This is a genomic window from Lysinibacillus sp. RU7, from assembly GCF_057837305.1.
In genome coordinates, this window is sequence record NZ_JBYQFK010000003.1 from 115,344 (window position 1) to 228,784 (window position 113,441).

Below are 113,441 nucleotides of genomic sequence, written 5' to 3' on the forward strand. Positions count from 1 at the left end.
AATGAAGATGTACGAAAAGATATTCATTTCCCAAATCTTTGCTACATTCGACAAGAGTATATCAAATTTGATGATTTTTTTTCCACTTCATCCAGAGAGGGTATCTTTATCATAGACATGCGTGATATGGATGACCCACTATTTTCTCTACCTACTCAAGATAATATATATATCGCGTTTGATGATGTGATTTCTTTAACAAAATATCGGCAGTTGATGCACCTTGGCTTTCGTGAGGCTTTCGAAATGCACGAAATGTCACTACTGCACCAATATATTGAAACAATTGTGCATAATTCTTTCCAAGAGTTAAATAAACCTTCTATTCGTTTAGATGAACAACATATCGCCTATATGAAATTTAGCCTAGCATATGATCTCATATATGGTAATATCAAAAACATTAAGAGTATTTGGGATCGTTATAGTTTAACGGGGAGTATACAACTTCCTAATATTGTACTCCTTGTACATATTGATGATTTCGCTAAAATGGTCGAACGCAAAAGCGAACAATGGGAATATACCATTCGCAAACATGTAATGGATACTATTGATCAATTTTTTACAGAACAAAAATTAGAAACTATCACCGTCACAACGGGTACAGATAAAATTGCTATTTTATACTCCGCCAATGTACAAGCATATGAATACGAATACTTTTTTGAAATGAAGGAACTTGCAACAAAACTCCGTCAATATGTTTTTGATCAAACGCAATATTCCTTAACGATTGGTATTAGTAATTATTATAGTGATGTACGTAACTTACATATGGCCTACGAAGAATCCTTCTTAGCCCAAGAACAAAAGTTTTACGAAGGGAAACAAAGTATCATTCATATTAGCGAGATTCAACAAACCTATAATACTTCCAAGTTGATTTTTGACTTAGATGTCTCCATTCTTTGCAATAAATTAATGATTGGTGATATAGAGGGTATTCAAGATGAGTACAGCATACTTGAAAAAAAGCTATTTACGAAATCCACTATACAACCACATTTATTCAAGGTTGTTATTTCTAATATTGTAGTGACCCTATGTCGGGCCACGATGGAGGGCGGTGTGGATTCATTAGAAATAATCAAGCTATACAACGAAATCGAAAAAGAACTACCAAAGCTCGAAAATATTGCTGAAATTCAACAATGGATGCAGCAAATCATTCACTGTTTAATACAAGCACTCTCAAAAGCACATAGCTCTAAAACGTCCGGTTCGATCAATCGTGCTATTCAATTTATCGAAAAAAATTATTGTCATGGTATTACGTTAGAAGAAGTAGCCGAAACCGTCCAATTAACACCGAACTATTTTAGCAACGCATTTAAAAAAGTAACGAAACAGTCTTTTATCGAGTACATTACTAATTTACGTATGCAGCGCGCTAAAGAACTTCTCCTTAAATTGAATCTATCGATTTCTGACGTTAGTAATCAAATCGGATACTATGATTCTCGTTATTTTAGTCGTGTATTTAAAAATATAGTTGGCAAAACCCCTTCTCAGTACCGTAATATGATGCTAAAAAATGAAAAAGTATAACAAAACAGCACGCACATTAGTAAACTTCTACCGATGTGCGTGCTTCTTTGTAAACTATTTACCTTTATGCTGATGGCGATATTTTAACGGTGTATCATTAAAATATTGTTTAAATACTTTAATAAAATAATTAACATCTTCAAATCCGCATAATGTAGCAATTTCTGATACGGGCATATCCGTTGTCAACAGTAGTTTACTTGCCTCCTGAATTCGATAATTGGATAAATATTTCTTCAAATGCAACCCCTGCTTTTTCGTAAAAAGTGAGCTTAAATAATTAGCATTGATGCCAATATCACGTGCAATTTGCTGTAAGCTAATCGATGAATCCGCATAATGTTGCTCAATATAGGCAATCGCTTGTTCCGTATAATCAGCTTGTTTTGATGCATGAATCGACTGCACTTTTTGTAACAGTAATTGTAAAAACACTATAATTTCCTGTAAAATCACATGCAGAATTGGCTCATCCAAAATAATATGAAATAAATTACGATAGCGTTTTTCTAAATGTGAGTCTAATTGCAAATGGTATTTCATCATAAAACGACGAATTTGTGCGAGCACACTCGTTAAATGAATACGTACCTCTTCATGATAATAATGCTGCTGGCGTAACTGTAGTAAGGATGCTTTTAACATCGCCATATCTCCATTTTCCAAGCTATATATCCACAATTGCTGCTGCTCCGGTGTGAGTAATGGATCAAACGTATCGTATTTTATCGGATCAGATGCAAAAAATACTTGCTCATATCCTTTATAAAAACGATGTGATAAATTTGCGATTACTTTACGATACATCGCATTAACCGTAGTAGGTTCCTCATCATAAAAACAAATATTAATCACTTCACCGTGCTGTTCTTTCCATTCATTAATCAATAAACGCCCTACTTTAAACATTTCTTTTTGAGATAAAGAATCGACAAAACAAATCATTCGCTTATTCAAAGGGTATACATCGATATTCTGAAAAATCGTTAATGTCCTTAACCACTTGGCCAACTCCCCCATCATCCCTACATTTTTCAGTTCAATCGTGAAAAACGTTTCGTATACAATAGCCCCGTCTTCACGGTAAAAAATTTCATCATACACATTTTTCCGTTGCAAAGCTATAGATTGTACGGGCTCATGTTTGGCTAATGGCAAAGATAATATCGTTTTCTTTAAATCCTCTAGTGGAATCGGTTTAACAAATAATTTTCTACTTTGAATTTCAATCGCCGTCGCTGCATACTGAAACATCGGCTGCATCGTCGTTGAAATGATGTGCATATGGGGATAATTTTGAAGCAATAATTTTAATGTCATATTAATGAATGCAATATCAATAATTAGTAACTGTGGTTGCTCTTCTTCGATAAAGCGTATGACCTGCTCCGTGTTTATTCCCTTTTTAATATACAAACGATGCGGGATGTACGCCTTTAAGAACCATTCAATCCCTTGTGCCTCTTCTATATCTGATTCTGCTATGATAATCAGCACCCTTTTCACCCCTTAAATTTTTTCTATTTTTTAAAAAAATCTAGTTTTCAACAAAAGATAACTCTTTTATATAAATATTTTACTATAAAATAAGTGATTGTTCTATTTATTTAGACTTTTCAGAAACATAAAATAAGAGTAAGTTCTAAACAAAGGGAGAGATAAACAAATGGTAATCAAAACAAATATCCGTGCACCACGTGGCAATGAATTAACATGTAAAGGTTGGACACAAGAAGCAGCAATGCGTATGTTAATGAACAACCTTGACCCAGAAGTAGCAGAAAATCCTGATGAGTTAGTTGTATATGGAGGAATCGGGAAAGCAGCACGTGACTGGGAAAGCTTCCATAAAATAATTGAAACATTAAAAGAGCTAGAAAATGACGAAACAATGCTTGTGCAATCTGGGAAACCAGTTGCTGTATTCAAAACACATGAAAACGCACCACGCGTATTAATTGCAAACTCGAACTTAGTGCCAGGATGGGCTAACTGGGAGCACTTCTATCAATTAGAAGAACGCAATTTAATGATGTATGGACAAATGACAGCTGGTAGCTGGATTTACATCGGTGCTCAGGGCATTTTACAAGGAACATACTTAAGCTTTGTAGAAGCTGGCAAGAAAAAATTCGGTACACCAGACCTTAGCGGTAAGTTTATTTTAACTGGTGGTATGGGCGGTATGAGTGGTGCTCAACCATTAGCAGGGAAAATGGCTGGTGCGGTTATTCTGGTGGTCGAAGTAGAACGTGCTCGCATCGAGCGTAAAATCAAAGAAGGCTACTGTGACTATATCGTTGAAACAGTAGATGAAGCAATCGAGTTAGTTAACAAATTAACAGCGGCAAAAGAACCTGCATCTATTGGCTTAGTTGGCAACTGTGCAGATGTCAACCGTGAATTATTAAATCGTGGCATCATTCCTGATTTTGTAACAGACCAAACATCCGCACATGATCCAATTAACGGCTATGTGCCAAATGGTATGAGCTACGAGGAAGCGCTAGAACTGCGTAAAAATGATCCAAAAACATACGAACAAAAAGCAAAAGAAACAATGGCAGAGCATGTTCGTACAATGCTTGAATTCCAAGCAGCAGGTGCCGAAACATTTGACTACGGTAATAACATCCGCGCATACGCACAAGAAATGGGTGTAGAAAATGCCTTTGATTTCCCTGGCTTCGTACCAGCTTACATCCGTCCGCTATTCTGTGAAGGGAAAGGACCATTCCGCTGGGCAGCTTTATCAGGTGATCCAGAAGATATTTATAAAACAGATGCACTTGCAAAAGAAATGTTTGCGGATGATGAAGGATTAGTTAACTGGATTGATATGGCACAAAAAATGGTTAAATGGCAAGGGCTACCATCTCGTATTTGCTGGCTAGGCTATGGTGACCGTCACCGCTTTGCGCTTCGTGTAAACGAAATGGTAGCGAATGGTGAATTAAAAGCACCGATCGTATTTGGTCGTGATCACTTAGACTCTGGTTCGGTTGCTTCTCCAAACCGTGAAACAGAAGGTATGCGTGACGGTACAGACGCTGTATCTGACTGGCCATTACTGAACGCACTTGTGAATACAGCTGGTGGTGCTAGCTGGGTAAGTATTCACCACGGCGGTGGCGTAGGTATGGGTTACTCACAACATGCAGGGCAAGTTTTAGTAGCAGATGGATCTCAACTAGCAGCAGACAAAATTAACCGCGTATTAGTAGCTGACCCAGGTATGGGTGTTGTACGTCATGCGGATGCTGGTTATGAGATTGCTATTCGTACGGCAAAAGAGAAGGGCGTTAATATGCCAATGTTAAAAGGATGATGCTGATATGCCATTATTAATCAAAAATGCAAATGAAATTATTACGATGCAAAGTACCGTAAATGGACCACGTACAGGCAAAGCCATGAATGAGTTATCTATTATTGAAAATGGCAGTATTTTAGTAGAGGGCGATCGCATTATTGCGATTGGTCCTCTCGCTGAAATCAAAAAACAATTTGCCGAGCAAGTGGCACAGGCAGACGTTGTGGACGCAACGGGCAAAGTCGTCATGCCAGGCCTTGTCGATTGCCATACGCACCTTGTCCATGGAGGTACACGCGAACACGAATTAAATATGCGTTTACGTGGTGCTACCTACATGGAGATTATGAATGCAGGCGGTGGTATTCACTATACAACAACCAAAACACGTGAAGCTTCTTTTGATGAGTTGTATGAAAAATCATCTAAAATTTTAAATCAATTTTTAACATACGGTGTCACAACCATTGAAGCGAAATCCGGCTACGGTCTAGATTGGCAAACAGAAAAAAAGCAGCTGGAAGTAGTCAAAAAATTACAAGAAACACACGAAATCGACCTTATTTCTACATTCATGGGTGCCCATGCTGTACCAAGTGAATATAAAGGACGAGAAGATGATTTTGTTGATGTAGTCATTAACGAAATGCTACCAAAAGTAGCGGAGCTCGGTTTAGCAGAATTTAATGATGTTTTCTGTGAAAAAGGCGTCTTCACACCCGAGCAATCTCGAAAAATTTTATTAGCTGGGAAGGAATACGGTCTAACACCAAAAATTCACGCGGACGAAATCGAACCGTACGAAGGAGCTGAGCTTGCAGCCGAGCTTGGTGCCATTTCTGCAGAGCACTTATTAGTGGCGTCTGATGAAGGTATTGAAGCGATGGCCAAAGCCGGCACAATTGCCGTACTATTACCAGGGACAGCATTTTTCTTACGTGCCCCTTTTGCACGTGGACGACTCATGATTGATCGCGGTGTACCTGTCGCGATTTCTACCGATTTCAATCCAGGCTCATCACCGACAATTTCTTTACCATTCATCCAAAATTTAGCTTGTATGAATATGGGGATGACAATGGAAGAAGTACTTGTTGCGACAACGATTAACGCCGCCTATGCGATTAATCGTGGTGAAAAGGTTGGCTCTTTAGAAGTTGGTAAAAAAGCCGATATCTTATTACTCAATGTACCAAACTATAAACAATTGCAATATTTCTACGGCATGAACCATACAAATACAGTCATTAAAGCAGGCGAAGTCGTAGTAAAAGAAGGCGTATTTATTCGATAAGAATATTGATTATAAGTAACAGAATGGGGACATACCAATTCTTCAACGTTTAGGCGAACTGGTATGTCCCCTTCTCTACCTACCCTATTACCTATCATTTAGTGAGTTCACTTTTTGTTCACTTAATCTCCTCGCCCATTTAACCTAATAAGCAGTAATAAATTTAGTGCTAATTGTTCTTTGGAAATAATTCTCACTATGCTATTCTTTAAAGTAGAAAAATTGAATAGGCAAACCTAAAGAAATTTAGGGACGCAAAGCTATAGGGACTAAGGTTTATACAACTATGTCAGCCAGTTGCCGAAGAGTACATTCTACTTTTTGTTTAGTAAGGCGCGATTAAAAACGAAGCATTTTTGTGTGGAGTTTTTTAAAGATGCCCTTATGTGAAATTAAGCTACTCTTTTTTGAGTAGCTTTTTTATGTGCTTCTTAGGAATTAAATCATCAGGAGGAATTATGTATGAAAGTTGTTAAGATGGCATCGGTAGCGGCCTTGGCCTTCAATTTAGTAGGCGGCCCAATAAATGTGTTAGCGAGTGAAAGCCCGAATAGGAGCATTGTCACGACAACAGCCCAAGCTAATACGGCGACTGCTTCCGTAAAAAAATTTGATTTGTATGGTAAGGATCTTTTAAACGCCTACAATGACGTATTTAAAATGGCGAACACGAATATTAAATCGATTACCAACAATGGTGGAAAATATTATAGCTCTACGATTGATAAAGCAATCGATGGCGATATGAATACACACTGGGAAACAGGTAAACCGAACAGTGCTACATTCACGAATGAAGTCGTCATTCATTTTAACGAAACGACTCCTTTAAATCGAATTGTCTATGCTGCTCGTCAAGAAAGTGTGAGAGGTAAAGGCTTTGCACAACAGTTTGAAATCTATAGTTCTACGACAGACACAGGTGATAATTTTACACTCGTTTCTTCAGGTGAATATACCGGTTCTACGGGTGATATCGTAGAAATTCAGTTTACCCCTACCGAGTTTAAGCGCGTAAAATTTGCCTTCAAAAAAGCCAATCAAGACTGGGCAAGTGCAGCAGAATTTCAATTTTATAAAGAAGATCTTTTAACAGAAAAAATAAACAACCTATTTACGAACGGCTTAATGAATGAATTAAAGCCTGAATTTGCTTCATTAAGTGTTATCAATCAATTAGAGGCAGAGGCTGCTACACACCCATTAAAGGAACAGTTACAAGTAAACTTACATATCGCAAAAGATATACTCAATAATGTCAATGTTTCGAACGAGGCAATCGTCACTGCATCACAACGAGGGAACTCGAGTACAGAAGCAAGAGAGCATCAAATTGCCAGAACCTCTTTCTCTTTAGATACATTTGGCCGATATGTCGTGCCGGGTGAGACGATTCAAGTTTTTGTAGATGCCAATGAAAATGCCGTCATGCCGAACTTAATTTTAGGACAAATAGCGGATGATAAAAACGGCTGGATTAGAAGATATTCATTAAAACCAGGGTTAAATACGATAACAGCTCCTTCCTATGACAATATGAAACCTGCCGTCGTATATGTAGAAAATCCTGCGTTACCAAATGAGCAAGCTTATGCACCGAAAGTACGATTAGTTGGTGGTACAGCCTTCCCTGTTTACTATCACGGCAAAACGGACCCTGCAGCGTTTGAAAAAGAGTTAGAAGCATATATCGCGAAAATTAGTACAAATGATCAAGACTTTGCCAATGGCATACCGAAAAACGTTGTCTATAATGTAGCGGAGCTTGTTTCTGAAAATAATACAATCTCTACAACTGCTGCTGGTGCACTAAAAGGTATACAGGAATTACAGTCAACTGGCAAAACAGTGGAAGACACAATGAATGACTGGGAAAGCATGTGGAAAGAGTTCCAAACAATTAGCGGTTATACAGAAAACGATCGCCGCTTTAATGCAAAGTTTACTTCAAGGGTGTTTACGAAAGGGCCTTATGCATGGTCTGACTGGGGATACACTGGATATAACGGTGGAAACTCCCCTAGAAGAGATGATGGCTTCTTCAAACAAATCGTAAAACCATTTGGCGTTCCTGGTAATGATGGTTGGGCTTATTTCCATGAATGGGGCCATAACATTAATAACTCCACGATGGAACACGGTGAAATCACGAACAATCTATACTCGGTCATCTTAAGAAAGAAATTCGAAAACAGTCATAACGACCGCGTAGATTGGAACACATTATACAAAAGATTTTCAGGTGAAACCGTAAACCATGGCTTCTGGACTTACTTAGGCATACTTGAGCAAGTGCAATATTATTACGGAGAAGACAGCTATGGTAAGGCTTCTCGTATTGCTCGAACAAATCCAGATGGTGTTATGAATGGCTTAGGAAGCAACTTGCAAAGATTAGTTATAGGTTTATCTTTAGCAACAGAAACAGATTTAACAGCTTTTTTCGAAGATTGGGGCTATGTAACCGCTACGGATAAAATGAAGGAAAAGGTAGCTCATTTACCTAAACCAAGTGTGAAATTACAATACATGCATAGTGTAGGACGAGGCTATAAAGGAGCTGGATTCTCAAACGATGCGAATGTTACGGTACATGCTCTAAAAGCAAATAAAGAAAAGAATGAAATTACAATCACATATAATATCGATGCGGCAAATAAAGATGCTGCTATGGGTTATGAAATACTTCGAGATGGCAAAGTAGTTGGCTACACAACGAGTCTATCATTTGTCGATAAAAATGTAGATGTAACAGTTCCACATACGTATGAAATTGTAGCGTATGACAAAAAATTAAACAGTTTAAAACCCGTTGAAGTGAAATCACAGCAACCTGTCTTATCTGTCGAGGAGCACGTAACGCTTAAATTACATCAACAGTATGACCCAATGGATTATGTGAAAGCAACATCATATGCTGGCGACCATATAACAGAAGATGTCGTAATCAAATCGAATACTGTCAATGTTGCTAAAAAAGGGAACTATGAAATTGTTTACGAAGTAAAGAATGCAAATATTACAGCAACCAAAACAGCCAAAGTATCCGTAACAAGTGATTATGCCTATATCTCAGATATGAATGCAAAATCTGCAAACATCCAATATGGCGGTTTGAAAAAAGATACAGCAACGCCTGGCACACCTATTACACTTGTAAGACAAGGGCTAGATACTACTTACGTAAAAGGCATTGGGACACATGCGAATTCAGAAGTGGTATATGATATTGAAGGAAAAGGCTTTGATTTCTTTGAAAGCTATATTGGCATAGACCAAAACGTAAAAGGAAAAGCCTCATCCGCCACTTTTGAAGTGTGGATAGACGGCGAAAAGAAATTTACTAGTGAAGTATTCAAATCAAACACGGAACATGCATTTGTAAAAATTCCTGTTAAAGGCGCGAAAGAAGTAAAGCTCGTGACAACAGATGCAAATGAAAATGGTAATTCATTTGACCATACCGTATGGGCGGATGCGAAGTTCACGAAAGACTCTAGTATGCCGACATTAACGGTTTCTGAAGACTTCACAATGGTGAAGTTAAACAGTGATGTTGATCTTTTAAAAGGTGTGACAGCATCAGATATAGAAGATGGCGATCTAAAACAACAAGTCCAAGTAAATGCTAATGGCTTTACTACAAGCAAAACAGGTACTTACACAATCGAGTATGCTGTAAAAGATCGTGATAACAATGTTGCGACGAAATCCAAAACGATTTATGTATACAGTGATGAGCAATTTGCATCCGATATCAATTGGACGTCTGCACAAACTGCTTGGAGCACAGTCAACAAAGACAAGGCTTCTTCAGGGGGTCCGATTAAGCTACGCGTGAATGGTGAGCAAAAAGCATTCGCTAAAGGCATTGGGACACATGCAAACTCTACCATTGTGTATGATCTTGTAGGCAAAAACTACGACTACTTTGAAGCACTCGTTGGTGTAGATCAAAACATCCCTGAAAATAATAACTCCTCTGTTACGTTCAAAATCGTTGCAGATGGTCAAGAAGTTTATAATAGCGGCGTGATGAAATACAACACAGAAGCAAAATTAGTGAGAGTTCCTCTGAAGGGTGTAAAAGAATTAATCCTTATTGCCAATGATTCGAGTAATGGCAATGCATCGGACCATGCGAATTTTGCTGATGCCAAGTTTTATATTTCAAATGGACTGCCACAGCTTTCGATTCCTAAAGATGTTGCTACGAAAGTCGGAACACCGATCGACATCAATGGAATTTATTCTGCAACGGATGCTGAAGATGGGAATTTAACGGATGTTGTAAAAGTGACTGGAGCCGATCAAGTTAACTTTAATCGCACTGGGAAGTATGAGATTGCCTATACAGTCACAGATCGTGATGGCAATGAAGTGACAAAAACACGAACAATCTCTGTTGTCGATATGAATGACCATCATTACCTGTCCAATTTTGATTGGCAGTCTATACAATACAGTTATGCTGCACCTGTAAAGGATTTAGCCATTAGTCAAAAGAAAATCCGATTAACAGGAGAAGATGGTAACGAAAAAGTTTACGAAAAAGGCATTGGTGCCCATTCCAACTCCACTATCGTCTATGATTTAACAAATAAAGAGGCAGATTACTTCACAGCATTTGTTGGCGTAGACCGTCAAATGTTTGGATCTATTGGCTCTGTGTCATTCAAAGTTTTTGTTGATGGCGAAAAACAATTCGATAGTGGTTTAATGAATTCTAGAGATCCGCAAAAGTTCATTGAAGTCAATATTAGTGGTGCAAAAGAGTTGAAGTTAGTCGTCACTGACGGAGGAAATGGCAACGGCTCTGACCATGCATCATGGGGAGATGCTAAATTGCATTTCGCAAACCCAGACCGCGTGTTCACACAAGATTTGACACTAGCTATTGAAGAAGCAAAAACCATTAACGCTGAAAACTATACAACTGAAAGTATAGAGGCGTTACGAGCTAGCATTGTACAAGCGGAAGCGCTACTTGCTAATTCACATACAACTCAAGCAGTGATTGACCAAGCTGTAGAAGTGCTAAAACAAGCAATAGCCGCATTAGTAGCAATTGACTTTGATCAAGTAATAACAATACAAGATTACCATCTGAAAAAGGCGATCCAGCAAACACTAGGCCTTACAGGAGAAATTACATTACGTGATATGTACAATCTCACGAGCCTAAGTAGTCCATCTAATCGAATCTCAAGTTTAGAAGGCTTACAATATGCTAAACATTTAGTTTCACTAGACATTTCGGGAAATGCGATTACTGATTTCTCACCATTAAAAGAATTAAGTAACTTAGAAACTGTCGTCGCCCATCCACAAATCGTAGAAGTAAAAAGCTTAACGGGACCCGTAACGACAGTGGAGAACTTAGTAAAAGGCTTAGACGGTCACTATGTAAATCCTTATCAAATCGGCCTTAGACATACAAAAACGAACAAAGAAATATATGTAGATACTACGCTGCTTGCACCAAATGCAGATCAGTTTACAATTGATTTGTCAGAAGAAGATAAAGGATTCTATATGTTAGTTATTGCTTATCAGCTGAAAGAAGATTCACTGATTCAGTTGACTTATTTTGTGAAGAATCCGTAATTAATAATCCATATGAAATCCCTCTAAAAAGCACTTGTTGGCTTTTTAGAGGGATTCGCTGATAAATTGGCAAAAGTCGCTGATACCCCATAAGAAACCGCTGATAAACCCCCTAAAATCGCCGGTAAAACTCGAAATTTGCCGATAAACAATCACTAGTTGATTTTACGTAGCTCGTCTAAAAATGCAGGGCGTTTTTTATACGTAATTTGCAGCTGCTCTATTAATTCCTTTGCCGCTTCTTCTCCGCAGGCTACTTTAAACTTTTTTAATTGATAGCAAACGGCTTTATATTGGCTTCGATTGCTCGATTTGGCTGCTTCTTCTAACAGATAGTTCACATAGATTGCTTTCGCCTCTTCTGCATAATCTTCTTTTAAATAAGGATAATACGTTTCAATCTGTAAACTATCTTGTTTGCAAACAACTAAAAGACGATCCCATAATTTTTCAGCAAGCATAATATCAATATAAGCATTGGAGACATAGCGCTGTGCAGCTAATTCACTAATTAACTTCTCCTTTACAGCTGACCATGTTTCTGGCGAATACAAACGTTTAAACTTAGCATAATAATCTGTCTGACCATCTAAAATAAACTGTCGTATCATTTGCTTTTGCTTGCCAATATCCCCTAATCCTTCATACGCCATCAGCTCTTCTTCTCGCCACTGCTTTCGTTGCTCCTTATAATTTGGCAATAAGGCTAGTACTTTTGCATAATCTCCCGTAGCGATTGCTTGGTTAATTAACTTTTTCCGAAAATGCGCATTGTCAATATGTTGCATCATGTATTTCTCTATAGCTCTCTCATCCTCTGTTCTCTCAAGAAAAGCAAGTTGAAGCTTTTGTATTTCTTTCATTTTATATTCTCTTGTCCAACCACTTTGTTGTTCTGCATCATTTTCAAATTTTTTTAGGATTCCTACAAATTGATTCTTCCGCTCCGGCGTGTCACATAAAGGCACACTAGCAAAAAGCAAATCACTTTGCCAGTTAGACCACTCTGCTAAACTCGGCTGCTCTGCTTCCTTGACAACGAGTTGAAAAATCACTTCTTTTTCTGTTTCTGTAGCGAAATCAATCGCAAGCTCGCAAATTTCATCAATATGACCGATTGCATCATCTATAGCACTACCAATGCTCCCACTTGAATCATCGGCATAAGCAATCATTTCTAATAATTCGTCCACGATGATGAATGACAATTGAAGTGCCGAATGTAACTCCAAATTTTCTAATCGATCTTCTATTTTTTCCAACACGACATATACACCTTGAAGTGCATCGTCTACATATTTCCATGAAATAAAGTCCTTTACTGTGAACCGCTCAATGGTGTTCCTAATAAGATTTCTACTACTCATTAGCTCATCTTCTTGAGCAGCTAACTGGAACAATAGTCGCTCATTTACACCTTCTACATCACGCGCTAAGTCCAGTAAATATGCGATCAATTCCTCCTTGGACTGTTCTTCTAGCATTTGCTTTAAACTTTTGGATGGGGTACTCTCACCGCCATACATGTGCAGGAGTGCATAAAAAGCTGCCACCTGATGTTTGCATATATGTCCAAAATCATACGGGCATGTGCATTGGCTGTTTATAATATCTAGCTTAGGACTGAGTAAAACGTGCACTTTATACAATTCACGCCCATGTACATCTATGGCATATTCCCCTGCGCCTAACTCAATTATTTTCCCAACCATTCCTTGTTGAAAATAGCTTTCCCCACGATTTACAATTACTTCGTCAATAGACCGCTCAAAATTATTCAAATTCATAGTTGTTCTCCCCTAAATATTTCTCCATTAACTGCTTCGCTTTTTCAATTCCCTCTTCTGTCAGGTATACAGATTTTGATTTTAAACTGCCACGTAAATAATCTTTATCCGCCAAACTGATTCAATGCATCAAACGAATGACCTTTCCAGCTTCTTCGCATCGTGTTCGGTATATCTTGTTCCTTCCATGATGTTAAATAAAGTAGTAATAAAGTTAGTTCTTCAATTTCATTTTTCATTTCAGTATCGCACCTCAACTTAGTTATACACGCTAAAATACTTATGCTACCAATTATACAATGAACAAGATCAACCTAAGAGGAATTCTTATACTATGATTTACATCATGCTTAAATAGTTTTTTTAAACCCCATAGATTAAAACAGAAACAAGTTGAAGGCTCCTGCCATTACGTTTGTTGGCTCCTTAAGGGGTTCCTTTTCCCCAGCTTCAACAAGAAAAGTAAACGGATTCCACAAAAGAAGTATTTTCTATACATGTTTGTGTCCATTTTGTTAAAGATGTATTTTATATATTGCTTTAAAAGATGAATAGGAATATATTTATCACGAAAGGACGTGTTCAACATGTTAGACCAACATACTATCAACGTTATTAAATCAACAGTTCCTGTTTTAGAAGTACACGGCGTAGCCATTACAAAAACTTTTTATCACAACTTATTCAAAGATAATCCATCATTATTAAATATTTTTAACCATACAAATCAAACAAAAGGTCGTCAGCAAGGTGCTTTAGCCAATACTGTTTATGCAGCCGCGAAGCATATCGACAACTTAGAACCAATCGTACCTGTCGTTGTACAAATTGCACATAAACACGTCAGTCTTGGCGTTTTACCAGAGCATTATCCAATTGTCGGTCAATATTTACTGGCGGCGATTAAAGAAGTATTAGGAGATGCTGCAACAGACGAAATCATCGATGCATGGGCTAAAGCATATGGCGTGATTGCTGATATCTTTATTTCAGTGGAAGAGGATTTATATAAAGCAGCGGAACAAAACGGGGGCTGGCGTGCATTTAAACAATTCCAAATTGCTCGTACTGTCAAAGAAAGTGATGATGTGACATCCTTCTACTTAACACCAGTAGACGGCTCAAAAGTACCCGCATATCAACCAGGTCAATACGTATCAATTCGCGTAAAAGCACCGGGCGAAGAGTACTTGTTAAATCGTCAATATACATTATCACAACCAAGCAATGCACAGGAATTCCGCATTTCTGTGAAACGTGAAAGCGAGCATAATCCAAAAGGAAAAGTATCAAACTTTTTACATGAGGCGGCGATTGGCACAATCATTGACGTGAGTGCTCCAGCTGGTGTATTCACATATGAGCCTACAAAAGCACCGGTATTATTCATTAGTGGCGGGATTGGTGTCACACCGTTAAATGCGATGTTCCAAACGATTGAAAATAAAGAAAACGTGACGTTCATTCAATGTGCACGTAACGAAAATGTCCTGGCTTTCCACGAGGCAATTCAAAATAAAATGAACACATTAAATGGTCCAACGGGTTTACGTAAGCTATTCAGTGCGTTCAAAAAAGACAGTAACCCGCATCATCAAGTGTTGTACTCTGACAAAAATGAATACATCAGTGCGAACGTGCTACGACAAGTCGTCACACAAGATACACAAGTGTACATTTGCGGACCAATACCATTTATGGAAGCAGCCGTGAATGCTTTACATGAATGCCATATTCCAGACAGTCAAATTCATTATGAATTTTTCGGCCCTGCACTACAGTTAAATACAAAGTAAAAATGGGACTAGCCCTTGCTGAATGCACGGGCTAGTTTTATTTATTAGTTCTGAATCGAATCCTATCTATTTACTAAAGTCTTATTTATAATTTCACGATTTCGTGCTTCAAAAATTTCATTGTGTGAAGAAACTTTTGCGACTTTATCAGCAGTTGGCTCTAGGCTTAGCTTAATATCATTGATGGCATTGATAGCATCTTGAAATGCACCGGTAATTAAGTAAACTTTATTCTCATGTTTTGAAATATCACCAACAGCATATATTCCATCAACAGTTGTTAAGCCTTTTCCATTTGTCGTTATATAATATTGGTATTCTGCATCACGTTCTGGATTCACAGGAGCGTCAAATGCAAAAGAGTGATCGCGATCATAACCATGATTGACTAATACGTCATCTACAACAATTGTTGATGTTTCATTTGTCGCTACATTTTCCAAGATAACTTCTTTAATTTTTGTCTTTTCCTCGTTTGCCACAAGGGATTGTATTTGTGTATTTGTCATAATCGGCACGCCATTTTCTTGTAAATAGCGAATCTGTGCCTCATGAGCAGATAAGTTTTCTCCGCGGTAAATAACAGTAATATGTTTTGCAATGCCGATTAAATCTTTAGCCCAATCAATGGCAGAATTTCCCCCACCTGAAATTAAGAGCGATTTATTTTTAAAGCTTTGGATACCTCGAATCGTATAATGCAGATTGGACACCTCGTATTTTTCAGCACCTTCGACATGCAATTTAATAGGACTAATAATACCTCCACCTACTGCCACAACTACTTTTTTTGAAAAATGCTTTTCACCTGTACTTGTATCGATCACAAATAAATCATCTTTCTTCGTTACTAAATCCACCTTCGTATTTAAGCAAACAGTTGGATTAAATGTTAAGCCTTGTTCTATTAGATTTTCAATTACTTTTTGAGCAGGTGTAGCGGTTAAACCTCCAATATCCCAAATGATTTTTTCAGGATAGACATGCAATTTTCCACCTAAAGTAGATTTATATTCAATAATTTTCGTTTTTAAGTCTCGTAAACCTGCGTAAAATGCGCTATAGAGCCCACTTGGTCCGCCACCGATAATCGTAATATCATAGATGTCATCCATTCAAAACACTCCTATCTAATTTATCCAAAGTCTTCAGCTACAAGGGTATGATTTTTACAACATGGCAAGTTTATTATGATGTCGTCCTATTGGTACTACAGATGGCGATTCTGATACCGGATCTTGCATGACCATACAATCGAGACCAAAAATATCTTTGATTAATGAACTTGTAATAACTTCAGCTGGTGCGCCTTCCGATATTAGTTTGCCTTTATGCAGCGCAAAAATATGGTCTGCATAACGTGCAGATAGGTTAATATCATGAAGAACCATCACAATCGTTGTACCATGTTTTTTATTTAAGTCTGTCAACATATCAAGTATTTCTATTTGATATGTAATATCTAAATACGTTGTCGGCTCATCTAAAAATAAGATATCCGTCTGTTGCGCCAGTGCCATCGCAATCCAAACACGCTGTCGTTGTCCACCAGAAAGCTCATCAATATGGCAATTAGCGAATTCCGTAATATTCATAATTTCCATTGCCTCTGCCACTGCTTCATAATCTTTCTTCGTCCAGCTCTTAAAAAAAGTATGATGCGGAAACCTTCCTCGTCCAACTAAGTCCGCAACGGTAATGCCCTCTGGTACTATCGGTGATTGAGGTAAAAGCCCTAGCACACGCGCTAATTGCTTTGGTGGAATTTTATGGATTGGCTTACCATCCAGTAAAACTTGTCCAGACGTAGGTTTTATTAACCGCGCCATCGTTTTTAAAAGCGTCGATTTCCCACACCCATTCGCCCCAATAATAATGCTAATTTCATTGCTGGGAATGGTTACGTCTATATCATGTAAAATCGTTTTATTATCATATCCAGCAGTGACATGTTCAGCTTGAAATGTGTGTGTTGGTTTCATTATAGATCTCCCTTTCGATTGATTCGAATTAATAAGTAAATCAAGTAAGGTGCACCGAGAATGCCGGTAATCACTCCTACAGGATATCTAGTAACAAAGGCAAATTGACCAATTAGATCCGCTGCCAGCACTAAAATAATCCCGATTAGACCGGCTGGAATGATATTTGAAAATCCAACACCAACTAATTTCTTTGCAATTGGCCCTGAAAGGAATGCAACAAATGCAATAGGACCTGTTGTCGCTGTAGCTAGCGCAATAATCAGTACTGAGCTGATAATTAGTACTAGCCTTGTCTTATTTGTATCTACACCAAGTGATGTCGCTGCTTGCTCGCCTAACTCAAGCATTTCTAATCGTTTTCCGAAGAAAATAAGAATCGGTGTAAAAATACAAACTGTAAGTATTAGCGGATAAAGAGTATCCATCTTTGTACCATTTAAGCTGCCACTGAGCCACCGCATCGCAGTTGGAATATCGTGCGTTTTACCAATTAACATTAAATACGAAATAACTGCATTTAACATTGCCTGTATACCGATACCGATTAAAATGAGCCGTCCAATTGAAAACGATGAACCTTTCGACAGTGCATAAATGATTAACACCGTTACAAGACCACCCACAACCGAAGCAATCGAAACCGTCGTATTGCTCGCCTGCAACACAATGATGCAAAAAACGGCCGCTGCACTTGAGCCAGCTGTTATACCGATGACATTCGGATTCGCTAAAGGATTACGTAGCATCGTTTGAAATATATAGCCCCCAACACCAAAGGCAAACCCTGCAAATACCCCTGCAATCATACGCGGCAAACGGATTGTACCAACAGCGAATGATGCCCCCTTAACTTGTTCACCTAACAACACGCTGATCACATCTTTTACAGGATAAATCGTATTACCAAGTATAAGCATTGTGCTACAAAGTGCTAACGCAATCACCGCTAATATCGATGTCACGAATAGAAAACGGCGGCGTCTTCGTAATCTCGAGTTCATTATAGAATTCATTGTTTCATTCATCATAATGCACGTATTTTCGCTTTCATTGTAATTAAAATTAATATCGGTGCCCCAACAAACGCCGTCACGATGCCTACCTCTAGCTCACCAGGACTACCGAGTAGCCTGCCACAAATATCTGATATTGTTAAAATAATCGCCCCTGACAGTGCTGATAGTGGGATAACATAACGTAAATCTGGTCCAATAACGAGTCGAATGAGATGGGTAGCGAGTAAACCAATAAAGCCAATTGGACCTGCCAATGCCGTTGCAGCACCGCATAATAATACGCCTCCAAATGCGCCAGCAAGTCGAATCGTACCTGTTCGTACGCCTAACCCTGTTGCGACATCATCGCCTAATGCTAATGCATTTAATGCTGGTGCCGTTATGATCGCTATGACAATTCCTACGATTAAAAAGGGAATAAACAGAGAAATAGAATCCCAATTTCCTGCTCCAACACTGCCAACTTGCCAAAACCTAAATTGGTCCATTACATTCGTACGAGGAATCATCACCGCAACGACGAGTGAAGATAAGATGGCACTTGTCGCTGCACCTGCTAAAACGAGTTTAAGAGGTGTCGCACCGCCACTTCCCATCGAACCAATGCCAAATACAAAAATAGCGGTAATCATCGCCCCCGCTATTGCCAGCCAAATATATTGATTTGCCGAACTACTATTGAAAAAGGCGATTCCGCAAACGACAAAAAGAGATGCCCCTGTATTCACACCTAATATACTTGGATCTGCAATAGGATTGCGCGTAACCGATTGCATGAGTGCACCTGAAACGCCTAATGCCGCACCACACATCAAACTAAATATCGTCCTCACAATTCTTTGCCGAACAACATTGGCCTCATGAGACTGGGCGTCTGAATGGAATAAACCATCCAGAACATCCGTCCAACCGACCATCCGAGAACCAAATGCAAGCGAGGCTAAAATACATACTCCGAGTAAAATCACTAGCAGTATGAGAACTTTCGTAAAATTACGTGGAACAAGTACCTGCTTTTTTTCTGAAACGGATGATATGTTCATGTTATTTCATCTTTTTCGCAACATCTGAGATTAATGATAAGTACTCATCAATTGTATATTGAATTGATAATGGGTTTGGATTGCCCGCGGCTGCTAGTGGCGTGTTATCTTCAATAATCACTACAGAACCATTTTGAATTGCCGGTACTTTGCCTAAAATAGGATCCGCTTGAAGTGCTTTTAATGTATTGTCATCACCATAGGCAACGAAGAGCTCTGTATCATTTAATGCATCCGCATTTTCAGCACTTAATTCGATATAGAAGCTAGATTCATCTGTAATTTGGGCTTTAATGCCTTCTGGATAAACCATCCCTACTTCTTCAAGAAATTCTCCACGAGGATCCCCTGGTGTGTAAATGTAAAATTTCGATAAGTCCGTAACATTGAACATCGCAAATGCAGCTTTTTTCCCTTTAATTTCAGGGTGTTCATTTGCCTTGTCTTGAATTAATTTTTCAGTATCAGCAATTAGCTGTTTACCTTCTTCTTCCATACCCATACCTTTCGCATTGTATAAAATTTGGTCACGCCATGTAATAACCCATGGGATTTCTGGATATGCCACAACAGGAGCAATTTCACTTAACGTATCGTATTCTTCCTGTGTAATACCTGAGTATGCTGCAAGAATGACATCTGGATTTGAATCTGCAATCGCTTCGAAATCTAAGCCATCAGTATCTTGATAAATATTTGGATTTGCTTCACCAAGTTCTTTTAATTTTTCAGCAGTCCAAGGTAACATGCCGCTATCGTCTTGAACACCATAGTTTGCCGCTGAGAAACCTACTGGTACAACGTCTAATGCAAGTGCCACATCATGGTTTGCCCAAGCCACTGTTGCCACACGCTCAGGCTTTTCTTCAATTACCGTTTCACCAAATGCGTGTTGAATGACGATTGGATACTCAGTTGCTGTTTCTTCTGAATCCGTGTTTTGAGATTTCGATGTATCAGCTTCTTCTGAGCTAGATTCCTTATCTGCACAACCAACAAGTGCAAGAGAAAGAATTGAAATTAATAACATTGCCAAAAACGAAAAATATCGTTTTGAATTCATTTGGAATTCACTCCTCAATTTTTAATCGATAATGATTATCATTACCAAAATTACTATATATCCTATAAAATAGCTTGTCAACACATAATTCTAAATACAATATATGGTATGTGTGCGCTCGTGATTTAATTTAGAACTCATTTGCCGGTAAATAAAAAAACAGCTTTCAACCTTTGAATGTATATAACACTTCAAGTTGCATATGTATTTTTGCTGAGTGATTGTTGGAGTGAATCATTTTAATGAGGAAAAGGTAGTAGTTTTTAATTGGGGTAGCTGTCATATTCATTACGATATTGGATAGTTGAAATCCCTCAATGGCAATTACTTCAGCTACCATTCCAAGATTAACAGTTAAAAGGGGATTAATTGATTATATTAAAATTGTCCTTTAACACGTTGGAAATTGTTTTTGAGCTTCAGTTATGATGTCCTCGTAACAACTCTCTCTTTATACCATAGCACGCTAATTTACTTTGACACCTAAAATCATCCATCTCAAAATGCATCATCCCTAAATAGCCTGCCTCCTACTTCCCCAAACGAATAAGTTAACGCCATTTTACCCAAGCTAGCAAAAGAGATGTGCCAAGGTCCTTATACAAATGAATGGCTAACGGATCAATCTTAAAACGCCTACCAATTGAAATCACACTGACAACAGTAGGCATATTAAGTATTTTCCCCTTTCTTTTTAAATCCTTCAGCACACTGCTCTTACTTATAAGCGAAAAATTCCCCCTAGCTATTTTATAAACAAACTACAAAGATATCCCGTGTTTATCATAAGAAAATAATCCTTATTAATTGGAGGAAATACATGTGTTTTGGCTACAATTTTTGATTTTGTTACTCTGTATCTTCATCGGTGCGAGGTTAGGCGGACTCGGACTCGGCGTAATGGGTGGGGTTGGATTAGCCATCTTTGTATTCGTGTTCGGACTTGAACCGACATCGGCGCCGATTGATGTGATGCTAATGATTTTAGCTGTCATTACGGCTGCTGGAGCGCTTCAAGCAGCTGGAGGGCTGGAATATCTCGTGCATATTGCAGAGAAAGCATTAAGAAAAAATCCGAAACGAATTACATTCATCGCCCCTATCGTAACGTACGTTTTTACTTTTTGTGCAGGTACTGGACATGTATCTTATTCTGTTTTACCAGTAATTGCTGAAGTGGCAAGGGAATCAGGTATTCGCCCTGAAAGACCGATGTCCATCGCAGTCATTGCGTCACAGCAAGCGATTACCGCCAGTCCGATTTCAGCAGCGACTGTCGCTTTATTAGCTTTACTGGCTGATTTTCAAATTACATTACTCGATATTTTAATGATTGCCGTTCCTTCTACTTTTATCGGCTGTATGATTGCGGCCTTTGCGGTGAGTCGAAAAGGAAAAGAGCTGCCGGAAGATCCACTTTATTTACAACGCTTAGAGGAAGGCTTAGCCCCTATTAAACAGGATAAAAAAGTATTTCACCCTACGAATGCATCAAAACTTTCCGTTGTCTTGTTCTTACTTGCTGCCGTATTAGTCGTAATACTCGGTTCATTTGAAAAATTACGTCCAGGTTGGAATATAGACGGCGAGTTCACACGTATGTCGATGCCCGTGGCGATTCAAATCATTATGTTGACCATTGCCGCTTTAATCATTATCTCCTGTAAGGCAAATGTTGACGAAATTGTTGGTGGGAGTGTATTTAAAGCGGGCGCTGCCGCGGTTGTAGCGATTTTTGGGATTGCTTGGATGGGAGATACATTTTTCAATGGAAATGCTGAACTTATTAACGGCTCCATTTCAGGACTCGTCACAGCAGCCCCATGGTTATTTGCGATTGCCTTATTTGTCCTTTCGATTTTGCTATATAGCCAAGCCGCGACCGTACGAACACTCATGCCTCTTGGGATAACGCTTGGAATTAGTCCAGCCTTATTACTTGCCATGTTCCCTGCGGTGAATGGTTATTTCTTCATTCCAAACTATCCAACAGTCGTTGCCGCCATTAACTTTGACCGTACCGGCACCACTCGCATCGGAAAATACATTCTTAACCATAGCTTTATGCTCCCTGGTTTAATTTCAACAATTTCTGCTATTGTAATTGGGATATTATTGAGTATGGTTTTGCTTTAGAAAATATATTCGCAGACGAGCCTGCACTACAATGAAATGTAGCTAGCCCTTGCAAAGCGCAAAGGCTAGTTTTATTTTTACTCTATTTCTTCACGTGTGGCTTACACAAACACAAGTAGCGATATGAAATAAGCTACATATTTGGAAAATACACTATTTTTATAGAAATAAATTGCTTTATCCAAGTTCAGCCCCTTTAATACAGCCACTCTCTGTTGACAATTCAAGAAGGGATGAAAAAATTGTTTTATTTCTTTGTACATAGGACAATAAATGTGTATTTTATTACAATTCAACACGAAATGTAAATTTTTTGTTAAGATGTAAAGAGTGTTTACTATTTAAATAAAATAATATAATTTTACGATTTCTTTTTCAGTTATAAATATACGATTCGCTAACATATATCATTACTATTTCAAAAACGTACAATAAAAACCAGTTGGGAGGATTCCCTTTGTCGAGTAAGCTAAAAGAGTTATATGATATTGAAGCTGCATTAAATGCTACTACCATATTAGCCATAACCGATACGAAAGGTAAGATTATCTTTGCTAATGCGAAATTTTGTGAAATTTCAAAGTATCCTTTAGAAGAATTGATTGGGAAAACGCATAAAATTATAAACTCTGGTTACCATAAACCTCAATTTTTCAACAATTTGTGGAAAACCATTTCCAAAGGGCAAACATGGCGAGGCGAAATTCAAAACAAAGCTAAAGACGGGACCCTTTACTGGGTGGATACATACATTATTCCTTTTCTCAATGATCAGGGACAGCCTTATCAATATGTTTCCATTCGTCATGACATTACAGAACGAAAATTACTAGAACATAAAATTCAACAGCAACTTATTATCGACTCGATCACGGGTTTACCTAATACGTATTATTTAAAAACGTCGGTCGAAAAGCTAATGATCATGCATGAAGAAATGACCTTACTTTGCATTAATGTCGATGATTTTAAAAGTTTTAATGAGAGTTTAGGGAATTTTGAAGCTGATCAGATTTTACGTTCAATTGGTGAAAAATTAGCTGAAATCGTAAAAGGCGAACGAAATATACTAGCCAAAACGTATGGTGATGAATTTGCACTAGTTGTTTTAGGGGATGCTCCATCTGCGCGGGGAGTCATTCAAAAAGTATTTAAACTATTTGAAAAACCCATTAGATATGGAGAGATTGATTATTATATTACGATTTCCATGGGCGCTGTGCATTACCCTACCTACGGAACCTGCTATGAAGAGCTGTTTCAACATGCAAACCGTGCATTGCAACTCGCAAAGTTAAATGGGAAAAATACATTTATGTTCTTTAATGACAGCATCATTGAAGATACGAAGCGACGTTTAGAGTTAAAAAATTTACTATATGAAGCGATACAACAGAAACGCTTTACGATGGTTTATCAACCACAGTATAACAATCAAGGCGAATTGACTAGCTTTGAAGCGCTTGTTCGATGGCATGACCCAATACAAGGGATTATTTCTCCTGGCGAATTTATCCCGATCGCGGAGCGCACCGGTTTAATCATCCCGTTAGGCTACTTACTATTTGAGCTTGTGTTGCAAGAATTTCACTCACTTCAACTAGCCACCGGGAAGAAAATACAAGTCGCTTTCAATCTTTCGCTAAAGCAATTTTTTGATACAAACTTAACGTATCACCTTATTTCGTTATGCGAAGTGTATAAGGTCGATCCACATGACATTAAATTAGAAATCACAGAGAGTGTCGCTGCAACAAATATAGAGAATGTGATTCACATTATTTCTAAGCTTCGGTCATTAGGCATGGAGGTTGCACTAGATGATTACGGTACAGGCTTCTCAAGCTTACAATACTTAAAAGATTTCCACATTAATTGTATTAAAATTGATCAAAGTTTTGTAAAAGATTTATTAATACATCCTTCAAACAAAGCCATTATTAATAGTACGATTCAAATGGCTCATGAGCTTGGCTTTACCGTACTAGCAGAAGGGGTAGAAACAAAAGAACAATACGATTATTTAATAAATAAAGGGTGCGATAGTTTTCAAGGCTATTTTTTAGGGAAGCCACAGCCGTTAAGCTATTATCAGCAGGGGCAATAAATCCCTAAAAATAGAGACTGCGTTAATTTAAAAAATCTACTTGAAGTATTTTCAATACAGAAAAGGAGAACTTCCCCCCTTCACGAGGAAATTCTCCTTTCTACTAGCAGTGAACGGATCGTTACTCTTTTGGTTGCAATCTTCAATCGAGTCGATGTCCATATATGTCGGCACAACAAATCCGTTCTGTGTACCTTTTAAGTTCTCACCTAAATCTACTACGTCTTCCTTATGTTTTTCATAAAAGGAATGGTGTGTTGACGGTAACCAAGGAGCGACAGTGGCATCCGCTTCACCAGTAGCAATTGCTTGGAACATGATGACCGGATCAACTGGTGTCACAGTGACATCGTAGCCTAATTGTTCTAATACTGCCTACACTACTTGAAGCTCTTTCTGTATCCCACGGAGTTGAAACGATTGCAATGTCTTTTCCATCTACTTTCTTAATCTCTTTTGTCCATTCATTTACTCTATCCTCGTTTTCTTCTATCCATTTCCTTGCTGCATCCTCAAATGAAACGTTTTGTGCATCATACATGACAGCTTCCATATCTTCTGGCTCCCAATAAAACCGATCCAGAACGGTATACGCATCAGAGTAGTCCGTTTCAAAACCTTTACGCACAAGTTTTGACCGGATGCAACGACTTTTTGCTCGGATACCGTAGCTTTTTGACCGTTTACCCAGGGCTTTTGCTCGGATACGGTAAGGTTTTGCTCGCACCGGTTTGTTTTGACCGTTCAATGTCGACAGTTTTAAGATGATTTATATAGGTAATGGGGGTCGATATAAAAAATCAGCCTGTGTTATTAGCACGGGCTGATTTTTACGGTTGCGGCGTTTTGGAGAACTCTACGTTAGATAAAAAATATTTAAGTCTTCCTTAGTTACAACTATACTTATAAAACAGTAACCTAAGTCCAAATTCGGCTTTATCCTCTTTCAGTTTTTATTGGAACACCTACAAATAGGTTTGCTAAAAGAAGTTATTTGAATGCACTTTTCGTAAATAGTATTAATTCTGCGTATTGAGCATCGATTTCTTCTTGCGTCGGAGTATCATACAAATATAATTGTTCTGCAGTGGATTCGATTAGCCCTATTAAAATGCGGGAAGTACGTGCACAATCAATGTTTTGTCGAATTTCTCCTTTTCTAACGGACTCATCTAATAAATTATATACCCAGTCATAAAATGGAGCATAGATGGACTCCCATTGTTTTAAATGCTCACTCTGTGCTAAACCCGCATAGAGAACGGCAAATAATTCCTTTTTTTGCTCTGTAATTGAAAAGACAGCTTTTACAAGTTGTTCAATTTTATTATCAAAATCATGTGATAAATTGACGCTTAAATGGATGCCTTTCATAATTTCTTCAACAGCAAATTTTGCGATTTCTGGCATTACCGAAAATTTAGATGGAAAGTATAAATAAAAGGTACCTTGCGCTATCCCTGCAGCTTTTACAATATCAGATATTTTAGTGCTTTCTACACCTTTTGTCATAAACTGTTCAATCGTTGCTTCAATAATTTTTTGTTTTTTATCCAATGCCATACCACCCCATATTCATTGAATGATTCTCATTCATAGTTACTTTCATCTTAACGAATATTAAAGGAAAGAACAATGGACATGTTCTTTTTCATCTTGATCGACAAACGAAAAAAGAGCAAGAAAATATTCTGTGCCCTCTCATTTATTAGGAAACATATTTTAATCCCGAAACACCGATGACAATCACAATCACAGCGACAATTCGTCCCATGCTTTTTGATTCTCCAAAAAACAGCATATTAATTAGGACAGCTGCTGTCGTGCCTATACCAATCCATACTGCATAGGCAATACTCACTTGTAAATAGTCAAACGAAGCATATAAAAAGTAAAATGCCCCACTGAATCCAGCGATTAAAATAAAGGCATTGATAAAATTTTTCGTTGTACTAAATTTTTTTAAACCAATTACGCCCACTGTCTCTAAAATGGCTGCTAAAAATACAAATAACCAACCCAATTATGCCGCCTCCTTTTGAAGTTTTCGTTCAGATATTGTATCCGCAATATTTAACATCATCACCCCAATGACAATTACACATATAAATACAATTTTCATAGCAGTAAAACTCTCATTGAATATAAAAATATCCATTAATGCGGTACCTACTGTGCCTGCAGCCGCAAATATGGCATATACCGTACCAGTCGGTAAACCTTCACAAGCTTTAGAAAGAAACCAAAAATCCACAGCAATGATTGGTATTATAATGGCCCAATGCCACCAAGTACTCGCAACATTAAAACCAAAAATCCATAATAATTCACATAAACTTGTCAATCCAACATACATCCACGACTTATTCATCTTTAACCTCCTCGTATTACTATTTATTGTTGAAGAATTGTTATTCGATTAAGTTAGGATAACAATTCATAAAATGAATGACGTTCATTCATAATTTATCATAGATAAGGATAAAAATCAAATTTATAAGTTTAGATTTAGTTGATTGTATAGGAGTTTATGATGATGGATCTGTCGTCGCCGTTCACTTTGACCGCACCAGCATAAAGCGAATCGCAAAATACATTTTACTACGTATTCTTTTTGTCACACAAAAAACCCCATTTTCTCAGTAGGAAAATGAAGATTTTTAGGATCTCAATAAAAGATAATTAATTACTTAAATCTAGTAATGGTTTTGTTTAATATTTAAACAAAAATATAGAGCATGTTTTTAAAACATGCTCTATATACCTTCTATATTATTTAAAATGCTTTAAGGTTTGTTTAAGTGGATTCCATATTGGTGTATCTGATAATTGTTGTAATTCTAAATGCAATTCTGAGCTATAACTTATACAATCTAACACAACTTGTTTCGCTACAGTTTTTTCTATATGATACTGAATTTCCTTAGCTGTTGTTTCTAAAGGGTTAAATGTATGAACTATCGCTTCTATTCCTGCTTCACTCCATTTTCGTTGAGCAAAGGAAATTTGATTTTCAATAGGAACACAAACAAGTACGGGTTGTTGTTTAGTACTTTTAACCATTTTTTCAATAATATCTGTTGGTAAAACGACAGGGATATTCGCTGAAAAAACAGGAAATGCTGCTGAACAAAGTAAGATTGCCATGTTATACCCTTTTTGATGTAGTTCATTTGTAGCTTTTTCAATATAAGGAATTAATATATCTCTTTCAATTTCATACGAGCCAAAATTAGTACGAACAAATAATGGCGTATTACCGGAAATACTACTAATCTCTTCAATTTCAAGTTGTGTCAAATTGTCTAAGGCACCGATTATTTCAAATTTTTCATAACCATTGTTCACAATGACCTGTGCTAAATCTGCTCTAGGGGTCGTACCTAATGTAACAAAGCCAATACTCATTTTCACCAATCCTTTAAAAGATTTTTCATAAATTCATATGCTTCTACCAGATCATTAAGGGTAGTCCATTCCTCTGGTGTATGACTGATTCCACCTCGACTTCGAACAAAAATCAGTAATGTTGGAATGATTTCACTGATAATCGCACTGTCATGCAACGCACCACTTACTAGTATCGGTAACTGATTATCACGGTTGGCTTTACGTAAAATTTCTCGGTCTAAAAATTGAGGAGTTTGAACAAGTTGAGCATTAGAAGCTATCTTAATACCCTGTCTTGCAGCTATGACTTTCGCTTCCGCAATTAAAGTTGAAATCATTTCTTTCAATTGTTCTAGTTTCACATGACGAATATCAAGTTGGACTTTTACTTGATTGGGAATGACATTCGTTACATTGGGAAGCATTTCAATTCGACCGATTGTTACCTTTGCTTCTTCGCCAAAAGGAAGAATAAATTGCTTTATTTTACTTGCCCACTCGCAAAAACAAATTAAAGGATCTTTACGTAACGTCATCGGTACAGTGCCCGCATGTCCACTGATACCGTCAAATGTAACTTCCAAAGCAAACGAACCTACAATTGAAGAAACAAGTCCAATTGGCTTTTGGTATAATTCAAGAACAGGACCTTGTTCAATATGAATTTCGATAAAAGTCTCTATTGATTTTTGAAAGGGCTTACATTTTTTGCTATAATCCTTCTGAAATTTCCTACTTCCTTCTAAACCAACACCCGTTATAACACCCTCCTCATCGTAGAAAGAACTGATTATTATCGGATGTTTTATTTTTTTCTTTTGTGAATTCAATTGTTCAACGTAAATTAATGGCAATAATACACCAATTGTCCCATCAAAATGACCACCATTTTTAACAGTATCAAGATGGGATCCTAGCATAATCGCTGGCAGATTATCATCTTCTCCTGGGTAATAACCATAGATGGATTGGCTATGTTCAATTACTTCCATTCCTACTGCAAGCATCTTATTTTTTAACCATTCTCTAGAAAAAATTTCACTTTCTGAGCCAGCAATACGATTACTTCCACCTTCATCAGTTAATCCGATTTGAGCTAATTCATGAATAGATTGTGCAATACTATGATGAATAGGTTGATTATCGTTAGATTCCATTAACCTCGAATAAATATCCATTAACTCTCCTATTAAATACTGCGAATGTGAATACGAATTCTACCTACACATGAGCCGACATACTATTTAAAAACTTCGTAACACGAGGATTTGTTGTCTTACCAAAGATATAATCAGGTGCTCCTTGCTCAACAATAGATCCATTTTCCATAAAAATTACTCTGTCTGATACTTTTCGAGCAAATTCCATTTCATGTGTAACAATGATCATTGTCATCCCTGAATGTGCTAAGTCGTTCATAATTTGTAGTACTTCATTAACCATTTCAGGATCTAAAGCTGACGTAGCTTCGTCAAACAACATTACTTGCGGCTCCATTGCCAATGCCCTAGCAATAGCAATTCGTTGTTGTTGTCCCCCAGATAAATTGCTTGGGTGTGCATTGATTTTATCGATTAATCCTACTTTATTTAATAATTCTTCAGCTTTAGCAATTGCCTTTGATTTATGCCACTTTTTAACTTGAATAGGGCCTTCAGTTATGTTCTCCAATACTGAACGGTGCTTCCATAAATTAAAATGTTGAAAAACCATCCCAACTTCTTCTCGTACTTTACTAATCTTCTTTTTCGATCCATAGGTTAGTTGATTTACTCTATTTAGTTTAAAACTTACTTGTTTATTATTAATTGAAATGTTCCCGTCTGATGGAACTTCAAGCAAATTAATACATCTCAAAAGGGTACTTTTACCAGATCCACTAGGACCAATTAGTGTAACTACTTCACCTTTATTAACAGTTAAATTAATATCGGATAACGCCTTTTTATCACCATAATATTTATTTAAGTTTTCGATTTTGATTACTCCCATATAAATCCACCACCCTTATAAATTATTATTCGAAACATTCAGTTTCTTCTCTGTATATGATTGTAATAACATTAGTCCACTAGTCAGAACTAAATATAAGATAGCCGCTACACCTAATGTTTCGTATGGAAGGTAAGTACTACTATATTGCATTTGGGCATTTAACATTAAGTCAGGTACAGTTATTACAGAAATTTGTGCAGATTCTTTTAAAAGAACCACTGCATTATTAATGTATGGCGGTATAATTAAACGAACCATTTGAGGTATTTTAATACGGAACATAATTTGCACAGGCGTCATACCAATAGCTTCCGCTGCTTCTATTTGTCCTTTTGGAATAGCCATCATACCAGATCGGATAATTTCCGCTTTATAAGCTGCTGCATTTAATGACATTGCAAATAATGCTGCTACAAAAGCTGTTAGAGTAATGTTAAACGGTGTTGCATAATACGCTAAGAACAGAATAATTAATAATGGTAATCCTCTAAATAACCAAATGTAAATGGAAGAAAAGGTTTTTAATATTGGATTGTGTGACATTTTAAACAAACAAAGAATGAATCCTAAGATTGTACCAATTACAATAGCCAGAATTGAAACTTTTAATGTAACCCATGCCCCTTCAATTAAGAAAGGGAGAGCATTAGATATTACTTCTAAATTCATACTCATGTTCCTTTCTTAATCGAATGTCATTCCAAAGTATTTCATAGCTAATTCGTCATAAGTGCCATCTTCTTTTTTCTTTTGAATAATTTTAGTAATAGCTTCTACTAAATCCTCACTTCCAGGTTTCGCTGCAACTGCAATGTCTTTTTTGTCGTAAGTATCACCGACAATTTTAAGATCATCGCCACTAACAGAATTATTAATATACTCAGCAGCAGCTGGTAAACCGATAGCTACTAGATCTACACGTCCTGCTGTTAAATCCAAAAAGCTTTCTGCAGCACCTGGATATGTTTTTAAATCTTTATATGTTCCAATCTTTTTTACAACTTCTTCAAAAGCAGAACCTGCATTTACACCAACAACATGTCCTTCAAGGTCCTCAATACCGAAAATATCTTTATTATCTTTTTGAACTACAGCGACTAGTCCATCTACTGCATAATGTTCAGTGAAAATAACAGATTTCAGTCGTTCTTCTGTTACGTTAACTCCAGACAATAAGACATCAAATTTGTTTGCTACTAAACCAGGGATCAGACCCGCAAATTGACCCGTAACATACTCAGCTTCAACCCCTAGTTCCTCTGCTATGATATTCCCCCATTCAATATCATAACCAATTAAATTATTTGAAGAGTCCATATAAGAAAAAGGACGATAATTCCCAGCCGTACCAATGACTAGCTTGCCTTTTTCTTTAACAGCTTCTAACGCACTCGTTGAATTTGTTTCTTTTGAATCCTCTACCGCCTTTGCACTCCCATCCGATTCTCCACCACAAGCCGCTAATAATAATAAAATGCTAGATACTAATACCCCTAATAATAATTTTTTCATTTAAATACACCCCTTTGATAGTTGTAGAACTGTTTCTAAATACACTTGAGCGCCTATTTTAATATCTTCCCAACTAGAAAATTCATCTGGATGATGGCTAATACCATCTTTACTTGGGATAAATAGAAGTGCTGATGGAACAATAGATGCCATAGATTTACAATCGTGGTTGGCCCCACTCATCATATAACGATAAGGAATTTGATTCTCAATACATACTTTTTCTATTTGTTCTTGAATTTGTGTATCCAAATTATTTGGCTTTTTTTCAACTGTTTTCTTAAACGAAACATCAAAATTATTAAAACTAGCATATTGTTGTAATGCCTGTTGAAACTCGCTCATCTTTTCCCAATCCATAGCACGAATTTCAATCGTTAACTTTACAAAATCAGGAACTACACTTGCTAAATTAGGCTGTAATTCTAATTCGCCAATTGTAACAACCATTTGTGGATCATAATTTGCCACTGTATTCTCTGCATGTAAAATAAATTTTGCTGCATGTACAAGAGCATCTTTCCGTTGGTTCATAGGGGTTGTACCTGCATGCCGAGCCTGTCCTTTAAAAATTGCTTCGACTCTTAATATCCCGGCAATGCCAGTAGCAATTCCTATTTTTTCTTGATTTTCTTCTAACACAGCCCCTTGTTCAATATGCAACTCGATAAACTGTTTGTATAAATGTCTATTGTGTAAAGTGGAAACACAATCTTCTTTTGTTAACCCGACAAGGTTAAGTTTCTCTTCTATTTCAGCATTAACGTTTAGCTGACCTACTAATGAACGGCTTCCAAACGTACCACCAAGAGGGTTGGCCTCTTCTGCTCGAAAGGCAATAAGTTCTACAGGAAACTCTAGTTGAATATTTTTCTCTTGAATTACTCTTAATATTTCAAGACCTGTCACTACACCTAATGCGCCATCAAATAAACCACCATGAATAACTGTGTCTAAATGTGACCCCATTGCAATGGCTGGTTCGTTTAGAGGTCCTATTCTTCCAAAAACATTTCCTACAGCATCTTGTGCAACTGTAACGTTTAATTCTTCAAGTTTTTTACGAAGCCATTCGAGTGCTCCGTCTTCCTCTTTGGAGAAAGCCAAACGATTATAACCGATTGTATCTGAATTAAATAACTGGGCCATTTCTTCTAAATCGGCTTGTATTCGTTCTATACAAATACTATGTGTAGCTACGTTACTCATAAATCCCCATCCCCTGTTGCTTAAATTTCTAAACGGCTACCTTTATATGCTTTACCAGGAACAAATTTACCAAATCCAGGTTCTACCGAAATCTCTTTACCATCAAATACCGTCACACCTCGAATAATTGTTTTTGCAATCGAACAATTCACTTGAACTCCATCAAATGGTGTTAATTTTGAATTGGAATGAAGATTTTTTTCTTCGATTACATATGGCTTAAGAGGATCGATAATTGTAAAATCGGCATCGTATCCAACTTCAATTCGCCCTTTATTTGGAATACCATAAATGTCTGCAACGTTTTGTGACATTATTTTTGCAAACTGTTCTAGTGACATCCCATGTTTTTGCACGGCAGCATCGTACATTAACGGCACAATAATATCTAATCCAGGCATACCTGAAGCTGCTAAGAAAATATTATCTGCACCACGTTCTTTTTGTTCATTTTTCCATGGCGCATGGTCTGTTGTAATAAAATCAATTTCTTCATTTAATAATTGCTCCCACAATCCTTGAACATCTTCTTCATAACGTAAAGGTGGGTTATTTTTGGCTTTTGGACCGAACTTTTCTAAATCCTCAACAGATAATAATAAATATGGATAACAAGTTTCCGCAGTTACTTTTACCCCTTGTTTTTTAAACTGTTGGATTAACGAAATTGTACGTGGATGACTGACGTGTACTATATGTAACTTGGCATCTGCCCAGTGACTTAACTCCATTAACTTTAATACAGCAGTTGTTTCAGTAACGGGTGGTCGTGATTCCATATGCGCTTTTGGATAAACCTTGCCGTTTTTTTGGAATTCATCAATTAAATCTACAATCATTTCGTCGTTTTCTGCATGAAAGGCTGCAACAAGATCGTGTTCTTTCAACTTACTCATCGCTTTCATAATATCTACATCGGAAATTCTCGGGAAACGATAGCTATCTGTTTCAAAAGTAGACATTTTAAATGCACAAGCGCCAGCTTCTGCTAAATCATCGATTGCTTCCGCTCCATTTTCTTTAGCAATTGTTCCCCAAAGACAAGTATCAACAACTGCTTCTTTATCTACTAAATCTACTTTCTTTAAGAAAGTGTCTAGGTTGTTCACAGGGTTCGGTAGATCATAAGGCATATCAATAATAGTCGTTACACCACCAGCCGCTGCAGCTGATGTCGTTGCTACTAAACCTTCTTCTGGATTACTAAATGCGTGGACATGACCATCAATAACACCAGGGAAAATAATTTGCTCGTTTGCATCGATCATTTGGACCCCATTTAAAGTTCCTTGCGTTCTTTCAATAATTTTAATTTTCCCACCTAAAATACCGATTTCCCCATCAATTACCTCATTCGGTAAAACAATTCTCCCTTTAATAACAACATCAAAGTTCATTATTATTATCCCCTTTATAAAAATGCTTGTATTTTATCTCTTGCTTCAAATATTGAATTAATAATATATCCTTCATCCATCGCTATTAGGCGGTTTTTGGGTCCTGCAATACTTAAGCCCGCTACAAGTTTTTTATCAATATCTTTTATTGCTACACCAAAGGCGTATACGTCAATATCCACTTCAGAATCTGAAACAGCATATCCCTTTTCTAATACCTCTTTCTTTAAAGCAAGTAACCCTTCCACATCCGTAACAGTATAGTCGGAGTACTTTTCCAACATATTTTTCTTATCAAGTTCATGAATGATTTTGTCATCTAAATGTGCCAATAAAATTCTTGAAGAGGCCCCTGCATGTAAGGGTAATATCTTCCCTTGCGTTGATGATACTTTTATTGGTTGATCTGGCGTAATAACCTCTAAACAAATAACATTCAAACCAGAAACAATGGTTAAAATCACTGTTTCATTTAACTTCTTGCAAAGTTCTTGCATGATAGGAAAAGCGACTGATGATAGGTTAATATCTGACTTAACAATTTTCGCCATTTCCAAAAATCGATAGCCTAATCGATAAGCTCCTTTGTTTGTTTCAGTAATAAAGCCTCTATCTTTTAAGACTTTTAAATGACGGTAAACGGAACTTTGTGGTTGTTCTAATCTAATTCCAATCTCTTGTACAGTTAATTCTCGAGTTTTAAAATCAAATAAATCTAAAATATCAAGTGTTTTTTCAACACTCATACCTTTTTCTCCCTCCTTATTCTCAAATATCGATAATTGATTATCAATTCTCGTTTTTTAAATTATATATTTCTGAATATTACTAAGTCAATAAAACTTTTTAATTTTCTAAATATTTTTAGAGGTCCCCTCACATCCCCTGAAATAGATTTCCCTTAAAACGAAAAAAACGTTATTCTTTCAATAAAATATTTGAAAGGATGACGTTTCCCACGAATTTCTTGCCTTCTGAAGAATTCGAACTCTTTTCACATAGGATTTCTACATTCAAACGTATTCGGATTTTAGACGCAACGGTGTTTCAACTGCCTGACTCCTTCGTCATTGATGATCAAGGCTCAGGCGGAAGTAGTAATACAGCAGGGGGGAAGATCCAATGGGCATACGATTTACTAAGTGGTCAATTCTTAAACGTGCAGTTAGGACGAGGGAAAAATAATGAAAAAACCTATGGGCGGATTGTCTTGAAAGTGTCGAGTCAGGTGATTTATGCATGGGTGGCTTAGGGTATTTTGATTTGCGCGATTTACAAGCGATTCATGAGAAGGAAGCCTATTGTTAAAGTTAAATACACGTATTTATATCAAGAACCCGGAGGCAGAATATTTTAAAACGGTATCATGAAATATGTGCATTTTAATGTTCCAGCATAACGATTGACTTTAACAATCAGCCTACATATTGCGAAACTCTTGACTGGATACTGCGATGTTTTTCTCGGACCAAGTTGTTTTGACCGGAGGCAGCGTCTTTTTGCTCGGATACCGTAACTTTTTGACCGTTTACCCAGGGCTTTTGCTCGGATACGGCAAGGTTTTGCTCGCACCAGTTTTTTGACCGTTCAATGTCGACAGTTTTAAGATGATTTATATATATTGATTATAGAAAAAAATCAAACTATTATTCTTAGCATGGAATCAAGTGTTTTAGAGAAAATAAAATGAACCGCCTAATTCAAATTTGATTAGACGGTTCATCTTTTATTCAACTTCACTTATTACTACTTGCAGAAATCGCTCCGTCCACTCTTTCAAATCCATTATTTCAAAATACGAAATTAATTACTTTTCAATGAGGGGATTATCTAGTCTAAATGGGCGTTGTTTTTCAATTTTTAGTTTTAATTGTCTGCGAAATTTTTTATCCAATAGGATTCTTATATATTCGCCTACTCTGTTTAGAAATACACTCTAAGAAATTGCCATCCATCCTCTTTGCTATCGAAGGTCAATCTCTTCAATAGATTTTTCTAGCTAGGGCCTAGTGTGTTTTAAGCCCTCTTCTAAATCTTCTTCCACTTCGCATTACGCCCTAATCCTTCTGGGGTAATCATTTTCTGTTCTTTCAATTCATTCAATACGCGATTAATTGTTGCTTCACTGACATCTGGACATGCATTGCGGATATCGGATTTTGTAAAATAACCCAGTTTCTTTTCAATGAAAGAATGTACACGTTGGCTCTTGCTTCCTTTTTGTGACTCTAGTATGCCTACTCGGCTCTCTAAATCTTTATAGGCCGCTACAAATGTGCCTAACAAATAATTCACCCATGGGAAAATATCATTTGTATTAGCATGCCAGTTGACGGATGATTTCCTTAGTGTTTCATAATAATCCTCTTTTGAATCCTCAATGATTTTTTCCAAACTAATATAGCGCCCTACTTCAAAGCCAAATTGATATAAAAGTAATAGCGTCAACAAACGAGCCATACGTCCGTTTCCATCATTAAATGGGTGTACCGATAAAAAATCTAAAATAAATACGCTTATTAAAATAAGAGGCTCTACATCTGCTTTTGACATTCTTTCTCGCAATTCTTCACATAATCTTTGCATAGCAGCGGGCGTTTCAAAAGCTGAAACTGGCTCAAAGCGAATATGTTTTGTTCCATCAGAAAATGTTTCACTAATGATATTATCAACGTTTTTCCATCGCCCACCTTCAATCCCAATATACCTGTACAGCTCTTTATGCAATTGCAAAACAATACTTTCTCTAACCGGTATTGCATCAAAAGAAGAATGGATCAATTGCAATACATCACGATAACCCACAATTTCTCCTTCCGAGCGATCTTGAAGGTTTGTATCGTTTTCCATAATACTTTTTAACCGACTATCCGTAATAATGATGCCTTCGATTGCATTAGAAGCCTTTGTCGATTGAATAACCGCCACATCTTTTAAAGTATTTAATATTTGCGGAGCTTGCTGCTTATACAATTCCTGCTTGCCTTTATATTCATTAATTTTGGCAATTAGTTTCACCGTTTCCATCGGCATCATTAATTGCTTTAATGGGTCATAGTTATATATTCTCATCATATACCTCGCTTATGAAACTATTCATTTTCAATTAAACACACTCATTTATAACCAAAATGATTATATTTAATACATATGATATAGTTCATGAATATATTCATAATAAAATAAACATGCTCACTTCACAATGAAATGAGTATGTTTATTTTAATTCAAGCGTGTTGATGTACCTATTATTGTTAATATAATCGTGGAAAACGTTGATTTCCGCTACATCCGACTCGCTTTCCTACAATCAACTAGTAAGCCATTTTTTGATAACATTTTATTTAAAATACACGCTTCAATACTGAAATTTTTTTGATAATCAACACACCTGGTATTTTATATTCTATTATCTTTTTTAACTTATCAAATGCATATTTATAACACTTGCTTTGATCTTATTAATCTTTACGTTACTGTTTATCTGGCTTAAAGCTAAAGCTGCAGATGATCATTTTAATGTACATAGCAGTTCTCCCCACATCAGTACTAATTACTAAGCCATCTACTCCATGTATAGCGTAATGATCTATACCTTTGTTCTTTATTTACTTTTAGCATTTGTACACACATTAAGGTACTAATGATTGAACATTAATATTGTCTACATACACTTAATGTAAAAATATACCATAAACTATATTTGCATTCCATTTATGGATGGTATAACCTAGTATATAGACATTCTATTTTCAAAGAAAGTCACTATATATAAAGGGGTGCATTAAACATGGCAAAAAAAATCAAGAAAAACAAAATTGAAGAAGCAGTATTAGAAAAGAAAGCGAAGAAAAAAGCTGACAAAAAGAAAATTGAGAAAAAGTTAGAGAAGAAAAAAGCTGAGAAGAAGGCTAACAAGAAAGTCACTAGCAAAAAATCAAAGAAAAAGAACAACAAAAAAGCAGCTTAACAACATAATAAAACAGCTGGAGAAATACGATTCGATTTCTCCAGCTGCTTTTAAAGTAATATCCCTCTACAATAGACCCACTTTCTCTAAAAACTCACGTGCCACCTTTTCTATATTTTTACCTTCTACATTAACTTGATAATTCATTTCACGCATTTCATCATCCGTTATTTTACCCGCTAGTTTATTTAACGCTAGTTCTAGTCCTGGATACTTTTCTAGTGTTTCTGCTCTTACTAATGGTGCGCCTTGATATGGTGGGAATAGCTGTTGATCGTCAGCTAACACAGTTAAATTATATTGCCGAATTTCACTGTCTGTTGAATAGGCATCTAATAACTGAATATCGCCTGTATCAATGGCTTGATATCTTAACTTCGGTTCCATTGTTTTTATATGATTGATTGTAATGCCATAGAGCTTTTGTATACCCAAATAACCATCTTCTCGATCATTAAATTCGAGTGTAAACCCTGCTTTGATGGATTCTTGAATAGCTTTAATATCCGAAATAGTATTCAATTGATAGGTTTCTGCCATTTCTTTTGAAACAGCTAGTGCATAGGTGTTGTTATACTTCATCGGGCTAAGCATCACCATATCAAATTTCTCCAACATCCCTGCTCTAGCCTGCTCATACACATCTTCTTCATTATTATTAACAGCTTCCTCTTTTAAAAACTCGGAAATGGCTGTACCCGTAAATTCTGGGTAAATATCGATACTGCCGGATTTTAGTGCGTTAAATACAAATGAAGTTTTACCAAGGCCAGGCTTTAATTGAACGGTTAAGTCCGTCTCATTTTCAATCAGTAATTTATACATATTAATCAGAATTTCGGGCTCTGATCCAAGTTTACCAGCAATCACAATCTCGTCTTTTTCATTGACGTTTACTAATGGTGCAACAATCATCAGTATTGCTGCAACACTAATTGCACTTAATGTGATGACTGATTTTTTAAAGGAAAGTGATTGGAGCTTTTTAAGTAAAACATCAAACATTAATGCTAAACACGCAGCAGGCACAGCCCCTAATATAATGAGTGAAGGATTATTACGATCAATTCCAAGTAAAATGATATCCCCTAATCCACCAGCACCGATTAACGCAGCTAGTGTTGCTGTACCTACTATTAAGACCATAGCTGTCCTAATTCCCGCCATAATCACGGGCATAGCAAGTGGAAGTTCCACCTTCACTAGTCTTTTCCATGTGTTCATCCCCATCGCTGTAGCCGCTTCTTTAAGCGAAGCATCCACTTCATTTATGCCAGTGAATGTATTTCGTAAAATCGGTAAAAGCGCATAGACAACTAAAGCAATGATAGCAGGCACCTTCCCAATGCCAAACAACGGTATTAACAAACCGAGTAACGCTAACGAAGGAATGGTTTGTAAAACAGCGCTAATGCCAATAATGCTTTCTGCAATTTTCTTCTTTTTCGTTAAATAGATTCCTAGAGGAATTGCAATAGCAACGGCAAAAAATAATGCAATAAATGAAATCTGCACGTGTTCTAGTAAAGAGGCTACTAGTTGTCCTTTACGTTCATTAAAAACATCCATAAAATTAGTCATTCGAATCCTCCTCTTTCTAAGGATTCTGTAGAACTTTGATTATGAAAAGTATGCTCGTTCACTCCTATAAACTCTCTAACAAAATCATTCACTGAATTTTGGATGATTTCTTGAGGCGTACCCATTTGCACAATTCCCCCATCTTTCATCACACAAATCCGATCCGCTAATTTTAATGCCTCTTGCATATCATGCGAAACAAAAACAATGGTTTTTTGTATTGAACGTTGAAGTTCAAGAAGGTCATCTTGTAATTTCGTCCGACTAATCGGATCTAGCGCACTAAATGGCTCATCCATTAAAACAATTTCCGGGTCAGCTGCTAATGCACGAATGACCCCAACTCTTTGTTGCTCTCCACCAGAAAGTTCATTCGGTTTCCGTTGGCTATATTGATCGGCATCAAGCCCCACCATCTCGAGTAACTCTCGAACCCGACGCTGGATATCTTCATGCCGCCACTTTTTCAACTCCGGCACAATCGCTATATTCTCTTCAATCGTCATATGCGGAAATAGCGCTATTTGTTGGAGCACATAGCCAATATTCCAGCGTAATTCATGGATGTTATAATCACTGATTCTCTGTCCGTTAATTCGAATCGTTCCTTCAGTCAAAGGAATTAAACGATTTATCATTTTTAGTAAGGTTGTTTTTCCACAACCACTTGGACCAATGATGACTAAGATTTCCCCTTTATTAATTTCAAGATTAATGCTATTCACTGCAATCTGGTTATTCTCGTAATTTTTAGTGACATTCTCAAATACAATCATTGTGAAAACCCCTTTTACTGGCTTCTGCAAGATTTTTTATTGTGAACGCTTGATAGCACCCTTTACATAAAATATGCACTATATCCCCTCCCCATCATTTACGCCTATCTGTTATCCAAAAATATAATACTAAGTTTTAAATTCGATCGATGCAGACTTTCCCCTCTTTTTACCTTTCCGCTTCCAAATTACATTATATTCCTATCATTTCGCTTTATGCTCATATGCACACGTTTTTGAACATCAGAAAAATGTTTAAATAGGGTTGTTAGAAAGTTTTTTTAGGAATAAACACCGAATGAAACTATATAAAAGCGCGAAAAGTTCACTTTCCATTCGAGGGGGACGTACATGAAAAAAATAATCTTATTACTAACAGGAATGCTCAGACTGACCTAATAAAATGTGACAAATAAAAACACCTTTCGTTGAAGAATCGGGTATCAGATGATTACCCAATACTTATTAACGAAGGTGTTTTTCATTGAAGACTTAGGATTACGGTCTTTTTTAAATGTGTTGATTCCTATGTCTGGGGACGGCGGATATTGTACCAATAAAAACTATAAAGCTTATAATTTTTCATTAACAACACCCCTTAAACCTCTCAATATCCGCCTTTGAGTTCCCTCCTATAGACCTCTTTTGATAATTGATAACCATTATTCACCTCTTCGCAAACCCCAAACCCGCTTTTGCTCGGATACGGTAAGGTTTTGCTCCCACCGGTTTGTTTTGCTCGGATGCAGCGACTTTTTGCTCGGATACCTTAGCTTTTTGACCGTTTACCGCGTACTTTTGCTCGGATACGGCAAGTTTTTGCTCGCACTAGTTTGTTTTGACCGTTCAATGTCGACAGTTTTAAGATGATTTATATATGACTAATACCTGAATTTAGAAATAGAAGAATTTAAATTTTCTGCCATAGAGGAAAGGCCGTTTGCTGATTGAGATATTTCTTCCATAGCGGCTAACTGTTCTTCTGCAGATGCTGCTACTTCTTCTGATTTTACTGCGTTTCCTTGTGCTGCAATGACTACATCATTTGCAATAGCCATGATTTCCTGGATCGCAGCTGACATTTCTTGAACAGTTGCTGAAACATCCTCCATTTGCGGAGTGATTTCCTTTGTTCCCTGAATAATCTGGTTGAATTTTTCAATTGCTTTATTGGAAACTTCTACTCCAGCATGCACATCATTTGTCACACGAACCATCGTTTGTACAGTACTTTCTGTATCTTTTTGGATTCTACTTACAATTTTATGAATTTCTTGTGCAGAGGTTTGAGATTGTTCGGCAAGTTTCCGTACTTCACCCGCCACAACTGCAAATCCTTTGCCGTGTTCACCCGCTCTAGCTGCCTCGATTGCAGCATTTAATGCAAGAAGATTCGTTTGATCGGCTATACTAGTGATGACATTCAGTATTGAACTCACTTCTTTAGAACTTTCATACAAAGATTGTATTGTTGTATTTGATTCCATTACAGACTGATTGATGGACTCCATTTGGTTCACTGTGTCCCTAACAGCTGTACCGCCTTCTTCTGCTTGTACTATGGTATGGCGAGATAATTCTGAAACGACCGTTGAATTATTCGCAATTCTCATTGCCCCCTCCGAAACTTCTTCTAACGCTTTAGCTGTATTATCTACCCCTGTCTTTTGCTTATCAGCATTACTTGCCACTTCTTGAATGGAAACTGCTACTTGCCCAGTGGCAGCGCTAGTTTCTTCAGCACTTGCTGATAATTCTTCTGCTGAAGATGCTACTTGTTCTGCACTTTCTGCAACCTTGTAAACTAATTCTCGAAGGCTTTCCTGCATATCATTGAATGCATGTCCTAATTGACCGATTGCATCATTGGATCTCACCTGAATCTGCTCGGTTAAATCTCCTTGACTAATGGTAACCGCTTTTTCCTTCAATTCGTTTATAGGTATAATGATGGATCTGATAACAAAGAAAATCACTACCGCTCCTACGATTATTGCAATCCCAATAACTAATAATGCATTTTTAAGAATTGGTGCTGCCGCATCTTTCACCTCATCTGTAATAACGGTACCTGCTATTTTCCAACCTGTTAATTCATTCGTTGCAAAGGTAAGTATTCGATCTTCACCATTAAATACAAAATCCATGCTTCCTTTTTCTTTTTCATAGATGATGTCGTAGAAAGTGCCTTGAGCTTCGCTTCCTGCTTCATTGACTGGATGCGAGATGTAATTTCTACTTTTATCTAAAAGAAAGGCATAACCTTCGTCGCCTATCTTCACTTGATTTACAAGTTCTTGTATGTAACTTAGTTTAATATTAACAGCAATTACGCCAGACCCATCTTTCGTTGTACGAGAAACAGCTACTACGAGTTCATCTGTGCCTGCAGTTGTAAAAGGCTCTGATACAATTGTTTCGCCTTTGTTTTCCATTGCTGCTTTATACCATTCTCTTTCCCTTGGATCATAATTAGGATCTGTGACAACTCTCGGTTCTTGAATAAATATGCCAGTATTAGTTCCTACAAAAATACTTTGTCCCTCTGGATGTAGTTTTATATATGTATCAAATTGTTTACGAATTTCGGGACTACGATCTTCTTCATATAATGTCGATGTAATGATTTCAGAAAATAAATCTAAATCGTGTATTTTGGGCTGAATCGTTTCATCAATATTTGAGTTTAATAGATGAAGCGTTCCCTCAAAGCCATCTAGCATTGCATGTTCTACCGAGTCTTTAGCCGTAAAATATCCTAGCGATCCAATCACGATCGTCGGAATGATTAATATGGCCGAAAAGGTAATAATTAATTTCATTTTTAAGTTTCTGAATTTCCTAAGCACCTTTTCCATAAAACAGAGCTCTTTTCAAATGTTTTGTGATTTTTCTGTATTTTCCAAATGTTCAAATCTTATATTTATTATTTCAGATATAATGATTCTTACTATCAGGAAAAACCCTTCAATTACTCATAAAAACTCCCTAGTCTCTACTAGTAATTTTTTTAAAAAAAAATAAATACAAGGGGGATTCTCCCTTCAAAAGATTTTACACCTGAAAGTTCATCTTCCATTTAAAAAATTCAAAAATATAGGGAAAAACCCTATAGATTATTGCTGTGTAATTGCGAGATAATGTTAACGTGAAATGAAAATAATATGATGGGTGTGAGTGTACATAGTGATGAACCGTATTGGTGACATTCAACCACTTATTCAAGATTATCGATCCAAAATTAGCGACAATGAATCTGAATTAGCGATTAAAATTTTAGATGACTATGAAGAACTCCTCCAGTTATTCAAACAAAAAAACGAGATGATTAATCAAATTTGGGATTTTCATGAAAATGAAAAGTATCAATTAGCTCATGAAACATTGGATCCACTTGAACAAATTTTATATAGCTCTTTATTAGGAATCCGTACGTTAGACCAGGAAGCCCAATCAGACTCTGCAAAAGATTATTTAGCTTCACTAAAAAAAGAAATTGAAAAACAATTACACCAGTTGAAAGAAGCTTCCATTAGTGTATATCCAATATGTATGCAGGATTTGGGACCTTACGGGGCTATTAAATCTTACTATGAGCTACTTAAAGAAGGAAAGAACATAACAATCGACATTGACTTTAGCGGAACGCTTAAAAGGCAGCCCCATAAAATAGAGAATAATATATTTCGATTCATTCAACATTTGATTCAAATTATTGACAACCTTAATACTGTTGACTCATTAAGTATCACTATGAATGAAAAGGATGGTCGAATCGTTATCACATTTGAGGGAAAGGCATTAGCAGAAAGACTAAACCACTCTTCTAAATATCGACTATTTAAAGAGTTAGTAGACAGTATTGAAGACGTTGAGATTGTAGAGAAAAATGAATGTACATTTAATCTAGTTCTACAAACAATTAGACAACTGTAACCAAAAATCGATGCGTACCTATAAAACCGCATTACTTCCTATCCACTAAATACAAAAAAACTCCTTTGTAGAAGACTTACAACGATGTCTTCTACAAAAGAGTAATGTTTCAACTTGCTTCAGCAAATTGTTATTGTACCGAAAGCGAAGCGACAGGTACAGAAATCCTCCACTTCTATAAGGGGGATGAATGCCAAATATGAACTAAATTCAATGGGGGTTTAAACCCTAGGTGAATTAAGTTAAAGTCCCCGGCAGATGGGAATAGTGAATGATTAATCTTTTAATCCACATGTCTTGGGACAAAAATTTCAATCGTCGTTCCCTCATTTACTTTAGAATGAAACTGTGCAGAACCACCTACCCCTTCTGCTCGCTCCTTTATACTATATAAACCAATACCTCTTCGCTGTGCGTTTTTCAAATATTCCTCTACGCAAAATCCTATGCCATTATCTTTAATTGTTAAATTTACTACATCTTCATCCGTATTGAGGGATACATAGACTTCGGTTGCTTTCGCGTATTTCGCTGTATTATTTAGCGCTTCTTGACAGATTCGATAGAGAGCTGTTTCAGCTTCTGGCTTTAACCTCCCTACGCCCTTTTTTATTTCAAAGTGAACTGAGCTATTATGAATCTGTTTGTATGAATCCAGATAAGACCTCATAGCTGGAATAAACCCTAAATCATCTAATGCACTCGGCCTTAATGAACGTGCAATTTCTTTTACTTCCTTCATGGCCTCTTGTGTCATCGTCTTTATCGTTTCTAGGCTCTCTTCATTCTTTTCTACGGATTGATCTTTATTGACCGTATTTAAAGTAACTAAAATACTAAATAGGGATTGGCCGATACTATCATGTAACTCTCTAGATACACGTTTTCTTTCGTTTTCATGTGCTTCAAACACTTGTCTCGATAAGTTTTTTTCAGCCTCATATAACTTCAGCTCTGCTTCCATTTGTTGTTTTTCCGCATTTTCTTTGTCAGTTAAGATCTGCTGAATCTCAGGGAAATAGATCGCACGATAAATATAAATGTATGCAATAAATTTGAAACAGTGCCCTAATAGATTTTCAATCGCATACACATTCGTATAAAGGGTAAAAAAGAGCTCCCCCACCATCATAATAAATAAGGCAAAAATCATGCGAAGCGAATCGATAGTTGGTCGTGACTCTTTTATATATCTTGTTAATAACGTAATAAATGTAATAAAAATAGTTGTACTTATTACATACTCAAGCGAAACTTTAAGACTTGTAACTCCTTGTTCATTAAGTAGTACCGGAAGTCGTTCTGGTATTGTAAGAATAATCGTTGTAAAAATACTAACAAATAGGATGGCTACACTTAGACCCCAACGACGTTTAATAAAAAACAATTGGTTCGGTCTAAAGACAAACAGAGCAACGCCAAAACTTTCTACTAATCGTGCTACAATCCAAAACCATGTGGCACGGGTAGCAGAAAACTCATCGTTCATAAAGGGCATTCCCTTATAAGTAAATGTATGAACTAAATCAAAACAACCTACTGCTAGAAACACTAGCCCAATAAAATATTGAGATTTAAGTCGATGGGTAGAATAAGTTGTCCACGCCTGTACAAATATAGAAAAAGAAACAAATATACTAAATAACTCAAACAATGTATGTAGTAATAAAAAATGATTATCTACATTAATAGATGTGTGTGCCATTTGAAAACGGAACAATAAAAGTAAAGCAAATATTGAAAAAATTATAAGTTTAATTTCCTCTTTCTTTAACGCTGCCATCCTCTTGTGCTCCCTTAATCAAAATCTAAATAGCCGTTTTTCACTGCAAATTCCACTAAATCTGGACGTGTTTTCAGTTGTAATTTTTCCATAATTTTCGATCTATGGGATTCTATCGTCTTGACTGAAAGAAATAACATCTCTCCTATTTCCCGATTGGTATAACCCTTAGCCAAATAAGATAATATCTCTTGTTCGCGGCCCGTTAATTTTTGCAAATTACTCTCATTGGCAACTGATTTTTTCATATATTCTTCTAATAAAAGTTTTGTAGCATTAGGATATAAGTAAGCTTCTCCGCGGTAAACTGTCCGAATAGCTTCTAATAAATCATTTTCATGATAACTTTTTAATAAGTAGCTAGAAGCCCCCGCCTGCAATGCGTGGAATAGATATTCCTTCCCTTCATGCATCGTTAAAACGATGATCTTCACCTTATTATTCGCTTCATTAATTTGTTTTGTTGCTACAAGACCGCTCTTCTTTGGCATATTTAAATCCATGATGATTACATCCGGTTTTTTTTCTAATGCTTTATGGACGACTTCTTCTCCGTTCTCCGCTTCATCTATTACCTTCATGTCTGTTTGACTATTAATCATATGTTTAATGCCCGAGCGTACAATGGCATGATCGTCGGCAAGTAATACTGAAATCATACTTGCACCTCCTAAATTAGAATCTCTAAAAATACTATACCATATATATCACAAATATTGGTTAGACATAGGAATTTTACATTAAACTTACGGTATAGGGTGAATAACCCATCTGTTTTAGGGAATGAACTAGTAAAGTATAGGGATTTTTATAAATAACGCTTAGGGGTTTCCCTTATAGTGATAGTTATTATTAGTTGTAATAATAGTAAATAAGAATAATCCGACAATTCAAAACTTTTTTCGAAAAGAGGGAAAATGATGATGACAGTTCAGAAATCCTTATTTGAAAATCAAACTACTATTATCCAGATGATCTCATCCGGTATGCCATTAAAAAAAATACTACAGTTTATTGTGAATAGCATTGAAAATTCCTGCGATCCTTTTAATCTGTATGGATCCATCATGTTGTACAATCCTAAACTAAATCAATTAGGAGAAACGGTGAGTTCCTCTCTCCCTACAAACTTTATTCAATCTATGGAGCCAGTAGAAGTCAGTCCTTATGGTGGTTCATGTGGAGCTGCTGCCTTTTTAAAACAACCGGTTATCGTTTCAGATATTGAAAATAATCCTATTTTAGAAAAGTATCGAAATGCTGCAATTGTCCATGGATTTCGTGCTTGTTTTTCATTCCCCCTTCTCTCTTCAAAAAATGAATTATTAGGAACAATCGCATTTTATAGTCGAGAGTTAGGCAATCCAGATGAAAAAACGTTAAATGCAGTCGATTATTATAGCGAACTAGCCTCTTTCGCCATAGAGAATTCAAAGAGTACTACGAAGAACATTAATGTGGGGTCTTCTTTTGTTTAATACAGTAGCAACATTCTTTTAGAATATACCCATTTATAAAAAGCCTCGATTCATTTAGGAATCGAGGCTTTACTTATTTAGTTAGTATATTCTTTTTAAATCCGGCTAAATCTAGCACACCCACTAACAAACAACTTCTCGACACGCTGTACAATAGCCAGAGCCGTCTTGCATATCTACATATGAATAACAGTTTGGACACTGTTTTTGATTTGGTTCATTCATTTACTTCACCTACTTAAAAATTGCGATACACCCCATCTTACACAATTGCTGGGGATATTTCACGTGAAATCTACTAGTTTTCACTCAATCGAATAAAAAAAGAGAAGGCCGGCTCAAACTGCCTCCTTCTCTTTATCTTCAAATTAATGATTCCTCGATTGTAGCGATTAAACGATAAAATTATTTCGCGGATTCAATCGCTTCCATTAGATTTGTAAAGATAGATGGATCTTCAACATCTTCGTCTGTTACTTCATTCACAATTTCAAAATCATCAGCGTCCACAAGTAAAATACTGATGCCGTCTTTAATAAACTCGTCTGCTTCGACTTCACCTTCATAATATTGATACGTTGCTACTACAACATGGGTGCCAGCCTCTTCATCTAAAAACATATAAAGCGTATCCGAATTTCCGTACACTTCCTCTAAAACGGAACGCAACTGAGGCGTACCCTCGCTCCATTTCACTTCTTTATTTACTGTTGCTGCAACTAACGATTCTACAAACTCTTCTACTGTATTCATTCCAATACCCTCCATTCCACAAAACATTCTGCGGTAATCTAGCTACTGTACCATAAAATGACCCGTTAGGTAAAATTACCACCTTTCGCAAATCCAAATGCAATCTACTTATTTAGGATATGAATGTAGTGGCATCTTATTCATGTATTTTTACGTTGTTAGGTGAAATGGGTGACGTTCAAACAGCCATGAATGTTTATGCTCATGTCACGAGAAAGGATAAAGTAGAGACGATATACATCAAGGGTTTCGGTCTTTTTGAAATCGTTTGATTCATATGTATGGAGACGGCGGGAGTCGAACCAACCGTCTCAGAATGTTGTTATATAAACGTTTGCAGGGGCAATTGATTTTATTGACTAGTTTTTTGACTATAAACTTTGCTTTAATAACATTATAAACGCTTCTTAGTCGTTAAGGGCATTTAGTAGACGTTTAATGATCGAAGTGACATTTTCGCCTTTTTTTAATAATTCAAACTCTACTTTTATACCACTCAAATTTATTTTTTCAAAATATGAATTTGCTAAAGTAATCTTCATATCTTCATCATACATAAAATTAGCTTTGTTTTTATTTTTAGATTCAATAACTAAATTTAACTTTTTGCTTCCGTCTTTAGACTTAATAACATATGCAAAATCAGGAGAATATGTTTCACCATTAATAACCGGTATTTTAATACTCCCTTTGGGTATTTTACCGAAGACAACGATATTATCAATTTCTTCTTTTATAATATCAATTTCGTTTGAATCATAAAATATTTCCTCATACAGATATTTTTCAGGCACTGCTCCATTAGCTTTTTTATCACCTAGTCTATAAGCAGCGACTTTCTTTAATGTTCCATCAGCATTTGTTAATGCAGTTGGATGTATATTAGTATCAACTAACTGATATTCGATTTTATTTACAAAAATTGTACTAATTTTATCTTTAAAATTTTGTATCATTACGCTAGCATTTTTCTTATTAAATAACACATTTGAAACTTCATTTGTTTTTGCGTACTCAATAAATGAGTTATTTACGGTTGCTAAAGACAATGAAAGATTTTTTGAAAGCATTTTAATAAAGTCTATATATGTTAACTTTGTCTCAAGATTAAGATATTGTGTTTTTCCGTCTGATAACACTAGATTATTAACGTTTTTCTCTATCTTATGTTCACTAAATCCAATTTGTTCTTTATCTCCGACATTAACTTCTTCAATACAATTAACTAAAATAGATACAATATCTGCCTCAGAGAATTTGTAATTAATAGACACTTTCGTATTAATTTTTTCCCATAAATCTTTAAACTCGTTATAATGACTCTGATTAATTTTTACTTTTCTCTTACTATTTGACGAATCAGAATCATCATTAACTTTACCACTTTTTACACCAGTTGTTATTATAGGATATTTACTTATGAATAAGCTAATATTCTCTCTTATCACTTTTCTATCCATATCAATCAAATCTTCTTTAATTAATTCCATAAAAATTTCTTTTTTAGTCATATTATATTCTGTCGCCAAACGCTCTAAAATAGCATCTGTAATTTCTTCTGGGAAAGTGGCTTCTGAATCTGAATTAATTTCATCCAGTAACTTTTTGGCAAAATCTTTTTCCGTAAAATCTACGATATAACTTAAATCATGTTCTAAATTTGGAACCCTAAACATTGCTTCATTTACAGGTAACCTTAAACCTCGACCAACTTCTTGTAATTTTGAATTTTCACTTCCAGAAGATCTCAACTTACAAATTGTAAATATGTTCGGATTATCCCAACCTTCTTTCAAAGTCCATTTCGAGAAAATAAACCTTCTTGTATTCCATTTTCCATCAACTTTATACTTAGTCAATGCTTCTTTTCCTTTAAGAATTTCATTTATTTCTTTTTCTATTTTCTCATCAGAAGTAGAATTATCTTTAGAAAAATAACCTGCATGAGATTCCCCAAGATTATTTAAAGTAGCTTGTAGATATTCTTTATATTCCTCGCTTACTTCTGTATCTTGAATTAACATATCTATTTTTTCTTTCAGCTTAAGTTCAAAAATATTCTTAATATATGGCTCATTATTATCAATATCTCTATATGCTGAAATATCATCAATAAAGAATAGTGTTAATGGCTTAATTTTTGTTGGTAACTGAAATAATTCAAGTTCTTTTTTAAAATGCTCATGTATTGCCTTTTCAATCATAGCTTCTTGGTAGGTATTCGAAAAACTAGATGGATGTAGAGATTGTCTAGGTCTTAACTCCAAACCATTTGACAATATTACTAGTCCTGCTTTTACCTTATCTATTTTCAAACTAGAGAAGTCCGGATGTAGTATATTTAAACTTTGATTCTCCGTTAATGACTTTGAAGAGGTCTTTTTACCATTTTCAACTTTAAAAATTACTTTTTTATCTTGAATAGATGTAATTGTGACTTTTACATCTAGTTTAGTTTCAAACTTTGGAATTTGAACTGTTATTCCTTTAACCAAATCTTTATTAAAAGCTTGCGCAGAAGTTAAATTATATAATAAATTCTCATAATCTCTTCCCGTTTCTTCCTCTGGAAACGTAGCTCCAAATCTGATTAAACACTGCGGTTCCATTTTTAACAGATTTTTATATGTCTGTAGGGATTTTTTAAATTTATGTGGTTCATCCATAATTACAAATGGATTTATCTTAGAAATTAACTGTAACGGGCTAGAAACATCCCCAAACAATGATGCATCATCAAATACTTTAATCATAGTTTTTGAATTTAACATACCTGAGTTGATCAATAGAATATGAATTTTTTTATCTACAGCTGTTGATTTTACAAAGTTACTAACTTCTAATGGGAACGTCTCTTTTTTATTTTTTGTTTTTTTACTATTTACTACTTCTACTTCGTAATCTACACCAAATAACTCTCGAAAATGTTGTTTGGTATCATGTGACATTAAAAATGCTTCGGTACCTAGCTTAATAGGCAGCGTAGGTACAACGATAACAAATTTATTAATTCCATACTCTTGATTTAATTTAAACATAGTTTTTGTATAAGTGTATGTCTTACCCGTACCAGTCTCCATCTTAATATCAAGAACCAGAGGTGAACCGTCCAATGAGCTTTTAATATCTAAACCATTTCTCATTTGAATTTCTTCTATATTATTTTGAATTGCTTTAATATCTTTATTAAAAATATGGTTACACATTAAGTTTGAAACTTTAGCTACTTTTACATCTTTAAATACATCTTTAACAGCTGTAATGGCAATTTCTTGGTGTTCTAAATTTCGTTCAAAGTTAAATCCCATTAGTATCTAACCTCCAAATGAATATCTGCCACTTTTCTACCATTGATTAGATGTTTTACGTTTTCTTTTAGTGACAGTAAAGTTTCACTCGAAAAGCTATACTCTAGTACGACAATTTTATTCAAGATAAATTCAGCTTCATTTTCAATTAAAGCAATTAATGTATTTAAGTGCTGATCAACTATAAATCCACTGTTAAGCAAATATAATGATTTATTAATTTTAAATGCTTGATATCCATTTAAATCAATTTCTTCGATTTGACTGTTTAACTTGTTTCCATCCTCAACTAGCCAAGTAATTAAAAGGTTTTCTAAATTTAATTCATTTAGAATTTCATCATTACTAATTAACTCACCTTTAAATTCTAGCATTTTATCAATAGTAGATTCTTTAATATCCTTTAAACTATAAACATCAAATCCTAATGAATAATTTATATCATTTTCTAAAAAACTTAGCTGACCATCTGCATCTTCATTTGAATATTTTTCAATTACCTTCTTAATACGTGTTAAACCAATTGAAGTAATTAGTTTTTCTAATCCATATTTTTCACAGTATTCAATAGCATCTGGATTTTTCTTTTCATTAATGTCTTCATCTAATTGAACTAAGATAAAATTAACATTTCGATTTTTCTCAACATTAAATTCGATTACTGCATTTGCCGTTGTTGATGATCCACCAAAGAAGTCCAATACGATACCATCTTCTTCTCCATTAAAAATAATTTCTATTAAATATTTAATTAAATTTACAGGCTTTGGATTACTAAAAACTGCTTTATTATCAAATAGATTTTTAATCTCTGAAGACCCATCACTTGTTGTACCTTGTTCATTTAATAATGTATTTTTGAAATATAAACTTCTAGGCTTCTTCCCTTTTGGAAGACGTTGTTTAAAATACACATTCCATTCACTTTGAGGATTTTTATCAAATTTCACTTCACCATTTTTTAAATCCTTTTTAAAAGTGCTTTCTACACGTAGCCACTTGATTTTCTCACCATTTTTATCGAACTCTAAAATAGTGCCATCTGGAGTTTCAATAGGATACGCCTTTCCTTTACTTCTTGCAAAAGTATCCCAATAATATTTGCCTATCTCATCTTCTTGATCATATCTTTTTAAGTAAGATTCTTCGTAATCTTCAAATAACGGTGGGAGTTCAGATTTTTTCTTGGCATACATTACGATATACTCATGTTCAACTGCAACATGAGTAGCATCATTACCTCCACCTTTTTTATTTTGCCAAATAAAATTAGTGATGAAATTTTCTTCCCCAAAGATTTCATCACATAATAACTTTAATTGTGCAAACTCATTATCATCAATCGAAATAAATATTACTCCATCTTTTTTTAATAAATCCCTTGCAATAAATAGTCTAGGATACATAAAACTCAACCAAGCACTATGTGAATTTGAAGCACGATTTGTAAATTCTAAGATTCTTTCAGCTTCTGGGGTATCTATATCTAAATATTCTTCTATATCCTTAATATTCAATTTATAATTGTCACTGTAAGTAAATCCATCGTCACCTGTATTATATGGAGGATCAATATATATCATTTTTATTGAGTTAGCATATGAATTACTCAATATTTTCAAAGCTTCTAAATTATCCCCTTTTATATATGCGTTTCCTTTACTAATATTGAAATCGCTTTCCTTTGAAAGTAATTTTAATGGCTTTAATCCTGAAAGTAATTTTGAATAGTTTTTCCCTAGCCATTCTAAACTATATCCTTTAAATTCTTTAATACCATTTTCCATCATTGATTCCTTAAATTTCTCAAAATCAAAATTATTTTCTGTATCAAATAATTCAGGATAGAGAGCTTTCATTTGTTCATTTTTTTCTAAATTCGGATTATATTCAGCATTAAAATTAATTAAATTTTTCAATTTTTACCCCACCAGTTTTTATTTTAATTATATCTTAATTTATCTTAAGTTTGTTATTTGAATTGCAAAATAGCTACCTAGGTTAGTGTAATGTACCATCGGAAATTCTCGTATAATTCAAATTTTTAAATATATATTATCCCTTTGAATATGCTATTCACATTCAAAGGAGGAAACTATTTTGGATAATTCAATACAAATGCCAACTAAACAAATGGCTACTAAGCGTATACAAATCGTTGAGGTAAAACTTATAAGAGAAGCATCTCTAATGTATAAAAAAAGAAAAATCCGTTCCCCTATGATGCCTATCAATTGTTGATAGAATTTAATAGCCATACTGATTGAGAACATTTCACCGTATTGTATTAGACAAATATCCTATAAACCCTATAAATGTCTATTTTGGTGTGCTCTATATCTACGGTATTGTGGAATCTCGGATACACATCCTATTAACTATTTTTTTAAAATCTTTTTATGAATAATTTTAAAAGTAGAGCTATAAGAAATATCTTGTAGCTCTACTTTAGTTCGATTGGTATAATTTGTATAATGATCAATGGAGGCGATTAGATGAGTTATTTTTTCGATGTAGTACCTAATATAGAGGGCAACCATAAATTACGAGACCCTCAAATTCAAGCCTATTTAAAAATTAAAGAATATTTCGCAGCAAACCCTAATGGCGAAGCTTTAGTTGTTCTCCCAACTGGTACAGGTAAAAGTGGATTAATAGCTATAGCACCATACGGAGTAGCAAAAAAGCGTGTATTAGTTATTACACCTGGATTAGTAACTAAAAAGAGCGTAGTTAAAACGCTCCACCCCCTTGAAGATAATTTTTGGCTTAACACCGATATCTTATTTGATCCAGAAGATTTACCTGTAGTTGAAGAATATTCATCTGATATGCTAGATTCTAGTCTAGAAAAATGTGATTTCGTCATTGCAAATGTACATAAGTTATATGCAGACAGAGATAGCTCATTACTTAATCGTGTTGATAATGATTTCTTCGACTTAATTATAGTAGATGAGGCACACCATTCTGTAGCTGACACCTGGAAACAAGCTATAGATTATTTCAGTAAAGCTAAAAAGTTACATGTTACTGGTACTCCCTACCGAGGAGACCATAAGGAATTGCCCGGAGAAGAAATACACAATACCCCTCTATCAGATGTAATGGCATTAAAATATGTTAAATGGTTACGTAAAGAAACGATAAATAATTCTAATCTTCATTTCACGCTTCCCGGCGAATTACGCACTTTAACTTTAGAAGAGGTATTACTTCTAAAAGAGCGTGAATGGGTGGAAAAATCCATTGCTTTATCAAAAGAATGCTCGCAAGATGTAATCACAGCAAGCATTAAACAGCTCAAACAATTAAATGAATATTCTCCAAAAGTTCCACACAAAATTTTAGCTATAGCTTGTAGCATAGAACATGCAAAAGATATCGCTTCTTGGTACAGCGAGCAAGGGCAAACAGTTCAAATAGTTCATAGTAAAATGCGCCCCGAGCAATTAGAAAATGCTTTTTTAGCTATTGATAACCATCAGTGTAATGTCGTCGTATCTGTTAATATGTTAATGGAAGGCTACGATCATAAGTATCTTACTGTATTAGCTTTATTCAGACCTTATAGAAGTTTAAATGCATTTGCTCAAGTAATCGGAAGGGTACTGCGTGCAATACCTGATAATGAAATCACAGACTTTGCAATCGATAACAATGCTGTAGTAATATATCATAAGGAAATAGGACTCAACGATATGTGGGAATATTTCTCGAAAGAAGTTGAAAAAAGTAAAAAAATCCCTGTTAAGGAATATATAATTTCTGATCGAGAATATACTAAAAGGGAGATCGTCTATGCGTCTATCGATAAGGATGATTACTTTGTTAGTGAAACGGACTCTTATTTAGATACTATTGATTTTAATGAGATGTTTCATAAAGCTCGTCTTCAAATCGACGAAGAACTTAATAAGAAGAAAGAGGCTATGAGAGCTGCTGGTTTTTCAGAAGAAGACATCGAAGCCGCTGCTAAAGGGCTTAGAGAGAGTGCGATTTCTAAGAAAAAAGGAGAAATTGATGAAATACTTATTTCAAAACGTCCTGAATTAATTAGAAAAAAATCAAGGGATGCTCTGTATACTACTGCTAATGAAGCCGCACAAGCTATTTTAGAAGAGAAAAACATTGAACCCAAAGGTAACTCATTATATTTAAAATTTAAAAGACCTATAAAAAATCTCAGCCCGAATACAACTAATGACGGAATTCTTGTAAGATACATGAATTCTAGACTTGCTAGTAAATTTGGACCCGTAAAAGAAAGAGAACCGGAACAACTACTTGCGTCCCAAAGATATCTTGAAACCCTAGTTGAAGAACTTAGGAGGATGCTTTAAATGAAAAATAATCTTTTACAAGACAAATTAGATAATTTAGTTAAACTTTATCTAACAACCGGAGTTCAACCTTCAGATTTAGCTAACAATATATTTCTAGATCACTATAAGCAGATTAGTTTTTTTAAGAACAACGGTCTATTAGTCGGAGAAATAGTTTATGAAGAAACTTATAATGGTTCACTAATTGACACAAAGCTTAGATATTTCTACAAAGACAAACAAGTAATTAAGATTGAAGAAGAATTTCTAGAAACAAAAACAGTCATTTGGAATAGAAAAGAGACTACTTCTAAATTACTCCAAGAAATAATTTCCATTTTAATAACAACACACACTGCACAAGAGATCACTGCCTTTATTAATTCACTACCAGAAGAACTTTCTGTAGAGCTTACGAATATATTACAATTAACCGCTTAAATATTTAACATACACTGCTTTATCCTGAAAGTAGTGTTTTTATTAAAAATATTCCTCAAAACTTATATTATAGCGTAAAATCATTTAACGCTTGGCCGAGCTCAACCATTGTCATCTCAACTGCCGGCTTATTTGTAATAAATGATTTCATAATAACAAAATATAAAAATTAAAACCGAGAAACACTGTTAAAACAGTAGTCCTCGGTTTGATTTTTATTTTTCTTTAATATATTCGCCTTTTTTCACGTTCGGGTTAATATAATTTTCTTTTATTTGTTGAAGTAAGTAGTCAATTAAATTGATAACTTCTTCCAAAACTTCTGGATTATCAATTCTTTTAAGTACATCTTCAATTCTAACTTTAATTTCTTCATCAATTAAAGCTATTACACTTTCAAATTCATCATTTAATTCAATAGCAAACTCTGTCTTTAAATACTTGTTAATTTCATATGTTAAAGTAATTTTATAATCCAATTGATATAAATCAAATTCAATTAAATTTGCTGCTATTTTAAAATTACCCTTTTTAAATTCCTCAAGTTCCACATCATCTACAGGCATTGTCATATCTAGGTTAATAAAACTGTCTTCTTCTAATACAAAAGGATAGTCATCTTGTTTTATTTCTACATAGTTAGAAGGAATTTGCCCATCTCGCTTTAAAGAACCTGCCTTAGTAATCGGTGCAATCAAAATTGTTTTAAAAGGGGTTTCTCTAGTATGTAATACTACTGCTCGGTGAAAGTCTTCGATTACACTAGTTTTCTCTTTAATTTCTGTAGGCCTAGTCGGAAAAATATATGTAATTATTTGACCCTTTTTAAAATTCACTATCATCATTCCATCCATTTTTTATTAATAGTACCATAAAATAGATGAGTTGATTATAAAAAATGTCGAGAAACGTGTCTCGACATTTTTTATTATTTATTTAGTTGCCGACTATATACTCGTTCTACAGATGGTTTTATAAAATCATTATAATATTGTCTTTGATGATCTAAAATTTCAATTGGGAGTGTCTTAGATGTACTTTCCATACCTGAAAACAGAAGGTCATCCCTTTTTTTACTATTGCGAATGTCTTTAAGCGATTTCATTTGGATACGCTCCTTTGTCATGCTCATAGTATTATATTCTCCTCCCTTTAAAATAATTAAACCTTTTTTTCATAATATCATACTTTTGTTTATAGTTGTTCAAATTCGATTATTTTTTCCATTATTATCTATAAATTGCACATTGTAAATTAAACGGTATACTTAAAGTATGTAGAATTAATCTCTACACCTCTTGTCTCCGTAAGTCACAGGAGGATTTTAAATGGTAACTATACAATCATATACATTAAAAAACAAAAAAAACAATATCGATTTAAAATTTATTTAGGGATAGATTCGCGAACCGGAAAAGAAATGTCTACCACTAAATCTGGATTCAAAACGAAAACTGAAGCCAAAGACGCCATCTCAGATATTCGAGCAGAATTACGTAAAGGCACATATAAAAAGGAAACAGCTGAGACGTACTTAGATATCTATAACATTTGGGTTGAACATTACGAAAATACTGTACAAGATAGTACATTTTTAAAAACGGTCCGTATTTTCAATAATCATATTTTGCCTCAAATGAGTGATTATAAAATCGCTAAAATAGATGCTGCCATTTGTCAAAAGCATGTAGATCAATAGGCTAAGAAATTATTGAAGCGTTTCCGTATGGTGAAAAACTATGCTGCCAAGATTTTAACATTTGCTTTGAAGCGAGGATTAATTGATAAGAACCCATTCGATCTAGTAGAAATCCCTATAATCAAACAGAGGATTTCTTTAGAAGACGATGAATTTGAAAACTTTTATACTGGTGAGAAACTTATTGAATTTCTGCAATGCTTTGAAAAAGAAGGTAATCTTAAATATTATGCGTTCTTTCATCTATTAGCACTTTCTGGTATGCGTAAAAATGAAGCATTAGCTCTCACATGGCGAGATATTGATTTTGAGACAAACGATATTAATATTAAAAAAGCTATCGCTAGAGGCAAAGAGGGCTTGTATTTAGGACCAACTAAAAACGGTCTAGCTCGTACTATTAAGCTTGATCAAAAAACAATTTCCCTCTTAAAGCTATGGAAAAAGAACCAAGCTGAATTATATCTAGAAAAAGGTATTTCAACGAATAAGAAATCTCAGTTAGTCTTTTCAAATATCGAAAATGAATTAATCGATCCAAATCAAACATTTAGATGGATTAACAATGTACTAGAAAAATATCAGCTTGAACATATTACAACGCATGGTTTACATCACACACACTGTTGACTACTTTTTGAAGCTGTGGCTACTATTAAGGAGGTTCAGTTCCGATTAGGTCACAAAGACGTAAAAACTACTTTAGAAATCTATGCGCACGTAACTAAAAAGACTAAATCTGAAACAGTTGATAAGTTTGAAGATTATTTAAGTGCCGGAGCTTCTAATTAGCTGCTAGATTACTGCTAGGTTTTTAGCTAGGTTCTAATGATATTCAGTGAAACTCAATGGTTTCATATGTATGGAGACGGCGGGAGTCGAACCAACCGTCTCAGAATGTTATTATATCAACGCTTGCCGGGGCGCTTAGTTTTTTTGACTACGTTTTTGGCTACGTTTAGTAAATAATACATTGAGAGGGGAAGTTTTTTAATATGATATTTTACAACATCTTGTTTCAGTAAATATTTTAGTAACTATTTTCTGAATAATATTTTTCTCTTAAATTTAATGATTGTGTTTGTAAATTATAATTAGAAAACTTGTAGAGCATGTATTTTGTTACATGTTCCTCATGTGTAGATAGAATAATTTGTTTATCACTAAAATCATTTCTTAAAAGCTCTAAAAATGATGAGATATTAATATCATCCATAGTTTGTAACGGATCATCTATTAATAATGTTGATAATCCTTTATTGCCATATACTTTATTTAATGCAAGTGTAAGTGAAAGTGTAATTGCAGATAATTGTCCTGAACTCATAAAATTAGAAACATCGTGATCTTTTTCAGGATGTGTAATAAATCTTATGATTTTCGATTCACTTTCTTTCATAAATATTCCTAAACCTCGCTGATGATTTTGGAGTATCTTACCAGAGTATATGTAAAATACAATCTCTATATCTTTCATTATCTTTTTCCAGTACATTTTAGTTTTGCTGTTATACTCATTAACTAAAATACCTAAATCAGTATAAAGACTATCGTATTTACCCTTATCAATAATTGATTTATCTAATTCAGTTTGTAATTCACTTTTCTTGTTCATAACATCATTATAGTAAGAAGCCTTAATATAATTTATTTTATTATTTATTAATTCCTCATTACAAGATTTAACTGCACTTGAATTATTAGAAAAATATCTTTTAAATATAGAATCATATATCTCAATGTCTTGAAGTGTCAATTCACTGTTAATTACTTGTTTATAATTAGCTTTTAATCTGCTAATCAATTTTTGATATTTACTATCAAGTTCATCCTGCTCTATATAATGATCTCCCTTTTCAATAATCGTATCTAATTCTATATTATTTTCACTTAACCAAGTTTCAAACTCCTTAACCCTTTCTATATTGGTTTGACTTAGAATTAACTGCTTATAATTATTACTACTAATAAGTGAATTATTTTCTATATCGAAATATTCTTCACTACTAGAAATGATATTTATAATCTCTTTTGAATGTAGCTCTTCTAAATTCTTATTGATCTCGTTCGATACATCATCTAATAAACTTTGTAAAAAATCCTTTTTTTGCTCCAATACATCAATTAGATTATCGAATGTTTCCCAATCACTACCACAAAGTGGACAATGTGATTCTATAATTTCTGGATGCATTGAATGGTTTTGTTTAAACTTTTCAACAAAGTTATTTCTAATATTCAATAGTTCTCTTAAACTACTAGATATCTGTGTTGAGCTTTCTTCAGTTTTAATAAGCTCATTTATCTTATCAGTTATTCTTTTATAACTTTCTTCCGAGAGTAATTTAACATCTGATAATTTATTTTCTATAATTTTTTTGAAATCTATTTCTTTCCATTTTGAAATGAATGATGTCTTTTCTAAATCTTTAATGACATTGTATACTTCTACTTGTGATTGATATTGTTTTATTAGATCTTCAATTTTAGAATTCTTTGAGGCAATAATAATAAAATCTTTAATTAAATTAGGGGCTTCTATATAACCTGTTATTAATTTATTTATTTTTTCCGCCTTATAATCATCGAAATTCTTTAAAAACATTTTAATTTTTTCTAATTCTATAAAATACTTTTCCATTTTTATATTATCTTTTATATTTAGATTTTCTAAATCCCATGGTTCTATAACATCTAAATGTGGCAATAACCTAAAATATTCTATATTCCCATTTTCTTTTTCAATATTGAGATTCAAGTTTTGAATTTCTTTTTTTAGTGTATCTATTTTTCCCTTCAACTTAGTTCTCTTAGCATTTACAGTCGTTCTTAAATCGCGATAATATTTCTCTTCACTTTGTTCCTCTTCAGTATTAAATAATGAAGATAACTGTATTAATCTCTCATTTTCATTCATGCTTAATAGAAATTTATTATCTTCTTGTTCAATATAATGGATTAAATTAAATATATTATTTAAATCAATTTCGAACTTTTGAAATATTTCATTATAACTTTTAATTAAAGTTTTGTTTGATAAATCATCCTCAAACGATGAAAGTATATGGGTTTCAAATATATCAAAATTATCCGGTAAGTTTTTTTCAGTATTATAATTAGCTTCTATTCTTTTAGCTAATGTGAATTGTTTTTCTCCTAACTCATTAACAAATTCTACTTTTAATAAACTCTCTTCGGAATTATTGTTTTTTAATAATACTTCATTGTACTTACTCCTAGAATCTGCTTTTTTTATTCTTTTTAGTCGACCAGTTATTATTAGTTCTATTACATCAAATATTGAAGTTTTTCCAAAACCATTCGGCCCGTCTAATACAACTAGATTTTTACTATTTATTTCTAAAGGTTGAGCTAAACTGTTAAAAAGTTTAAAGTTCTTAATATATATTCGATTTATAAAAAAACTCATTTTAACTTCACTCCTTATCTACATATAAATTAATAAGTTCATCTAAATAGTCATCATTTATTTCACTATAATTGAGTTTTAGTTTATCTATTTTCACTTTCAAATCAATTAAATTTCTCTGTTCAAGTGAATCGTTTATCATAGTTCTTAAAGATGTAACCTTTTTATCTTCAACATTCATGCCAATAATTGATATTTTAATAAAAATTGAGGCAATAAGATTATAAATACTATTATCATCTGGATTTTTTTTAAAGATCTCAAATAACTCAATATTATTAATAATTTCTTCCATTACTTTCACTACGCCTTTAGCTTTTATTTCAGCTAAATATGTCTTAAATAAATCATTTACCTCATCATCTGAATATTGAAGTAAATATTTCCTGAAGTAATATGGGTCTTCTTCAAGTTTTAAAACTATGTTGTCTGAAACTCTTCTTGAATTTAAAAGAACTAATAAGGAAGTATTTTTTTCAATGTTGGGATCTTCACCAAAAAACTCTTTTAATAAATAAAAGTAACGAGCTTGATTTTCTAATATTTTTTCTAGCAAATTTTCATCTTCTAAAAATAAGACAAGGTAATAATTTTTTTTCAGAGGATTTTTTGCAAAAATACTTTTATTAAGCAGCTCATCTTGATCATCTACAATTGAAAAGTTTGTATTTTCATAATTAAGTTCTTCAAATATTTTTCCTATTAACCCATTAATATCATTTAGCATTTCTCTCTCTCCTTAAACGACATTCATTTAGATCTATTAGATCTATATTCTTTATTGATAAAATATGATTGTTATGGTTAGGTTGTTCATATTCTTTCATTGCTGTTGTTTTATGTATATAATCGTTCAGTGACTTATTTATATTTCCAGTAATGATATAATCAATTTTATAAAGCTCTTCATAAATCTTATTATTTTCCAAGATATTTATTGCTATTTTGCTTATTGTAGCCTCGATATTAGCATTTATTTGCCTTTGATAAAATAAAGAATCTGTAGGATTAGGCTCTTGCAATGTGTGGACAATTGTCGTAGCTAAATAATGTAAATTATTTATGTTTATCGAAAAATCTTCTTTCACTATGTTCTCATGGAAATCTACCAACGCTTGAAACCATGGATAATTCATAAATTGGGAAGTAACAAGCTCACTAAGATATAAAAAGCTGTCGTTAAAATCTACTTTTACATGAGGATTTATTTTATGACAAAATAACAAGAATTCTTCTTCGCCCAATTCTGTATAAACTTTTTTAATTAGGTCTAAAATTTTATTAAGCCCAACTTCCAGATTATTAAATTCCTTAATTTCATCTTCATGTTGTAAATACAAATATCCATTTCGAATAAACTGCATCTGACTATTATAATATTCATTAAAGTTTTGAATTAGTTTATCTTTCAAATAATACACATAAAGTGATTTTGGTAGTTTATCATATTCTTCATTTAATATATCCTTAATTTTCGTTAAATTTATTTCTTTATCATAATTTTCGATACCATTTTGCCTATTATAATGTCTTATATTTATGTGTTTATCAATAAACCCTAAAAGATTTACATATGCACTTTCTGTATATTTATCTAGCAATCCCTTTTGTTCTAGTTGTTCTTTTTTTCCTGCGAATTCATAATAATCTATAATTTTCTCTTTTACTGTTCCTTCTATTTCTAATAGAGTGCAATATAAATTTTCATTAGCATATTTATACAAAGTAAATTTTTCAAATGCTTGATCTAATAAATCTTTTTCATATATGTAATCATATAATTCTGAAGGGCTCATTTGAGTCAAAGACTCTGAACTTTTTGGTTTTGTATAGCTCGTTAAAACTGTTCTTAGAGTGCTATTATTAGTAATAATACCTTTCTTAGAGTCAATACTTTCAGCAGCGTGTAAATATGCCTTTTCAATTGTTTCATAATCTTCATAAACTGATTTTCCAAGTAATAACCATATAGCATCCTTATATTCACTCAATGATTCAATTCCATATGATTTAACTTGATGAATTTGAATATATTTACCATCCTTCTTTATTGAAAAATCCTCCAAATATTCAAACTCCAAACTATATTGATTAATTAATTCAGTATCCTTAATAGAATTTATTATGTAATCAATTACGGCAATAATAGCTACTTTACCTTGATAGCAAAAACCATTCCAACTATGTGTCGCATCAAATTCAACATTTTTTTCAATAACTTTATTTACCACTACTTCATATACCTCCCGAAATTATTAACAGTATTATCTTACATTTATATTGTAAAGTAATAGAAAATAAATAGTACTACTTAACCAAAAATACCAGGTAAAAAAACTATATTTTTTCACTCACCGCCTGGTCATTCATTTAAGTAAGAGGGGTATCTGCGTTTCATGCCCCACCCCTCTACACATAAGTCGTTATGTATCCATTTGGATATGTAGCGGCTTTTTTTGTTTTACAGCGAAAAGAGGCGTAGTGAGAAGAACGCTGATATTGAAAGGAGGTGAAAGCCATGAACAAAACACTGTTACGTATTTTAATTCGTACCAAGGAGATAAACAAATGGGTTGCTACTAAGCATCTTGTAGAAATACAATTGCAACGTTCGATTCTATTGCATTTAGAAAATCAGGGGGTGTTGTTAGTAAAACGTCATATTGAAGTCCGTTGAAAGAGGCGATTCTCAAAAACCATCTATATATTTAATGAATTCCATTGCAAAGGATTTCAATGTCCCCCTTGAAGTCTTCCTTGACGATTATTACGATGGTGAAGAGGATTTATTTTCATTTGGAATTGATGAAAGAGAAGTCATAGAAATTGATATGGACTTGAATGATGAGGATTCAATATATATCGATGAAATTGAATATAAAGTAAGCAGCGGATCTGTTCCTAGTCGTAGAAGAAATATTCACATCTTAATTAACGAAGAATTCCATACAGGTGAACAGAAGAACTTATACCACCACCAATTAAACTTGAGCGAGAACGACTTGATGACTTTATTAATGAATGTCATACAACAAGCAGAGCTTAATCCATCTACTCTTTCTTATAGTTCATGGGCAAAAGCATTAAAAATTAACCCTCTCAATAAAGCATTTGAGATTACGAATACAAGTATTAGCGAATTACCGAACATAGATGTTGAACTAAAAGTATCAGAGGAATATTAATTTAAGGGGAGCCAGCTATATGAATAATTACGGACAAATTAACGAAGCAAACATAGAAAAGCTTATATCGACGGTAGTAACGAAAACAATCTCGTCATTAAAGGATTCATTCTTGGATAGTGAATGGATGTCCTTAAAAGAAGCGGCAAAATATGCAAATGTTTCTTATAACACGCTGATGAAGTTTCGTCTGATGGGATTAAAAATATCTGAAATTGATGGGGTTAAACGCGTTTCTAAGAAAGAGATTGACCGCTTCTTGGAGGAGCATAGTTTATAGTGTTTTACGAGAGGAATTATCTTACGAATCGATTATACTATCGATAGAGGGTAACTCCTCTCCTTTTATATCTTGCCCACGCAACGATACTAGGAGGAATTTTTATGACAAATAAAAAAGTATCACCGATTACTAGCTATAAAACTAAAAAAGGTGAAAAGAGATACATGTTACCTGTTTATGCTGGTGTTGATCCATTAACAGGTAAACAAAAACGTACAAGAAGATTAGGCTTTAAAACTCGCAAAGAAGCTGAACTAGCATTAGCTCGTATCAAATTAGAAATTGCAAATGGAACATTTCATCAAGAAAGAGCTGAAACGTACCAAGAGGTTTACGACCTATGGGTAACGACTTATGAAAAAAAGGTTGAGGAAAGTACCTTTGTAAAAACGTTGGGTATATTTAAAAATCATATCTTACCCGCAATGGGTTCATACAAGATTGAAAAAATCCATGTTGATATTTGTCAAAAGCACGTCAATGAATGGGCTAAGAAGTTAAAGAATTTCCGTATGGTGAAAGCCTATGCAGCAAAGGTACTTGATTTTGCAATGAAGCGCGGTTACATTCAGCAGAATCCATTCACATTAATAGAAATGCCTAAGTCTCAGAAGAAGCCTTCTCCTTCGGCTGTTGAATCTCAGGAGAACTTCTATACAAAAGAGCAGCTTAATATATTCCTATCTTGTCTTGAGAAGGAAGCAAATTTTAAAGCATATGCATTCTTCCGACTACTTGCCTTTAGTGGTATGCGTAAAGGCTAAGCATTTGCATTAACTTGGAATGATATTAACTTTAAAGCGAATGAAATAAAAATCACGAAAGCTCTTTCTCGTGGTAAGGATAATCGGCTATATGTTAAATCTACAAAGACTGGCGATTCTCGTACAGTTAGTATGGATGAGAAAACGATGGGGATTTTGAAAGAATGGAAGAAACAGCAAAAGCTAGATTATTTAAAGCTTAGGTATAACACGATGCAACCAGGACAATTGGTATTTAGCAATGAAACTAATGATTTAATGCAACCAACGAAATCACGCAAGTGGTTGCTACATGTATTAGAGAGATACAAGCTACCGCCAATTACAACGCATGGTTTACGTCACACACATTGTTCTCTATTATTTGAAGCAGGTGTGACACTCAAAGGAGTGCAAGATCGATTAGGTCATAGCGATGCTCAAACAACGATGAACATCTACGCCCATGTATCACAAAAAGTAAGAGACGGCGCTATCGAGAAGTTTGAAAGCTTTTTAAATATGTAATTCTTTTGACTACGTTTTTGACTACGTTCATATGAAATTGGATGAAAATGAAAAAGTGCCAAAACCCTTATAAATCAAGGATTTTGACACTCATTGAAATCATTTGATTTCCATAAAATGGAGACGGCGGGAGTCGAACCCGCGTCCAGAAGCTCCAATACGCCGGCTTCTACGCGTGTAGTTTGTCTACTTGCGATTCGCGAGTCCTTATGCCGACAAACAGGCGTCCGGATCGCTAACCTGGAAATCTCTTGCTACTGACTCAGGTGGCACCAGTAACCGTATCCCACTAAAGTTGGGCCCGACGTACTGCACATGGGCGATGCAGAGGCCGAGCGCTTACGAGCTTACGCTGCGAAAGCTAAATTTTGTTGTTTGCCAGTTATTATATAACTTCCGTTGATGACGGAGCCGAGACCTCCGACGCGCAACCAGAGCTTGAACCACCCCTGTCGAATCCGTAACGTCCCCGTATAATATCGGTAGCGTATGAAACGCACCTTATTTCCGGGTTACGAGCTAAGTCGTGTACGGGAAGAACAAGTCCATCTTGTTCTATAATGAGTATCGTATGAGTAGATACCCACTGGCAACTTACATAACACATTATAAATCAAGCAACACCAAACTTCAAGCGAATCTCACGCCATTTTCCCTATCGATTGCTGGTGTGAATGCCAAATAATTCACACCCAACCATTCCTACAATAAAAATCAGCCCTACTCCTTACAAAAAAATCACGCATTTTAGCTAAAAAATGAACGTTTTTATGCAAAAAAGAGCCCCGTACGAATAGCTACTATGATAAAAAAGAGAGAAATTTACTAAAAAAGTTACTGGCATGAAGAGCGAAAATAGCGCCCTTTTAGATGAAAAAATGAAAATAATTACGCTTTTTTCGAAAAATGCACCCTGTTTCAAGAGGCTTGATATAAATCTTCATGCTGCAGTGATTCATAAATAACTCTTTATTTTAATCAAAAATAATAATAACGCATAATTTTTTACTAGAAAAAAAATGAACCCCTCTCTGCAAAATCGTCAAAATCTAAAGTTGTCGATTTTCATATACAACTTAATTAACAATAAGTGCCATTTAGGTGAATAGTCCCGATTTAACACTTATTTAAAATTAAGTTGTATCTCAATTTTGCAATTTAGCATAATCGAGGCATCAAAAATGATTGATTTCAATTCAACAGAAGGTAAAATAATTGCTCCTATTTTTAATCAACTAAAATTTTAGGCTCATATTTTTCACATGCTTGCTTCTTTTCTAATGGCAGGCGACCTGCTTGCTCGTTAAAAACTTTTTAGTTCTGCTTCTGTTAAATTGCGGTAGCCCATGTAGTGTAATTGCAGCGTCCCGTTCGCAAATTTTACTACCGCGTAGCTTGGGATGCCTGTTTTTAAGGAGGCTTTCGTTTTTTCTGGCCATTCCGAAAGAGATTTGTTTTTGTATTTATTTAAGTCGAATGTAGCATCTCCTGTCGCATCGTAGTACTCCATCGCATTAAAGGAAGTATCTCGAAATGTTACGAAGTACGTTTGATTCGCTATTTTTTTGGCTGCTGTGACATCGCGCACCACATGATCGCCGTAATGGTCGGTCGGTGGCATATAGAAGACACCCTTTTCATAGTGTAGTAATTCGATTTGGCTCGGCTTCTTTGGTGATGGTAGCCCCAGTGCCGCACCATCTAACTCGATATCATGTAGCTGCTTCATTTTTTTCGCTACTTGTGCCTCGGTGTAGCCCAGGAAGTAATCTAATTTCCCGCCATCTTGCTTCACTTTTCCTCTCCAAATAAGGTCCATAATAATACGTGGATACGTTGTCACGTCTCGCTTATCCATCGATTGATAAAATCTATAGTCTTTCATTCCTTTTTGTATTTTCTTAAAGTCCTTACTGGAAGCATCTTTCCCGTCTAGTAAAACGGTGTTAAATCCTTTTGTTAACGTGAAAAAAACATGACCAATCTGTCCAGAAATATCCGCCGTATCAAATGCGAACGCTTTTTTTCCGGCACTGCTTTTGATCACAAAGGTTTCTTCCCCTTCGTATGCTTTCATTGTTTTTTGGAATGTTTTTAAATCGACTGCTTTCGTGCCTAATCGTTGTTTATTTATTTTCCCGTAGCTTTGATACGATTGTAGCACATGGACAAAGCGCCCATTCTGATACGCATAATACTTGGATTCATCGTAATTTGTACCATTCTGCGTTCGGAAGTGGTTTCTTTTTACATATGTTTCTCCGCTATTTGATTGGATAAAAGAAATACTTACATCTGAGGTAGCCGAAGAATCCAGGTTAATGGCTTCATAGAATAATAACTGCGCTTCATCTGCCTTCTCATTCCCCGCCCAAATTTCAAAAATATAGCTGTCTTGATTGCGGTGGGTCAGTTCTGCATTGGCATAAGGCGATCCTTTCAATAAGACGTACATTTCATTTTGCCCGTCTTGATTTAAATCGATTAAGCCCGCATGCACAAGGCCCAATCCATTATGATAATACGTTGCGTTGTTTGGCATCGTACCGAAATGTTGTGCAATCTGTTCAAGGACCTTGCCTAATTGTTGTTTTCGTGTGATTTGTATTTCTGAGAGAGAAGATGGTTCCTTATGTTGTGCTACTTCCTCGGCATTAACATGTGATACGCCCATTGCTTCGTTTTCTGCACAACCAGCTACACAAAGCATACCGGCTACTAATAATAGTTTTTTCACCATAAAACCTCCTCACATCAATTTTATAACATTTTACCAATATATAACTAAAAGGTAAAACACACGCCCGCAAATGGCATGTGTTTTTATGAAGTGACTTTATCATTCCGAACCCACGAAATAATGACGGCTAGTATTAATATAAAACCGAGGTATCCCATCGTTGAATACAGTTTTCCTACTAATGTTGTAAACCCTACTAAGCTCACTGCAAAGCCGACTAGACCAATGCACATAACAGCTGGCTTAAATAGTTTTCGATGTGGCGAGATCAGCCTGACGGTAAACACATAAAACATCCCAACGGCTGTGCTGTACATCATGCCTAAAAGAATAAAAGACATAAACAAACCGACGATCGGGTGAATTTGCTTAGCCAGTTCTAACGTAGGCATTTCCACATCAGCGACTACATCCATTTTGGCGAATAGCGCTGTGTTGATAAGCAAAATTAAAAAACCGAGCATAATCCCACCGAGAATACCGCCCCGCCCCGCGATTTTTCGGTCTTTTTCTGTACCACCCATCACAATGAGCATCGCTGCACCCGCTGCAATATTATAGGATACATATAACACCGCCCCCATGATCCAGTTGGACGTGGCGGGTGTTTGTTTTTGTGCCATCACATTTAACTCACTAATCGAGTAATCCATTGTGAAAAAAGAATACATTAAAATAATAAAAATAATGCCCATTAAATAAGGTGTCAGTATAGCGACGACTTTAATAATATTGTCGGCATTTAATAGCAGCGTTAAAATGGTTGCTGTTGCCATTAAAATACTGCCGATCCCTGGATTTAGCCCGTACATTTGCTGAAATGTGGAGCCTGAGCCAGCAAACATGACAACCGCGATGCCAAACAAAATCAGTGTAATCATAATGTCTAGCACGGGGCCCATATAACGCCCTCCAATATAATATATGCCTTCTTTATGTGAAGTTGTTTGTAAATCCGAGCCTAATTGCGCTAATGTCATCCCTAAGAAAGCAAACATGACCGTCGCCACAATCGCCCCCATCATTCCCATCAAACCAAAGCCCGTAAAATACTGCATGATTTCTTGTCCTGACGCGAACCCAGCACCGACAATTAGCCCAACAAAAGCACCGCCAATTTGAAAGCTTTTTTTCATCGTACACCTACTTCTTTTTTCTTTATAGCACGATAAACATTGTCCTATTCTATGCCTAATATTTGTTGGACATGAGTCTCTTGTTTTTACTGCATTTACCACATAAAAAGCATTCGGAGTATAAAACTCCAAATGCTTTCTATTTCCTCTATTAAGCTACTTCTCTTTTATCTTTACGAATCCATGCAATAACAACCGCGATAATTAACGCAAAGCCAAGGTAGCCCATTGTTGAGTATACTTTACCAACTAATGTCGTAAAGCCAGCTAAGCTTGCAACAAATCCAGCTAATCCGACAACAACAATCGTCGGCTTAAATACTTTATGGTCTGGCTCTACAAAGCGTACCGTGAACGCATAGAACATCCCTACTGCTGTGTTGTACATCATCCCAAGAAGGGCGATTGCCATTAGGACACCGACTGCTGGGTGAATTTGCTTCGCTAATTCCAGTGTCGGCATATCGACACCCGCTACCACGTCCATTTTAAAGAACATCGCTAAGTTGATTAAAATAATTAATACCCCTAGCATGATCCCACCTAAAATACCACCAACACCTGCTACTTTACGTTCTTTTACCGTACCACCCATTACGATTAAAATAGCGGCACCTGCTGCAATGTTGTACGACACATAAAGCAATGCACCGATCAACCAATTCGAAGCAGCCGCGCTTTGTGCTTGTGCCAGTTCATTTGCCTCTGCGATGGAGATATCCATCGTAAATAAAGAATAGATTAAGATAATGAAAATAACGACCATTAAATACGGCGTAATGACCGCAATTAAATTAATAATATTTTTTACATTTAATAGTAGTGTGAAAATCGTTGCCACTACCATAATAATGCTACCAACCATTGGAGGAATGCCGAACATTTGATTAAATGTAGAGCCTGCCCCTGCAAACATAACGACTGCTACACCGAATAAGAAGAATGTAATCAGGAAGTCTAGCACAAGTCCGATATAACGACCCCCGATATAGTAAATAACCCCTTTATGTGATGTTGTTTGTAGCTTTGAGCCAAGCTGTGCTAATGTCATGCCTAAAAAAGCGAATGCGGCTGTTGCGACTAATGCGCCGACAATCCCCATTAACCCAAAACTCGTAAAGTACTGCATAATTTCTTGACCAGAGGCAAAGCCCGCACCGACAATCAGTCCGACAAAGGCTCCCCCAATTTGTAAACTTTTCTTCATATATTCACCTACTATTTTATTTAACTATCTTTGACTGTTCACTGTAGAATTTTGACTGAGATACGGTAAGGTTTTGCTCGCACCCGGGGGTTTTGACCGGATACAGCGATGTTTTGCTCGGATACCGTAGCTTTTTGACCGTTTAACGCGGACTTTTGCTCGGATACGGCAAGGTTTTGCTCGCACCCGGTTGTTTTAACCGTTTTCCGCGGAGGTTTGTATAATAAAAACACGTATAAATGTTTAAAAATTCTGACAATAAATCCCTCAATATATCCTTAAGCACCGCTTATTCGATGCTTAAGGATTGGGATTATTTATATGTTTTCTTTTCCACTGTGTAAGATTCCACTGTTTCTACATTGACTTTGTAGCCGATGCCTGCTGTTTGAGGTACTTGGATATAGCCGTTTTCTGCCACTACTTCCGGATCAATAATATCTTTTTCCCAATAGCGATTGGAGCTTGCTGTATCACCCGGTAAAATGAAATTCGATAATGTTGTTAACGCGACATTATGTGCTCGTCCAATGCCTGACTCTAGCATGCCGCCGCACCATACCGGTACACCGACAGATTCGCAGTAGTCATGAATTCGCTTCGCCTCTGTTAAACCGCCTACACGACCGATTTTAATATTAATGATTTTCGTTGCGCCTAGCTCCACTGCTTTACGTGCGTCCTCCAGTGAATGAATGCTCTCGTCTAAACAAATGGGTGTGTCTAATTGTTTTTGCAGTGTCGCATGATCGATAATATCATCGGATGCTAATGGTTGCTCGATCATTGTTAAGTTGAACGCATCTAATTGTTTCAGTAGTTCTGCATCGGATAAGCGGTAAGCTGAGTTCGCATCTGCCATAATCGCCACATCCGGGAACTTTTCGCGTAATGTACGCATTACGTCAACATCCCAGCCTGGCTTGATTTTTACTTTAATGCGTTTGTAGCCTTCTTTTACATATTCGTCTACTAATGCGACTAATTCATCAATTGAATTTTGAATGCCAATACTAATACCGACTTCGATTTGCTCTTTTTTCCCGCCAAGTGCAGCGGCTAATGATTGGTTTGTTTGCTGCGCATAAATATCCCAAATCGCGCCTTCAATTGTGGATTTCGCCATATTATTTTTGCGGATTGGCTCAAAAATGTCGCTCACTTCATCTGGATGCGCCATTTCTTTATTTAAAATAAGTGGGATTAAGAAATCCTCTAGCATATGCCAGTTTGTTTTTAATGTTTCTTCATTGTACCAAGGGGAGTGGAAAGCAACGGATTCTCCCCAACCAATTGTGCCGTCCTCATTTTTTGCTTCTAATAGTAAAAAGTCTTTATTTGTAAACGTACCGAAGCTTGTTGTAAACGGTGCTTTTAGTTTCATTTGTAAATGACGAACTGTAATTTCAGTAATTTTCATATCAGTTTCCTCCAAGTGCTAATGTTTCTTTCTTGACGAAAATATAGTCGTTCCATTGCTCATTTTTTTGAATGCGGACAGCGGCATAATTGGCAGCAAACATCGTTTCAAATACGTTGCGTGTGGCAAGACGCCAGTGCATCGCATGTTCTTGACTTGTTGCCTTTAAAGTTTGAAAATCTTTCGGTACAGGCAACGCATAAGCAGGCGCTGTTATATGTTCAAGTGTGGCGCTGTGCAATTTCGGCAACCCTTGCTCGTCTATCACGATTTCACCAAGTGCTTGTGGCTGTTCAATTTGTGGCTCTTGCTGGTGTGTTACGTAATCACTCGTTAAATGCCAATGCACTTCAAAGCGGTCCGATGGGAGACCTTTATTAAACCCGTCCTGCATTTCACCGTAACAATTTTCGATATACGTATCGCAAATGCCGTTGAGCTTTGTTAAGTTTAAATAACCGTTACGCGTTTCTAGTGGATCATACGTCCAAATCATCAGGTCATAGCCTTTGGCAATCGCCATTTCACGCTGGGCAAACTTTAATCGTTCACCAATTTGTTGCGAACGATATGTTTCATCAATCCCTAACATATGTGAGCATAAATAGCTTTTGCCGTCCTTGACTCCTGCAAAGCCGTAGCTAAATCCAATTAATCGCTCATCATCATAGGCACCGACAATGATGCCACCATTTTTGATCGCCGTTAATGTTTGATGTGTTGGAATCGGCGGAATCCCCCAAACGCGTTGTTCCAGTTGTTGAACTTGCTCCATCTCTTCAATTGTTTTTAGCTCTTTTATGAAAATCATCATGTATCGCTTCTTTCTACTTGCTGTAGTGCTAACATTAAAGCCCTACTTATAATTTGAGCGCCTATCGGTAGACGTTGTTCGTTAAATGTCATGTGTGGATGGTGAAGCCCTGGTGCGACACCACATCCTAAACCAAGCATCGTTGTTTTTAGCTGTGGTCTTGTGTATGCATAAAAGTGAAAATCTTCGCCGCCTGGTGTCACAACATCTGGTGCACAATGTGCTTCACCGACTGTTTCAATAATCGCTTGCTTCATGAGTGCTTTTGCTTCATCATCCACCTGTGCTGCTGCGATATGCGCCCCTACATTTGTTGTAATCGTCGCCCCATATAACGTACTAACGGCAGCAACGGCCTTTTCAAAACCAGCCGTTAGCACATCCATTGTGGCATTCGTTTGGGCACGTGCATCAATGCTAAATGTAGCTGTCCCCGGAATAATATTGGTTGATGAACCCCCTGCGTGTAGCTGTGTCATTTTAATGGATGCGGACTCTGTCGGGCTAATCCACATTCGTTTTAGGGCATCAACTAAAGCGGCGGCCACCTCAATGACATTCACCCCTTGTTCAGGTCGAGCGCCATGTGCTTCAACACCTGTAATCGTACCTGTCAAAAGCTTTGCCGCGCCGTGATATAACGCGGGTGCATGCACACCATCTGGAAGCTCTACTAACGGCCTGACATGTGTGCCAAATAAATACTCTAGTGAATCAACGACACCTTTTTCGACTAATGCTTTTGCTCCTTGCGCCTTTTCTTCAGCTGGTTGGAAAATGAGTCGAACAGCTCCAGGCAACGTTTCCTTTTGTTCATTTAATAGCCATGCCACACCAATCGCCATTGTCATATGCCCATCATGACCACATGAGTGATTGGCTTTAAACTCCCCGTCCACTTCCTGCCAAAGTGCATCGATATCTGTACGGAACCCAACTTTCGGTATCCCTTGCCCGATATCTACATAGAGACCGGTCATATCGTCAAATGTATGTGGCGTCAGTCCCATTTCTTTCAGTAGCGACACTACATATGCAGTTGTATTGACTTCTTGCCAGCTTATTTCTGGATTGGCATGTAAATGGGCAAATACGTTTTGCATGCGCTCCGCTAATTGTTGTTCTGTCATCTCGTTCAACTCCATCGATTTGCAATAAAGCTATTTTGAAAATCATCGTATTTTACGCGTTGCTGATTGTAGTACGCGGCATCATGTGACATCATCCCGACAACGAGGGTATTTAAAAACGCCATGAGTGCCGGCATCATATCAATTGTCGATAGCTCGGCTTGCTGTAACACAAACGCTTCATTTGCAAAAGCATGAATAGGTGCGACATTTGTATCGGTAATGGCAATCGCATACACACCACGTTTTCTAAATTCCTCTGTAATGTGGATGGGCTCTTTATAATAGCGATGCAATGAAATCACGATCGCAAGTGCTGTTTCATCGACTTCTTGCACTGTTCGAATGAGTGCATTCGTTTCTGTTGGCACAAGCTTGACATTCGGCCGCAGCATGTTGAGCGTAAATTGAAGCCATTGTGCCGCAAAGCTGGATGCCCCTGCACCGATTAAATAAATAGTTTTTGCTTCATGCATTTTTTTCGTCGTCTCTTGGAATTGTTCTGGTTTTATTTGTTCCGCAATTCTGATAATTTGATAGCTAGTTTGCCTCATCACCTTTTCGCAAAGCTGTTGCTCTTTAAATAGCTCTTCTTTGGATGAAACATAATTGCCTAATGTGCTGTTTGTATTGTGTTCAAATAAATACATCGTCAGTTCTTTTTGTAGTTGCGCATAGCCATTTAACCCAATGGCATAGCAAAAGCGAATAACCGTCGTTTCACTTGTACTCGCTCGCTCTCCTACTTCCGCAGCAGAATGAACCCCAATGTATGTCGGATTATTTAATATAAAATTTGCTACTTTTTGCTGCGACTTCGATAACGAATTAAAATGTTGCTCGATTCTTTCTTTAATCGTTCCCATTTCAGCCAAATGAAGCCACCCCTTTATTTTATACAAATATGAAGTTCATACTTCAAAATCTATTTAGTAATTTAACACGAATCAAAAAGAGGTGCAATAAGTTTTCTGAAATTTCACAGTTATTTGTTTTCTCTCTTTTTTTGGAAAATTAGCATGAAAGCCTTTTAAAATACAAAAAAGCATGAACAAGCTAGCAATTTAGCTCATTCATGCTTTGAAAATAGGTTAGAAATTTTATGGTTCTTCACCATAAACCGCACATTCCGTTACGGGCGGACGCTTTCCGTGGGCTTGGCTTCAATCTCCTCGTCACTCCGTTCCTGCGGGGCTTTCCGCTCAAGCTCATCCCGCAGGAGTTGCCGCCCTTCACTCCATGTGCTTTTATATCAATTTTTAATCAAGAAAGGATTAGGATATTGAATCAATTTTAGATAATGTTTATTTTAAAAATAGTATCTCCCACATTTTATTGCTAAAAGTAGCGACGTAAAAATGCAAAGACCGCAACTAACGATTGCGGTCTTTGAATGCTCTTTCCATTTCGCGTTTTGCTTCTTTTTTACGCATGTCGTCGCGTTTGTCGTAGTCTTTTTTCCCTTTGGCAATACCGATTAACAGCTTGGCATAGCCGTCTTTAATATACATTTTCAGCGGGACAATCGTATAGCCATCACGTTTTACAGCACCGACCAATTCACCGATTTGCTTTTTATGTAATAATAGCTTGCGGTCACGTAATGGTTCATGGTTAAAGCGATTGCCTTGGTCGAACGGCGAAATATGCATATTACAAATCCACGCTTCCCCATTACGAACACGTACATATGAATCCTTTAGCTGTACTTTGCTGGCACGTACAGACTTGATTTCCGTTCCTGTTAGCACCATGCCGGCTTCAATTGTTTCCTCAATAAAATAATCATGACTTGCTTTTTTATTTTGAGCTAATACTTTCCCTTGTCCTTTAGCCATCTTTCACAACTCCTCATTGCAAGATTTTCCTTGCTCGTTACTCCCATTATAACGTAAAAAGTGGCTAGAGACACGTGCGCCCCTAGCCTCTCTTGCTATTTCTTTTTCTTCTTTTTCTTTTTTGCAATGCCTTCATAAAACTTCGGCTTGTCTTTGCCGTCTTTGCGTCGACCGCGCGGATCACGGTCACCGGAAGAAGAACGTTTACCACCACGCTCTTTTTCCCCGCGTCCTTCTTTACCGCCTCGTTTATCACGACGTTCTGAACGCTCTCCGCTTTTCTTTTCATGACGTCCAGCTGTAATGACTTTCGGCGCGACTTTACGCGGGCGACTGCTGTGCGATTCCACCATGCCGACAATTTCAAAATCAACAGATGATTCTTCAATGACTACATTGGCCACACGTATTTTCACTTCATCACCAATACGGAATTGACGACCTGTACGCTCGCCAATCATGACCATCATACGATCTTCAAAGCGGTAGTAGTCATCTGTCATATTGCTAATGTGCACTAAACCTTCTACTGTATTCGGGAGCTCCACGAAAATACCGAAGTTTGTAATCGATGACACCATCCCAACGAACTCTTCGCCGATTTTATCAGACATAAATTGTGCCTTTTTCAGCGCGTCTACATCACGTTCTGCATCGACAGCACGACGTTCACGTTCAGATGTATGGTCAGCAATTTCATCCATAACCGAATTCCAATGGACGACCGTCTCTTTCGATGTATCCCCATTTACTAAATACGTGCGAATTAAGCGATGTACGATTAAGTCTGGATAACGACGAATTGGCGATGTGAAGTGTGTATAATAATCCGTCGATAAACCGAAGTGACCGAGTGATTCCGGATAATATTTTGCTTGTTGCAATGAACGAAGCAGCATCGTCGAAATAACTGGCTCTTCTGGCAGTCCTTCAATGGATTTAATAATTTCTTGTAATGCTTTCGGATGAACAGAGTTACCTGTTCCTTTAATCACTAAGCCGAAATTTGTCACAAACTCGAAGAAACGCTGTAGCTTCTCTGGCTTTGGATCTTCGTGAATACGGTAAATAAACGGCAATTCCATCCAGTGGAAGTGCTCCGCTATCGTTTCATTCGCTGCTAGCATGAACTCTTCGATTAAACGCTCTGCCACTGTACGCTCACGTAGCACAATATCAGTTGGCCAGCCTTCTTCATTGACCAGTACTTTCGATTCTTTAAAGTCAAAGTCAATCGCACCGCGGCTCATCCGCTTATTACGTAAAATGTCCGCAAGCTCTGCCATGTCTCTAAACATTGGCACAAGCTCTTTATAGCGTTCCATCAACTCTGGATTTTCATCTGGCTGTTCTAAAATTTTATACACATCCGAGTACGTCATACGCTCTTTTGTTTTAATGACACTTTGGAAAATCTCATGCTTAATGACTTGCCCTGCACCATCAATGATCATTTCACACGAAAGTGTTAAACGGTCTACTTGTGGGTTAAGTGAACAAATCCCATTAGATAGACGGTGTGGAATCATCGGAATGACACGGTCTGTTAAATAAACAGACGTTGCACGATCATAGGCTTCTTTATCGATGACCGAATCTTGTGTGACATAATAACTCACGTCTGCAATGTGTACGCCGAGCTTATATGTACCGTCTGTATTTTTCGTTACCGTAACAGCATCATCTAAGTCTTTTGCATCTGCACCGTCAATCGTCACGATGACCTCATTACGTAAATCGCGACGCCCAACTAAATCTTGTTCTGTAATTTCGTCTGGCACTTTTGTTGCTGCTTCCACTACTTCTGCAGGGAACTCGGGCGGAATGTCATGCTTGTAAATAATCGATAAAATATCGACACCTGGATCATTTGTATGGCCGAGTATTTTTGTCACAATCCCAGTAGCTGATTTAATATGATCCGGCCAATTTGTCACTTCTACAACGACTTTATGACCATCAACAGCACCAAGCGTATCTTCTTTCGCAACGAAGATATCCATGTTCATTTTCTTGTCGTCTGTTATTACAAAACCAAAACCACGGTTTGCTTGGAATGTGCCAACAAAGGATGTTTTACCGCGCTCGACAATTTTTGTCACGGTTCCTTCACGGCGATCACCCGATGTTTCATTCAACACACGAATTAATACCGTATCCCCATTTAATGCACCATTAATTTCATGTGGTGGAATAAAAATATCATCCATACCCTCTTCATCTGGTGCCACGAAGCCAAAGCCTTTTGCATGTCCAATAAATCGACCACGTAATAAATTCATACGCTCTGGTAAACCATATCGATTAGAACGAGAACGCACAATCAATCCTTGCGCTTCCATTTTTACAAGTGTTTTTACTAATACTTTAAATTCTTCTGCATCTGATAACTCAAAGGCATCCTCGATTTCAGCCACCGTCATCGGCTTATACTGTTCATCCTTCATAAATGTGAGGATGCGTTGCTGTAAATCATCTTTTTGTACCATACTTGTCCCTCCTTCAACGGGCATTCTATATTGTCAACCATTAGACATGCCAATCAAGCTTTTCTAAAAACTGATAAATGTCTTCGTGTAGTTGATCTTTTTCTTTATCCAATGTAATGACATGACCAGATTCATCGTACCATTTTATTTGTTTTATATTAGATTGCGCTTCTTCGTATATATAATGCGCAGATTTCGGGTCAATGATGTTATCATTTGTTGCTTGTACAACAAAAATCGGCGCATATACTAAATCCACTTCCGCGCGCACGCTGGCGACAAGTTGTTGTAAGTCCGGTAACGACGGCATTCCTTGCTGGCGAATTGCCTCTACCTCTGCTTCGATTTCTGTTTCGGTTTTTCCTTCTGACTTTTTATACTGCTCAGCATATAGCAGTACACCTTTAAACATAGTATCTAGTGCGCGCATCGTCATCGGTGCACACATCGTAACAATGCCTTTTACCGGTTTATTGAGTCCCAATTTTAATGAAAAAACGCCACCGAGCGATAATCCCGCAACGGCAATTTCTTCGTAACCTGCTTGTTGTAATTCATGGTAGCCATTTAGGACATCTTGCCACCACTCATCAGGGTGTGACTGAATGAGCTCTTCAGGTGGTACGCCATGTCCCTTATAATGTGGCGCTAAAGAAGTATAACCGCGTTTTTCTAAAAAGCGCCCGAGCATTCGGACATCCGCCGAGCTCCCCGTAAATCCATGCAGCAATAACACCGCGCGCGGTCCTGCCTCAAAGAAGAACGGCATATTTTGTGCCTTTCGCATAACGCTCCTCCATTCTCTCATATTTACTAAATTTTATCATTATAAACAATTCGATATAATCTCTTATATTGTATGCTTTTATCACGATACAACTCGCCCCAAATAGAGCGAGGTGATAGTTTATGTACGCTATTGCAAGCTGATCGTCTCCTTCGCTTGCATTTCGGCTAAAATTAAATGTCTTTTAACGGTTCACTGTAGGATCTTGACTGGGTATGGTAGGATTTTGCTCATGCCGGATTGTTTTGACCGGATGCAGCGACTTTTTGCTCGGATATCTTAGCTTTTTGACCGTTTACCTCAGGTTTTTGCTCGGATACGGTAGTGTTTTGCTCGCACCGGATGGTTTTGACCGGATACAGCGACTTTTTGCTCGGATATCTTAGCTTTTTGACCGTTTACCTCAGGCTTTTGCTCGGGTATGGTAGGATTTTGCTCATGCCGGATTGTTTTGACCGGATGCAGCGACTTTTTGCTCGGATATTTTAGCTTTTTGACCGTTCATCCGGGGGTTTTGCTCGTACCGGGGGTTTTGACCGTTCAATGTCGACAGTTTTAAGATGCTTTATTATATAGTAGATATAAATCAAATAAGGGGGTGTCCGGAAAACTTTCACTTTCCGGACACCCCCATTTACTATGCGTCTATTAAAATTTCGTAATAGCTAGCGTTAAAATAAAGAATAGTACTGATAACACAATTGTCACACGGTGTAACACTAAGTCCATACCACGTGCTTTTTGTTTACCGAAAAGTTGTTCTGCTCCACCAGAGATGGCCCCCGATAAACCAGCGCTTTTACTTGATTGTAATAATACTACTGTAATTAAAGCTAAAGATACGATGATTAATAAAACAGTAATTAACGTATGCAAAACGTCCACCTCTTTCAATTGAAAACATTACAACAAATAACAGTATAACAAAAAGAGAGAAAAGTGACAACTTGCATTCCTTTATTTTACGAAAACTTCCAAATGAATAATAGCATTAATCATCATCATCATCATTGTCCGTATCGTTATCATGATCATTGTTATCTAAAATTCCCTTATCCTCATCGCTATCATCACTGTTATCGCTGCATGCTGTTAAACTAAATGACAATACTAAAATAATGATTACGAGCCATGATGTCCAAAGTTTTTTCATCGTGCTTCCTCCTCTAGTTAGGTGATTTATTTTACTCAAAACTAGTGAAAAAAACACATGATTACTTTGAAAAATTATTATACTGACATTCGCTCACATCCCGCTTTGCTGCTAATGCTAGTGGAATCATCGTTTCAAATAATAAATCCTGATCGTCGAAAATCAGCTTACGTAAATCGATATTGAAGTATTCTTTCATACGTGATTCCGTCATCACTTCTTGTACATTTCCGATGACAGCCTTTTTATTTTTTGCGATCATTAATACTTGATCCGCTAAATAAAAAGCATGATTCGGATAATGCGTATTAATAATACAAGAAATATGATGATTTTGTGCAAGCTTCTTTAATGTTTCTAAAATGACGACTTGCTTTTGAATGTCTAAGTGGGACTCTGGTTCATCTAAAATTAAAATTTCTGGATTAGACACTAATGTACGCGCAATTAAAGCCAGCTGCAGTTCTCCTCCACTTACTTCATTACACGATTTTTTGGCTAAATGCAAGATGCCGACTTCGTCTAATGCTTCGTGCGCCTTCTCATAATCTTGTTTTCTCGGCTTCGATAAAGAGCTAATGTACGGCGCTCGTCCCATCACCACTAAATCTTCAATTGAAAAGCCAAACACCATTTTATGTGCTTGTGGTACGTAACCGATACGCTTCCACATCTCTTTATGTGGCATGTTTTTTAAAGAGACATCATCAATAATTGTCTCACCTTTTTTCCAATCGTTTAAACCTGTAATACATTTTAGAAGTGTTGTTTTTCCGGCACCATTTGGCCCAAGAATCGCCATAATTTTGCCTGATTCCAAAGTAAAATTAATATTCGATTCGTAAATAAACGGCTTTACTTCTTTTTTCTTTTTCGCATAGTAGAAATTGCCTTCACGTACTTCTATTTTCATGACCAGCTACCTCCTGTTTTGCGTAACAAGTACGCAAAGAATGGCGCTCCGACAATGGCTGTTAAAATCGAAAGTGGAATTTCTGCTGGCGTGAGTGTTCGTGCAAGCGTATCAATAATGAGTAAATAAGCAGCACCTAATGCAAGTGACATCGGCAACACACGCTCATTATTACTTCCAACAAACATACGGGCAATATGTGGAATAATTAATCCTACCCAGCCAACAATACCAGCAATCGCAACAGCCGCTGCTGTACAAAGCGTCGCTCCTGCAATGACTGTCCATTTTAAACTAACGACTGAAATACCAAGTGACTTCGCCTCATCATCTGGTAGCGTTAATAAGTTAATACGCCAACGTACGGCAATTAAAATGATGATCCCAACCAAAATGATCGGTCCAGCCGTATATAAATCACGATAAGAAGCCGTTCCTAAACTTCCCATTAACCAATACGTAATGGCAGGAAGCTTCTCCTCTGGGTCTGCCATAAACTTTGTCAATGAAATAAGGGCATTAAATAACGCACTCGTTACAACCCCAGCAAGTACGAGCATAAAAATCGGTAAGTTTTTTCCTACGCCACCAATGACATAGGTAAAACCAATAGCCGCTAAACCAAAAATTAGCGCAAACACTTGCGTTACATAGCCATTACCAAATAATAAGATTCCGATAGATGCACCAAACCCAGCACCCGCAGCAACCCCTAAAATATCTGCACTCACTAATGGATTGGCAAACATTCCTTGGAAGGCAGCGCCGGAAATGGAAAGCCCCGCACCAATTAATAGTGCGAGGATGATACGCGGCAAACGTACTGTCATGACTACGTTATACTCCATTTGCGTCCACGTTTCTTCTATCGGAAAAATATGTGAAGCGAGGATTTTTATAACCGTGCTAAAATCTACTTCAAATCGACCGATGCCAAGCGTGGCAATCGCAATAGCAAGCGGCAACATCCACAACAATATATTTTTCCAGTTTTTCATAAGTAAACCTCTTAATATTTCGCCGCTTCAGATGATGGGTTTAAAATCGAATGAATTTCTTCATCTGTTACGTCATAATCATAGAAATCTTTATAGTACGTACGAATTTCTTCATTCATATCGTAGTCAAATAACTCTGGTTGGTTATGGCTGGCTAACCATTTTAACATTAATGGTGCATCACCACTTGGTGGGAACCAACGATAGATCCCTAATGGAATTTTATACACTTGTTTATTTTGGACCGCTGCTACTTGACTCCAGTCTTGTCCTTCTATTGTATTGTTATAAAGGTCTTCCGGTTGAATTGGTGTAAAGTTTGTAATATAGATGATTTCTGGATTCCAAGAATAAATTTGCTCCATATTTACATCTTTACGACCTTGTACATCCTTTTCAGCTACATCGTTTGCACCTGTCGCATTTAACCATTGATTACCAAAGAATCCTTTACCACTTACTGTGATCGCTTGGTCCGATAACTGGTATAGCATTAATGCATTTGGTTTTTGTTCTGGTGTTAAGTCTTTTATTTTTGCATTAATTTCATCTTGTACTTTCGTTCCTTCTTCTAAGAAGCGATCTGCACGTTCTGTTGTATTAGCAATCTGACCTGTTAGCTCTAACCAGCTATTAAATGTCGCAAGTGGCTCAGCCGCTGCTGCATCAATCGCTTTAATGCCCACTGTTGTGATGCCTGCTGCACGAGCTTGTTCGATTGTTTTTTCATTTGTTGATAGCTCAAAGTAGACATCTGGGCTTAACTTCATTAATTCTTCAATATTTGTTTCGCCATTTTTCACGAAATCTGTTGATGCCTTTAATACATCTGGTGATAATTTCGCCAGCATTGAATTTTCTGCCGCGTTATAAGAATTAGGATGCATCGCCACAATTTCCTTCGTAGAGTTTGTCGCTACGTACCATGTATGGAAGTAAGGTAAAATACCACCTGATACGATAGAATCTACTTGTCCTGGAATTGTTACTTCAGTGCCTGCTTGGTCTTGAATGATTTTTTCTTCGGCTGTCGTTTGTACTTCAGCACCTTTTTCTTCTGTAACCGCTTTTTCTGTTTCTGTTTCTGTTTCTGTTTTATCTGAACATGCCGCTAACGCCATTGCAGAAAGCGCTAACATCGCTACTATTTTTTTGCTTTTATACATGTTATTCTCTCCCTCTTAACCATTTCGTTAATCCGTGTAAAAACGGTTTTGTTTGATCGATAAAGCCAAGGCCAATATGGAAAATTGGGTCTAAGCTTGTAACAACAAGCTCACCTTTGAAGCTCACTTGATCGATATAAAAAATAGATCGTCCTTCATCGTTATCGACTAACGAAAAGGCGCCTGTTGGTGGTTGGAATGTGCCGTGATAATGCCATTTCATATCCTTCAGCGTGACATACTCATATAGCGCATGCATATGATTGCATTCTACTAATGGCAAATCGCCCTGAGGTTTCACCCACCAGCTAAAATTCACTTCTGACTCTTTCCAATCAATCGTTGGAAACCAATGATCGAGTACTTCACCGAAAATAAATAAGCGCTTGCCCTCATTGATGAAACGAATTAGCTTCCCTTGATTGCGCTTTAAATGTGGAATGCTTAAACGCTCTGTTACGATTAACGTATCGTATGTAGATAAATCCGTCTTTTCTAAATCTTGAATATGAATGACATCATCATAAAGTCCTTTATATTCTGACATCTCAAAAAAGCGATTATGAAAGCTACAGCCATTTGTTAATATTGCAATATGGGTCATGCTTGTAGCTCCTTTCGTGTCTTCGCTTCAGCACGTATGACATCTATAATTTGCGTCGCTAAACGATTCGCACTCGACTCCTCATCTCGGTATACTTGATATAAGTCTGTCCCTGCGCCAACAATGAGCACACCATTTGTCGAATGGCGGTCTACATATATAATGGGCGCACCTAACCCGTCCTTTACGATCACTGTCGCCCCCTGTGGCACTTCCTTAAAATACCCTCGTGTGAAAAAGCCCTTTACACCTTGGCGATAATTTAAATCATACGGATCAATTCCTTCAAACATCGGATAAACTGGATCCGTTAACATAATTTCCCGATCTTTAATGGCGGTTGGCGAACGATGCCAAATCGGTGCATTTGGTAAGTAGCTTTTCGACATTTCCACTAGCGAAAAAATGACGCCCCCTGCCTCTAAATAATCTTCCAATACCGAACGATGTGTCATCATAAAATCTTCATCGACATAATTCGTCACAATTAAGCCCACAAAAGCAGATAAATCCGTGTGCGGTAAATCGTACATATCGATAAACACAAGTCCACGGTTTCGATCTGATTGTCTTAACCTGACAAATTGAATATCCAAACCGATATATCCAATAAACTCCACTTCCTTGCCCCTTTCATCAGATTGTCACAAACTGATTGTTTAAATTTAATACTGGGTAGAGTATAATTGAAAATGATTTTCATTGTCAATATAATTCGACAAATAATTGATAATGGTTTTCATTTCGTAAAAAAAAGCTCACAAAAGGAGAAATATTATGCCGGAGATTAAAATCGTAAAGTTGGACGGCGGTCATGCATTTGGAAAAGAGGGGCGCGCAATGGCGGCTTCGAATGAGCCAATGGACCATGTTACAAATCTAGATCAATATGAGTTAGCAATCGCAGATTTATCTGCTTTTAACGTATTAGTTGTAACGGACTTTATCGACCAAGAATATTTATTTGAACAGAAAGAAATCATTGAGCAATTTTTAAATGAAGGGAAAATCGTCGTCGCTTGTACACATATTTTCCGACGTTGGCTACCAGGGGTTAACCCATTTATGCCTAAGATGATTTATAAACATTCCGATTATGAAATGAAAGTAGTAAAAGAAGATTCCTTTTTCCGTGGGGTTGATATGACGGAGCTTGCGTACCGTAAAGGCGTTTCTGGCTTCTATTCGCGCGGCTACCACCCATTAACGAATAACGATGCTGAAGTATTGCTTGCCTTTTTAGATGGCACGCCCATTACATATATTGATCGTTCCACAACAAACGGCACGATTGTGGCACACGCAGCACGTGATTTACTGTCCTATGCAACAGGGGACAACTCCACACAATTAATCACGAAGCAATTTATGGAGTGGCTTGGAGAAGAGATAAACCGTTTAGCGGGAGGGAAACAAGCATGAGAAAAATAGCAACTTTATATAGCGGACATGCACCACATTTCCGTACATTCCACGAACCAAAAATCAATCAATATTTAGAGAAAATCATCTATTTGCCACGCTTTCAAGAAAGTGATTTAGCGGATATTGATGTATTAATTGTTCCTTCACAGCTACACAATCAATTATTACTTGACGCATCCCCTGCCATTGTTCGGTTTGCTGATCGTGGTGGAATTGTCGTGGCATTTGGTCCACAGCCTTGGGAATGGATACCAAATCAAGAATGGGAGTCACGTCCAACAAACTTCTGGTGGTGGCTTGAACCAGGAGCGGATAGCGGCTTACGCTTAGTCGCATCAGACTATTCATTATTCCGCGATAAACATTTAACGCTTCAAGCTTGCACATGGCATCAACACGGTGTTTTCCATTTACAAGAAGGGATGCAATCGTTAATTGATATGAAGGATGGCGGCTCTTTAATGTATGTCGACAAGGTAAGCTCAAAAGGGACTTGGATTGTCACAACGCTTGATCCAGATTTCCATTTCGGCTCTTATTTCATGCCAGCAACAGAGCATTTCTTAATGGGGTTCATTCCTTGGTTGGCTTCTGGGGAAATTTAGTCTATAAAAAAGCATCGGGCAAATCACATGCCCGATGCTTCTTCATTTTCCATTAATTTTTTCACTTCTATATAATAAAGCTGCATGCCGTCTTTTTCATGAATGTTAAAGCGGTAGCCGCTATAATCGATAAAGCTCTCTTCATCCAACTCCATATCATTCGTGAAATACCAGCCACCAATCGTCTCGACATCTGGGTATTCTTCATCTAATGTCAAATCAAGCAACTGATCGATTTCATACAATAAAATTTTCGAATCAATAATGTAGTGTTCCTCTGAAAGCTTTCGAACAGGAGGCTCCTCATCTTCATCAAATTCATCACGAATTTCACCGACAAGCTCTTCTAAAATATCTTCAACGGTTACGAGCCCACTCGTTCCACCGTATTCATCAAGTAAAATCGCCATATGGCTACGCTCTTTTTGCATTCTTTGTAGCAGTTTATGAATCGGTGTTGACTCAACTGTTTTAATCACGGGATTTAAAAAGTTCATCGCCGTAAAGGTTTCTGCTAAAATTTGATCACTCATGCCTTGTGTTAAAAAATCTTTAATATTTAAAAAACCAATAATATTGTCGCGGTCTCCTTCATAAATCGGATAGCGAGTATAGCGCTCTTCTGAAATTTGGGTTAATACCTCTTCAAAAGTGGCATTCACCTCGAAGCCTACAATTTCTGTACGGGGTACCATAATTTCGCGCGCAATCTTATCATCAAAATCAAACACATTATTAACAAAATTCAGCTCATTCCCATTGATTTCACCTGACTTATAGCTTTCCGTCAGCAGTAATCGCAGTTCCTCTTCTGTATGGGATAATTCATGTTCACTTGCCGGTTTCATGCCAAATAATCTTAATAAAACGCGTGCTGAACCATTTAGTAACCAAATAAATGGGTACATCATTTTATAGAAAACTTGAATGGGCTTTGAAAAGGCTAATGTGACAGCCTCTGCCTTTTGAATAGCAATCGTTTTTGGGGCAAGCTCCCCCACGACAACATGCAAAAATGTAGCAATCGCAAATGCGGCAGCAATTGTAAACCAATGCACGTAACTTGTACTTAACCCGAGCCATGCAAAAAATGGGTGTAACATGAATTCGAATGTCGATTCACCGACCATCCCAATTCCTAAAGCGGTTACCGTAATCCCGAGCTGACATGCCGATAAATATTCATCGAGATGCATTGTCACACGCTTTGCTGCAAGTGCATTCCCTTGCCCTTCTGCAATGAGCTGGTCAATCCGTGACTGCCTTACCTTGACAATCGCAAATTCAGTTGCCACAAAAAAGGCCGTTAGTGCTAATAAACCTGTAAAAACCGTTAATTTCAGTATGGTCAACCAGTCGTCTTACTTATAAAAGTAAGACTTCACCTCCTAAAATAGGATATTATATACTCTTATTTTTACTTCCTATTTACACTATGGTATTTAATATTATTCAAATAAATTGTAACATACATACTACAAAGAAAGCGATTTCATCTTATTTGTATGCAAAATTTTCAAAAAGGTTTTAACATATAGCACAGTTGGGTGCATCTCTGTTGCTGATGAGCAATGCATTCACACATTTAACCTTTCGTACATTCTTAAGATTAACAAAACCTCTTTTGAATAGGAAAGAAGCCTACGATTCGCATCATATCGTAGGCTTCTCTTCGGTTATTGTTCACGAACATTTTTTATAAAGAATGATAGTATAAGTGCAATGACGGCAATGACTAAACCGAATGTAATGGAATTTTGTAATCCATCACTCATCCCTTGCACCGGGTCTGCTGCACCACTGGCTGTAATCGATAAAATCGTGACGGCTACCGCTGTACCAACAGCACCAGATACTTGCTGTAACGTATTCATAATCGCTGTGCCATCTGGATAAAGTTCACGTGGTAGCTCGTTTAATCCATTTGTTTGCGCTGGCATCATCACAAGCGAAATCCCAATAAACATGGCGATATGTAACGCAACAATGAAAAATGGCGATGTTGTAGCGTCAATACCACGTAAGAAAAACAAGCTAATCATTACAATGACTAATCCACTCGGTACCATTTTAGTCGGTCCAAATTTATCAAATAGATTGCCTGCCACAACAGCCATAAATGCATTAATAATTCCACCTGGCAGTAAAACAAGCCCTGCCAAAACAGGTGCTAGCAACAATACATTTTGTAAATAAATCGGTAAAATGACCATTGTCGATAAAATGGCCATCATACAAACCATTAAAATCGTTAATGCAATGACGTACATCGGATATTTGAATACACGTAAATTTAACATAGGTCGTTCCATTTTCAATTGACGGACACCAAATAAAATCAGTGCCACCACACCGACACCAATGCTAATCATTACTTCTGGCATTAAAAATGTCCCCAGCTCTCCTGAAATACTGAAGCCGTACACAACGCCGCCAAATCCAATCGTCGATAAAATAAACGACCATATGTCTAGCTTCCCTGGTTGTACTTCACTCACATTCCGTACAAAGCGCAGACCGACTAATAAAGCTAACACTAAAAACGGTAGTGCTATCCAAAAAATCCAATGCCATGTTAAACGATCTAACACAACGCCTGCAATGGTCGGACCGATCGCTGGTGCAAAAATAATAACAAGACCAATTTTCCCCATCGCAGCACCGCGTTTATTAATTGGGTATACGAGTAAAATCACATTCATCATAAGCGGTAAAATGATAGCTGCACCAATCGCTTGCACGATACGTCCCATGAAAAGGATAGTAAATGCTGGGGCAATGGCTGAAATAAGCGTGCCACTAATGGAGAAAATAAGCGAGGCTGCAAATAGTTGGCGCGTCGTAAAACGCTGCATTAAAAACGCGGATACGGGCACTAAAATACCAAGTGTTAATAAATAACCGGTTGTTAACCACTGAATTGTAGAGGTTTCTTCCCCGAAATCTTTTCCAAGTTGGACAAACGCCATATTTAATGCCGTTTCATTGAATAATCCAATAAATGCAGCAATTAAAAATGCCGATATAATTTTATTTCTTTGTTCGTATAGCTCTTCCATTGTACTTCCTTTCTTCCTCATAATGAGCAAAAATACATCCTAAAAATAACCGGTAAATAGTAAAAGATATTAAAATAAAGCATAATCATAGCCTCCGCGCTTTGCCACAGCCTACACAGGAGCTAAAACAGGCGCGGCCTGTTTGGATCTCCTGTTCCGGCTCCTGTGGCTATGGCGCGCTACGGCAAAAGTGAATACTCCTTAATATTCTAAAAAAGTATTTACCTTCGCTAAAAGAAATCATTTTCTTTCCGTTTGCACTTATAATCGCCCAGCTTCTACCGTAATGAATGAGAATCTTTCATTATTTTGAGCAACCAATTATTGTATTCAACAATAGTTGGTTGTAGCGCAGGCGCGAGCGTGTAGCTGACGGCATGCGCCTTTCGCTACAGAGCAAAGCTTCCTACGGGAAAAGTGAGACAATCAAGACCCCGCAGGAGCGAAGCATGAGCGACGAGGAGGCTTGATCTCGCCCGTGGAAAGCGAGTGCCGGAGCGGAAAGCAACGGTTACTCAAATGACAATATACATTCACAAATTTACTCATTATAAGTTCCTTACAAATTCTATTACTCAACTTAACAAACTTTGTGACATTTGCATAGTTTTTTTACACGACTTGCCAAAAGCAAAACAATTATTCTACGATGATAGAAAAAGCTTTGGATGGTGAGTGTATTGAAACAGCGTATTTTAATTATAGAAGATGAGCCTCAAATCGCACGTGTACTACAATTAGAGCTGGAATTTGAGGGCTATGAAACGAAAATGGCACATACAGGAACCGAGGGGCTAATCGCTTATCGGGAAGAATCCTGGGATTTAGTCTTATTGGACATTATGCTCCCCGAAATGAACGGACTGGATGTGTTAAAACGAATTCGAAAAGATCCGCGTATGACACCTGTTATTTTATTAACCGCTAAAAACGATGTGAAAGATAAAGTCGAAGGACTTGATCTCGGGGCAAATGATTATGTGACGAAACCTTTTGAATTTGATGAATTACTTGCACGCATTCGTGTAGCACTTCGATTTTCACAAATGGTTGCCCCAAGTTCAAATGAATTGAAATATGCAGACCTTATTGTCGATGAAGCGACACGCGAAGTCAAACGGGCTGATAGTAATATAGACTTAACACCACGTGAATATGATCTACTCCTACACTTTATGCGCCACCCAAGAAGTGTACAATCGCGCGAACAGTTGCTCAATGCGGTATGGGGCTTTGATTATTACGGTGATACAAATGTCGTAGATGTGTATATTCGGTACCTCCGTCAAAAAATCGATTCACTGGGCACCCCTCTTTTTCATACTGTACGCGGTGTTGGCTATGTCATGAAGGAGTCATAAAATGAAACTAAATACAAAGGTAAATATTTTATCGACACTGTTAACGTTAATTATTTTAATTAGTAGCTATACGGGCATTTATTTTTTATTTAAAAATTTGGCATACGATACAGAATATACACAACTACAAAATCGGGCAGATGAACTCGTGGCAGCTGTGAGTAGTCTGGAATCAGTCGAAAATATCGACTCATTACTTCAGGCATATATCCCGCCAAATGGATCGTTACGTGTAGTGAATGAGCAAGATAAACCGCTATTTTATATGCACACACTAGCTAGCCCTGAACGAATTCCATATACAATTGAGAAGAATACCAATTTTACTGTTTCTCTGTGGAATCAAACGCCTGTCATGGCGATGGCATACCCGCTCATTTGGCCTGACCACACCGTTGTAACAGTAGAGCTCGTTCAGCCGCTCCATGATATTGCAAAAAATATGGAACTGTTAAAGTGGATTTTAATTTTGATGACGCTTGCTGCGATGGTGCCTATTTATTTAGCGAGTGTTGTCCTTGTGCGCATCATCGTTCGTCCTATTCAAAGTCTGACGACAACGATGCAAAAAAACATTGAAACGTCTCGCTACGAACAAATTACATTACAAAATCGTAATCGGGACGAAATCGCGGAAATGACACAAACCTATAATAAATTCATGCATCAAGTAGAAACTAACTATACGAAACAACAGCAATTTATCGGGAATGCATCCCATGAGCTAAAAACCCCCTTAACGGTCATTGAAAGCTATGCAAAACTGTTGGAGCGTCGCGGATTTTCCAATGAATCCGTAAACAAGGAGGCACTTGAAGCCATTTTAAAAGAAACGAGTAATATGAAGCAGCTGATGGAACAAATGCTTCAGCTTGCAAAGGCGAGTGAACAACCAAAAGTGGAATGGGCAACTGTTGACATTCAATCACTTCTTACAGATATTTCCCAAAGTATGAAGCAAGCATATGGCACGGACATAAGCATTTCTGGGGAAAACATCACGGTTGTATCTGATGAAGCTAAATTAAAACAGCTATTATTTATTTTTCTAGACAACGCACGAAAGTATAGTGAAAAAACAATTGATGTACACATAGTAAGTGAAGATTTAGTAAAAATTTGCGTTACCGACTACGGTGTCGGTATTCCTGAAGAAGACATTCCCCATCTATTTGATCGGTTTTATCGTGTCGATAAAGCGCGAAACAGGAAAACAGGCGGCACTGGTCTCGGTTTAGCTATTGCTAAACAACTTGCTGATTTGCTAAAAATCGACATGGCGTTTACTAGTAAGGTCGGAGTGGGCACAACAGTGACATTATCGTTTACGAAACGAGGCACAAGTGATGAAAAATAAGTTGAAAATTCTCCTGATTAGCTGTGGGGCCGTGTTACTTGGACTATTACTCATCAATGCCCTCCACCATTTGACAGAAGACACTACGCTGTCTGAAAAGCAAATTGTTTCGCGAGTAGAAGCGCTATATGGCGGGGAGATTGAGCATGTCATCAAAAAAGGACCGCAATATATGATTACTTTTTCTACAGAAAAAGGGACTTATGAAGTCGCAGTGGATGAAGTAAACGGGCGTTTTTCAAATTTAACATTCATTTATGAAAAACCAACTATAGTAGAAAATGAAACATCTTCACATGTAAAGGATGAAGAAACTCCTGTGGACAAACCAAATACACCAAGCGAGACAGATGGGCAAACAAGTCCACCAGTGGAGCAGCCAAGTTCACCTCCACCGCAAGAAAACCCCATTATATTAACAGAGCAACAAGCGATCGCCATCGTGCAAAAACAATTTTCTGGTGAAATCGAAGACGTAGATTATGAAAAGACAGCAGACGGGGGTTATTATGCAATTGAAGTCGATACGGAAACGGAGGAAATAAAAATAAGAATACATGCCATTACCGGAAAAATTGTATCTGTTTTATTTGACGACTAATTTTCTCATGAAATTCTAATCTTTCTCACAGACTGTTTTCATGTTCACTTCTTACAATAACCTTAACAATAAATGAAGGAGTGACAAAATATGAAAAAGGCAATTATTATCCCAACCGTATTTTTAGGCATTCTAGGTGGCTATGCCCTTGCCCAAACAGAAATTTTCAGTTCAGCAGAAAACGTAACAAAGATTACAGCAGCACAAGCAAAAGAATTAGCGTTAAAAGAGTTTAATGGAAAAATTATTGAATTTGAATATGACCATGATGATTTAGTACCACACTATGATTTTGAAATTGTTGGGACAACAGAAAAGGTCGATATAGAAGTCGATGCCATGACAGGAACTGCTACTATTACAGAACGTGAAACACTCAAAAAAGCAAATCCATCAAAAGCACCGAAGATTACGGAAACACAAGCAAAAGAATTAGCGTTAAAAGAGTTTAATGGAAAAATTATTGAATTTGAATACGACGATGATGATGCAGTACCACATTATGATCTTGAAATTGCTGGGACAACAGAAAAGGTGGATGTAGAAGTCGATGCAACGACAGGAGCTGTTACCATTACAGAACGTAAATCAATCAAAAAAGGAAACTCATCACAAACAACACAGGCACCTAACAAGCAAACTACTCAGTCACAACAAGTAGCGCAAACGACGACAAATAACACAACGACTGCTCCACAAGCAAGTAATACCATTACAAAAGCACAAGCGATTGCGATTGCTCAGCAAAGAATCGCCGGTACAGTCACAAAAGTAGAATTTGATGATGATGATTTGGAATATGAAATCGATATTAAAAATGGACAAATAGAATATGAATTCAAAATTCATGCGAAAACAGGTGCTATTTTAGCATATGAAGAAGATCACGACGACGATTTAGATGACTAATTTTTTCCAACGATGAAGGATTTTTTACCTTCATCGTCTTTTTATTTTTAGTTATTAATACATACATTCGCCAAAATACAGGAAAGTATTGTAAAATTTTTTATTTTATCACAAAAACAATGTTCAAACTTCACATCCTTTATTTATCAGACTATTCTGTCAAAAAACACATTTTTTATATTATCCTCAAATATTTTCTGTAATAAATACATTTTATTCTGCTTTACAACGTAATTTTCTTATTTTATATTATAGAAAGAAAATTTAAATAATTCCAAATTATTAATAAATAGGAGTGAGGATGATGGTTTACTTTTTTATGTTATTAACAATTGCCTGTTTAACATACGCACTTGTAAAAAAGAGATTCATATTTTTGACAGTTCCAGTAGCAGCCATGATGCTTTATATGGTTGTTAAAGTTGTTATGGTTCCTCTTCCATTAGGAGAAACATTAAAGTTTATTTTCGGTTTACGTTAATGTCCGCATATTGTAGCGTTACTCTTTTTCTCAATAATTTTCTTTGTTCACACAAAGATGATTATATACTCCACGTATTGAAAGGGGGATCGTTTTTTAAAAGTCATATTCTAGTTATCTTGCAATTTTTAAAGGGGTAAATGTTTAATCAGGGGAAATATTCAAAAGGGGTGATTTTCATGAGAAAGATTGAAAAACGTAAGGCTGATGCTTACTTCCGCGAAAAAAATACGTATATGGTTATTTTCTTTATCATTTGGTTTGTTGTATCGTTTGGTACTGCTTCATTTGCAGACTCCCTCACAGATATTCAAATCTTCGGGTTCCCGTTCCATTACTTCATGGGGGCAATTGGTGCACTAGCAACCTTCATTATCTTACTATTTGCAAATGCCATTGTTGGAGATATGATCGACAAAAAATATGGCATTGATGACAAGAGAAATGAAGAAATTAGTGCTGGAAAGGTGCTAGATCACTAATAACACTCATTTTATGAAAACGAAATATAAGGAGGGGGAATAGTATGGATAGCCAATTTTTAGTATCATTAGTTATTATTTTAATTACATTTGCTATTTATATTGGGATTGCTGTTGCAAATACAGCAAAGCAAACTTCAGACTTTTACGTTGCAGGTCGTGGGATACCACCAATCTTTAATGGGATGGCCATCGGTGCTGACTGGATGAGTGCGGCATCCTTTATCGGTATGGCCGGTACAATCATGTTATTAGGTTATGATGGGTTAGGCTATATCATGGGTTGGACAGGTGGTTACTTATTCTTAGCCATCTTACTTGCTCCACAATTACGTAAATTCGGTCGCTTTACAGTACCGGAGTTCATCGGTGACCGTTTTAACAGTAAAACGGCATTAGTCATTGCGGCTATCTGTACAATTATTATTAGTTTTACTTACTCAATCGGACAATTATCTGGTTCAGGGGTAGTAATTGGGCGTTTATTTGAAATTGATGCACGCATTGGAACAATGATTGGGGTAGTATTAATTGCACTTTATTCTGCATTTGGTGGAATGAAAGGAATTACATGGACACAAGTAGCGCAATATATAATTTTAATTATCGCTTACTTAGTACCAGTAATTTTCATGTCTTTCCAATTAACAGGCAACCCAATTCCTTGGATTTCATATGGTGAAATCGTTACAAAAATGGGTGAATTAGATCGCGATCTTGGCATATCTGAATACTTTGCACCGTTTACAAATGCCTCTAAATGGCAATTCTTAGCACTTATGTTTACATTAATGTGTGGTACTGCAGGTCTTCCTCACGTTATCGTCCGTTTCTACACAGTATCAACGATGAAAGCTGCTCGTTGGTCAGGTGCTTGGGCATTAATCTTTATCGGATTATTATACTTCAGTGCACCAGCATACGCTGCATTTGCTCGCTTCATTCTGATGACAGAAGTTGCTGGTAGCCAAATTTCAAATTTACCTGGTTGGACACAGTCTTGGGTAGACACAGGAAAATTACAAGTTGCTGATAACAGCGGTGACGGTATTTTACAATGGAACGAGCTTGTGATTGCCAATGATATTGTCGTAATGGCTACGCCAGAAATTGCAAACTTAGGCATGTTTGTTATCGGGTTAGTAGCAGCTGGTGCGATGGCTGCCGCTCTTTCTACAGCCGGTGGTTTAATGATTTCGATTTCTTCATCATTTGCACATGACATTTACTACCGTGTATTCAATCCACAAGCGAGTGAGCGTAAACGTTTATTCGTTGGTCGTATGTCGATTGTCGTTGCAACACTTTTAGCTGGTATTATTGCACTTAACCCACCTGGGGCAATTACACAAATCGTCGCATGGGCATTCGCGATTGCAACAGGTACGTTCTTCCCAGCATTAGTATTAGGTGTATGGTGGAAACGTGCCAACGCACAAGGGACAATTGCTGGTATTTTAGTCGGTTTAGGTGTAACACTTACGTACATCTTTGCTGCTAAATATGGTGGATTCACAATTTTAGGTATTATCGATACGGGAGCAGGTGTATTCGGTGCTACTGCTGCATTCCTTACAAATATCATCGTATCGCTAGCAACGCCAGCTCCATCAAAAGAGCTACAAGACGAAGTTATCAACCTTCGTTACCCAGAACAAATGGTTTACAAAGATGGAGAAGTATACTTGAATGATGGTTCAACAAAATAAGCTATAAGTAATGAGAGGGATATTTAGAAAGCTAATGCTTTCCAAATATCCCTCTTCTTTTTAAGATGCTACAACAAATTTCGGAAGCGGATCATTAAATGTTTGCCAGTCTTGTTTCATTTCCTCATCGGTTAATAAACATGCGTCAAGTTCACGTTCAATGTCTTCACGTACCATATCCATCCCAATTAGTACAAGCTCCGTCATACGATCGCCGAACTGTTCATCCCATTTTTCTTGCATCGCTGGATCTTCTCGTAAAATCTGCTCCCGCTCATGTACAGGTAAATCAGCGACCCAATGACCTGCCGCTTGAAATTGCAGCGATACCCCAGCTTGTGATAATAATCCAACAAATTCACGCCCTGCTAACCAGAAAAAACCTTTCGCACGAACAATTTCTTCCGGGAATTGTTCCAACCATTCATACCATCGTTCTGGATGGAATGGACGACGTCTTCGATAAACAAATGAAGAAATACCGTACTCCTCCGTTTCAGGTGTATGCTCTTCATTCAGCTCTTTTATCCACCCTGCCCCTTGACTCACTTTTTCAAAATCGAAAAGCTTGCGGTCTAGCAATGTAGCAAGTGGGATTTCCCCTTTTTCTGCCGTATGAATTTCTGCACTTGGATTTAATTGGTGAAGAATCGCTTTAAAAGCTTCTAAATATTCCGTTGTGACAAGGTCTGGCTTCGTAATGACTAAAATATCCGCAAATTCAATTTGTTCAATTAATAAATCCGATACGTCACGTTGATCGTAAATATCATCTGTTTGCTGGCGTTCTAGTAATGTTTCACCACTTTCGTAATCTTGCCAAAAGCGCGCTGCATCCACAACGGTAATCATCGCATCCAGTGTGCAATGTTTTGTTAAATCAATGCCCAGCTCTTCATCGATATATGTAAAGGTTTGCGCTACGGGAATCGGTTCGGCAATACCTGTAGATTCAATCACAAGTCCGTCAATATTCCCTTGTGCGACAAGCTTTTCTACTTCAATCATTAAATCTTCACGTAATGTACAACAAATACAGCCGTTCGTTAACTCGACTAATTTTTCTTCTGTTCGTGAAAACCCACCATCTTGAATCAGCTGTGAATCAATATTGACTTCACTCATATCATTGACGATGACAGCTAACCGTCTGCCTTCTCGATTTGCTAATAGTTGGTTTAAAATGGTTGTTTTCCCTGCGCCTAAATAGCCGCTTAACACGGTTACTGGAATTTTTTTCACTTGTTACCCTCTCCTTAATAGTAATAATTACTGTTTATATAATTTATCATCCGGGAAGATGAAAGTAAAGAGTAATGATTACTTTTTATAAGTGTATTGAATCTTCTGTATTTTGATTATATGATAGATTCGGGAGGTGATTTATGCTCATTCTCGAACGACAGAAATCTTCACAGCTATTGTATTATCAAGCATTGCTCCGCAGGATATACAGGCATGATGTAGAATACGAAGATTTCCATAAACAATTGCTATCTCTTGAAGCAGGTCATAACGGAGAACAACGTACAGATCGCGAATTCATTGATATTGCACTGACTCACCTCCATACCCTTCTATACAATCTTGAACTATTAAATGCTCAAGGTACTTCACATCAGATCGATTCCATCCTTGTCACACCTAATTTTTTACTGATTCTCGAAATTAAAAATATGAATGGCACTCTGTTTTATAATGCTGCTCACCATGAGTTTGGTCGCATCCGTCACAATGGACAAGTAGATATTTTTTCAGATCCATTTGCTCAAAGTCATCGACATCAAACCGTACTAGAGCGATTGCTTTATCAATGCTTCCCGTTATGTACGTAGTCGTTGTGGCCAATTCGAATGTACGCTTCGACCACTCATTACAGCACTACCCTATTTTGCAGTTGAGTGGGCTTCGATTATATATCGAGCGATTATTTGAGCAGTATTCTACCGAATATGTAAATACGACAGAGCTCGAAAAACTTTCTACGTACTTGTTAAACACATTACATCGTCCCGCCGTCAAACGTTTTGTAGCACCTGAACGCCTTCGAAAGGGTATCCTTTGTGCAAAATGCCAATTTACAGAGGTCATGATTTACGTAAATCGCACATGGTACTGTCCAAAATGCGGGGAACGAAATAAAAAAGCAGTCCACCAAGCATTGCATGATTATCGATTATTAATAAATGAGCGAATTACAAATAAGGAATTCCGGGATTTCGTAGGTATTGAGTCCATGCAAGTCGCTTCGAAAATTTTGTCTCGCTTAGGATATGAAAAAATCGGAGATAAAAGAGGAAGAGTTTATATCATTCCGGAAGATTGTCTATAAACGGGGGTAGTTTGTCTATTAACCGGGTGAGTTTGTCTATTATCGCAGCAGATTTGGCTATTAACCCGGTCAGTTTGTCTATTATCACAGCAGGTTTGTCTATTAACCCATACAAAAACCGGGTACCCGCACAAAACGGGTACCCGGTCAAATATTATTTAATGTTATAGAACGATTGTAAGCCTAAGTATTGTGCTGTTGCGCCTAATTGGTCTTCAATACGTAGTAATTGGTTGTATTTTGCAACGCGGTCTGTACGAGATGGTGCACCTGTTTTGATTTGACCCGCGTTTGTTGCAACTGCGATATCAGCAATTGTGTTATCTTCTGATTCACCAGAACGGTGAGAGATTACTGCTGTGTAGCCAGCGCGTTTTGCCATTTCGATTGCTTCGAATGTTTCAGTAAGCGTACCGATTTGGTTTACTTTTACTAGGATCGAGTTGCCAACACCTTGCTCGATACCATCAGCAAGTTTTTTCGTGTTTGTTACGAATAAATCGTCACCTACTAATTGTACGCGGTTACCGATGCGCTCAGTTAGTAATTTGTGACCAGCCCAGTCGTTTTCATCTAAGCCGTCTTCGATAGAGATGATTGGGTATTTAGATGTTAACTCTTCGTACCAAGCAACCATTTCTTCAGATGTACGAACTACGCCTTCACCTGATAAGTGGTATTTGCCATCTTCCTTGTTGAATAACTCAGAAGACGCTACGTCCATTGCTAATTTCACTTCTTCGCCTGGTTTGTAGCCAGCTTTTTCGATTGCTTCAAGGATTACAGTGATGGCTTCTTCGTTTGAACCAAGGTTTGGTGCGAAACCACCTTCGTCCCCTACAGCTGTGTTGTAGCCTTTATCTTTTAATACTGCTTTTAAGTGGTGGAAAATTTCAGCGCCCATACGTAAAGCGTGACGGAAGTTTTCAGCACCTACTGGCATGATCATGAACTCTTGTACGTCCACGTTGTTGTCAGCATGCTCACCACCGTTGATGATGTTCATCATTGGTACTGGTAATTGCTTTGCATTGAAACCACCAAGGTATTGGTATAAAGGCACATCTAAGTAGTCAGCTGCTGCATGTGCTACTGCCATCGATACACCAAGAATTGCGTTTGCACCTAATTTACCTTTGTTTTCTGTACCGTCAAGCTCGATTAACGCTTTGTCGATTACAACTTGGTCAAGTACTGAGTAATTACCTTCTAATTCCTCAGCAATAATTGTGTTTACGTTTTCTACAGCTTTAAGAACACCTTTACCTAAATAACGACCTTTGTCGCCATCGCGTAATTCTACTGCTTCGTATTCACCAGTTGATGCACCAGATGGCACGATCGCGCGACCAAATGCACCTGATTCTGTAAATACTTCAACTTCTACTGTTGGGTTACCGCGAGAGTCTAATACTTCGCGAGCGTATACTTGTGTAATAAATGGCATTGTTTTTCAATCTCCTCTTTTTTGGGTTTATCTCTTAAGATAAAGATACTAAATATATTCCACTACAAATTGTAGCTTATTCACTAATCAATGTTTTTCCTGTCATGTCAGCAGGTTGTGCCACATTTAATAACGATAACACTGTTGGGGCAAGATCGGCTAAAATACCGTCTTCACGTAAATGAACATCTTCTTTTGTGACAATGACTGGTACTGGGTTTGTTGTATGAGCTGTCATTGGTAAATCCTCTAGTGTAATAACCTCATCTGAGTTACCATGGTCAGCTGTAATAATCGCCGCGCCACCTTTTGCAATGATGGCATCCACGACTTTCCCTAAGCACTCATCTACGACTTCGATCGCCTTAATCGTTGGCTCTAGCATACCGCTATGCCCTACCATGTCCGGGTTAGCAAAGTTTAAGATGATCGCATCAAATTTATCTGCTTCAATTGCTGCTAATAACGCATCTGTTACTTCATAAGCACTCATTTCAGGCTTTAAGTCATATGTCGCTACTTTCGGTGAAGGAATTAAAATACGCTCCTCCCCAGCAAATGTTTCCTCACGACCACCACTCATAAAGAATGTCACGTGTGGATATTTTTCTGTTTCGGCAATCCGAAGCTGTGTTAAGCCATTTTCAGCAATCACTTCACCTAATGTATTCGTTAAGTTATCATTTTCAAATGCAACGAGTGCATTTACGTCCTCACTATAGTGCGTGAACGAGACGAATGATAAATTTGTCGGATGCTTTTCTGAAAGCTCAAAGCCTGCAAACGTATCATTTGTAAACACTGTTGATAATTGAATCGCACGGTCTGGACGGAAGTTGAAAAATACAACCGCATCATTCGTATCAATCGTTGCAACAGGCTGCCCTTCTTGTGTAATGACAAACGGAATAACGAATTCGTCTACCACTTCACGTACATAGCTTGATTGTACACCGGCTTTTGCTGTCGCTGCCGTATGCCCTACACCATCTACAAGTGCATCGTACGAGAGCTTCACACGTTCCCAGCGTTTGTCGCGATCCATTGCATAATAGCGACCGTGAATCGATGCAAATTTCCCTATACCAATCTCCGTCATTTGCTTTTCTGCTTCTTCGATATATTCAAGCGCTGTTGTTGGACCTACATCGCGACCATCTAGGAAACCGTGTACATATACTTCTTTTAAACCGTTTGCTTTTGCTAATTTAAGTAGTGCAAATAAATGCTCATAATGACTATGTACACCGCCATCAGAGAGTAAACCCATTAAATGAAGTTTAGAACCATTTGCTTTCGCATGTTCCACCGCTGCAAGGAATCGTTCATTGCGGAAGAAGTCCCCTTCACGGATTGACTTATGAATGCGCGTTAAGCTTTGATATACGATGCGACCTGCACCGATATTTAAGTGTCCTACTTCAGAGTTCCCCATTTGGCCATCTGGTAAACCAACCGCCTCACCGCATGCAGTAAGTGTTGCATGCGGATAAGCGTTCCAAAAACGATCAAAATTTGGTTTGTTTGCTTGTGCTACGGCATTGCCCTTCACTTCATTGCGAAGAGCAAAACCATCTAAAATAATTAATGCTACTGGCTGTTTAGGCATTTGCGCCGGCCTCCAATAATTTTAAATAAGAATCTACTTGTAAACTCGCACCGCCAACTAAGGCACCATCAATATGTTCCTTCGATAAAAGCTCGACAATATTTTCTGGTTTGACAGAGCCACCGTACTGAATGCGAATCGCTTCAGCTGTTGCGGATCCGTACATGTCCGCTACCACTTTACGAATAGCGCCACATGTTTCATTTGCATCATCCGCTGTCGCTGTTTTACCTGTACCGATTGCCCAAATTGGTTCATATGCAAGGACCATATGTGACACTTCGTCTGCTGTGAACCCTTCGAGTGCTGCGCGAATTTGGCCAGACACTTTCGTTTCTGTTTGGCCAGCTTCACGCTCTGCTAACGTTTCCCCACAACAAATGATTGGTACAATGCCATGTACAAGTGCTGCTTTTACTTTTTTATTGACTGCTTCGTCTGTTTCGTTAAACATTTCACGACGCTCTGAGTGTCCTAAAATGACATAATCCACATGAATCGCGGCTAATTGTACCGGACTAACCTCACCTGTAAATGCACCTTCCTCTTCAAAGTGCATGTTTTGCGCGCCGATTGCTAAATCGGTTTCTGTAGCGATATCGACTAAAGTTGGTAAGTAAATCGCAGGGGCGCAAATGACTGCATCTACTTTTTCCTCTGAAGGAATAGACTCTCGTACTGCTTCGACAAACTCTACTGCTTCGTCAAATGACTTATACATTTTCCAGTTGCCTGCAAGTATTGGTTTACGCATAAATTCCCTCCGTTACTTATCGTTTAGTGCGACGATGCCTGGAAGTGCTTTCCCTTCCATCAGCTCTAATGAAGCGCCACCGCCTGTTGAAATATGACTCATCTTGTCAGCTACTTCAAATTTTTCTACTGCTGCTGCAGAGTCACCGCCACCGATCACTGTATAGCCTTCTGTTTCAGCCATTGCCTCTGCTACTGTTTTTGTACCATGTGCAAACTTATCCATTTCGAACACGCCCATAGGACCGTTCCAAATAATAAGCTTCGAATTTTTGATAACGTCCGCATATACGTTTGCTGTTTTTGGTCCGATATCAAGCCCCATCCAATCAGCAGGAATCGCATCGATGTCTACTGTTTGTGTTTCCGCATCTTTTGAAAATTCATTTGCTACTACCGCATCGATTGGCATATGCAGCTGCACGCCTTTTTCTTTTGCTTTTTCGATAAACGATTTGGCTAACTCGATTTTGTCTTCTTCTAATAAAGATGTACCAATCGAATAGCCTTGTGCTTTTATAAATGTAAATGAAAGGCCACCACCAATGATTAAGTGGTCTACTTTATCAAGTAAGTTTTCGATTACGCCGATTTTATCTTTTACTTTCGCACCACCAATAATCGCTGTGAATGGGCGATCTGGGTTTGACAATGCTTTTCCTAGCACGTCTAATTCTTTTTGCATTAAGTAACCAGACACCGCTACGTCAACGAATTTTGCAATCCCTTCTGTTGAAGCATGTGCACGGTGAGCTGCACCAAACGCATCATTAACATAAACATCCGCTAATTTAGCGAAAGCTTTTGACAGCTCTTCATCATTTTTCTCTTCGCCTTTATGGAAGCGAACGTTTTCAAGTAAAACAATGTCGCCCTCTTGCATGCTAGCAACTGCTGCTTCTACTGCTTCACCGATAGATTCATCCAGCTTTTTCACTGGTTGACCCATTAATTCAGCTAATCGCTCGCCCACAGCTGTTAAGCGCATATCTTCCTTCACTTCGCCTTTTGGACGCCCTAAGTGAGAAGCTAAAATAACTTTCGCGCCTTTTTCTGCTAAAGCTTGGATTGTTGGAATGGCTGCACGAATACGTGTTTCATCCGTTATTTTGCCTTCCGCCATTGGTACGTTAAAATCTACGCGTACAAAAACGCGTTTCCCTTTTACATCTACATCATCCATCGTCTTCTTTAAAAACATGAAGAAAACCCTCCTTCAATTTTAGAAAAAGGCACTAACCTTTTTATAGTAGACTTTCGCTCTAATAGTAACAAAAGTCGATATGTATGTCTCTTGTAAGCACGAAGCGACTCCCTCGTTTGTTACAAATTAATTATGCCCAAAGGCTATATCTTCACTCAAAATGAAGAGAAAGGACGAGTCGGTAAACCGCTCGTCCTTTTACCTTTATACATTATAATAGTTCAATGTCATAAAGGCTATACTTTTCATCTACATTTTATCGTATTGTGACACACTTTTTCTTCAATCCGGCAAAAGTATGTCACAATTAATTTTTCAGTTTAACCCGCGCTTTACTAAATAAAGGGCTAAGTCCATTAAGCGCGCTGAATAACCGATTTCATTATCGTACCAAGCAACTACTTTGATCATGCGCTTTTCCATAACCATTGTCGATAAACCATCCACCGTTGAAGAAGCTGGATTGCCGTTATAGTCAATGGAGACAAGCGGTAATTCGTTGTAACCTAAAATGCCTTGTAATGGCCCTTCTGAAGCCTCTTTTAATACAGCATTCACTTCTTCGACCGTCACATCTTTGTCAACTTCTACAACTAAGTCAATACATGATACGTTCGGTGTTGGCACACGCATCGAGAAACCATCTAATTTCCCTTTTAGTTGTGGCAATACTTTTGATACAGCAACCGCTGCACCTGTTGTTGTTGGAATCATAGACACTGCACCAGCACGAGCACGACGCGGGTCGGCATGCGGGAAGTCAAGAATACGTTGATCATTCGTATACGAGTGAATTGTCGTCATCATACCACGCTTAATGCCAAAATGTTCATCTAACACTTTAGCAACTGGTGCTAAACAGTTTGTTGTACAGGATGCGTTCGAAATGACATCCATCGTTTCTGGATTGTAGTATTCTTCGTTTACCCCCATCACAAATGTTGGCATTTCACCTTTTGCTGGTGCGGAGAGAATGGCTTTTTTTGCGCCTGCTTGCACATGCTTTGATACATCTTCCATTGAACGGAATTTCCCTGTACACTCTAACACAACGTCAACGCCTAATTCACCCCATGGCAAATTTAATGGGTCTTTTTCTGAAAATACACGAATGCGTTTACCATTTACGATAAAAGCATCCTCTTCCGCTGTGACATCTGCTTCGTAAACACCATGAACAGAGTCATACTTTAATAAGTGTGCTAACTGACCTGCATCTGTTAAGTCGTTTACTGCCACTACTTCAAACTCATCGTGTTTCAACGCCTCGCGGAATACTAATCGACCGATACGACCAAAACCATTAATTGCTAGTTGTAATGCCATGTTCATTCCTCCAAATAAAGTATTTTATAATAATAGCGTGAAGCTAGTTATCACAACATTTCATTTGTAGCAGCTTCATCTGTCATAAAAATTGTTTGCTGTGCCGCACTTTTAAAGTATGCCTTGATGGCTTTTGCTTTTTGAGCGCCCCCCGCAATAGCAATAACGTGGTGACTATTTTTTACGTGTTCCGGTTGGATACAAATTGTGCGAATTTGATGCACAATTTCACCTTGTTCATCAAAATAATAACCAAATGCCTCACCGACTGCCCCTTTTTCACGAAGCATTCTTTTCTCTGCCTCGGTGCTACCTCGCTTTTCGGCCATTTCTTCTGCCGTGCCGATCCCGTGCACAACAATCTGGACCTGTTCATATAAATGAATCATTTCTTGTACACTTGGCTCTGCTTTCATCGCAACATACGCTTGCTCACTTAAGAACTCAGGTAAGAAAAGCGTTTTATACGAGGCATGACACGCTTGCGCAAACTGGGCGACAAGCACATTTGCTTGCAAGCTCATCTCTTCACCTATTCCACCTCGTGCTGCGATAAACTGCGAACTTGGTAACTGCTCATTGGGCTGTAAATACGGTGCTATACAGGCAACCGAACTACCGCCAGTGACTGCAATTTTGCTATTCGCTTGTGCTAGATGCGTTAGTAATTGACTCGCTTCCTTGCCAAGCAATGTGCGTGATGCTTCATCTTGAAAGCTCCCCGGAATGATGATGACTTTTTCAATTCCTAATACTTTGGCAAGCTGTTGCTCTTTTTGCGTAAAACCGGCGAGTTCATGATACAGCGTTTTTAACTTCTCAAGTACTTCATACCCTACTTCTGTACAAATCATACCTTTTTGGCCAATATCAATTAATTGTTGTTCATGCAAAAGCGATGTTTCATTTCGAATTTCACGCTCCGTTGCATGTAAAAGTTCTGCTAATGTCCGTCTACCAATCGGGCCTGCAATATGAATTGCCTGTAAAATCCGAAATCGTTTTTTCAAAAGTACATCGATTTCAGGTATTAATTTACGTCCTACTCCATACAATGAAGATTCGTCCATATACTCACCTACTATCTGTATGGTCGTTTTTTGTCCCACTCAAAATATTTTTGTCCCATTAGTAGTAAAAAAATATTTCTGTAATTTTATTGTAGTATGAATTGCTCTCTTATGCAATTTATTTCATTATTATTTACACAAACTCAATAAATAATAAAAAAAGTGTAGACCACATCTCGTAAAACGAGACTTAATCTACACTAAGCGCTTCGTATAGTGTGACATAATCCAACTGACCGTATTGAATCACCCTACCGTCTTTTTCAACAACGGGAATCATCAGCATATACTTTTCATGTAATATGTCATCCTCTTCAATATTTAATACTTCAATTTTAAATCGGATGTCCTCCTGTACAAGCTTTAGCGTTATGATTCCTTCCTCACAAAGCGAACAGTGTGGACGAGAATAAAAGATCACTTTTTGCATGTTATACACTCCTTCTCGCCTCAGTATACTGCGCGTTCAGGCTTCCTACCAGCAATTGCAAAAAGACCTTTTTTTAAAAGTTACGGTCTGAGCCACCGCCACCTGAATCACCACCACCGCCTGAATAACTATCGCTACTCCCATAGTCATAGTTCGAGTCACTACTAGACTGCCTATTCTCACGTTCAGCTTCCCACGCAGCTGCTTCTGCTGCTTTTGCTGCTAAATACGCTTTATAGCCTTCCGAGCGGATATCTTGGCCTGTCAGCTTTTGATAAAACCAATAAAATGTCCCCTGCATTTTCCGGAACATCCATTTCATTATTCCCCACCCTATCCAGCCTATCACGGATAAAATCGCTAACAAAAGACCACCGAAAAAAACAGCACCAATTACTTCATAAATCCAGTGAACTTCCTCCACAAATACGTCTGATTGTTGCCAAGTGTGCTCGATATTTTCTTCTGCTCGAATGGCCTCTACCACTTGTGCAAACGCTTTTGTATAATCCCCTTCTTTTAATGCTGGCACCATATACGTATCCAGCATTTCACCAGTTTTACCGTCCGGGTAATCCCCCTCTAGCCCGTAACCGGTCGCAATACGGACTTTATTATTCCCTTCTCCTTGAGAGGTTGTCGCAAAAATAAGCATGCCATTATCTTTTTCTGCATCACCAATTCCCCATTCACGGAATACTTCTACCCCATACTCATAAGCCTCTAAATCACCAATCGTCGGTACTGTTAAAATAAACAGTTCCATAATCCCCTGTGTTTGTAATTCTTTTGCAAAATCATTAATCTCTTTTTCAACTTCATCATCAATCACATTTTCATAATCAAATACAAATCCAGCTGTTGTTGGTCGAGGAGGGATTTCTGCCGATATACTCAGCGGGAGAACAAAGATAAACAATGCAATAAGTAACAATACCCTCTGCTTCATTCATTCTCTCCCCCGAAATCAATGGTAGGTGTTTCTGCCACCCCTTCGTTTACCTCAAAATAAGCCTTTTTCTCAAAGCCAAACATACCTGCAATCAGATTCCCAGGGAACGTCCGAACATGACTATTAAAATCTTGTACGGTTTCATTATAATCTTTCCGCGCAACAGCCAACCGATTCTCTGTGCCAGCTAACTCATCCATTAATCTCGTAAACTGCTTATTTGCTTTTAAATCCGGATACGCCTCTACAATGACCATTAACTTTTCTAACGCCGTCGTTAATTCATCATTTGCTACTGCGGCTTCTTCTGTCGTGGAAGCAGCGCCGTAGTTTGTACGCGCCTCTGCAATTTGTGTAAAAATAGCCTCCTCATGCGCTTCATAACCTTTTACCGTTTCTACTAAATTGGGAATTAAGTCAAATCTTCGCTGGAGTTGATTTTCAACTTGCGCCCAACCTGCATCAATTTGCTCTTCACCATTCGCAAGACTATTATATTTCAATACAACGGTGAACAAAGCAATACCGATTATCACCATAATAACAATTAAAGCAACCTTAGCACTCCCTCTGTTATCCTGTTTCATCCAAAGACCCCTTTTATTTGAATTTATTACTTATTATTAATTATGCATAATGACGTCAATAAAAGCCACAATATATTGCGTACCAACTAAAGAAATGGAGGACTTACTTTATGTTTACACAACCGTCTGAATCTCAAGGTAATCAACAGCCAATTTCAATGAACCATGGGGCGCATGAAGTAATGGATGTACATGAAGTGTTAAGTGCTGCTATTGGCGCATTAAACCAATGTGTACTCATGCGAGACCAAATTCAAGATCCAGAATTACTCGGCATTTTAGATCGCCAATATGCTTTCATGCTCGATGAATACAACATTACAGCAGAAGCCTATAAAACAGGGCATGATCCAAAACACCCAACAAAAACGTACAACATGCAAATGGGTAACGATGTCAAATACGGATTAAGCGCTGGCGAGCCGAAAAAACCAATTCAATCTCCTAATGAAATTGATGACGCAATTATCGCGGGGGCGCTCCTTTCTATGCATAAAACAGGCGCTGTTGGAAAAACACAAGCTGCGCTTGAATCAACAAACCCTGTTGTCCGTCGCGTATTACAAGACTCGGTGCCAAACTGCGTAGAAATGGCCTATGAAGTTTCGCTTTACTTAAACAAACGCGGTATGTATCAAGTGCCACAACTTGCACAACCAGATATGAATATTATGCTTAATGCATACGGTCAGGCTGGAAAAGCAAAAAATATGCCGAACTAAACTCCCTTTATTAACTCCCTCACGATAAATGGACACATCTTAACCCCTTAAGTTGCTGTTCTTTATTATACGATGATCTATCTAAGCCTATACTGTACTCTCCGACAAAAAATCCATTCAAGTCGCCCGTCTTGAATGGATTTTCTCAGTAGATAATAAAAACATCAGCTTACACCCAAATAGTGCAAGCTGATGTTCTCCTCATTATTTTAACACTTTCCCTAAAAATGCTTTTGTACGCTCATGTTGTGGATTGCCAAATACATCGTCAGGATGCCCTTCTTCAATGATGTAACCACCGTCCATAAAGAGCACACGGTCACCCATTTCACGTGCGAAGCCCATTTCGTGCGTGACGACCACCATTGTCATGCCCTCTTTGGCTAAGTCTTTCATGACATCTAACACCTCATTTACCATTTCTGGGTCAAGTGCTGATGTCGGCTCATCAAACAAGATGACTTTCGGCTTCATCGCAAGTGCACGGGCGATGGCGACACGTTGCTGTTGTCCACCTGACAGTTGCTGTGGGAAATTATCTGCCTTTGCACGCAATCCTACTTTATCTAGCAATTCTAATGCTAGTTTTTCAGCCGCTGCTTTGCTCATTTTCCGAATTTGCATCGGGGCCATTGTAATATTATCTAATACCGTCATATGCGGGAATAAATTAAATTGCTGGAATACCATGCCTACTTCCGTACGAATATCATTAATATTCGTTTTCGGATCATTAATTTTTACGCCCTCAATATAAATGGCTCCGTCTGTTACTTCCTCTAATAAGTTTAAGCAACGAAGGAATGTACTTTTACCTGAACCAGATGGCCCGATTACACAAACAACTTCTTTTTCGTGTATTTCATAATCGATGCCTTTTAACACTTCAAGCTTACCGAAATATTTGTGTAGGTTTTCTACTTTAATCATGTCTCGGCACGCCCTTTCTTTTTACGTGGCGTGTACTCAATGCTCACACGCTTTTCTACAAATGCAATTAGTTTCGTTACCGCATACGTTAAGACAAGATAGAGGAACGCTGCAAATAAGTACGGCTCCCAGAAACGCTGATACGTTCCCGCTACGACTTTACTTACGTATAAGATTTCTGCACCTGCGATGACTGTCACAAGCGATGAATCTTTTAATAATGCAATAAACTCATTGCCAAGCGGTGGAATCATACGGCGGAACGCTTGCGGTAAAATTACCTTACGCATTGCTTGTGTATGCGTTAATCCAAGTGAACGCGCTGCTTCCATTTGTCCTTTATCGATCGATTGGATACCCGCGCGGAAAATTTCTGCATTGTATGCTGCGCTATTTAACACTAATCCTACAATACCCGATACCCACCAACTCATCGCATGACCGAAGATCGTTGGAATTACCGCTAAGTGAATTAATAATAATTGTACAAGCATCGGTGTGCCACGGAATATATCGACATAAATTTTACATGGCCAGTAAATGAGTTTATTTTTTGACATTTGTCCAAGTCCGAGGAATAGACCGAGGAATACCCCTCCGACATAACCACTTAATGTTAATAAAATTGTTGCCCAAATACCTTTAAGATATAGCTCACGGTAGTTCCAGATTATGTCCCAACGGAAAAAATCAAACAACTCCATCTGAAACACCTCCATTTATAGTTTACTCGATTTCAGTACCTGTAATTTCTGCTAATTTACCGTTATCTTTAATTTTTTGTAATCCTTCGTTTAATAAATCAAGTAATTCTTTGTTTCCTTTTTTCACCATAAAACCGAAGTAATCTACTTCAAATGAATCATCTTCGATTGCTTTTAATCCTGAATCCGGATTGTTTTTAATGTATTCTAAAATTACGGCATTATCCCCAATTGCTGCTTCTGAAGAACCGTTTAATACTTCCGTTAATGCTACTGAGAAGTTTTCATATGCTAAAATGTTAGAGCTTGCAACTCCTTGTAATTCTTGCGCTGCGATATGACCTGTTGTATTGATTTGTACAGATACTTTTTTGTCTTTTAAATCTTCAAATGACTCAATCTTAGAATCTTCTTTCGTCACGATTAATAAAGACGCTTCATAATATGGCTCTGTAAAGTCATACGTTTCTAAACGTTCATCTGTAATCGTGATGGCAGCCGCTCCCATATCAATTTCTCCTGTTGTTACTTGGCTCATCATGGAGTCCCAACCAACATTTTTGATTTCTGTTTCAACGCCCATTTCTTCACCAATGGCCGCTAAAATCTCAGCGTCTAAGCCGACTACATTCCCTTTATCATCTAAATATTCAAATGGTGCATAGGTTGCTTCTGTCCCTGCCACAATTTTTGTGATTTCTCCACCTTCAGAGTTTTTTGCCTCATCTCCCGAACAAGCAGCTAATAACATCGATGCCGCTGCCAATGGTGCTACGATTTTAAATAAAGGTTTTTTAAACATATACAATTCCTCCTTAGTCAATTATCAGTCAATTGTTGTCTATTTTTGATATTACTCATTATAGTAAGTTCTGAATTTATATACAACAGGAAATTTTATAAAAAATGATTATTTTTTCACATCGATGAATTTTTATAACGAATTTACCGAGAAAAATGGTTAAAATCAAATAATTATTCGTTAATCCATACAATTGGGAATCATTTACCTTTCATTTTTATGCAACAAAAAAGCCGCCACTTCTCGTGACGACTATTATGAAAACCCAATTTATTATTTCATCAAATCCAGCTTTGAATTATTTTGTTAGAAATAGTTTAAGAAGAATGAATTTAGGATAAAATGGAATCGGTACAGTGATCTTCATTTTATCCTACTCATTCCCCTGCACATTCACAGGCTGCTAAACTATGAATGTAGAATCAGGTGTTGCTATAACATATATATAATTGAAACAGTAAAATGGTGCCCGAATATGGGCATGATAGTATATGCGACTATAGCTACAATTCAGCCTATAAAAATTATGTCATATTTCATGAAAGCATGCTGAATTTACGTATCTACTCGCAATTAAGTACAACATTTAATAATTTACTAATAATCTTTTGGTTTTTCAAGTAGTTAATGTAGAATAAAGTATTTCTTTATCGAATTTTGTCTTTTTTTTGAACAGTTACTACGGAGAAGGTATAAAAGAAGCAGACAAATAAAAAAACCTTGTATACAAAACAAGGTTAACATGTTATAGTGGCGCCCTCGGAGGGAATCGAACCCCCAGTTCAAGAACCGGAATCTTGCGTTTTATCCATTAAACCACGAGGGCCAAGTAGTCATGACTTATTCATTATACAAATGACAGGTGCACATTTCAACTATTAAACTTTGTAAATGAAGGTTAAAAGTAATTAAAAGAAGTCAGAGTTTATATTTGACCTTCCTTGACTATTATGTGTATGATAATGGTACAGCTGATGGGTTCTTGCCTTATCAGCATTGAGCATTCGAATTTACCTTTTTAAAAGGAGGATATTTTGTATGAATTTAATCCCTACAGTTATTGAACAAACAAGTCGTGGAGAGCGTGCGTATGATATTTATTCACGCCTACTAAAAGACCGTATTATTTTATTAGGAAGTGCTATCGATGATAATGTAGCGAACTCAATCGTTGCACAATTATTATTCCTTGAAGCGGAAGACTCAGATAAAGATATTACGCTTTACATTAACTCACCAGGTGGCTCCATCACAGCTGGTATGGCCATTTACGATACGATGAACTACATTAAACCAAAAGTATCTACAATTTGTATCGGTATGGCAGCATCTATGGGTGCCTTCTTACTTGCAGCAGGTGAGCCAGGTAAGCGTTTTGCATTACCGAACGCAGAAGTAATGATTCACCAGCCACTTGGCGGTGCACAAGGGCAAGCAACAGAAATCGAAATCGCTGCTAAACGTATTTTATTCTTACGCGAAAAATTAAATACAATCCTGTCTGAAAAAACAGGTCAATCGCTAGATATCATCGCTCGCGATACAGACCGTGATAACTTCATGACTGCAGAACGTGCTAAAGAATACGGCTTAATTGACCACATTATCGAACGTAAATAAGCACAATTAGACTTACCAAACGCTCGGCATAGCCGGGCGTTTTTATATTTTTAAAATCATATAGAAAAAAGGGGTTCTATAATAAATGTTGGGGTTTTCATACAATTTATGAAAAATAAAATGCACAACATCACCTGTTTTACTATACT

At 37.0% G+C, this 113,441-nt stretch carries 99 protein-coding genes, 1 tRNA gene, 1 other RNA gene, 3 pseudogenes and 1 riboswitch (1 of these 105 only partly in view); of the genes and pseudogenes, 34 read left to right on the forward strand and 70 right to left on the reverse strand.

The features are described 5' to 3' along the window. Positions 1-1,551: the 3' portion of an AraC family transcriptional regulator gene (locus AC3II9_RS03485; RefSeq protein WP_489153158.1), read on the forward strand. It extends 27 nt beyond the left edge of the window; the window shows 1,551 of its 1,578 coding nt (coding positions 28-1,578); its start codon lies off the left edge, out of view; the stop codon is at positions 1,549-1,551. Between the two features lie 54 nt (positions 1,552-1,605). On the opposite strand, the gene AC3II9_RS03490 is transcribed toward AC3II9_RS03485, so the two are convergent. Further along, on the reverse strand, positions 1,606-3,048 hold the full coding sequence (locus AC3II9_RS03490; RefSeq protein WP_489153160.1) for a helix-turn-helix domain-containing protein: 1,443 nt from the start codon (positions 3,046-3,048) through the stop codon (positions 1,606-1,608). A gap of 169 nt (positions 3,049-3,217) precedes the next feature. Between AC3II9_RS03490 and hutU the strand changes: the two genes are divergently transcribed. The 3 genes from hutU (at position 3,218) to AC3II9_RS03505 (ending at position 11,765) form a co-directional block, all read left to right on the forward strand. Next, positions 3,218-4,879 (forward strand): urocanate hydratase, encoded by a 1,662-nt coding sequence (gene hutU / locus AC3II9_RS03495; protein ID WP_489153162.1) that lies wholly within the window; start codon positions 3,218-3,220, stop codon positions 4,877-4,879. A 7-nt stretch (positions 4,880-4,886) separates the two neighbouring features. After that, positions 4,887-6,158, forward strand: a complete 1,272-nt coding sequence (gene hutI / locus AC3II9_RS03500) for an imidazolonepropionase (protein WP_489153164.1) — start codon at positions 4,887-4,889, stop codon at positions 6,156-6,158. A 219-nt stretch (positions 6,159-6,377) separates the two neighbouring features. Further along, a riboswitch (cyclic di-GMP riboswitch) is annotated at positions 6,378-6,463 on the forward strand. Between the two features lie 157 nt (positions 6,464-6,620). After that, complete coding sequence (locus AC3II9_RS03505; protein WP_489153165.1) at positions 6,621-11,765, forward strand: NPCBM/NEW2 domain-containing protein; 5,145 nt, start codon at positions 6,621-6,623, stop codon at positions 11,763-11,765. 155 nt (positions 11,766-11,920) lie between these two features. Here AC3II9_RS03505 and AC3II9_RS03510 read toward each other — a convergent pair whose 3' ends face one another. From AC3II9_RS03510 to AC3II9_RS03520, 3 genes are read right to left on the reverse strand one after another with little or no spacing between them, the layout of a single operon-like run. After that, the gene (locus AC3II9_RS03510; protein WP_489153167.1) at positions 11,921-13,552 is read right to left on the reverse strand and encodes an SWIM zinc finger family protein; all 1,632 of its coding nucleotides are present in this window, start codon (positions 13,550-13,552) and stop codon (positions 11,921-11,923) included. Next, the gene (locus tag AC3II9_RS03515) at positions 13,539-13,667 is read right to left on the reverse strand and encodes a DUF6429 family protein (RefSeq protein WP_489153169.1); all 129 of its coding nucleotides are present in this window, start codon (positions 13,665-13,667) and stop codon (positions 13,539-13,541) included. The genes AC3II9_RS03510 and AC3II9_RS03515 overlap by 14 nt, the downstream gene beginning before the upstream one ends. Further along, positions 13,657-13,791: a DUF6429 family protein gene (locus AC3II9_RS03520; protein WP_489153170.1), complete on the reverse strand. Its 135-nt coding sequence runs from the start codon at positions 13,789-13,791 to the stop codon at positions 13,657-13,659. The genes AC3II9_RS03515 and AC3II9_RS03520 overlap by 11 nt, the downstream gene beginning before the upstream one ends. A 348-nt stretch (positions 13,792-14,139) precedes the next feature. On the opposite strand from AC3II9_RS03520, the gene hmpA reads away from it, so the two are divergent. Beyond that, positions 14,140-15,348: an NO-inducible flavohemoprotein gene (hmpA, locus tag AC3II9_RS03525; RefSeq protein WP_489153171.1), complete on the forward strand. Its 1,209-nt coding sequence runs from the start codon at positions 14,140-14,142 to the stop codon at positions 15,346-15,348. A 62-nt stretch (positions 15,349-15,410) separates the two neighbouring features. Here hmpA and AC3II9_RS03530 read toward each other — a convergent pair whose 3' ends face one another. From AC3II9_RS03530 to AC3II9_RS03550, 5 genes are read right to left on the reverse strand one after another with little or no spacing between them, the layout of a single operon-like run. Beyond that, on the reverse strand, positions 15,411-16,463 hold the full coding sequence (locus AC3II9_RS03530; RefSeq protein ID WP_489153173.1) for an NAD(P)/FAD-dependent oxidoreductase: 1,053 nt from the start codon (positions 16,461-16,463) through the stop codon (positions 15,411-15,413). A gap of 54 nt (positions 16,464-16,517) precedes the next feature. Further along, a complete protein-coding gene (locus AC3II9_RS03535) occupies positions 16,518-17,330 on the reverse strand; it encodes an ABC transporter ATP-binding protein (protein WP_489153175.1) in 813 nt (270 codons plus the stop codon). After that, positions 17,330-18,361: a FecCD family ABC transporter permease gene (locus AC3II9_RS03540; protein WP_489153177.1), complete on the reverse strand. Its 1,032-nt coding sequence runs from the start codon at positions 18,359-18,361 to the stop codon at positions 17,330-17,332. The genes AC3II9_RS03535 and AC3II9_RS03540 overlap by 1 nt, the downstream gene beginning before the upstream one ends. Continuing rightward, positions 18,358-19,392, reverse strand: a complete 1,035-nt coding sequence (locus AC3II9_RS03545; protein ID WP_489153179.1) for a FecCD family ABC transporter permease — start codon at positions 19,390-19,392, stop codon at positions 18,358-18,360. The genes AC3II9_RS03540 and AC3II9_RS03545 overlap by 4 nt, the downstream gene beginning before the upstream one ends. Position 19,393: 1 nt before the next feature. Continuing rightward, a complete protein-coding gene (locus tag AC3II9_RS03550) occupies positions 19,394-20,455 on the reverse strand; it encodes an iron-siderophore ABC transporter substrate-binding protein (RefSeq protein ID WP_489153181.1) in 1,062 nt (353 codons plus the stop codon). An 822-nt stretch (positions 20,456-21,277) separates the two neighbouring features. Between AC3II9_RS03550 and AC3II9_RS03555 the strand changes: the two genes are divergently transcribed. Together AC3II9_RS03555 and AC3II9_RS03560 are read left to right on the forward strand one after the other, a co-directional pair. Beyond that, entirely contained in the window at positions 21,278-22,591 is a 1,314-nt protein-coding gene (locus AC3II9_RS03555; protein WP_489153183.1) for an anaerobic C4-dicarboxylate transporter family protein, read from the forward strand. 457 nt (positions 22,592-23,048) lie between these two features. Next, entirely contained in the window at positions 23,049-24,698 is a 1,650-nt protein-coding gene (locus AC3II9_RS03560; protein WP_489153185.1) for a sensor domain-containing protein, read from the forward strand. A 51-nt stretch (positions 24,699-24,749) separates the two neighbouring features. Here the strand turns inward: AC3II9_RS03560 and AC3II9_RS03565 are convergent, their stop codons facing one another. The 13 genes from AC3II9_RS03565 to AC3II9_RS03625 all read right to left on the reverse strand — a co-directional run bounded on the left by AC3II9_RS03565 (position 24,750) and on the right by AC3II9_RS03625 (position 34,947). Then, positions 24,750-25,040 (reverse strand): glycine betaine ABC transporter substrate-binding protein, encoded by a 291-nt coding sequence (locus AC3II9_RS03565; RefSeq protein ID WP_489153187.1) that lies wholly within the window; start codon positions 25,038-25,040, stop codon positions 24,750-24,752. Beyond that, positions 25,027-25,326, reverse strand: coding sequence for a glycine betaine ABC transporter substrate-binding protein (locus tag AC3II9_RS03570; protein ID WP_489153189.1), 300 nt, complete (start codon positions 25,324-25,326; stop codon positions 25,027-25,029). Before AC3II9_RS03570 ends, AC3II9_RS03565 begins: the two co-directional genes overlap by 14 nt. Before the next feature lie 362 nt (positions 25,327-25,688). After that, on the reverse strand, positions 25,689-26,255 hold the full coding sequence (locus tag AC3II9_RS03575) for a TetR/AcrR family transcriptional regulator (protein ID WP_489153191.1): 567 nt from the start codon (positions 26,253-26,255) through the stop codon (positions 25,689-25,691). A 151-nt stretch (positions 26,256-26,406) separates the two neighbouring features. Then, the gene (locus AC3II9_RS03580) at positions 26,407-26,721 is read right to left on the reverse strand and encodes a DMT family transporter (RefSeq protein WP_489153193.1); all 315 of its coding nucleotides are present in this window, start codon (positions 26,719-26,721) and stop codon (positions 26,407-26,409) included. Further along, positions 26,722-27,069 carry a DMT family transporter gene (locus tag AC3II9_RS03585; RefSeq protein WP_489153195.1) on the reverse strand — a complete coding sequence of 116 codons (348 nt, stop codon included), beginning with the start codon at positions 27,067-27,069 and terminating at the stop codon, positions 26,722-26,724. A gap of 401 nt (positions 27,070-27,470) precedes the next feature. Next, a complete protein-coding gene (locus AC3II9_RS03590) occupies positions 27,471-28,106 on the reverse strand; it encodes an AroM family protein (RefSeq protein WP_489153197.1) in 636 nt (211 codons plus the stop codon). A 2-nt stretch (positions 28,107-28,108) separates the two neighbouring features. Next, positions 28,109-29,266 (reverse strand): M20/M25/M40 family metallo-hydrolase, encoded by a 1,158-nt coding sequence (locus AC3II9_RS03595; RefSeq protein WP_489153199.1) that lies wholly within the window; start codon positions 29,264-29,266, stop codon positions 28,109-28,111. Positions 29,267-29,309: 43 nt separating this feature from the next. Beyond that, positions 29,310-30,080: an amino acid ABC transporter ATP-binding protein gene (locus AC3II9_RS03600; protein WP_391373476.1), complete on the reverse strand. Its 771-nt coding sequence runs from the start codon at positions 30,078-30,080 to the stop codon at positions 29,310-29,312. Positions 30,081-30,095: 15 nt separating this feature from the next. Further along, positions 30,096-30,752 carry an amino acid ABC transporter permease gene (locus AC3II9_RS03605; protein WP_391373479.1) on the reverse strand — a complete coding sequence of 219 codons (657 nt, stop codon included), beginning with the start codon at positions 30,750-30,752 and terminating at the stop codon, positions 30,096-30,098. A 15-nt stretch (positions 30,753-30,767) separates the two neighbouring features. Next, on the reverse strand, positions 30,768-31,595 hold the full coding sequence (locus tag AC3II9_RS03610; protein ID WP_489153200.1) for a substrate-binding periplasmic protein: 828 nt from the start codon (positions 31,593-31,595) through the stop codon (positions 30,768-30,770). Continuing rightward, positions 31,596-32,804, reverse strand: a complete 1,209-nt coding sequence (locus AC3II9_RS03615; RefSeq protein WP_489153202.1) for a Zn-dependent hydrolase — start codon at positions 32,802-32,804, stop codon at positions 31,596-31,598. A 20-nt stretch (positions 32,805-32,824) separates the two neighbouring features. Next, a complete protein-coding gene (locus AC3II9_RS03620; RefSeq protein ID WP_489153204.1) occupies positions 32,825-34,201 on the reverse strand; it encodes a hydantoin-5-propionate amidohydrolase in 1,377 nt (458 codons plus the stop codon). 14 nt (positions 34,202-34,215) lie between these two features. Continuing rightward, positions 34,216-34,947, reverse strand: a complete 732-nt coding sequence (locus AC3II9_RS03625; protein ID WP_391373491.1) for an IclR family transcriptional regulator — start codon at positions 34,945-34,947, stop codon at positions 34,216-34,218. A gap of 242 nt (positions 34,948-35,189) precedes the next feature. Here AC3II9_RS03625 and AC3II9_RS03630 point away from each other — a divergent pair. After that, positions 35,190-35,556, forward strand: a pseudogene (locus tag AC3II9_RS03630) (transposase); the annotation flags it as partial. Positions 35,557-36,229: 673 nt separating this feature from the next. On the opposite strand, the gene AC3II9_RS03635 reads toward AC3II9_RS03630, so the two are convergent. Next, a complete protein-coding gene (locus tag AC3II9_RS03635; protein ID WP_489153206.1) occupies positions 36,230-37,273 on the reverse strand; it encodes a Fic family protein in 1,044 nt (347 codons plus the stop codon). 718 nt (positions 37,274-37,991) lie between these two features. Between AC3II9_RS03635 and AC3II9_RS03640 the strand changes: the two genes are divergently transcribed. Continuing rightward, positions 37,992-38,171, forward strand: a complete 180-nt coding sequence (locus AC3II9_RS03640; RefSeq protein WP_431027778.1) for a hypothetical protein — start codon at positions 37,992-37,994, stop codon at positions 38,169-38,171. Between the two features lie 66 nt (positions 38,172-38,237). Here the strand turns inward: AC3II9_RS03640 and opuFB are convergent, their stop codons facing one another. From opuFB to AC3II9_RS03655, 3 genes and pseudogenes are all read right to left on the reverse strand, one after another. After that, on the reverse strand, positions 38,238-39,752 hold the full coding sequence (gene opuFB, locus AC3II9_RS03645; protein WP_489153207.1) for an osmoprotectant update ABC transporter permease/substrate-binding subunit OpuFB: 1,515 nt from the start codon (positions 39,750-39,752) through the stop codon (positions 38,238-38,240). A gap of 62 nt (positions 39,753-39,814) precedes the next feature. Continuing rightward, positions 39,815-40,528: pseudogene (locus AC3II9_RS03650) on the reverse strand (ABC transporter ATP-binding protein); the annotation flags it as partial. A gap of 881 nt (positions 40,529-41,409) precedes the next feature. Then, entirely contained in the window at positions 41,410-43,386 is a 1,977-nt protein-coding gene (locus tag AC3II9_RS03655) for a methyl-accepting chemotaxis protein (RefSeq protein WP_489153209.1), read from the reverse strand. A gap of 319 nt (positions 43,387-43,705) precedes the next feature. On the opposite strand from AC3II9_RS03655, the gene AC3II9_RS03660 reads away from it, so the two are divergent. Next, a complete protein-coding gene (locus AC3II9_RS03660; RefSeq protein ID WP_489153211.1) occupies positions 43,706-44,464 on the forward strand; it encodes a hypothetical protein in 759 nt (252 codons plus the stop codon). A gap of 283 nt (positions 44,465-44,747) precedes the next feature. Here the strand turns inward: AC3II9_RS03660 and AC3II9_RS03665 are convergent, their stop codons facing one another. Both AC3II9_RS03665 and AC3II9_RS03670 read right to left on the reverse strand, forming a co-directional pair. Further along, the gene (locus AC3II9_RS03665) at positions 44,748-46,247 is read right to left on the reverse strand and encodes a sensor histidine kinase (protein ID WP_489153213.1); all 1,500 of its coding nucleotides are present in this window, start codon (positions 46,245-46,247) and stop codon (positions 44,748-44,750) included. 14 nt (positions 46,248-46,261) lie between these two features. Further along, positions 46,262-46,906, reverse strand: a complete 645-nt coding sequence (locus tag AC3II9_RS03670) for a response regulator transcription factor (protein WP_489153215.1) — start codon at positions 46,904-46,906, stop codon at positions 46,262-46,264. A 261-nt stretch (positions 46,907-47,167) separates the two neighbouring features. Between AC3II9_RS03670 and AC3II9_RS03675 the strand changes: the two genes are divergently transcribed. Continuing rightward, positions 47,168-47,725, forward strand: coding sequence for a GAF domain-containing protein (locus tag AC3II9_RS03675; protein WP_489153217.1), 558 nt, complete (start codon positions 47,168-47,170; stop codon positions 47,723-47,725). 405 nt (positions 47,726-48,130) lie between these two features. Here the strand turns inward: AC3II9_RS03675 and AC3II9_RS03680 are convergent, their stop codons facing one another. From AC3II9_RS03680 to AC3II9_RS03690, 3 genes are all read right to left on the reverse strand, one after another. After that, positions 48,131-48,478 carry a hypothetical protein gene (locus AC3II9_RS03680; RefSeq protein WP_489153219.1) on the reverse strand — a complete coding sequence of 116 codons (348 nt, stop codon included), beginning with the start codon at positions 48,476-48,478 and terminating at the stop codon, positions 48,131-48,133. Between the two features lie 407 nt (positions 48,479-48,885). Next, a complete protein-coding gene (locus AC3II9_RS03685; RefSeq protein ID WP_489153221.1) occupies positions 48,886-51,786 on the reverse strand; it encodes a type III restriction-modification system endonuclease in 2,901 nt (966 codons plus the stop codon). Next, the gene (locus tag AC3II9_RS03690; RefSeq protein WP_489153223.1) at positions 51,786-53,705 is read right to left on the reverse strand and encodes a site-specific DNA-methyltransferase; all 1,920 of its coding nucleotides are present in this window, start codon (positions 53,703-53,705) and stop codon (positions 51,786-51,788) included. Before AC3II9_RS03690 ends, AC3II9_RS03685 begins: the two co-directional genes overlap by 1 nt. Positions 53,706-53,886: 181 nt before the next feature. Between AC3II9_RS03690 and AC3II9_RS03695 the strand changes: the two genes are divergently transcribed. The 3 genes from AC3II9_RS03695 to AC3II9_RS03705 all read left to right on the forward strand — a co-directional run bounded on the left by AC3II9_RS03695 (position 53,887) and on the right by AC3II9_RS03705 (position 56,552). Next, positions 53,887-54,027 (forward strand): hypothetical protein, encoded by a 141-nt coding sequence (locus AC3II9_RS03695; protein ID WP_489153225.1) that lies wholly within the window; start codon positions 53,887-53,889, stop codon positions 54,025-54,027. Positions 54,028-54,281: 254 nt separating this feature from the next. Beyond that, entirely contained in the window at positions 54,282-56,129 is a 1,848-nt protein-coding gene (locus AC3II9_RS03700) for a DEAD/DEAH box helicase (protein ID WP_489153227.1), read from the forward strand. Then, entirely contained in the window at positions 56,130-56,552 is a 423-nt protein-coding gene (locus AC3II9_RS03705) for a hypothetical protein (protein WP_489153228.1), read from the forward strand. Between the two features lie 215 nt (positions 56,553-56,767). Here the strand turns inward: AC3II9_RS03705 and AC3II9_RS03710 are convergent, their stop codons facing one another. Together AC3II9_RS03710 and AC3II9_RS03715 are read right to left on the reverse strand one after the other, a co-directional pair. Beyond that, the gene (locus AC3II9_RS03710) at positions 56,768-57,388 is read right to left on the reverse strand and encodes a hypothetical protein (protein ID WP_489153230.1); all 621 of its coding nucleotides are present in this window, start codon (positions 57,386-57,388) and stop codon (positions 56,768-56,770) included. 92 nt (positions 57,389-57,480) lie between these two features. Next, positions 57,481-57,684 carry a hypothetical protein gene (locus AC3II9_RS03715; RefSeq protein WP_489153232.1) on the reverse strand — a complete coding sequence of 68 codons (204 nt, stop codon included), beginning with the start codon at positions 57,682-57,684 and terminating at the stop codon, positions 57,481-57,483. Between the two features lie 264 nt (positions 57,685-57,948). On the opposite strand from AC3II9_RS03715, the gene AC3II9_RS03720 reads away from it, so the two are divergent. Both AC3II9_RS03720 and AC3II9_RS03725 read left to right on the forward strand, forming a co-directional pair. After that, entirely contained in the window at positions 57,949-58,251 is a 303-nt protein-coding gene (locus AC3II9_RS03720) for a tyrosine-type recombinase/integrase (protein WP_489153320.1), read from the forward strand. 27 nt (positions 58,252-58,278) lie between these two features. Continuing rightward, positions 58,279-58,881 (forward strand): site-specific integrase, encoded by a 603-nt coding sequence (locus AC3II9_RS03725; RefSeq protein WP_489153234.1) that lies wholly within the window; start codon positions 58,279-58,281, stop codon positions 58,879-58,881. Positions 58,882-59,281: 400 nt separating this feature from the next. Here AC3II9_RS03725 and AC3II9_RS03730 read toward each other — a convergent pair whose 3' ends face one another. Genes AC3II9_RS03730 through AC3II9_RS03740 form a run of 3 tightly spaced genes read right to left on the reverse strand, consistent with a single transcriptional unit; the run spans position 59,282 to position 63,912 of the window. Continuing rightward, positions 59,282-61,681, reverse strand: a complete 2,400-nt coding sequence (locus AC3II9_RS03730; protein WP_489153236.1) for an AAA family ATPase — start codon at positions 61,679-61,681, stop codon at positions 59,282-59,284. 7 nt (positions 61,682-61,688) lie between these two features. Next, positions 61,689-62,408 carry an ABC-three component system middle component 1 gene (locus tag AC3II9_RS03735; protein ID WP_489153238.1) on the reverse strand — a complete coding sequence of 240 codons (720 nt, stop codon included), beginning with the start codon at positions 62,406-62,408 and terminating at the stop codon, positions 61,689-61,691. After that, positions 62,398-63,912 carry an ABC-three component system protein gene (locus tag AC3II9_RS03740; protein ID WP_489153240.1) on the reverse strand — a complete coding sequence of 505 codons (1,515 nt, stop codon included), beginning with the start codon at positions 63,910-63,912 and terminating at the stop codon, positions 62,398-62,400. Before AC3II9_RS03740 ends, AC3II9_RS03735 begins: the two co-directional genes overlap by 11 nt. A 287-nt stretch (positions 63,913-64,199) precedes the next feature. On the opposite strand from AC3II9_RS03740, the gene AC3II9_RS03745 reads away from it, so the two are divergent. From AC3II9_RS03745 to AC3II9_RS03765, 5 genes and pseudogenes are all read left to right on the forward strand, one after another. Next, the gene (locus tag AC3II9_RS03745) at positions 64,200-64,358 is read left to right on the forward strand and encodes a hypothetical protein (protein WP_489153242.1); all 159 of its coding nucleotides are present in this window, start codon (positions 64,200-64,202) and stop codon (positions 64,356-64,358) included. Beyond that, on the forward strand, positions 64,345-64,866 hold the full coding sequence (locus AC3II9_RS03750; protein ID WP_489153244.1) for a hypothetical protein: 522 nt from the start codon (positions 64,345-64,347) through the stop codon (positions 64,864-64,866). Before AC3II9_RS03745 ends, AC3II9_RS03750 begins: the two co-directional genes overlap by 14 nt. 19 nt (positions 64,867-64,885) lie before the next feature. Then, positions 64,886-65,146, forward strand: coding sequence for a helix-turn-helix domain-containing protein (locus AC3II9_RS03755; protein WP_489153246.1), 261 nt, complete (start codon positions 64,886-64,888; stop codon positions 65,144-65,146). A 104-nt stretch (positions 65,147-65,250) separates the two neighbouring features. After that, positions 65,251-65,913, forward strand: a complete 663-nt coding sequence (locus AC3II9_RS03760) for a tyrosine-type recombinase/integrase (RefSeq protein ID WP_489153248.1) — start codon at positions 65,251-65,253, stop codon at positions 65,911-65,913. An 18-nt stretch (positions 65,914-65,931) separates the two neighbouring features. Beyond that, positions 65,932-66,420 (forward strand): annotated as a pseudogene (locus tag AC3II9_RS03765) (site-specific integrase); the annotation flags it as partial. Between the two features lie 115 nt (positions 66,421-66,535). Here the strand turns inward: AC3II9_RS03765 and ssrA are convergent. The 18 genes from ssrA to AC3II9_RS03855 all read right to left on the reverse strand — a co-directional run bounded on the left by ssrA (position 66,536) and on the right by AC3II9_RS03855 (position 85,435). After that, positions 66,536-66,891, reverse strand: a transfer-messenger RNA (tmRNA) gene (gene ssrA / locus AC3II9_RS03770). Between the two features lie 832 nt (positions 66,892-67,723). Further along, the gene (locus AC3II9_RS03775; RefSeq protein WP_489153250.1) at positions 67,724-69,157 is read right to left on the reverse strand and encodes a hypothetical protein; all 1,434 of its coding nucleotides are present in this window, start codon (positions 69,155-69,157) and stop codon (positions 67,724-67,726) included. A gap of 86 nt (positions 69,158-69,243) precedes the next feature. Further along, positions 69,244-70,296, reverse strand: coding sequence for a YkvI family membrane protein (locus AC3II9_RS03780; protein WP_489153251.1), 1,053 nt, complete (start codon positions 70,294-70,296; stop codon positions 69,244-69,246). Between the two features lie 151 nt (positions 70,297-70,447). After that, positions 70,448-71,503, reverse strand: coding sequence for a YkvI family membrane protein (locus AC3II9_RS03785; protein ID WP_489153253.1), 1,056 nt, complete (start codon positions 71,501-71,503; stop codon positions 70,448-70,450). A 313-nt stretch (positions 71,504-71,816) separates the two neighbouring features. Beyond that, positions 71,817-72,923: an o-succinylbenzoate synthase gene (gene menC, locus AC3II9_RS03790; RefSeq protein WP_489153254.1), complete on the reverse strand. Its 1,107-nt coding sequence runs from the start codon at positions 72,921-72,923 to the stop codon at positions 71,817-71,819. 1 nt (position 72,924) lies between these two features. Further along, positions 72,925-73,734 (reverse strand): GNAT family N-acetyltransferase, encoded by an 810-nt coding sequence (locus tag AC3II9_RS03795; protein ID WP_489153256.1) that lies wholly within the window; start codon positions 73,732-73,734, stop codon positions 72,925-72,927. Continuing rightward, positions 73,734-74,867 (reverse strand): amidohydrolase, encoded by a 1,134-nt coding sequence (locus AC3II9_RS03800; protein ID WP_489153258.1) that lies wholly within the window; start codon positions 74,865-74,867, stop codon positions 73,734-73,736. The genes AC3II9_RS03795 and AC3II9_RS03800 overlap by 1 nt, the downstream gene beginning before the upstream one ends. Before the next feature lie 5 nt (positions 74,868-74,872). Beyond that, the gene (locus AC3II9_RS03805; protein ID WP_489153322.1) at positions 74,873-75,733 is read right to left on the reverse strand and encodes a MurR/RpiR family transcriptional regulator; all 861 of its coding nucleotides are present in this window, start codon (positions 75,731-75,733) and stop codon (positions 74,873-74,875) included. A gap of 507 nt (positions 75,734-76,240) precedes the next feature. Next, positions 76,241-76,705 carry an SsrA-binding protein SmpB gene (smpB, locus tag AC3II9_RS03810; RefSeq protein ID WP_391371305.1) on the reverse strand — a complete coding sequence of 155 codons (465 nt, stop codon included), beginning with the start codon at positions 76,703-76,705 and terminating at the stop codon, positions 76,241-76,243. Between the two features lie 95 nt (positions 76,706-76,800). Next, a complete protein-coding gene (gene rnr / locus AC3II9_RS03815) occupies positions 76,801-79,194 on the reverse strand; it encodes a ribonuclease R (RefSeq protein ID WP_489153259.1) in 2,394 nt (797 codons plus the stop codon). A gap of 40 nt (positions 79,195-79,234) precedes the next feature. After that, entirely contained in the window at positions 79,235-79,981 is a 747-nt protein-coding gene (locus AC3II9_RS03820; RefSeq protein WP_489153261.1) for an alpha/beta hydrolase, read from the reverse strand. Positions 79,982-80,629: 648 nt separating this feature from the next. Continuing rightward, complete coding sequence (gene secG / locus AC3II9_RS03825) at positions 80,630-80,857, reverse strand: preprotein translocase subunit SecG (protein ID WP_391371314.1); 228 nt, start codon at positions 80,855-80,857, stop codon at positions 80,630-80,632. 115 nt (positions 80,858-80,972) lie between these two features. Further along, a complete protein-coding gene (locus AC3II9_RS03830; RefSeq protein WP_489153263.1) occupies positions 80,973-81,134 on the reverse strand; it encodes a hypothetical protein in 162 nt (53 codons plus the stop codon). Positions 81,135-81,195: 61 nt separating this feature from the next. Next, a complete protein-coding gene (locus AC3II9_RS03835) occupies positions 81,196-82,047 on the reverse strand; it encodes an ABC transporter ATP-binding protein (RefSeq protein ID WP_489153264.1) in 852 nt (283 codons plus the stop codon). Then, positions 82,044-83,045, reverse strand: coding sequence for a FecCD family ABC transporter permease (locus tag AC3II9_RS03840; protein WP_489153266.1), 1,002 nt, complete (start codon positions 83,043-83,045; stop codon positions 82,044-82,046). Before AC3II9_RS03840 ends, AC3II9_RS03835 begins: the two co-directional genes overlap by 4 nt. An 11-nt stretch (positions 83,046-83,056) precedes the next feature. Beyond that, entirely contained in the window at positions 83,057-84,211 is a 1,155-nt protein-coding gene (locus AC3II9_RS03845) for an ABC transporter substrate-binding protein (RefSeq protein WP_489153268.1), read from the reverse strand. Position 84,212: 1 nt separating this feature from the next. Next, complete coding sequence (locus tag AC3II9_RS03850) at positions 84,213-84,815, reverse strand: hypothetical protein (protein ID WP_489153270.1); 603 nt, start codon at positions 84,813-84,815, stop codon at positions 84,213-84,215. Further along, positions 84,812-85,435, reverse strand: a complete 624-nt coding sequence (locus AC3II9_RS03855) for a hypothetical protein (protein ID WP_489153272.1) — start codon at positions 85,433-85,435, stop codon at positions 84,812-84,814. The genes AC3II9_RS03850 and AC3II9_RS03855 overlap by 4 nt, the downstream gene beginning before the upstream one ends. A gap of 157 nt (positions 85,436-85,592) precedes the next feature. Here AC3II9_RS03855 and AC3II9_RS03860 point away from each other — a divergent pair, with 157 nt between their 5' ends. Both AC3II9_RS03860 and AC3II9_RS03865 read left to right on the forward strand, forming a co-directional pair. Next, positions 85,593-86,237, forward strand: coding sequence for a phosphate starvation-inducible protein PhoH (locus AC3II9_RS03860; RefSeq protein WP_489153274.1), 645 nt, complete (start codon positions 85,593-85,595; stop codon positions 86,235-86,237). Continuing rightward, positions 86,234-86,845 carry a hypothetical protein gene (locus AC3II9_RS03865; RefSeq protein WP_489153276.1) on the forward strand — a complete coding sequence of 204 codons (612 nt, stop codon included), beginning with the start codon at positions 86,234-86,236 and terminating at the stop codon, positions 86,843-86,845. Before AC3II9_RS03860 ends, AC3II9_RS03865 begins: the two co-directional genes overlap by 4 nt. Before the next feature lie 23 nt (positions 86,846-86,868). On the opposite strand, the gene AC3II9_RS03870 is transcribed toward AC3II9_RS03865, so the two are convergent. Beyond that, a complete protein-coding gene (locus tag AC3II9_RS03870; protein WP_489153278.1) occupies positions 86,869-88,197 on the reverse strand; it encodes a hemolysin family protein in 1,329 nt (442 codons plus the stop codon). Positions 88,198-88,521: 324 nt separating this feature from the next. Further along, entirely contained in the window at positions 88,522-89,925 is a 1,404-nt protein-coding gene (locus tag AC3II9_RS03875) for a DHA2 family efflux MFS transporter permease subunit (protein ID WP_489153280.1), read from the reverse strand. A gap of 659 nt (positions 89,926-90,584) precedes the next feature. On the opposite strand from AC3II9_RS03875, the gene AC3II9_RS03880 reads away from it, so the two are divergent. The 7 genes from AC3II9_RS03880 to AC3II9_RS03910 all read left to right on the forward strand — a co-directional run bounded on the left by AC3II9_RS03880 (position 90,585) and on the right by AC3II9_RS03910 (position 96,804). Then, positions 90,585-91,265 carry a response regulator transcription factor gene (locus tag AC3II9_RS03880; protein WP_489153282.1) on the forward strand — a complete coding sequence of 227 codons (681 nt, stop codon included), beginning with the start codon at positions 90,585-90,587 and terminating at the stop codon, positions 91,263-91,265. A gap of 1 nt (position 91,266) precedes the next feature. Beyond that, positions 91,267-92,622 (forward strand): HAMP domain-containing sensor histidine kinase, encoded by a 1,356-nt coding sequence (locus tag AC3II9_RS03885; protein WP_489153284.1) that lies wholly within the window; start codon positions 91,267-91,269, stop codon positions 92,620-92,622. Further along, the gene (locus AC3II9_RS03890; RefSeq protein WP_489153286.1) at positions 92,612-93,223 is read left to right on the forward strand and encodes a PepSY domain-containing protein; all 612 of its coding nucleotides are present in this window, start codon (positions 92,612-92,614) and stop codon (positions 93,221-93,223) included. The genes AC3II9_RS03885 and AC3II9_RS03890 overlap by 11 nt, the downstream gene beginning before the upstream one ends. A gap of 90 nt (positions 93,224-93,313) precedes the next feature. Next, on the forward strand, positions 93,314-94,132 hold the full coding sequence (locus AC3II9_RS03895; protein ID WP_489153288.1) for a PepSY domain-containing protein: 819 nt from the start codon (positions 93,314-93,316) through the stop codon (positions 94,130-94,132). A 304-nt stretch (positions 94,133-94,436) separates the two neighbouring features. Next, positions 94,437-94,613 carry a hypothetical protein gene (locus tag AC3II9_RS03900; protein WP_489153290.1) on the forward strand — a complete coding sequence of 59 codons (177 nt, stop codon included), beginning with the start codon at positions 94,437-94,439 and terminating at the stop codon, positions 94,611-94,613. A 179-nt stretch (positions 94,614-94,792) separates the two neighbouring features. Beyond that, on the forward strand, positions 94,793-95,095 hold the full coding sequence (locus AC3II9_RS03905; protein ID WP_489153292.1) for a DUF4212 domain-containing protein: 303 nt from the start codon (positions 94,793-94,795) through the stop codon (positions 95,093-95,095). Between the two features lie 44 nt (positions 95,096-95,139). Then, complete coding sequence (locus AC3II9_RS03910) at positions 95,140-96,804, forward strand: sodium:solute symporter family protein (protein WP_489153293.1); 1,665 nt, start codon at positions 95,140-95,142, stop codon at positions 96,802-96,804. A 60-nt stretch (positions 96,805-96,864) separates the two neighbouring features. On the opposite strand, the gene AC3II9_RS03915 is transcribed toward AC3II9_RS03910, so the two are convergent. Next, positions 96,865-98,046: a GTP-binding protein gene (locus AC3II9_RS03915; RefSeq protein WP_489153295.1), complete on the reverse strand. Its 1,182-nt coding sequence runs from the start codon at positions 98,044-98,046 to the stop codon at positions 96,865-96,867. A 143-nt stretch (positions 98,047-98,189) separates the two neighbouring features. On the opposite strand from AC3II9_RS03915, the gene AC3II9_RS03920 reads away from it, so the two are divergent. Both AC3II9_RS03920 and AC3II9_RS03925 read left to right on the forward strand, forming a co-directional pair. Further along, positions 98,190-98,639 carry a nuclease-related domain-containing protein gene (locus AC3II9_RS03920; protein ID WP_489153297.1) on the forward strand — a complete coding sequence of 150 codons (450 nt, stop codon included), beginning with the start codon at positions 98,190-98,192 and terminating at the stop codon, positions 98,637-98,639. Continuing rightward, entirely contained in the window at positions 98,618-99,136 is a 519-nt protein-coding gene (locus tag AC3II9_RS03925; protein ID WP_489153299.1) for a hypothetical protein, read from the forward strand. Before AC3II9_RS03920 ends, AC3II9_RS03925 begins: the two co-directional genes overlap by 22 nt. 154 nt (positions 99,137-99,290) lie before the next feature. On the opposite strand, the gene eno is transcribed toward AC3II9_RS03925, so the two are convergent. From eno to AC3II9_RS03970, 9 genes are all read right to left on the reverse strand, one after another. Further along, positions 99,291-100,583: a phosphopyruvate hydratase gene (gene eno, locus AC3II9_RS03930; RefSeq protein ID WP_431027840.1), complete on the reverse strand. Its 1,293-nt coding sequence runs from the start codon at positions 100,581-100,583 to the stop codon at positions 99,291-99,293. A 76-nt stretch (positions 100,584-100,659) separates the two neighbouring features. Then, positions 100,660-102,192, reverse strand: coding sequence for a 2,3-bisphosphoglycerate-independent phosphoglycerate mutase (gene gpmI, locus AC3II9_RS03935; RefSeq protein ID WP_489153301.1), 1,533 nt, complete (start codon positions 102,190-102,192; stop codon positions 100,660-100,662). Continuing rightward, positions 102,185-102,946, reverse strand: coding sequence for a triose-phosphate isomerase (gene tpiA / locus AC3II9_RS03940; protein WP_489153303.1), 762 nt, complete (start codon positions 102,944-102,946; stop codon positions 102,185-102,187). Before tpiA ends, gpmI begins: the two co-directional genes overlap by 8 nt. Positions 102,947-102,958: 12 nt before the next feature. Continuing rightward, positions 102,959-104,146, reverse strand: coding sequence for a phosphoglycerate kinase (locus AC3II9_RS03945; protein WP_489153304.1), 1,188 nt, complete (start codon positions 104,144-104,146; stop codon positions 102,959-102,961). A 318-nt stretch (positions 104,147-104,464) separates the two neighbouring features. Continuing rightward, positions 104,465-105,475: a type I glyceraldehyde-3-phosphate dehydrogenase gene (gap, locus tag AC3II9_RS03950; protein WP_489153306.1), complete on the reverse strand. Its 1,011-nt coding sequence runs from the start codon at positions 105,473-105,475 to the stop codon at positions 104,465-104,467. Positions 105,476-105,525: 50 nt separating this feature from the next. Further along, positions 105,526-106,545: a sugar-binding transcriptional regulator gene (locus AC3II9_RS03955; protein ID WP_489153308.1), complete on the reverse strand. Its 1,020-nt coding sequence runs from the start codon at positions 106,543-106,545 to the stop codon at positions 105,526-105,528. Positions 106,546-106,735: 190 nt separating this feature from the next. Further along, positions 106,736-106,975, reverse strand: coding sequence for a glutaredoxin family protein (locus AC3II9_RS03960; RefSeq protein ID WP_489153310.1), 240 nt, complete (start codon positions 106,973-106,975; stop codon positions 106,736-106,738). Positions 106,976-107,048: 73 nt separating this feature from the next. Then, positions 107,049-107,924, reverse strand: coding sequence for a TPM domain-containing protein (locus AC3II9_RS03965; RefSeq protein ID WP_489153312.1), 876 nt, complete (start codon positions 107,922-107,924; stop codon positions 107,049-107,051). After that, positions 107,921-108,514 carry a LemA family protein gene (locus AC3II9_RS03970; RefSeq protein WP_489153314.1) on the reverse strand — a complete coding sequence of 198 codons (594 nt, stop codon included), beginning with the start codon at positions 108,512-108,514 and terminating at the stop codon, positions 107,921-107,923. Before AC3II9_RS03970 ends, AC3II9_RS03965 begins: the two co-directional genes overlap by 4 nt. A gap of 110 nt (positions 108,515-108,624) precedes the next feature. On the opposite strand from AC3II9_RS03970, the gene AC3II9_RS03975 reads away from it, so the two are divergent. After that, the gene (locus tag AC3II9_RS03975; protein WP_391371373.1) at positions 108,625-109,236 is read left to right on the forward strand and encodes a spore coat protein; all 612 of its coding nucleotides are present in this window, start codon (positions 108,625-108,627) and stop codon (positions 109,234-109,236) included. Between the two features lie 204 nt (positions 109,237-109,440). On the opposite strand, the gene AC3II9_RS03980 is transcribed toward AC3II9_RS03975, so the two are convergent. The 4 genes from AC3II9_RS03980 to AC3II9_RS03995 form a co-directional block, all read right to left on the reverse strand. After that, positions 109,441-110,166, reverse strand: a complete 726-nt coding sequence (locus AC3II9_RS03980) for an amino acid ABC transporter ATP-binding protein (protein ID WP_391371375.1) — start codon at positions 110,164-110,166, stop codon at positions 109,441-109,443. Next, positions 110,163-110,870: an amino acid ABC transporter permease gene (locus tag AC3II9_RS03985; RefSeq protein WP_391371378.1), complete on the reverse strand. Its 708-nt coding sequence runs from the start codon at positions 110,868-110,870 to the stop codon at positions 110,163-110,165. The genes AC3II9_RS03980 and AC3II9_RS03985 overlap by 4 nt, the downstream gene beginning before the upstream one ends. Positions 110,871-110,892: 22 nt before the next feature. After that, entirely contained in the window at positions 110,893-111,672 is a 780-nt protein-coding gene (locus AC3II9_RS03990; protein ID WP_489153316.1) for a basic amino acid ABC transporter substrate-binding protein, read from the reverse strand. Positions 111,673-112,423: 751 nt separating this feature from the next. After that, positions 112,424-112,498: transfer RNA gene (locus AC3II9_RS03995), tRNA-Arg, on the reverse strand. A 212-nt stretch (positions 112,499-112,710) separates the two neighbouring features. Between AC3II9_RS03995 and clpP the strand changes: the two genes are divergently transcribed. Beyond that, positions 112,711-113,292, forward strand: a complete 582-nt coding sequence (gene clpP / locus AC3II9_RS04000) for an ATP-dependent Clp endopeptidase proteolytic subunit ClpP (RefSeq protein ID WP_391371382.1) — start codon at positions 112,711-112,713, stop codon at positions 113,290-113,292. Positions 113,293-113,441 lie beyond the last annotated feature (149 nt).

What these genes read in the sequence shown, in the direction of transcription:
- hutU (WP_489153162.1), top strand. Translation starts at nt 3,218, where the DNA reads ATGGTAATCAAAACAAATATCCGTGCACCACGTGGCAATGAATTAACA.
- hutI (WP_489153164.1), top strand. Translation starts at nt 4,887, where the DNA reads ATGCCATTATTAATCAAAAATGCAAATGAAATTATTACGATGCAAAGT.
- AC3II9_RS03505 (WP_489153165.1), top strand. Translation starts at nt 6,621, where the DNA reads ATGAAAGTTGTTAAGATGGCATCGGTAGCGGCCTTGGCCTTCAATTTA.
- AC3II9_RS03510 (WP_489153167.1), bottom strand. Translation starts at nt 13,552, where the DNA reads ATGAATTTGAATAATTTTGAGCGGTCTATTGACGAAGTAATTGTAAAT.
- AC3II9_RS03520 (WP_489153170.1), bottom strand. Translation starts at nt 13,791, where the DNA reads ATGAAAAATGAAATTGAAGAACTAACTTTATTACTACTTTATTTAACA.
- hmpA (WP_489153171.1), top strand. Translation starts at nt 14,140, where the DNA reads ATGTTAGACCAACATACTATCAACGTTATTAAATCAACAGTTCCTGTT.
- AC3II9_RS03530 (WP_489153173.1), bottom strand. Translation starts at nt 16,463, where the DNA reads ATGGATGACATCTATGATATTACGATTATCGGTGGCGGACCAAGTGGG.
- AC3II9_RS03535 (WP_489153175.1), bottom strand. Translation starts at nt 17,330, where the DNA reads ATGAAACCAACACACACATTTCAAGCTGAACATGTCACTGCTGGATAT.
- AC3II9_RS03540 (WP_489153177.1), bottom strand. Translation starts at nt 18,361, where the DNA reads ATGATGAATGAAACAATGAATTCTATAATGAACTCGAGATTACGAAGA.
- AC3II9_RS03545 (WP_489153179.1), bottom strand. Translation starts at nt 19,392, where the DNA reads ATGAACATATCATCCGTTTCAGAAAAAAAGCAGGTACTTGTTCCACGT.
- AC3II9_RS03550 (WP_489153181.1), bottom strand. Translation starts at nt 20,455, where the DNA reads ATGAATTCAAAACGATATTTTTCGTTTTTGGCAATGTTATTAATTTCA.
- AC3II9_RS03585 (WP_489153195.1), bottom strand. Translation starts at nt 27,069, where the DNA reads ATGAATAAGTCGTGGATGTATGTTGGATTGACAAGTTTATGTGAATTA.
- AC3II9_RS03590 (WP_489153197.1), bottom strand. Translation starts at nt 28,106, where the DNA reads ATGAGTATTGGCTTTGTTACATTAGGTACGACCCCTAGAGCAGATTTA.
- AC3II9_RS03595 (WP_489153199.1), bottom strand. Translation starts at nt 29,266, where the DNA reads ATGGATATTTATTCGAGGTTAATGGAATCTAACGATAATCAACCTATT.
- AC3II9_RS03600 (WP_391373476.1), bottom strand. Translation starts at nt 30,080, where the DNA reads ATGGGAGTAATCAAAATCGAAAACTTAAATAAATATTATGGTGATAAA.
- AC3II9_RS03605 (WP_391373479.1), bottom strand. Translation starts at nt 30,752, where the DNA reads ATGAATTTAGAAGTAATATCTAATGCTCTCCCTTTCTTAATTGAAGGG.
- AC3II9_RS03610 (WP_489153200.1), bottom strand. Translation starts at nt 31,595, where the DNA reads ATGAAAAAATTATTATTAGGGGTATTAGTATCTAGCATTTTATTATTA.
- AC3II9_RS03615 (WP_489153202.1), bottom strand. Translation starts at nt 32,804, where the DNA reads ATGAGTAACGTAGCTACACATAGTATTTGTATAGAACGAATACAAGCC.
- AC3II9_RS03620 (WP_489153204.1), bottom strand. Translation starts at nt 34,201, where the DNA reads ATGAACTTTGATGTTGTTATTAAAGGGAGAATTGTTTTACCGAATGAG.
- AC3II9_RS03625 (WP_391373491.1), bottom strand. Translation starts at nt 34,947, where the DNA reads ATGAGTGTTGAAAAAACACTTGATATTTTAGATTTATTTGATTTTAAA.
- AC3II9_RS03635 (WP_489153206.1), bottom strand. Translation starts at nt 37,273, where the DNA reads ATGAGAATATATAACTATGACCCATTAAAGCAATTAATGATGCCGATG.
- AC3II9_RS03640 (WP_431027778.1), top strand. Translation starts at nt 37,992, where the DNA reads ATGGCAAAAAAAATCAAGAAAAACAAAATTGAAGAAGCAGTATTAGAA.
- opuFB (WP_489153207.1), bottom strand. Translation starts at nt 39,752, where the DNA reads ATGACTAATTTTATGGATGTTTTTAATGAACGTAAAGGACAACTAGTA.
- AC3II9_RS03655 (WP_489153209.1), bottom strand. Translation starts at nt 43,386, where the DNA reads ATGGAAAAGGTGCTTAGGAAATTCAGAAACTTAAAAATGAAATTAATT.
- AC3II9_RS03665 (WP_489153213.1), bottom strand. Translation starts at nt 46,247, where the DNA reads ATGGCAGCGTTAAAGAAAGAGGAAATTAAACTTATAATTTTTTCAATA.
- AC3II9_RS03670 (WP_489153215.1), bottom strand. Translation starts at nt 46,906, where the DNA reads ATGATTTCAGTATTACTTGCCGACGATCATGCCATTGTACGCTCGGGC.
- AC3II9_RS03675 (WP_489153217.1), top strand. Translation starts at nt 47,168, where the DNA reads ATGATGACAGTTCAGAAATCCTTATTTGAAAATCAAACTACTATTATC.
- AC3II9_RS03680 (WP_489153219.1), bottom strand. Translation starts at nt 48,478, where the DNA reads ATGAATACAGTAGAAGAGTTTGTAGAATCGTTAGTTGCAGCAACAGTA.
- AC3II9_RS03685 (WP_489153221.1), bottom strand. Translation starts at nt 51,786, where the DNA reads ATGGGATTTAACTTTGAACGAAATTTAGAACACCAAGAAATTGCCATT.
- AC3II9_RS03700 (WP_489153227.1), top strand. Translation starts at nt 54,282, where the DNA reads ATGAGTTATTTTTTCGATGTAGTACCTAATATAGAGGGCAACCATAAA.
- AC3II9_RS03705 (WP_489153228.1), top strand. Translation starts at nt 56,130, where the DNA reads ATGAAAAATAATCTTTTACAAGACAAATTAGATAATTTAGTTAAACTT.
- AC3II9_RS03715 (WP_489153232.1), bottom strand. Translation starts at nt 57,684, where the DNA reads ATGAGCATGACAAAGGAGCGTATCCAAATGAAATCGCTTAAAGACATT.
- AC3II9_RS03725 (WP_489153234.1), top strand. Translation starts at nt 58,279, where the DNA reads ATGGTGAAAAACTATGCTGCCAAGATTTTAACATTTGCTTTGAAGCGA.
- AC3II9_RS03730 (WP_489153236.1), bottom strand. Translation starts at nt 61,681, where the DNA reads ATGAGTTTTTTTATAAATCGAATATATATTAAGAACTTTAAACTTTTT.
- AC3II9_RS03735 (WP_489153238.1), bottom strand. Translation starts at nt 62,408, where the DNA reads ATGCTAAATGATATTAATGGGTTAATAGGAAAAATATTTGAAGAACTT.
- AC3II9_RS03745 (WP_489153242.1), top strand. Translation starts at nt 64,200, where the DNA reads ATGAACAAAACACTGTTACGTATTTTAATTCGTACCAAGGAGATAAAC.
- AC3II9_RS03755 (WP_489153246.1), top strand. Translation starts at nt 64,886, where the DNA reads ATGAATAATTACGGACAAATTAACGAAGCAAACATAGAAAAGCTTATA.
- AC3II9_RS03760 (WP_489153248.1), top strand. Translation starts at nt 65,251, where the DNA reads ATGACAAATAAAAAAGTATCACCGATTACTAGCTATAAAACTAAAAAA.
- AC3II9_RS03780 (WP_489153251.1), bottom strand. Translation starts at nt 70,296, where the DNA reads ATGAAAAAAAGCTTTCAAATTGGCGGTGCTTTTGTTGGGCTAATTGTC.
- AC3II9_RS03785 (WP_489153253.1), bottom strand. Translation starts at nt 71,503, where the DNA reads ATGAAGAAAAGTTTACAAATTGGGGGAGCCTTTGTCGGACTGATTGTC.
- menC (WP_489153254.1), bottom strand. Translation starts at nt 72,923, where the DNA reads ATGAAAATTACTGAAATTACAGTTCGTCATTTACAAATGAAACTAAAA.
- AC3II9_RS03795 (WP_489153256.1), bottom strand. Translation starts at nt 73,734, where the DNA reads ATGATTTTCATAAAAGAGCTAAAAACAATTGAAGAGATGGAGCAAGTT.
- AC3II9_RS03800 (WP_489153258.1), bottom strand. Translation starts at nt 74,867, where the DNA reads ATGACAGAACAACAATTAGCGGAGCGCATGCAAAACGTATTTGCCCAT.
- AC3II9_RS03805 (WP_489153322.1), bottom strand. Translation starts at nt 75,733, where the DNA reads ATGGGAACGATTAAAGAAAGAATCGAGCAACATTTTAATTCGTTATCG.
- smpB (WP_391371305.1), bottom strand. Translation starts at nt 76,705, where the DNA reads ATGGCTAAAGGACAAGGGAAAGTATTAGCTCAAAATAAAAAAGCAAGT.
- rnr (WP_489153259.1), bottom strand. Translation starts at nt 79,194, where the DNA reads ATGGTACAAAAAGATGATTTACAGCAACGCATCCTCACATTTATGAAG.
- AC3II9_RS03820 (WP_489153261.1), bottom strand. Translation starts at nt 79,981, where the DNA reads ATGCGAAAGGCACAAAATATGCCGTTCTTCTTTGAGGCAGGACCGCGC.
- AC3II9_RS03830 (WP_489153263.1), bottom strand. Translation starts at nt 81,134, where the DNA reads ATGAAAAAACTTTGGACATCATGGCTCGTAATCATTATTTTAGTATTG.
- AC3II9_RS03835 (WP_489153264.1), bottom strand. Translation starts at nt 82,047, where the DNA reads ATGAAAATAGAAGTACGTGAAGGCAATTTCTACTATGCGAAAAAGAAA.
- AC3II9_RS03840 (WP_489153266.1), bottom strand. Translation starts at nt 83,045, where the DNA reads ATGAAAAACTGGAAAAATATATTGTTGTGGATGTTGCCGCTTGCTATT.
- AC3II9_RS03845 (WP_489153268.1), bottom strand. Translation starts at nt 84,211, where the DNA reads ATGTATAAAAGCAAAAAAATAGTAGCGATGTTAGCGCTTTCTGCAATG.
- AC3II9_RS03850 (WP_489153270.1), bottom strand. Translation starts at nt 84,815, where the DNA reads ATGACCCATATTGCAATATTAACAAATGGCTGTAGCTTTCATAATCGC.
- AC3II9_RS03860 (WP_489153274.1), top strand. Translation starts at nt 85,593, where the DNA reads ATGCCGGAGATTAAAATCGTAAAGTTGGACGGCGGTCATGCATTTGGA.
- AC3II9_RS03865 (WP_489153276.1), top strand. Translation starts at nt 86,234, where the DNA reads ATGAGAAAAATAGCAACTTTATATAGCGGACATGCACCACATTTCCGT.
- AC3II9_RS03875 (WP_489153280.1), bottom strand. Translation starts at nt 89,925, where the DNA reads ATGAGGAAGAAAGGAAGTACAATGGAAGAGCTATACGAACAAAGAAAT.
- AC3II9_RS03885 (WP_489153284.1), top strand. Translation starts at nt 91,267, where the DNA reads ATGAAACTAAATACAAAGGTAAATATTTTATCGACACTGTTAACGTTA.
- AC3II9_RS03890 (WP_489153286.1), top strand. Translation starts at nt 92,612, where the DNA reads ATGAAAAATAAGTTGAAAATTCTCCTGATTAGCTGTGGGGCCGTGTTA.
- AC3II9_RS03895 (WP_489153288.1), top strand. Translation starts at nt 93,314, where the DNA reads ATGAAAAAGGCAATTATTATCCCAACCGTATTTTTAGGCATTCTAGGT.
- AC3II9_RS03900 (WP_489153290.1), top strand. Translation starts at nt 94,437, where the DNA reads ATGGTTTACTTTTTTATGTTATTAACAATTGCCTGTTTAACATACGCA.
- AC3II9_RS03905 (WP_489153292.1), top strand. Translation starts at nt 94,793, where the DNA reads ATGAGAAAGATTGAAAAACGTAAGGCTGATGCTTACTTCCGCGAAAAA.
- AC3II9_RS03910 (WP_489153293.1), top strand. Translation starts at nt 95,140, where the DNA reads ATGGATAGCCAATTTTTAGTATCATTAGTTATTATTTTAATTACATTT.
- AC3II9_RS03920 (WP_489153297.1), top strand. Translation starts at nt 98,190, where the DNA reads ATGCTCATTCTCGAACGACAGAAATCTTCACAGCTATTGTATTATCAA.
- AC3II9_RS03925 (WP_489153299.1), top strand. Translation starts at nt 98,618, where the DNA reads ATGCTTCCCGTTATGTACGTAGTCGTTGTGGCCAATTCGAATGTACGC.
- eno (WP_431027840.1), bottom strand. Translation starts at nt 100,583, where the DNA reads ATGCCATTTATTACACAAGTATACGCTCGCGAAGTATTAGACTCTCGC.
- gpmI (WP_489153301.1), bottom strand. Translation starts at nt 102,192, where the DNA reads ATGCCTAAACAGCCAGTAGCATTAATTATTTTAGATGGTTTTGCTCTT.
- tpiA (WP_489153303.1), bottom strand. Translation starts at nt 102,946, where the DNA reads ATGCGTAAACCAATACTTGCAGGCAACTGGAAAATGTATAAGTCATTT.
- AC3II9_RS03945 (WP_489153304.1), bottom strand. Translation starts at nt 104,146, where the DNA reads ATGTTTTTAAAGAAGACGATGGATGATGTAGATGTAAAAGGGAAACGC.
- gap (WP_489153306.1), bottom strand. Translation starts at nt 105,475, where the DNA reads ATGGCATTACAACTAGCAATTAATGGTTTTGGTCGTATCGGTCGATTA.
- AC3II9_RS03955 (WP_489153308.1), bottom strand. Translation starts at nt 106,545, where the DNA reads ATGGACGAATCTTCATTGTATGGAGTAGGACGTAAATTAATACCTGAA.
- AC3II9_RS03960 (WP_489153310.1), bottom strand. Translation starts at nt 106,975, where the DNA reads ATGCAAAAAGTGATCTTTTATTCTCGTCCACACTGTTCGCTTTGTGAG.
- AC3II9_RS03965 (WP_489153312.1), bottom strand. Translation starts at nt 107,924, where the DNA reads ATGAAGCAGAGGGTATTGTTACTTATTGCATTGTTTATCTTTGTTCTC.
- AC3II9_RS03970 (WP_489153314.1), bottom strand. Translation starts at nt 108,514, where the DNA reads ATGAAACAGGATAACAGAGGGAGTGCTAAGGTTGCTTTAATTGTTATT.
- AC3II9_RS03975 (WP_391371373.1), top strand. Translation starts at nt 108,625, where the DNA reads ATGTTTACACAACCGTCTGAATCTCAAGGTAATCAACAGCCAATTTCA.
- AC3II9_RS03980 (WP_391371375.1), bottom strand. Translation starts at nt 110,166, where the DNA reads ATGATTAAAGTAGAAAACCTACACAAATATTTCGGTAAGCTTGAAGTG.
- AC3II9_RS03985 (WP_391371378.1), bottom strand. Translation starts at nt 110,870, where the DNA reads ATGGAGTTGTTTGATTTTTTCCGTTGGGACATAATCTGGAACTACCGT.
- AC3II9_RS03990 (WP_489153316.1), bottom strand. Translation starts at nt 111,672, where the DNA reads ATGTTTAAAAAACCTTTATTTAAAATCGTAGCACCATTGGCAGCGGCA.
- clpP (WP_391371382.1), top strand. Translation starts at nt 112,711, where the DNA reads ATGAATTTAATCCCTACAGTTATTGAACAAACAAGTCGTGGAGAGCGT.